Source organism: Terriglobus tenax (assembly GCF_025685395.1).
GTDB lineage: Bacteria > Acidobacteriota > Terriglobia > Terriglobales > Acidobacteriaceae > Terriglobus > Terriglobus tenax.
Window position 1 is genome coordinate 632400 of record NZ_JAGSYA010000003.1, and the last position, 114265, is coordinate 746664.

The window sequence follows — 114265 nt, forward strand, 5'->3', positions numbered from 1 at the left end:
GAGACGCGCGATACGTCCGGCAACTACGCTTTCACCAGCGGCTTTACCCAGGGCCCAAATCCCAGCGCCGCCAGCACAGCGGCGGGCAACAGCATTGCGTCGTTGCTGTTGGGTACCGGAACAGGAGATCTGATCCAGAACTTCAAGGATGCTGCGACACAAAGCTTTTATTATGGCGCCTATGTTCAAGACGATTGGCGTATTACACCCAAGCTAACGTTAAGCCTGGGGCTACGTTACGATCTGGACACTCCGCGAACGGAGCGCTTCAATCGAACAAACTACTTCGATCCGAATGTTGCATCTCCGGCGCTCGCGCAGGCATCCGGCATCTCCGGACTTAAGGGCGGTCTGGTCTTCGTCGGTGTTGGCGGGCAGGATCGGCATCAGTATTCCGCTGACACGAACAACTTTGCGCCTCGCTTCGGCCTGGCCTACTCCGTGGACAAGAACACCGTGATCCATGCGGGATTCGCTGTGGTCTATGGCCCCTCCGCACAGGCTGCGGCAGGCACCATCGGGCCGTTCGGCTTCCGTGTGCAAAACGATTGGGTGGGCTCACTTGACGGCATCACGCCGTTCAACACACTCGACAATCCCTTCCCGAATGGCTTTCAGCCAGTACCTGGCGCAGCACAGGGAGTTGCGACTGGCGCAGGCGGACAGATCCAGGGCGTACTGCGGAACACTCCCACGCCGTACGCGGAACAGTACACCTTCAACGTGGATCGCGAACTGCCCGGGAAGCTCCATGTTCAGGTGGGCTATGTCGGCAACCACGGAGTGAAGCTTCAGCAGAGCCGCGAGGGCGGAATCGATTTCAACCAGCTGCCTGTCTCTGCACTGGCACTGGGTTCCAGTCTGAACGATCTTCTGCCAAACCCGTTCTTCGGTGCCATCAAGAGTGGCACACTGTCCGCGGCACGCGTCAGCCGCGCCCAGTTGCTGCGGCCTTACCCGCAGTTCACCAGCGTGCAACCGCTCTTCATGACAGGAGCGCAGACCAAGTACAACGCGCTTCAGGTCCAACTGGAAAAGCGAATGAGCTTCGGTCTGGAGTTGAAGGGCAACTATGTCTATTCCAAGGCATGGGATTCCAACACAACGCACCAGGATAGCTACAACCCAATGTATGACTATGCGGTGGCCTCGCAGGACGTTCCGCACCGCGTGGTTCTTGCCTACACCTACGAACTACCTGTGGGCGCTGGGCGCTCATTCGGAGCGACTATGAACCGGGCTGTCGACGCTCTCATCGGGGGGTGGCAGATAAACGGCATCACCACGCTTCAGAGTGGAACACCATTGCAGGTAACCGCCAGTAACACTTCGGGGCTTGGCAACCCCACACTGTATGCCAACTGGAACGGCTCCAACCCAACCCTGGATGGGGACATCCACAACCGTCTGACGCGTTACTTCGACACCACTGCCTTCACCCAGCCGGTGGCCTTCTCGCTGGGCAACGCGCCCGCGTATATCTCGCAACTGCGCTCGCCTCGCCTGGTGACAACGGACTTCTCGTTGTTCAAAGCGTTCCACCTGCGGGAGACCATGCAGTTGCAGTTACGCGGCGAAGCGTTCAACGTCTTCAACCACGTGCAGTTCGGCTCACCGAACACCAGTGTCAACTCGACTGCGTTTGGCACCATCACCTCACAGGCCAACACGCCCCGGCAGCTTCAGTTCGGCGCGAAGTTGCTCTTTTAGCCAACCACAACGGGAACGGCCTCATCCATGGGTGAGGCCGTTTTTACTTGGAATCGGAATAGACCCTCTGTCTCTGCTCAGAAAATGCATGCGTCCTGGCATTAGTCCCGATAAATGGGATGAGCAGGTCCTCCGAAGGAGCACACTGTTCCCATGAAGAAGCCTACGCAACACCTCATCGCGGAAGTACCCCGTAAGCGTGGCCAGGTAGAGCTGACGATCGGCATTGACCTTGGCGACGTTTGGAGCCATTACCGCACTCTCAACCAGCAAGGCGAAGTGATTGATCGAGGCCGCTTTCGGACTACACCGAAGCCCATCGACACGTGGTTCACCTACGTGCCGCATGCCCGCGTGGCGATGGAGGCCGGCGTGCATTCGATTTGGATCAGCGAACAGCTCGAGCAGCTCGGCCACGAGGTCATTGTCGCGAACGTGCGAGAGCTGCGGGCGATTTCACACTGCGACCGCAAGAGCGACGACGTGGATGCGGAGAAGCTGGCACGGTACGCCTGTCTCGATCCTGAAATCCTGGACAGCGGATTCAGCAGGCCAAATGGCATAGCTGTGGACGGCAGCGGCAACGTCTTCGTCGCGGATAGTGGCAACAATACGGTGAAGGAGATCGACCTGACCTCCCCCCGCCCGCGCTCTCCTTCACGCCTACGGCCGTGGGCAACACCAGCAGCAACAGCCCCAGGAGCGTAACCGTGCAGAACGCCGGATACGGACGAAACATAAATCTGCCGAGAGAAGTAGGTGGAAATACTCCCAACCGCAGTCGAGCAGAAACGTCATGCTTCTATCCTGTCCGAGACACGCCCTATCCAAACTCCTCGGTGATGTATCGCTTCAAAACAAAATTCATCTAAACCGTACGCTGCGTTATCTCAGAAATTCCCGTCGATATCCGTTACACCGATCAGTTTGTGGTTGACGAATTCCTTCAACCCCAAACCGATCAGCTCGCGGCCATAGCCCGAACGCCGGACGCCGCCAAAGGGCAGGTCGGCCTTCACTGCAGTGGGGTGATTAATGTAGACCATTCCGGTAGAAATCTGTTCAGCAACCTTGCGGCCGCGGTCGATGTTCTGCGTGAACACCGAGCCTCCCAGCCCAAAAGGCGAGTCGTTGGCGATCTCGATAGCCTCAGCCTCATCCTTTGCCTTGAAGATCAGAGACACGGGGCCGAAGAACTCCCAATAGTAGGCCGGGTTGTCCTTTGTCAGACCGGAGAGCATCACGGGACGTACGAAAGCCCCTTGTGAGGGAACCTCTGCGCCGATCACGGTTACGGTGGCACCATGGGCGGCGGCCTCGTCGACCTGTCGTCGCACATCATTTGCGGCAGCTTGTGAAGACAGGGGCGCAAGTGCCGTGGCGGAATCCAATGGGTCACCTGCCTTGAGTGCAGCCACACCGGCGATAAAACGTTCCAGGAAGGCATCGTAGATCGCCTCGACTACGATGATTCGCTTGGATGAGCAGCACACTTGGCCAGCATTCCAGTGACGGCCAAAGACCGCCCACTTGGCGGCTTTATCCAGGTCGGCGTCCTCTAGCACTATGAATGCATCTGCGCCACCAAGCTCCATCGTGGACTTCTTCAGAGCCCTGCCCGCTTGGGCGGCTACGACTGCACCCGCACCTTCCGAACCTGTAAGAGCGACGCCATGCACACGTGAGTCATTGATAATGGTTTCCAACTGATGGCGGGAGGCGTACAGATTCTTGAAACCGCCAACTGGAAGACCAGCCTCAAGCATCAGCTTCTCAAATGCATCGGCGCATTGCGGCACGTTGGAGGCGTGCTTGAGCACGATCACATTCCCGGCCGACAACTGAGGAGCCAGGATGCGGGCAATCTGGTAGTAAGGAAAATTCCACGGCTCGATCGCCAGAATGATTCCTAAGGGCTCATGAACTAGCCAAGCTTCGGTCACGGCTGGGTCCTTAGACGGCAGTTTCTCTGGCACCAGTTGTTGCTCCGCGTTTTCGACATAGTACTCAAAGATTGCCGCAGACAACTCAACTTCTGCCTCGGCCTCACTCAGTAGCTTGCCCATCTCTAGTGTCAGCAATTTGGCATACTCGGTGTGCTTAGCACGGAGCAGGTTAGCCGCATTCTGTAATACTGCTACACGAGCTGCGATGGATGTATTCTTCCATTGTTTGAAAGCGGTGTCCCCCCGCTCCAAAGCCAAAGCCACATCCGAGTCAGTGGCGTCGGGAAAAGTCTTGAGCGTTTCACCCGTATAAGGATTCGTTGTTGCGTAGGCCATGATTCATTCCTTTGGTTTCAACATGCGACTTCTCTTGGAGAAGGGTGGAGACATTCCTATGTAAGGAGATATCCTGGATTAAGCCAATACCGATCGACTATTTAGATCGTGGTCGTAGTTTACTTGCTATCGCGAAATCAAATATCTGCCTGCTTGCGAACTGTCGCTTAAAGAGACGGACCACGTATGAAGATTTATGGTGGCACTACGATCTGCACATGAACGCAGATTGAGCCAAGGAAAAGCTGAACACATCCAGGAGGGCTGCTACCCTTTGTTCTCTTACGGCAAGCATTAAGGCATAGGCCGAAAGGAGCAATCTTCCAACGCTTGCTGATAGGAATTCGCAGTCACGAGAACCATTACGGATGATAGTGAAAGAGGCAGAACGTGGGATCCAGCAGTTGACCAGGCTATCTGCAGCCGCATCATGAGAGCGCTCTTCCGGCATTTATCGCTTTGCCCTTGCTGAGATGTTCGCGTCCTTGATACGCCGCAATACCCGCCGTTACGGCGGGCATTTGGTGCATTTAGGCGTTATCGTTATCTTCATTGGAATGGCGGGGGGAGCGTTCAACCAAAGCGCCGAGCAGGAACTTGGGCGTGGCCAGAGTATGTACATCGGAGGGTATCGTCTGGAATGTGAGAATTACTCTCGCGCCTCGAACTTGAACTACGACACAGACAATGCGCTGCTTAACATCTATCGTGGTTCGCACAAGATCGCGCAGCTTGTCCCCGAGAGGCGATTCTATGTCGCGAGTCAGCAGCCTGCGACCATCGTGGCCAATCGTTCCACGCTTCGGGATGACCTTTACGTTGTCTTTGCAGGGAAGGAACCTGACACGCAGCGTCCAATTATCAAGGTCTTTTTGAATCCGCTCGTAGCCTGGATATGGATTGGTGCAGCCATGATTCTCGGAGGCACAGCGATTGTATTAGCTCCTTTGGTTCACAAGTCGCTGAGAATCAATTCGTATCAGCTCAGGCGCAGCCTTTACCACTGAATAATCAGGAAAGCCTACATGAAACGCACTACTCGCTTTTTCTCCCTGCTCAGTCTTTGCAGCTCTTTCTTCTTTTCGGCCACTTTCTTTGCATGGAGCCAACCGGTCACAGGTACTGTGCTGAACAAGACCTCTGATAGGCCTTCTGTTGGAGACGAAGTTGTGTTGATTGGGCTCAAGCAGAACATGCAGGAGATCGCACAAACCAGGACGGATGGGGCGGGAAAATTCCGTATCGAGATAACTGATTCGGAAATGCATCTGATTCGTGTGAATCATCAGAAGGCGGCCTACTACGCCGCGGTAGCTCCCGGCGCTTCGAAGGTTGATGTGATGGTTTACGATGCCGCGGCAAAAGTTGATCGGCTACGCATGGAAGCTGACATGATGCGCATTGAGACGGATGAGCAAGGTCTCCACGTGATTGAAAGCTACTTTCTGAAGAATGAATCCTCGCCGCCCCGGACGCAGCTTGGGCCACAAATATTTGAGATACAGCTTCCTGAGGAAGCTAAGGTGGGAGCCTCAATTGCGATGGGGCCAGGAGGAATGCCTGTTGCCTCCACTCCTGTTCCTTCGGGAAAGCTGGGCCGCTATGCCTTCGACTTCCCCATCCGTCCCGGCGAGACGCGCTTTCAGGTGGAATACCATCTGCCACCCCAAACTTCCTATACCCTTCAGGCTCAGATGCTGCTGCCAACTGCAAACTTTGCCATCGTTCTTCCTAAGGGCATGAACTTCAAGGAGGTGAATGGTGGGAACTTTGAGCCGATGAATGGAGATTCGGACACGCAAAGCTTCCTGGCAAAAGGGCTGGAGCAGGGGAAGCAGTATTCTTTCGTCGTGAGCGGCAAAGGCATTTTGCCCAGAGACAATCCGAAGGAACAGGCAGATGGAGATGGAAGTTCGCAAGGAGCAATTGGAACCGCGAGCCCTGGCGGAGGTCTCGGCGCACCGGTGGGGACGCCTGATCCGTTAGACAAGTACAAATGGTGGGTTATGAGTGGCGTCGCCCTCGTGCTTGCGGTGTGCGCAGGTCTGTTCCTGCGCTCAAGGACGCCATCATCACCGCAGGCTGATCTCGGTGCTCCGTCCATGAAGCCGTTGCCAGAAGATGTTTGGCTCAAGGGACTGAAGGAGGCACTCTTTGCGATCGAGACCGACCGACTTCGCGGATCGTTGTCCGCCGAAGACTATGAAAAAGAAAAGGGCGCTGTTGAGACCCTGATAAAGCGGGTGCTTGGACAGCAAACATCTGGCAAGGGGCGTTTTGGTGAGTCGGAAGCCCCTTAGCGTATTTAGATACAAGGACATCGCTCCCATCATAGAGTTCCTGGTAACGGACGGATGGTGGATCACCGGACAAACGATCTTTGCTAATGGTGGTTACACCACACGCTAAGATCAGGCATGACCATCGACCAGGCGGCAGCGCTCCTTCGGACACCACGTATCGAGTGGGCGCGGCCGCAAATCTGGTGTGACCTAGGATGTGGTGAGGGTGTCTTCACTACAGCTCTTGCATCTCTATTGGCTCCCGGAAGCACCATTCATGCCGTTGACATGGACCAGAGAGCATTACAGAGGGTTCCGGAACGGCATGATGGCGTCGGGATTCGTAAGGTTCTTGCCGACATCAACAGTCGCAGCCTGAGGCTCCCTTGTTGTGATGGTGTACTCATGGCGAACTCGCTTCATTTCATCCATGAACAATCGCAACTGTTATCGAGACTGACTGCTGCGAGCCAACGCTTCCTCATCGTGGAGTACGAACGATCGCAGAGCAGCAGATGGGGACCCTATCCGGTAGGCTTCCAAAAGCTAAGCGCCTTGTTCCATGAGGTGGGAGCGGACGCCGTACACCGAATCAACACCCGAAAATCACGCTTCGGTGGGATAATGTATTCCGCTCTCGCAGAAGTAGACACCGATGAAAGGAATGCCCCATGAGTACACTCTCCGTATCGCATCCGGTGGTACAAGCAGCGTTGGATGCTCTCTATACCGGCGACAAAAACACCTGGAGGTCTCTCTTTGTGCCGAGTGCGCAACTGTTCGACGACGGTGCACCACGCGATCTTGCCACATTTACTGTAGAGGCGCTGGGACATGAGCGGTTCACAAAGATCCATCGCGTGACAAACGAAGGACTCGACGTCTATGGTGACTTTCATTCAGACCAGTGGGGAGACTTTCCTGTTTACTTCAAGTTTCACCTGAACGAGGATCAGAATATCGATCGCCTGGAGATAGGGCAGGCCTAAGGAGAGTCATGCGTACATTGATTGCATTGCTAGTTGGGTCAGTTCTTGCACTGGTGGCTGTCTACTGCGCCCGCTGGATGGGCATTGGTCGAACCGTTACTGTGGCAACATTTCTGGCGCTCTGGCTCGTCGCTTGTGTCTTCGACGCACAACGTGGAATTCGCGCAGGCTACGCCGCCTCCACCGAAGCGTTGATTCACGCGTTTCTCTTCGCCGTACCGGCGGTCATCTCCGTTCTGCTCGCTCGGTCCTTGCTGCGATAGATGCTCTTTGAGGCCACTTTTCATCCCCTGACATCAGGAGATGGCGATTGTGAGTTGAAACCGGCGCGAAATCAGCAGCGAGAACTTCCGTAAGTCTCTTTGGCATCTGGAAGTCGACTGTGATCCAGTGACCTTCCTCAGCCTGGGTCGTCAACTGTTGCTTACATGCCGATGCACTCATTGAGCCCACCTCCGTGAGTGCATCGACGATTTTGTACCAACCCAGAAGCATTCCTGACGAGAAGTGCGTTTCACAGGACTAATGTCTCGATGTCGGCTCAAATCCACGCTCGCTGAGTGCATTGCCCTGTTATCAGCAGTTGAGGATCGTACGCCTCGCGGTTTGGTTGGTGAAGTCGCAAGGATGGAGAGCGCATCCATCTTTTAGCCCGCCTTTGAGGTAGAGAATGAACCTCTGGCCACTGATCTATTGTTAGGATTCGGGTTCTGCATCTCTTCTCAGGAGAAGGCTGTCGAGGGCTGTCAGGTCTGTAGTCTCGACCCTATGGCGTCCCGCCCTCTTTGCTCGATAAAGTGCTTCGTCCGCCGCCCTGATCAGGAAGCTCAGGTCGGGAACGCTGGAAGCATCGCCGATTGCTGCACCGATGCTGACCGTGACATAGCCATGCGGACTTTTCGCGTGAGCAATGGCAAGTTCCATCACACCCGATCGTAATCGCTCCGCCACTATTTGCGTCCCTTCGAAGGACGTTCCAGGCAGGATCACTGCAAACTCTTCCCCGCCATAGCGGCCGACGAAATCTCCGGTACGAGTCAGCATACCCTGAATTGTCCTGGCGACTGTAGTCAGGCAGGCATCGCCAGTCTGATGCCCGTATACATCGTTGAGGTCCTTGAAAAGGTCGATATCGATCATGAGGACGGTCAAAGTGCCACCTCTTTGAACAAGGGTGCGCCATTCTCTCCTCATCGTTTCATCGAATAAGCGTCGATTCGGGATGCCCGTAAGGCCGTCCCTTGAAGCCTGTATTTCCAGCTCATTTTGGGCCGTGAGGAGGCGGCTTTCCGTCTCCAGTAGCTTGCCATGAATGATGGCGTTGCGCAGGCCGTAGGTGACAAGTCCCAAAAGGATACATGTGCTTCCCAGATAAAAATGCGAACGAGAGATAGCGATTGCAAGCAGCGCCAGGGCAAGGCTCATGAAAACCGGACTGCCGCCGCGCGCCATATGTACAAGACGCTCCGGCGGACGGAGATTACGCACCCACGCCGGTGGCGGATTGAATGCGAGGAGCATGAACAGGACAGGCAGCACGCCCAGTGCCAGATCCCATAGAGTAGACGGCCCAAGCGCATTCCATCGATTGCGTACCGCAAGTAATGGAGTTGATGCCGCGAAATAGAAGAAGAAGACGTACGAGAAACGGCGATCGTCCACCGTATCAGAAGCGAAGAATCGTATCGCCAAGCACGTCAAAAAGAAACCATCTTGAACATCGATCAGCAGGTTCGTGGACAGGACATTTGTCCCAACTCCAGCGGGCGAAAATAACATCACGAAAAACAGATAGCCCAGAGTGAGACACAGCACCGCGTCAAGCAGCCGGACAGCTACCGCCTCTTCTTTGTTGAAATTCAAAGTGATGGCAAGAAGAATAGATATCGAAGCGAGAGCAACAAGGAAGGAAGCAGTAGAGGAGAGAACCGCGTGGTTATCAAATAGAAGGCTGCGCCACACATAGATCTGGAGTCCGATATTGTTCAGAAATCCTCCGGTGGCGACAAGCAGCCATCGGGATTTCGTGGGAAAAGGAGTCTGTTTCGCGATCCATAAGCAGAAGCCAACCTTCAGCAAGGCGAGCGCGATCACCAGAAAATTGCTCGGGTAACCGCTGGCACTGAAATGGATCACCAGAAAATGGAGAAGCACATAAAGGACGGCACCGATCCAGGTGTATCGCCACATCTTCGGCCTTGATACCGCGTTCTGGCTCACAACAATCATCGTGGCTTTCGCAAACTTGCACTGTCTTCAAAACGCTGGAGAGTCTGCGCCCTCCTTTGGATTCTTATCTTCGCGTACTGCGATTCCTTTGGCTATAAGTTTTTCCATTGACGCATCATCGCCAATGCACTCACTAATCACATCAGTACCGATTATCGTCACGAACAGCCTGTTACCTCTTCTCAAAGCACTCCTCCTGTCAGTGTCTCCGCACCCTTCGACACCCTTGCTGTCTATTCAAATAATGCCGGAGCAGCCTGAACAAAAGGTTTACCTAGGATGTGTCGCCTAGAGCTCTGCCGAACTCCAGCAGAGGTTTGCGACCGTTCTGTGAATTTGGCTAGTATTCAGCGGATTAGCCGTCATTGATCGTATCCAAATTCGCTAACGAACAGTCCAGGCAAGTGAATATTGCGATCTGCTTGATATACGAAGAGAGAAGGGGAAATAGCTCGATGGACTTAGCCTAAACTTTGTCCGAATCGAATTCATAGACCCTCAAAAAACCTTACGGAACCGAACGATGATGTTTCGTAAGTTGCTGTATTCATATGATTCTGAGCGAGTGAACTTGAGGCTTATGGTCTCAAAATCCGCCGCCCCTTGCGGTCGTGGGGGTTCGCCCCCCCCTTCCCGGAACCAAGATAAGTTATACAAAATGAATAGGTTACAAGGACCAAAGCTTCTCTGCCCGAGAGGCTTTTTCATGCTCGAAAATTGTCGGGATATACCTTTCGTTGATCTATAAGCCGGTAGCAGGTTGTGAGGTTGCTTTGAGCAGTTCGTTGAGGGGGCCCAGCGCCACAAAGTCGACGAGTTCTGTGGGGTCGGCGGAAGCTTTGAGCAGGCTTTGCTGTGCGTTGAACCATGCCGGGTCGGCGGGCTGCTTTGCTTCAATCAATGCCATTGCCTGCAGGCCAAGCGAAGCAAGCTGCATCCATTGAAGGCGTCGTTGCGCGATATTTGCCAGCTTTGGATTTGCCTGTGACTGCATACTGAGTTGCTGCGCGGCCGAGAGCCAGTGATGAAAGGTGTTTTCCAGCTCGGCTCGGTCCTTTGTGTGGCGTGCAATGTCTTCTCTTGCGGAGCTTTGCAGGTAGGCGGCTACCAGTTCGCGAAAGTGATTTCGCGAAAGAGGATCGAAGACCGTGAAGTCGATGATGTTAGTCATCGGAGTTGTGGCAGAGGTGTGCTGCTCTTTGTAGCGTTCGTGGAAGTCGACCGGCTGAACGACCGAGGCAAAAATCTGCAGCGCGTCGGTATCGCCGCCGCTGATCTGACGCATGCCGCGAGTGGGATTGGAGAGATGTGTGACCCCAAGATCATCCAGGCGAAGGGAGATGACCGCGAGGCGGCGGTACATATCCTGCGTATCGTGGACCGAAGCAGGGGACCATAGCCGTTCCGCAACAGCAGCGGTACGTGGCCAGATACGGGAGTCCACTGTTCGGAAATCTACCTGCTCACCCCACATGCAGGCCTCGCCGCCAAGAATCAGCTTCTTCTGCGCCGGTGTCAGGCCGTTGCCGGATGGAACCGGATCGACGGCATACATTTCTTCAGCGGAGTAATGGTGGTCCAGGTAGAAGGGCTTCGAGAGGATGCCTTTGTGGCCGCGGCGAGCACCGTCGATCAGAAACTCAATGCCATGCCAGTTCTGGACGACGACCTCGGAGGAAAGGTCGGGTTGCAGAATTTCGTCCCAGCCGACCATGCGGCGATGATGCCGGGTGAGCAGCTTCTGCACACGGGAGTTGAAGTAGGTTTGTAGCTCATTGGTGCTCTTCATGTTGTGTTGTTGCATGAAGCGCTCAATTTCCGGATTGCTTCTCCAGTGCTTGCCGTTACTTTCGTCGCCGCCAATGTGGATGTACTCATCGGGGAAAAGCGAAGTCATCTCTTCAAGAAAGCTATCCAGAAAGCGGTAGGTGCTTTCGCGCGTCGGGTCCATGGCTGCGTCATAGATGCGATTGTCCTCTTCCACGCGGTATGGACCGGGAGCGCTGGCAAGCTCCGGATAACCAATCATCCAGGTTGAAGAATGTCCTGGTATGTCGAACTCAGGCACTACGCGGATACCGCGATCTGTAGCGTAGCGGACGATTGCGCGGACCTGATCCTGCGTGTAGTACTGGCCTCCGGAACCAAGCTCGTGCAGTTTGGGGAAGCGCTTACTCTCAATGCGGAAACCCTGGTCTTCCGTCAGGTGCCAATGAAGGACATTCATTTTCACGGCGGCCATTGCGTCCAGCGTTCGCAGAACGTTGTCTATGGGAAGAAAGTGACGGCCGGGGTCGAGTAGCAGCCCGCGCCATGGGAAACGCGGGGAGTCTTCGATATGAACAGCTGGGATTACGTAGCTGCTTCCTTCTCCCTGGATCAGTTGAAGCAGTGTCTCCATCCCGTGCATGGCGCCGAAGTCTGTCTGGGCGTGCAGAGTTGCGGTGCCGTTTTGAATGTTGAGGGTATAGCTCTCGTCCACACCATCCATGGGGCGCTGCTGTGAATGGTCGACGACGTCAATCTGGATGGAGGCATGGCTGTCATCGACCAGTGCCGTGGTAAGTGGGAGCGCCGTGTGCTGCTCCAGCTTGGTTACCATGCGCTGTGCCGCCTGCCGAAGCAGGGGATCGTTCGCCCCCTTGAGGGTGATCTTCAGTTGCGGCGTGATGGCCAGGTCTCCGGTGGCTGGTTGCAGCGCGACCGGTTGCGGCATCAGCGTATTGATGAACGGAGTCTGTGCAAATCCGGTTGTGCCCAGCAAGAGACTGGCAGCCAAGGCAGAAAAATTGCGAGAACAGGCAGAGATTGTCACCGTGCAACTCCTGAGTGGAATGAGTTAGGCCAGTTTGGGAATCAGTTTCAGGGCGTTATCGCGGTAGACCTTCTTCAGCACATCCTCTGGCAGATAAAGTCCGTAGATATTCCAGCGGCCCTGCCGTGAAGCGTGCGAAGGGTATTCGAAGTACTCATCCTCAGTCTCCAGGAAGCGGTAGTAAAGCCGGTACATTTCGACCTCCGGGAGCAGGTCGGTGCCAAACAGGATGCGGTCAGCGTATTTCAGGAAGAACCTGCGAGCTGCGTATGGCTGGCGGCCAAGCTCGGGCGTACGGGCGCTGATGTCGATCATCAGGTTCGGTAGAGCATCCATCTGCTCGGAAAGATAGGCCAGGTCTTCTCCGCACTCGGCACAGTGCGCGCCCACAAACGTGAGCTTCGGATGCCGTGCAATGACGCGATTTCGCTGTTCAATCAACTCGCGCTTGCTGACGGCAGAGCTGCTGAAACCCCAATCCGGGTGGGCAGCCAGTTCTTCGTAGCGTTCGTTTTGAGGATCAATGGGCTGGAAGAATGCGCTGGGGTCGGCCGTGTGGAACATGACGGGAAGGCTGAGCCGTTCGCACTCTTCAAAGATCGGGATAAAGCGCTCGTCATCAATCTTCAGCAGAGAGCCATCCTTGCCGCGCAGAACCAGGCCAAGATCTTTCCAGAACTTGATCGCGGTGGCTCCGTGCTCTACCAGGCGATGCAGGCGGTTGATCGTTACCTGCACGAAGTCATCGCGGTCGACGCCTTGCCAGTCCATCCAGCCAATGCTGGAAAAACGGTCGGGCGCGGCCTGGTGAAAGCGGTCCAAAATGGCAATAGCCTTATCGCCGACCTGCATGGTGATGTTGACCAGGTGCTCGACGCCGCAGGCATCCATGATGCGCAGGACCTCAGTGGGGTCGGTCGAATCCAGATGGTTGTGATAGTCGATGACCGGGAACTTCGGCTTTTCCGGAAGATGGACCGGCGTCACGAGGGAGGATTTCGGCTGGAACTCTCCCAGGGGGAGATCGACCCTCGCCACTGCACTTACCATGTCCACAAACTTATCGCTGCCTGCCATTCATCCTCCGGATCGTGATATATAGGAATATCGTTTCCTTTCGTTTTATTTCGAAAGCGGCGATTTGTCTACTTCACGGGGTAATCCTCATGCTACGACTTCGGGCGGCGGCCACCAGTCTTGTTCTGGCGAGTGCGGTGTATTCAGCGGCAGGTGCGGCACAGAGCTTCGGCAACCGGGCATTGCAGGCAGATGTTCGCACCGGCGACGGACATCTGTCGATTAGCGAAGTGAAGGATCTTCGCTCTGGCAAGATGCTGAAACCGGGGGAGGTCTTCGTTCTGGTGTTTACGGACGGCCGCCAGCTTGTAGCCTCTTCCATGCACCTGGAACACGCCCCGGTGCGTTCGCCATTGCTAGCTGAGTCGGGAGTATCGCGCGCGGCGGCCCACGTTGCCGGGAGCCAGCTTTGCGCTGATCTAAGCGATACGGCAAGTGGCGCGAGCGCGCACTGGTGCCTGGTCGCGCGCGGCGAAGGGGCGTATCTGCGGCAGGAAGTGACTATCGCTGCCGGCAAGCAGGACCTGCCGCTGGCTGAGGTGCAGATGTTCCGCTTCCATGACGAGGGCGCGAAAGTCTCCGGTACGGTTGCGGGATCGCCTATCGTGCATGAACCGTTCTACCTGGGCTTCGAGCATCCGTTGTCGTACAGCACTGCTGACAAGGGCGAGGTGACGGCCGGATTGAAGCGTACCCTTCCGCTCCGCGCCGGGCAGTCGATTACCTACTCATCCGTGATCGGCACGGCGCGGCCAGGGCAGTTGCGGCGCGATTTTCTTGCCTATGTTGAGCTGGAGCGTGCGCATCCGTACCGTACCTTCCTGCACTACAACACCTGGTACGATCTTGGCTTTGGCGAGCGCTTTGGTGCGGAAGGCGTGCTGAACCGCATGCACAGCTTCGGCGAAGAACTGGTGCGCAAGCGCGGCGTGACCATGGATTCCTTTCTGATGGACGATGGTTGGGACAACACCAGTTCGCTGTGGAAATTCGACAGCGGCTTCCCGGATGGCTTTACGCCGCTGCGTTCCACTGCTGCCAGCTACGGTTTCGGCATCGGCGTGTGGTTGTCGCCGTGGGGGGGCTACAGCACGGAGAAGAAGCAGCGTATTGCCTATGGAGAAAGCCAGAAGTACGAGATTGTGAACAACGGCTACGCGCTCTCCGGGCCGAAGTACTACAGCGAATTTGAGTCTGCCTGCCTGAACTTCATCAACCGCTATGGTGTGAATCAGTTCAAGTTCGACGGCACCGGCAACGCCGGGCAGGTTTTTCCAGGCAGCATCTTTGATAGTGATTTCTCCGCTGCGATCCACCTGATCGAGAGGCTTCGCCAGCAGGAGAATGGCCTGTTTGTGAACCTGACCACCGGCACCAAGCCGTCGCCGTTCTGGCTGCGCTATGCGGACTCCATCTGGCGTTCCGGCTCCGACCATAACTTCGATGGTGAGGGAAGCTGGCGGCAGAAGTGGATCACCTATCGCGATGAGCAGACCTATCGCAATATCGTGCAGCAGGGCCCGCTCTTCCCGTTGAACTCGCTGATGCTGCATGGGCTGATCTACGCGGAGAAGGCGAAGCATCTTGGCGATGACCCCGGCAATGACTTTACCGACGAGGTTCGTTCGTACTTCGGTAGCGGCACACAGTTGCAGGAGATGTACATCACGCCGTCGTTGCTCAACGCAGGTAATTGGGATGTGCTTGCCGAGAGTGCGCGCTGGAGCCGTGCGAACGCGTCGATCCTGCGCGATACGCACTGGGTGGGTGGCGACCCTGGCAAGGGTGAAATGTATGGCTGGGCTTCCTGGAGCAACAACCGAGGCATTCTTGTGCTGCGCAACCCGTCGCCCAAGGAACAAAGCCTTGAGATCGATGTGAAGGCGGTGTTCGAGCTGCCTGCAGGCGCGCGGCAGAACTACCGCATGCGCAGCCCGTGGAAGTCGGATGCCGGTAAGTCTGAGATTGCGTTGAACGCCGGTCAGTCGCATCGTTTCGTATTGCAACCCTTCCAGGTCATGACGCTGGAAAGCCGCTAAAAAAACGCAGTCACACTGAAAGGAAGAAAGAATGTCTCGGCAGTTGCAGGAGTTGGTGGCATCGCGCAAACAGGCGGGTGCGATGCGTGGGATTTACTCTGTCTGCAGCGCGCACCCCTGGGTGCTTCGCGCTGCGGTGCGGCAGGCAAAGCAGGATGCGATGCCGCTGTTGATTGAAGCGACTTCAAATCAAGTGAACCAGCAGGGCGGCTATACGGGCATGCAGCCGAAAGACTTTCGCGTGCTGGTAGAAGACATTGCCGCGGAGGAAGGTTTCCCTTCCGACCAGTTGATCCTTGGTGGCGATCACCTTGGTCCGAATCCATGGCAGAGCCTTCCAGTCGCGGAGGCCATGCCGTTGGCCCTGGAAATGATGCGGAGCTACGCCGCCGCCGGCTTTACGAAGCTGCATCTGGATGCCAGCATGACGTGTGCGGACGATACGGCTCCGCTGAGCGACGAGACGATTGCCGAACGTGCCGCGCAGCTTTGCGCCGCTGCAGAGGCGGCAGCAACGGGCGAGCGGCCGGTATACATCATCGGTACCGAGGTTCCTGTTCCCGGTGGAGCGACTGAGAGTCTCTCCCATCTTGAAGTTACGGCAAAGGCCGCGGCAGAGAAGACACTGCATGTCCATCGCGAGATTTTTTATAAACACGGTCTGGGGGGAGTGTGGCCGCGTGTGCTGGGCATGGTGGTGCAGCCAGGTGTCGAGTTCAACCACGACAGCGTGGTGGATTACATCCCCGAGAGGGCTCGCAGCCTGGTGAGCCTGCTGGAACAGCATCCGGGGCTGGTCTTTGAAGCTCACTCGACGGATTACCAGAATCCCCAGGGCTTCGAAGATCTGGTTCGAGATGGCTTCGCCATTCTGAAGGTGGGCCCCGCCCTGACCTTCGCTATGCGAGAAGCACTGTTCAGTCTGGAGACCATTGAACGCGAGCTTGTGGAGGAGCCCAAACGCTCCAATCTGGCAGGAACCCTGGAATCCGTCATGGTGCGCGAACCGGCGAACTGGGCAAGGCACTATCACGGAGACCCCGCGGAACAGCGCCGTCTGCGCCGCTATAGCTACAGTGACCGCATGCGCTACTACTGGCACTTTGCGGAAGCGCAGGCAGCCGTTACGACCCTGATGGGTAACCTGCGCCAGACAGCTGTACCTGAAACCCTGGTCAGCGCCTGGATGCCGGAAGAACACCATGCCGTGCGTGCCGGCGCCATTGCCCCAGACCCCCTGGAGATGGTGTTGCACCGCATCCGCACGGCTCTGCGGCCCTATGCAAAGGCCTGTCTTCCGGTCTAGGCCTGAAGAATCTCAATGCCTGCCGCCTGCAGGACTTCAGCGTCCGCGGGCTGCAGGTTGTTGTCTGTCACCACAACATGAATGGCCGTGGGCGGAACAATCAGTGCAAGGCTGCGGCGGCTGAACTTGGTGGAGTCGCATACCGCAACCACGCGGCGCGCGGCTTTAACCATGGAGCGATTGACGCGGGACTCCAGCACATTTGGCGTAGTGATGCCGTAAGCAGGATCGAAGCCGTCCACGCCCAGGAAAAGAATGTCGGCGTGGATTTCGCTGAGCATCTCCTCCGCCAAAGGACCTACGAGCGAGAAGGAGTTCTTGCGCAATGTGCCGCCGGTCAGAATCACCTCGAAGTTGGTGTTGGCCAGCTCCGCAGCAATGTTGACGGCGTTGGTGACCACCGTAAGGTTACGAAAGCTGCGCAGAGCACGCGCGATGGCGGTGGTCGTCGTGCCGGAATCAAGCAGGACGCACTGTCCCTCGTGCACCAGCTTTACAGCCGCATCGGCGATTCGCTGCTTCTCCTGCGACTGGTGCTGTTCCTTCTCCTTGAGCGAAAGATCGACCAGTGATCCGCTGGAGGGAGCCAGCGCTCCTCCATGGGTACGCTGCACCAGGCCGCGCGACTCAAGGTTGTCGAGGTCTTTGCGGATGGTGATGCGCGAGATGCCAAGCGCCTCAGAGAGCTCCGATACAACAACGCGTCCCTCCTGCTGGACACGTGCCAGAACGTGCTGGCGGCGCTCCTCAATCAGCATCGGATTCGCATCTTTCGGGTGTTTCGTATTCTTCTTTTTCATGATGTTAGCTGTTCCCATCGTACATGTACCTGCAAGTGCTATGGAACATCAGAACCAGCCACTGGTGCGTGATCGCACGGAAGACAGCGTATATTCGAAAGGTTTCGCATGCCTTCCTCGAATTTTCTTCTTGTTCTAACAATTGATTTCGTTTACTTTCTTTTCATTCGTTCTTCTTTCCGTGTCTTTGTCGCGCCCCCAGGTCGTTTGAGCGTGCCGGACCTTCGGCAGGGAGCGGAAGAGAAGGGAATCTTTCGGAGGAAGTCATGGTGCGCAGGAAAGTTCGACGGTCATGTCGGTCCGTATGCCTCATAGTGATGGGGATCGTGGGTCTGCTGTTGCCAACAGCGGTGTGGGGACAGGCCGACCAGGGCGCGATTACCGGTGTGGTGCAGGACACATCGGGAGCAACAATCGCAAAGGCACAGGTAATCCTGACCAACCTTGACACGGGGCTGACGCTCACCACTGCGACCAGCGACAGCGGTGTCTATCTGTTTTCGCCCATCAAGATTGGCAACTACTCCGTTACCGTAAAGTCGGAAGGTTTTGCGACCACCACCCAGCCGAAGGCGCATGTGGACGTGCAGCAGCGGCTGAATGTGGACATGGTGCTGAAGGCCGGCTCCACCGAGAGCACGGTGACCGTGACCACGGCTCCTCCTCTGTTGCAGACGGAAGAGAGCTCTACCGGTCAGGTTATCGGGACGCGTGAGATCAATGCGACTCCTCTGAACGGACGCAACTGGGTCTACATCGCGCAACTTAGCGCGGGTGTTACACCTTCGGTCGGAGCGCGCGGTACAGGCAAGGGCGACTTTGCCGCGAATGGTATGAGCGCCGAGCAGAATAACTTCCTGTTGGATGGTGTCGACAACAACACGGCCGTGGTGGACTATCTGAATGGTTCATCCTACGTGGTGCGTCCTCCACCGGATGCCTTGGCCGAGTTCAAGATTCAGACGGGCAACTATTCGGCGGAGTTCGGTCACTCCGCGGGTGCCGTCGTCAATGCCAGTCTGAAGTCAGGCTCCAACGCTATCCACGGATCGTTGTGGGAGTATGTGCGCAATGACAAGTTCAACGCGCGGAACTACTTTGACTCCGCTATTCCCGAATATCGCGAGAACCAGTTTGGCGCGACGCTGGGGCTTCCGATCCTGAAGGACAAGCTATTCTTCTTTGGAGACGTAGAAGCGAACCGCATTGTGCAGGCAAGTACCAGCTATTACAGCGTGCCAACCGCGAAGATGCGTACAGGCGATTTTACGGAGCTGTTGAACACTTCTTTGACCGGGCAGTCGACGCCGATCTATCTCTACCAGCTCTCAAGCGCCGGCGGAAAGACTGCGACCGGAACAACGCCGATCAACGGCCCAGCCAATCCTTATATCCAGAGCTGCGGCGGTACGGTAAACGTGCTGTGTGCTTCGCAGATCAATACAGTGGCACAGCGCATTCTCAACCTGTATCCTTCGCCGAACTATGGCGTGGCCGGGAAGACGTATACCAACTATCGTGCTGTTCCGAAGACGACGGACAACACCTGGCAGTGGGACAGCCGTGTGGACTGGAATGCAACGGCACATGACCAGGCCTTTGTTCGCTTCAGCTATCTGAACCAGGCCAGTTTCCAGCCTCCGCCGCTGGGCACCGTGATTGATGGCGGTGGCTATACGGCCGATGGCAATGGCCGCAACCTGGGCGAGAACTTTGCCCTGAGCGAGACACACGTCTTTACCGATAAGCTGATCAACGAGTTTCGTTTCGGCTACAACTATGGCCACTTCTTCTACACCGGCTCGTCGTCTTTCTCTGATGTATCGTCGCAGCTTGGTCTGGGCGGCATTCCGTACAGTGGCGGCTTCGGTGGTATTCCTCGCATCACAACAACGGCCTTCACAACGGCAGGCCAGCCTGCATACTACCCAAGTCAGGAATATCAGAACTCGTACCAGATTCTGGACAACCTGACGCGGCAGGTCGGCAGCCACTCGCTGAAGGTCGGCTATAGCTTCCAGCGTGTCCGCTTCGATGCACTGCAGCCGCCGTATGCGCGTGGTGCGTATACCTACAGCGGTCAGTACACCGGTATTCCGGGTGTGAATAACACGGGCTACGGACCTGCGGACTTTTTGCAGGATGCGCAGTACAGCTCGCGTATCTCGAACATCCTTAATACAGATGACCTTCGCTGGTCGCATTCGGCCTACTTTCAGGATGACTGGAAGGCGACTCCGCGGCTTACGCTCAACCTGGGTTTCCGCTACGACTATCAGTCGCCGGTATTAGAGCGGCATGACAACCAGGCATACCTGATTCCGTCGACCTACAGCGCGGCCGGTGCAGGCACTGGTGTCTTCATCATGCCGGCCAGCAAGCAGAACACTGTGATTCCCCCCGGTTTCCTTACCTCGCTGGCCGCCAGCAATCTTACGCTGGTGTACAGCAACAACCGTTACCTGGTGCCTCCGCGGAAAGCGAACTTTGCTCCGCGTGTAGGACTTGCGTACAAGCTGGACAACCGTACCGTCGTTCGCGCCGGCTATGGCTTGTTCTATGGCGGCTTTCAGGCAATTGGTCTGGGGAACAACGGATCACAAAACTATCCGTTCAACTTTACGGCCAACTATGGCAGCAACAGCGTGTGCTACTACGGCAACTGCGCGACGGATGGTTTCACACTGGCCAACGGTTTTAGCTCGCAGATCGCGGCGGGTCTGTTGAACTCTGCCGGTACATCGCTGCTGACGCCGGTCGGTTCCGATGCCAACCCGAAGACTCCGTACAGCCAGGAGTACAACCTGACCGTGGAGCGTTCGTTCAGCAGCACGATGAGCGCGGCGTTGTCCTATGTCGGCACGACCGGACGCCATCTCCCGACGGCATTCAATGCAAACTCCGCGGCGGCACTGGTGCCTTCCACCGCAACGGCACAGAGTCAGCGCCCGTTTTCAACCTTCTCCGGCATGAACTATGTTTCCAACCGGGCCATGTCAAACTACAACTCGCTGCAGGCAAAACTGGACAAGCGCTATGCCAATGGCCTGAGCTTCCTTGCCAGCTATACCTATGCGCACACTCTGGATAATCAGATCCTGGTTCTACAGAGCAATAACGCCAGCTACTACCGCAACCCGCTGCTGATTCCCATCAGCGAAGAGTATGCCAACTCTCCGCTGGATGTGCGGCATCGTTTCACCTTCAATGGCAACTATGAGCTGCCGTTCGGTGCGCATCGCCGCTTTCTCAACCGCCAGGGAGTGTTGAATGCCGTGGTGGGCGACTGGTCCAGCAGTCTTACCTTCCAGGCGCAGACGGGTAACCCCATCAGCATTACGCCGAACATCTCAACGGCCGTCGGCCTCAATGCCGCGGGCGCTATTCGTCTGAGCGATCCGTTTGCGGCGGGCGGAAGCGCTCCCACGTCAAACGCAACCACCTGTGCCACGCAGACCCGCACGGTGCAGCACTGGTTCAACCCTTGCGCCTTCGGAAGCCCGCTGCCTGGCAGCTCGCTGACGGCGGCAACCTCCAGCCACGACACCGTTCTGCAGTACGCAGGCGGACGCCGCAGCCAGACCTTTGGCCCAGGTTTCGAACGCATCAATGCTTCCTTCTTCAAGAGCTTCAATCTGTGGAAGGAGAACCCGCTGCAGTTCCGTGCCGATGTGTTCAACCTGTTGAACACACCGGCTTACGGCACTCCAAGCATCCTGACCAACGGGCCTGCCGGAGGTCAGATCACGAGCACTCGTTCCCTGCAGGCGTACTCGCCGGACGCAAGATTCTTTCAGTTCTCGGCGAAGTACACCTTCTAGAGGAATTGAGTCGAAGATCCCTCTCACCCTGCCGCGATCCATCGCGGCAGGGTTTCTTTTTGTCCGGATAAAAGAAGGAGGAGGCGAATGAATCCGCTTCCTTCTTTGCTGAAGCATCGATTGTTCTGTCTATTTGTCTGCCGTCTCGCCCAGCGTGGGAACATCACTGCCGCGCAGTTCAGGTTTGCCGGAAGGATCGAGATCAAAGACAACCACTTCATTCTCTCCTTTACGCAGCCACACCCCGGGCAGGTACAAAGCCTTCTGCGGTCCGATAGACCAGATGCGGCCCAGCGGATGTCCATTGACCCAGACGAAGCCTTTGTGGGAGTTGCTGACATCCAGGAAGGTGTCTGCGGAGGATGTCGTGCGGAAGTTGCCGCGGAAGAAGCAAGGTCCATCGCAGCTCTTTGAGTTTTTCAAGAAGAGCGTACTGTTGTCCTGCATGGGCAGGGAATAGATTGACCAGTCGTGCAGTTCGGTGTCGCCGAGTTGCACGCTGCCAAGAATCCCCTTGCGCTCACCACGCATGGCTGTGGTGAAGTTCACGCGGCCTGTGTTCTCTACCAGGAGATCAAGCTGCGTGCCCTTCTTGAGCGTAGCGGAGAGCCGGTCCTGATTCAGCCGGCGGTCGAGTGTGCCCAGCAGCTTGCCATCTGCGTAGATGCTGGCATAATCGTGCAGCCCGTTCAGTACAAGGTCGGCAGTCGTATCTATCGGAACGGTGGTGCGGTAAAGAATGTAGCCATAGGCCTGGTCCAGGTCTTCCATGCTGAGCAGTGTGCCGGAGTGCACAGGCGCCGGCAGATGCTGCCATAACGATGCACTCTGCGAGAGCGTGAAAGCAGGCAGCGCCTGCGTCTTTGGCGCATCGGGAACAGAGGGTGGTGTCACTCCCGTTGCTTTGGAAATAACATCGCGAAGCTGAAAGAATTTCTGAGTTGGATGTCCACTCTCATCCAGCGGAGCGTCGTAGTCATAGCTGGTGACGTCCGGTTCGTACTTCCCCTTGGTGAAGTTGGCGCCGTTCATCCAGCCAAAGCTGGTGCCTCCGTGAAACATGTACAGACTGATGGAGTAGCCCTGCCTCAGGATCCATTGAACATCAGCAACCTGCCTGCCTGCGTTGTCGGTGTGATGTTTGTCGCCCCAGTGATCGAACCATCCAGCCCAGTACTCTCCCGTCATAAATGGGCCGTTGGGACGTAACTTACGCAGCAGATCGAAACCGTTTTGTGCTCCGCCAAGACCAAAATTGATGACAGCAGGAAGCTCGGGCAGTGATCCATTAGGAACCTGCTCCGGCCCATCGGCTGTATAGAGCAGCGCCTTGGTGAAGCCGCTCTCCTGCACCAGGTGGTGGATCTGTTCCATGTAGGCATGGTCGTCACTAAACGATCCGTATTCGTTTTCAACCTGCACTGCAATGATGGGGCCGCCGTTTCCAACCTGCAGCGGTGCGAGTTCTTTGCCGAGGCGATGCATCCAGCGCGTCACCGGTTCCATAAACTTTGGATCACTGCTGCGTACAACCGTGTCCTTCTGCTTGAGCAGCCATGCAGGATAGCCGCCGAACTCCCACTCGGCGCAGATGTAGGGGCCGGGTCGAAGGATGACATTCAAGCCCTCTTGTTGTGCCTCGCGGATAAACTCAGCCACATCGTTCTGGCCGCTGAAGTCATACACTCCGGGCCTTGGCTCATGCAGGTTCCAGAAGACATAGGTCGTGATCGTATTCAGTCCCATGGCGCGCGCCATGCGTAACCGCTGCCGCCAGTAGGCACGGGGAACCCGCGCATAGTGAATCTCGCCAGAAAGAATGCGGTATGGCTGGCCATCTTTCGCGAAGTGACCATCCTGCACGGTAAAGCTATGGGGAGCAGCTGCCCATGCCGTGCTCCAGGAAGGCGGAACGACGCTAAGGGCGATCGCCGCAACGAGCATGCGGGACCGGGACAGTTTCAACATTCTGTGTCTCCTTCGGATGTTGGCAGTGCGACACGAACGCATCGAAGTCCATGGCGCCTGGCGTTGCTTCAAAAGTGATTGTCCAGCCGCGGGTCGCTCCCGGTGTCAGCACAGGGGCAACCTGATGCTGCTGCGCCTCCAGCAGGGAGCCATGCGGGGCGAAGGTCGGCTCCGGCGCAACGGCATATTGCAATGGGCCACTCTGATTATCGGGCCATCCTCCGTAGCAAAGCCATAGCCCAAGGTATGGGAGCTCATCCGGATGGAAGCGTAGAACAATGCCGCACCGGGATTGAGCACGATACAACCCGCACCAGCCCTCCTGCATGCGGCCGGAGTACAGCATCTCCGCGATGCCGCTGTGCTCCGGTTGCACCATGCTGAGATCCATGCCCGCATGGTGCGGCCACGTCACCATGGTGTGGTCAGCACCCAAGCGTTGATTGCGAGAGGAGTACAGATGCAGCGATGTCGTCGAAGAGGGAAGCACAATGCGGTCTCCCGCGTCGACCTCGAGTAAGGGATGGCAGGCATACAGGAAGGACACAGGAGCTTTCCCCGTGTTGAGGACGGTGTAACGAACGGAGAGAGCATGCCGGTGCAGAGTGAACTTTTTGCGAAACCAGAGCGGCCGGCTGAATCCATGCGCGTGGATTGCTGCTTGATGTGAGGTGGCACCTTCCTCGAGCTGCCACGGCATCTGCCAGAAGTCTCCATGGTCCGGCACCTCGCCGCCTTCGGTCAAAGCGCTGCTCGGAGCTACGCTAGGAAGACATTCTTCAATGCCTGCGGCGGACCCATCGCGGAACCTGGCATTCATTGCGGCAGTCCATTGCGTGCGCGGCTGCCTGGCCTGCATCAGGAACTCCGTGCCCGATGCAGGTGAGCGGAGTGACTGCACGCGGCCACCTTCGCTGGGCAGAATCACTGCCTGTAAAAGGCCATTGTCCAGCACGCAGCGCTCATTCATGGGTGTTACTCGGCGGGCATGTGCTGCGCAAGAAAGTGTGTACGCAAGTCTGCATCCCGGAAGGCTTCCGTGCCCCCCGGACGCTGTGTCGAGAGCGCCGCAGATGCGTTCCCCATGGCCGCGCATACTGCAAGTGGCTTGTGGGCAAGATATCCCTTCAGGAAGCCGGCATTGAAGCTGTCCCCCGCGCCAATAGTGTCGACCGGTGTCGCGGCAACCGCGGGAACCTTCCACTGCTGTTCCCCTCTGCGGACGATAGAGCCGGCCTTCCCGTGCTTAACCGCAACAACGGGAACACGCTGTGCCAGCTGGTGAATGGCTTCCTCCAGATCATCGCAGCCGGTCATTCTGCGCGCTTCATCATCGTTTGGCAGCAGCAGGTCGATGGTGTCCAGCATGCGATCCAGGATGCCGCCCCAGCGATTCTCAGGATCATCGTTCGTATCAAGGGATACCGTGGTCCCTGTAGCCCGCAGCTCACGGCAAAGCTCCGGAAGCCCCTCGTGCAATCCCTTTTGTAAAAACAGTGAGGAGATGTGCAGGTGCTTCGTCCGCGCAAGATAGCTGCGGTCCACCTCGGCGACGGTAAGGTCGGCCATGACGCCGGGATACGTAAGAATATGGCGTGTGGCGCCGTGATGCAGCAGGATTGTGACGCCTGTTTTGGAAGACGCATCGACAACACTGGCAGGGAAGTGAACGCCGGCTTCCCGCAGCCGGTCCAGGGCAATGGCTCCAAGAGGATCGCCGCCAACCCTGGTGAGAAAGCCGACATCGCAGCCAAGCACCGCAAGGTTATGGGCCAGGATCGAGGAAGATCCACCGAGAGTCATACGGAAGTCGCTCGCAAGCACTTCGCGCTCCACCGGCAGATCTTCCTCAAGCCCATAGAGGATCAGGTCGAGATTCGTCTCACCCAGAACGACAAGATCAAAAGCGGCCATCTTCAGATCGTAACGACGCGGCTCAGGTTGCGTGGATTGTCCGGGTTCAGGCCCTTCTCAAGGCCGCGATAGCTGCCCAGCAGTTGACCCCACACCACGTAGACGATCAAGCGTGCCAGTTCCGGGACGGGAAGATCCAGTTCAATCAGCAGGTCGGCTGACTTGCGCAGTTCGGCCGTCGCCAGGTTGGTAATGGCAAGCGTGCGGCTGCCAAGCTCCTTCATTTCTTTCAGAACCGCAGCTTCCGCTTCGAAGGCAGACTCAGAGAGCAGCGAACCAACGACTGTCTCCGGGCCAACCACTGACTTGGGGCCATGCCGGAACTCAAGCGCATGGAAGAACTGCGCGTAGCTGGAAGAGGACTCCATGACCTTTAGAGCGGTCTCCTGCGCAATGGCATAGAGCGCGCCCTGTCCAAGGAAAGCAAAGTCTTCCACCGGCTGCCTGGCAAAGGATTCAACCTGCGGACCGTAGGTCTTCAGCAGACGCTCCAGGTGGCCGGGCAGTGTGCCCAGGGCAAACAGGAACGCGTCATCTTTGGCCAGCACGGCTGCCAGATACTGCAGTCCCAGCACCATCGAAGTAAACGACGAGGTCATCACCGTGCTCTCTTCTACGACCGGCAGCTTCAAGACGCGTGGTGTCATCTCCGCCAGCTCGCGTCCGTCACAGGTAACGGCCAGAAACTCCACACCCTTGCTTTGCAGTAGTGAGGCCACCTGCAATACCTCAGAGGTGTGGCCGGAGCGCGAGATCAGCACTGGGAAATAACGGGAGGCACCCTGGGGCAGAGTAAGCGCCGGGAAGAGCAGAATCTCCGAGGCGGGAACCGCACGCGCCGGAACCCCAAGCAGAGAGGTCAGGCTGGCAGCAGCCGCCTGCGCCAGATAAAAACTGGTGCCGCAGCCGACAAAGACCCACTCTTGGCTGGTGGGAGGATGACCCGCGACCAGGGCATGCAAATCCGTGCTGGCCAGCATCTGCAGGCTGTTGCGCCAAGCCGTCGGCTGGCCATAGATCTCAGTGAGTGTTTGAATGTCGTGCTGCATGTAAAACCGAATCCTCCAGAAGGGTACGTGCCCTGCCTGCAGCCGTATAGGGCTGTCTACCAGAAGGATCATAGCACTACTAAACGAAATATTAAGCAACAAAACGCAATCTTTGGATACAGTGACAAGATGCTGGATTTCCTGAGCTTGCCATCCGGCCTTCTGCCATACACTGGCCTAGAGCTATCCACTTGATCATTTGGGGTTAGAACGTACATTTTTACCCCACCGCCCGGAGTGTGCATGAGTCGCTTTGGTTCCTCGACCGCGTTTTACACCTATCTTCTGCTATCGGTAGCCGGCCTTGGCGGCCTTCTATATGGCATCGACGTCGGCATTATTTCGGGAGCTCTGTTGTACCTGGGCAAGACCGTTGATCTGACCGTGAGCCAGACCTCGATTCTGGTGGCTGCCGTGCTGGGCGGCAGCATGCTCTCTTCGCTGATTGCCGGCGTGCTGGCTGACTGGTGCGGACGCAAGAAGATGATGGTTGTCAGCGGCCTGTTGTTTGTCTTGAGCGTTGTGCTGATCGTACTGTCGCAAGGATTCTGGTCCTTGCTTGCCGGCCGCATTCTGCAGGGGCTGAGTGGCGGTGTGATTGCCGTGGTTGTTCCTCTGCACCTGGCGGAGAGTCTTCCGGCTTCAACACGTGGCCGCGGTTCGGCCATCTTCCAGTTCATGCTCACCGTCGGGATTGTGGCTGCGGCTGGAATCGGCGTCTATTACAGCCGTGGAGCCGAGCAGGCGATTGCAGCCGCCAATGGCAACGCCACGCTGATTCGCGCGGCTCAGGATCACGCATGGCGCGGCATGTTCCTGTCTGTCATTTATCCCGGATCGTTGTTTCTGCTGGGGACTTTTTTCGTCAGCGAATCTCCGCGCTGGCTGCATCGCATGGGCCGCAAGGAAAATGCGCTGGCCGTACTGCAGCAGATTGTTTCCCCGGAAGAAGCTGCCCGTGAACTGCGTGAAATGGACTCTGTGGAGCCGAAGTCCTCTTCCTCCTCACAGTCCGCCGCGGGATCGCTTCTGCAGCGCAAGCACATTGTGCCGTTTGTTCTGGCCTGCGTGATTCTGGGCTGCAACCAGGGCACAGGCATCAACTCGATTCTTGGTTACCTTTCCATCATCCTCAAGCAGGGCGGCATGTCCGCGCTGGAAGCCACGCGCGGCGATCTTGTGGTGAAGATTCTCAACTGCGTGATGACAGTCGTTGCTGTGGCCCTGGTTGACCGCAAGGGGCGCAAGTTCCTGCTCATGCTGGGAACAGGCGGCATTGTTCTGTCGCTCCTCTTTGGAGGAACGCTCTTCCGCATCTCTGAAGCGAAAAAAGTGGAAGTAGCCGATCAGATGCGGACGATGGTGCAGGGCAATCGCCTGACCGTCTCGCCGGAGTTTGTTCGCCGCGATAGTGGTGATACTACCCTGACGGTTCTTTATGGCTACGGGGATGGCGACCGGATTGCGACGCTGAGCTCGGCTGAAAAAGAGCCTCTGATACTTGCTCCGGAACCGACGGCTCCCACGGCGGCGCTGCAGATTCATCGTGCTTTTGTCGCTCCTCTGCCGTCGCGGCAGACGGCATGGCTGATCGCGTTGAGCCTGGCTCTGTTCATCGCCGGTTACTCGGTCGGCCCGGGTGTTGTGGTGTGGCTGGCGCTGTCTGAGCTGATGCCTACCCGCATACGCTCCGCAGGCATGGGTATTGCTCTGCTGATCAACCAGGGTGTCTCCACGCTGATCGCTGGCGTCTTTCTACCGGTTGTATCCTCGCACGGCTACTCGGCAATGTTCTTCTTCTGGGCCGGCTGCAGCCTTGTTTACTTCCTGACAGCGACCTTCTTCCTGCCGGAAACGAAGGGAAGGACCCTGGAAGAGATTGAAGCGATGTTTGCGAATGCGAAGAAAGCTTAGCGAATAGCTCGGCTCTGAAACACCTGCGGCGGAAGTATGGGCGCAGATGCTTTGCTACCCATCTTCCGCCGCAGGTGCTTTCAGGAAAGTTCAGCATCGAGTGACCTCATAATTTTGCAGAGATTTTTCTGGGATATAAGTACATAAGGTCGCGGCATGGATGGGTTTCAAGAATACGAGTTTCCCCCCATATTCTGTATTTGCGATGCAAGGAAAGTAAGTTGACGTGATCAAGACGCAGCAGGATCTGGCGAACGGTCGTGAGAGAGATGCAAAAAAAATCTTTTGACAACTTTTCAAAAGCCAGATACGGTCTCATCCGTACCTAAAACTTTAGCCATAGCAGTCATGGCATTTCTTTGGCTCGGTGCATGAGCTGAGCTGTAATCTGCATTGATTCTCGACGGGACAGACCTGCGTCTGTAACTGCTGAGAAGGAGAGTGTGTCTTGAAACGTTCTGGCTTTCTTCGCCTGCTCGCGGGCATAGTTGGGTTCGCTTGTGCCACCGCCGCATACGGCCAATTGACTGTATCGGGTGATACCACCCTCAATAGCAATCACCCCACGCTCAACTATGGTTCGCTTTCCAATCTGTACGTTTCAAGCAACCAGTCGACGTTGGTGCAATTTAGCCTTTCCGGTCTTCCTGTGGGGACGACGGCCAGTCAGATTGCCAGGGCGACGGTTAGCTTTTATGTAAACCGTGTTAATACGCCGGGACTGATCAGCGTGGCTCCGGTGAATGCTGCGTGGAATGAGTATGCGGTGACCAGCGCAAGTTCGCCTTCCATCGGGACGGCGTTTACCAGCGTCACAGCGACGACTCCGGGCCAGTATGTGGTGATTGATGTCACCAGCCAGGTGCAGTCGTGGCTGGCAAATCCAGGTACGAATTTTGGCATCGCGCTGACGACGAACGCGGCCAATGTTTTGCTGGACTCGAAGGAAAATGATCAGACCTCTCATCCGGGCTCGCTGGATGTTGTGGTGACTTCGATGGGTGCCACTGGAGCTACGGGGGCTACCGGAGCGCAGGGCATCCAGGGTGTTCAAGGCATCCAGGGCATTCAGGGTGTAACCGGAGCTACCGGTGCCACCGGAGCTGCGGGCGTCCAGGGCATTCAGGGTGTAACTGGCGTGACGGGAGCAACCGGCGCTACAGGAGCAACTGGAGCCACAGGTGCGACCGGCGCTACGGGAGCCACTGGTCTTACATTCCAGGGACCATGGTCCAGCTCAGTTGCCTATTCCGTCGGCGATGGAGTGTCCCTCAACGGTAGTTCCTGGATTTCGCTCACGGGCAATTTCAACGTCACTCCCGGATCGGATAGCACGGTATGGGCACTTCTTGCCCAGCAAGGATCCACGGGTGCGACGGGAGCCACTGGTGCACAAGGTCTGCAGGGTATCCAGGGCATTCAAGGCGTCACAGGGGCCACCGGTCCCCAGGGTCCGCAGGGTATTCAAGGTGTTCAGGGCGTCACAGGTGATACGGGGCCAACCGGAGCCACAGGTGCTACGGGTGCTACGGGGGCTACGGGTGCCACTGGCGCAACGGGAGCTCCGGTTTCCTTCAAAGGCACATGGTCTTCCTCGACTGCTTATGCCGCGGGTGACGCTGTCTATCTGAACGGATCTTCCTACATTGCACTCTTCAACAACCTGAATGTAAATCCCGCTACCGACGTAGCAGGATCGGGCGGAACCTGGGCGCTGCTGGCCCAGCAGGGCGCTACGGGAGCAACTGGTGTCACGGGCGCTACCGGAGCTACTGGTCTCCAGGGCCTGCAAGGGATTCAGGGTATCCAGGGTGTGACGGGTTATACCGGAAATACCGGCTCAACCGGTGCAACAGGCGCAACGGGCGACACAGGTGCAACAGGGGCTACCGGTGCTACGGGAGCAACGGGCTCTGGCGTCAGCTTCAAGGGGGCCTGGTCCAACACGCAGACCTACGCCATCAACGACATTGCGACCTATCCGTTTACCAATGGATCGACCTACATCTGCATCTCTCCGGTAACATCGCTGCCAGGAGCTTCGCCCGATACCGATACCACCCACTGGAAGTTATTTGTTCCCGCCGGTTCGACCGGGGCAACCGGTGCTACAGGCGGTATTGGCCCCACTGGACCTCTAGGCCCGCAAGGAGTCCAGGGGATTCAGGGTGTGACGGGTGATACCGGAAATACCGGTGCAACGGGAGCTACCGGAGCAGCCGGATCGGTTGCCTACCAGAGCGTCTACTCAACCGCCACCACGTATGCGAAGGGTGACGTCGTCTCGGACTCCAACTACTTCAACAGCTATATCTCTCTGGCGAACAGCAACCTCAATAACCCACTGCCCACCGGCAACACGCCGACTGCATTCTGGGCTCGTCTTGCATCTCAGGGTGCGCAAGGCCTGCAGGGAATTCAAGGCGCGAATGGTCCACAGGGGCCGACAGGACCGACGGGTGCAACGGGTGCGACAGGTCCGGCCGGAACGGCTGGGGACGGCCAAACGCTGACCAGCATTCCGCTGATCGTTGTTGGTCATGGAGCTGCTTCAACGCAGGCCAACTTCTCTCTGACGTCGAGCGCTGCAACCACTTCGTCTACAGCGAACTATTACATTGTGGCCACCCTGGCTCCGGCCTCGTGCCACGCCTATGTCACCATCTTCTCGTACGGCAATGCAATCACCTGGAACCTCTTCCAGGCGACGTATAGCGGAGGCAATACCTTCGGCACGCCATCGTCCAGCTCCTGCGCCACCAGTAGCGGTAACGGATACAGTTGCACCATCGACGGTGGAACTGTGAGTGCGGCAACTGGGATGTGGATGAACGAGTCAGCGGCAACCGCCGCCAGCTTTACCACAGCATTCTCTTGCCAGTAGAGTCTTTCAACCGCCGCCACCTTCTCGTAAACCGGGACGGTGGCGGCAACTATATCGTTCCAGGAACTTGTGGAGAAATGTAACGATGGCAGATCCATTTATCGGTGAAATTCGTGCTGTTGGCTTCGATTACGCGCCCGCGGATTGGGCGCCATGTGACGGCCGGCTTTTGCAGGTCTCGCAGTACCAGGCCCTGTTTGCTCTCTTGGGCACCATGTACGGTGGAAATGGTACCAGCACCTTCGGCCTTCCCGACCTGCGTGGACGCTCGGTCATCGGCGCCGGGATCGGCGCAAACCCTCCTCTTGCTCCCGTTGTGCAGGGAACCAAGTATGGCGCCCAGCAGGCTCAGCTCCTGCTCTCCAACATGCCGACGCATAACCATATCGCAATGGTGAACGATCCCGGCCATGCGCACTTGGCTGGCATGCCCTCGCATACCCATACCTTTGCCGTGCCCTGTGCGGCCAGTGCAACTACGGCCACCTCTACTGATCCGAACGGTAACGTGCTGTGCACCACCCAGGCCATCGAAGACGCTATCACCAATAGCCCTCTCGGTGTCGATCCGGGCCCTCTTCCGCTCTATGCTTCCACCGCAGGCGGAACGATGGCCAGCGCAAACACGGGTACGCCATCTGTGACTGCTACCACGTCCACTTCGGTCTCGACTACCGGAATCTCCGTTGTTACCGCCAATACGGGGTCAGGTTTGCCTTTTTCGATTCAGTCCCCTGGGCAGGGTCTCTACTACATCATTGCGCTCCTCGGCATCTGGCCGACGCGTCCGTAAACATGAACCATGTTGCAAAAGTATCGGTAGCATCCATCCAGGCTTATTGCAGAGTTCTAGAAGTTCAGGAAGGAAGTCACGCTCATGTCAGATCAATATCTCGGCGAAATCAGAATCTTCGGTGGTAACTTCGCTCCATCGGGCTGGGCCCTGTGCAACGGGCAGTTGATATCCATCAGTCAGAATTCCGCACTTTTCGCTATCCTCGGAACAACCTATGGTGGGGACGGCGTTCAGACCTTCGCTCTGCCTAATCTTCAGGGCCGTCTGCCATTGCACTGGGGAACTTCCACCACCGGCTCCAACTATGTTCTGGGAGAAGTGAGTGGTTCCGAGAAGGTAACTCTGCTGGCGAATAACCTTCCCATGCACACACATGCTATTTCGATTCCCGTTAATAGCGGTCCGGCAGACCTTTCGGATCCCACTGGAGCAATTGAATCCACGCCGAATGACCCAGCCAGCGGAAATCCGATCTCGTCATACACAAAGAATGCGGCGACTGGAGCCGCATTACCGTTCCAATCCGGAATTGCGGGTAGTTCAATCCCCATCTCTGTCATGCAGCCATTTCTGTGTGTGACCTTCATCATTGCTCTCGTAGGGATCTTCCCCTCCAGGGGCTAACAGGTAAGAATGCCGGTCGTGTATACAGTGCGAGCGATAGAAGCGCGGCCGGCATTTCGCAGGGCAGTACCGCAGGACGAGGTATTTTTGTTGAAGCTCTTTACCGCAACGAACGATGCTTTGAGGACCATGCCACCGCAGATGCGGGAGGTGCTGGCGCCGATACAGTACCGTGCCCGCCAGGCCAGCTATGCGGCAATGTATCCGCTGCTGGAGGACAGGGTGCTATGTCTGGAAGATGGCACGGCTGTGGGGCGTCACCTGATCCATCGTGGAGCAAGCGAGATCCGGACGGTAGACATTGCTGTGCTGCCGCAGTATCAGCGGCAGGGGATTGGCCGCGCTTCTCTGCAGCAGCTTCAGCTGGAGTGCGGGGAAGCCCGAGTTTCGCACACATTGAGCGTTGCGAAAGGTAATCCAGCGGAAACACTGTATCTCCGACTGGGATTTTCCGTGACCGGCGCCGATGAGATGTATCTCCATATGAGTTATGGAGCGGATGAGAGTACGGAGAGAGAAACTGAGGCAGAGAACTAGGATGGGAACTCCTCGTTGGAACATTCTGAAACTGGCATGTGCGACTGCATGGATTGCGGCCTCTGCGGTTGCAACGGCGCAGACTCCAGCGCAACTGAAGGTGCTGTCTGGCACGGGAGTGAGTCTGAGTGCGCCGCAGGTGGCACTGGTGAATGGCCAGCAGGCCGTTACTGTTCCGCTGAATGCCCCGGCGCAACTCTGCTATGACGCAGCGGGCAATTTCTATATTGCGGACCAGAACAACAACATTATTCGTAAGGTCGATACCGCCGGCATCATAACGACCATTGCCGGGACCGGCGAGCAGGGCTTTGATGGCGACGGGGGCGCGGCTACCAGCGCTACGCTGGACTCGCCGCAAGGTATCGCAATCGATACATCTGGCAACCTGTACATCGCCGACACGCGTAACCATCGCATTCGCAAGGTGAGCACGAGCGGCATCATTACGACTATTGCAGGCACAGGCGTTGCCGGGTTCTCCGGGGATGGCGGCGCTGCAACTTCGGCAACCATCAATCTTCCTACCGCCATCGCGGCCGACAGCAACGGGAATGTCTTTTTTGCGGACTCGAACAACAATCGCGTACGCGAAATCGTTGCCTCGTCCAGCGTGATTCAGACCGTGGCAGGCAATGGGGAGCAGGGCTACACCGGGGATGGAGGTTCAGCCACCAGCGCGACCCTGGATACACCGCAGGGAATTGCAATCGACAGCGCGGGCAACCTGTATCTGAGCGATACGCATAACAACCGCGTCCGTAAAGTGTCAGGCGGCATCATTACAACCATCGTTGGTGATGGAACCTTTAGCTTTGCAGGGGATGGAAGTGCAGCAACGTCTGGATCGCTCGCCTCTCCGCATGGAATCGCGGTGAACGCTGCCGGAACAACGTTGTACGTTGCGGATAGCAACAACAATCGCATCCGGCAGGTGAATAGTTCCAATGTCATTTCAACGGTTGCCGGAAGTGGCGAACAGGGTCATGATCAACTCAATGGCAGCGCAACCGCGGCTTCATTGGATACGCCGCGGGGTGTGACAACTGGTCCATTTGTGTCCTTTGCCTTTGCGGATACAGGAAACGATATTGTCCGCGCGGTTTCCAATTCGAATATCGTAACCACCGCAGGACTTGGCAACCAGAGCACAAGCCTTCTTGCGCTGACAGCCTCTGCGCAAACGACGACATACGGCCAGGGCACTTTGACAGCTACGCTGTCCAGTTCCACCCAGGCAACCGGGAGCATTATTTTCTATGACTATGGCTCTCAGGTTGCCACGGTTGCCTTGACCAGCAACACCGCCATTCTGAATCTCGGCTCCCTGAATGCCGGCACGCATAGCCTGAGTGCTTCCTTTGCTGGCGACGGTTCCAATCCGTCCGCGGTCAGTGGAGTGATGGTGGTGACTGTCAATCCATTGGCCATCACCGCGACCATCACTCCGTTGGTCTTGCAATATGGTCAGACGATTCCGGCGGTTACGGGCTCACTGTCCGGCGTACTTGCACAGGACAACGGCAACGTCCAGGTAGCGTTCAGCACCTCGGCCACCGCGACCTCCGTTCCCGGAGCGTATGCCGTGACGGGTACGCTTTCTGGAAGTGCGGCCCCGAACTATACGCTATCTTCCATTACCGGCAATGTTCTTATCACCAGGGCTGTATCGCTGGCGGCGTTGACCTCCAGTGTCAGCAACTCCCTGTTGGGATCGCCGGTTACCTTGCAGGCTGCGGTAGCAACGTCGACGACCGGGCAGCCGACCGGAACAGTGACCTTCATGGATGGTTCCAACATCCTGGGGTCGGCGCAGGCCCTAACCGCGGGCAGAGCCTCCGTTGCAGTATCCTCGCTGACGGCGGGCGCGCATAACCTGACTGTCGTATATAGCGGTGATACGAACTTCAATGCCAGCACTTCGTCAGCCGCTGTGGTGCAGATCAGCGATTTCAACTTCTCGCTGAGTTCGACAACGGGATCCACGCAGACAGTGATTCCGGGGCGTTCGGCAACCTACAACCTTGTCGCTGCACCGGTAAGTGGTACCTTCAGCTTCCCGATCACACTCTCGGCCGCGGGTCTGCCTCCGGGAGCGACTGCTACCTTCTCTCCGTCCACAATTACGCTCGGTTCCAGCAATGCCAGCTTCACCTTGACGGTTCAGACGGTGGCGGCAACGGCGATGGCACACCCGGTGAAGGGAATGGGAGGCAGCGCGGCTGTTCTTGCTCTGCTCTTCCTTCCGTTCTCCTCGCGTCTGCGCCGCGGTGCACGCAAGTGGAAGCCAGGGTTACTGATGCTGGTGCTTGCTCTGAGCCTCGCTGCGGTTGGCGGGTTGACCGGATGCGGCAGTGGAACGGGTTACTTCGGTCAGCAACAGCAATCGTATACGGTGACCATCAATGGAACAGCCAGCGGTCCGAATGGAACGACCCTGCAACATTCTTCGACTGTTGTACTGGTGGTGCAGTGATGGAGTTGAAAGTAAGCCTGTGATGAGACAATCCCGCACCCTTCTTACGCTTATCGGCTTGACCTATGCGGCAATGCTCCCTGCCCAACAGCAGCAGGGCGTTCGCCCGCTGCGGACAGACATTGTTGCGACATATACAACCGAGCGCTCGCTTCGCACCAGCTCAGGACAGAGCTTCTGGAAGCAGGGAGGCTCTGTCAACTATGGGACCGAGTTGTGGAAGGGCTTTGGTCCAGCCGCTGATCTATCCGTGACTCACACCGGCTCTATCGCGACCAGTGGTCCGTCTCTTACGACATTGGCCCTGACCTTTGGCCCGCGCTATCGCTGGCATCCGCACTCGAAGGTTACTCCGTTTGGAGAGGCGTTGTTCGGTTTCGTCCATGGCTCGAACAGCATCTTTCCCTCAACCGCCGGATCTTCTTCCAGTGCCACCAGCTTTTCCATGCTGGTGGATGGCGGTATTGATTTCCATGTGGGACGTCATTTTGATCTCAGGGCTCCACAGCTCGGCTGGGTGCATTCGACGCTGCCCAATGGGGCAGATAATGTCCAGAACAACTTTCGGTTGAGCTTTGGAGCCGGAGTCCGCTTTTAGCGCTATCAACGGAAGCGCATTCGTACACGTTAAGAATCAGCTCCTTGCGTGATCCTTGTTGATGGGGCAGGCGTGGGACTCACGGCTTCTCGGAGGCACGCGCCAGGGCTTGCGTGTCGATGTACTCCCGGATCTTCGTCAGTTTGCCATCTCGAACGGTAATGTCGAAGACCCAGTCGTCCTTGAACGGCTTATTCGTGGCTTTGATTTTCCCCGTAGCGACGCCGATGACCAGAACCCGGTCTTCCTGCGCCACGAATTCAGGAGGCTTTGGATAGGTCATTTCGATCTCTTTGGATGCCTTCTGGAGCACGGCTTCTAATTCAGTGTGCCCGCGGTGAGTGCCGGCCAGCGGCCAGTCCTCGCCTGGAATGATCCACTCAATATCTTCGGCAACCAAGGTAAGCACACGTTGCTTATCGCCGCTGCCTATTGCTGCAAAGAAATCTTTCACAACCTGCACATTCTTTTCGATACTCATTGAAGTTTCTCCATTTCCCTGACATCGGATCGTGTCCGATCGAGTCGAACGTTTCGGAATCCTTCTACTCGGACCAGTTCGCACGGTCGGAGATCATTACTGCTGCTTCTTGAACAAATCCTGGAAGATGAGCAGACCCCAAGTTTTACCGCGTGCGTGCACCAGTGCGCCACCCTCGTTGAACCTTCCGAGCTTGACGGGTGCGAACCCGAGTTGTTTGGCCAAATCCGCCACCGGAGCAATCGCGTCCTCGTCGTCACTCGACAGAAAGACGGCCCGGTGGCCGCCCTCGACGACTGGATCAGTAGCCAGGGTGGCTGCAACCAGGTGATTGAAGCCTTTCACGAGCCTGGCGCCGTTGAACGCTCTCGCGACGAAGGCGGAGGACGGGAGACCATCCAAATCTTCAGGGGGAACTCCATACGCGTTCGTCACGTCGATGATCGTCTTGCCTTTCCAACTTGGTAGGGCCTTGGCAACGTCGAGATGTTGATCGAACAGGACCGCCAGGAAAATGGTGTCGGCCTTGAGTGCTTCCCGTAGCGATTTGGGGACTACCGTGGGTCCAATCGCCCGAGCCTGTGGTGCTAATTCCTCGGGCGAGCGGCGGCTCGCGACGGTCACGTCGATGTTGTTACGGGCGAAGGCGCGGGCGAGGGCCTGGCCTATCTTTCCGAATCCTACAATCGCGTAGCTCATGATACTTCTCCGATACAGGTTGATGTTGCTATTGACTCCACGGCCTTCCACCGCGGGAACTTGAGTTCCGTTCAGTGGCGACCTTCCGTAAACGTTCCGCGGTAAACATCTTGCGGGGCGGAAGGTCAGCCACTCACCAAGGTCTGGAGGCGTTAAATCGCCGTCATTCCACCGTCAACAAACAACTCCTGCCCGTTCACGAAGCTTGAATCGCTCGAAGCAAGAAACAACGCGACCGTCGCGACTTCCTCAGGTTGCCCCATCGTTCCCCGCGGGATCAGGGATTCGAAATACTGCTTCGCTTCCGGGGTGAGAACTGCTTCCTGCATCGTTGTGGCAATAGCACCGGGAACCAGAAGGTTCACCCTGATCTTTCTCTCCTTGAGCTCGTTGAGCCAAGTGCGAGCAAAGGAGCGCAGCGCCAACTTGCTTGCCGCATACACGCCGAAACCAGGGAAACCTTTCGCCGCGGCATTGGACCCGGTCATGAAGATCGATCCACCATCGTTGAACAGCGGCAATGCTTTCTGCACCGTGAAGAGGGTTCCGCGCACGTTCAGGTCGAAGGTCTTATCGAAGTGCTCCTCGGTGATCTGCCCCAGCGGGACAGGCTCGCCTATGCCGGCGCTTGCGAACAGGATGTCGATCTTGCCTTTCTCCCGCTTGATCGTCTCGAACAGGCGATCAAGGTCGTCGAGATTGGCCGCGTCACCTTGTACGCCGGTCACGTTGCGGCCAATCAGCCTGACGGCTTTATCGAGCGTCTCCTGCTTCCGGCCCGTGATGAAAACGTAGGCACCCTCTTCAACAAACAGTTTGGCGCTCGCCAACGCCATGCCGTCGGACCCGCCCGTGATGACTGCAACCTTACCTTCAAGCTTTCCCATAACTACTCCTTTAATTCATGTCAGCGTTCAGTACACTTGAGTAGAGTGCTTTGGCGGTGGACGAGAACTGCCCAGGAGTCCAAATCTTTTGTCTGTTCGTCCAGAAAGAGAGCTGAACCGAGCGGTGTTGCATCTTTTGATTGAGCCGCGATGTGCAGCTCAATCAAAAGAGTGTGGGAGTTGTGACTCTTCCGCTCCATGATGCTGCGCTTGTTCGCCAAGCAAAGCTGTGCAGTTTCATACAGCTCTCACAGAACACGATGTCTTTCGAAGCAGATGGAGGGCTAAGTTGGACCCGATCACAGACATCTTCAGAACGATGCACGTAACCGCTGTAGGTCTGCACCGGCTCGAAGCCACAGCTCCGTGGGGAATAAAACAGGAACAGCAGACCGAAGAAGATGTCACGCCTGCCGGCAAGAAGATGTTTCCCACTGATTTGGTGCACTTCGCTATGCTGTCGCGCGGTAACTGCTGGCTGACTGTGGAGGGGACTCGAGAACCAATTCCCCTCACCGGTGGTGATTGCTTTTTGCTAGCCCGGGACTCTTCGATCGTTTTGCGCGATAGCCCGCGAACACCTCCCAGCCTAAGTTTCCGCGAGATCGGGGGCGCAGGTGACAACAATGTCATTCACTATGGAGGTGGTGGCGCACCGACCACAATCGTTTGTGGGGCCTTCAGTTTTGATCGTGTCAGCCTGAAGCCGATCAACCAGTTATTGCCGAGCTTCATTCTGATGAAGGCCGATCAGGCACGCACGCTTGCTCTTCACATGACAATGCAGGCGCTGGCATCAGAAATGGCAGAACAGGCACCGGGATCGGGAGTCGTCGCGAGTCGGCTGGCCGAGATTCTGTTTATCCATGTACTACGGGCACATATTGCGTCGGAACCGGAACGCAATAAGGGCTGGCTTCGTGCCGTTTTCGATCCTCAAATGGGCACTGCCCTAAGAGCCATTCACGGTAGAGTGAGTACACCCTGGACAGTCGAATCCCTGGCCGAGGCGGCGGGCATGTCTCGCTCCGCATTCGCGGCACGTTTCAAAGAGCTACTCGGACAAACACCGCTGGAATATGTAACCCAATGGCGAATGCAGAAGGCCATGCAGTTACTCGAACATCGTGACAAGAAGCTCATCGATGTTGCTAGGTCGGTCGGTTATGAGTCCGACGCTGCATTCAGTAAGGCATTCAAGCGAGTTGTCGGGACCAACCCTGGCGAATACGTCAAACATGGCATCGCCCCCTCACCAATAAGTATTCCTGCGCTCCTCGACGCTAACTGAAATCCCAGTGTTGAGACGGTGCAAACAGCTCACTGGCGAGAAGAGCGTTTCCCGGGACCGATCAAGGCCTCAACATGGAGCAAGAACGTAAATCAGTATTCGTGCTTTCATTTCGACATTTTTCGATATGGAAGTGTGGCCCGTGCTGGAAAGAATCCCTAAAGACCCGGCAAGCCTTCGCAATAGCCAATAGCTCACTCGATCATTCTTTATGCGCTAGTCGAGCGCGCTCTTCTTGGAGTGTGCCCTTGTCCAAGCGTCATATTCGGCGCGGGTAATGACGGAGAAGTGCAACTGCCCATCCGCGAGTCCCTCTTCATCTTCAAGCAGTGCGTATAGCTCCTGCGTCAGCCATGTTGCTTTGCGGGAGACATGAAGGGTTGCACCATAAAGATTCGGGGTATCGATCTCTTTGTTCTGATCGGGTTTGGTTTGGAGTTTGCTCGAGATATCGCCCGCCACTTCGGAGAACGCGGCGCCGTGGAAGTCAATATCGATCTGAGAGAGTACGCTGTCTTTGAAATGCCACGTAACAGGATGTGGACGAGTATTCGGAAGGGATCGAACGATTAAAGCCGTCGGAGTCGGTGAGCCGCTTAGTGCTATCAGAGAGTGGCATGTGGCGATGACGTCTGGCATCCGCTTGTCGTTTACGATAGGCATCCCCTGCTTTGCCAGATCTTCGAGTTCGCCGCGGCTAGGAAGTCGCTTTAGCTTGACCCTGAAATTTGTGTCTGAAGAATTCAAGACAGTGGCGAACACTTGTTCTCCAACCGCATAGGCGTCTTGTTTCGACAAAGCGCGAATTTGCTCTGGGGTCAGCGGCTTCGGTTCCGACGCACGGCAAGGTTCGATCCTGCTTTGAAGCCCGGGCTCCTCAGCAAGGAACTGCGGGATGCTCTCCCCGAGATGGTGCCCCATGATGGCCGTCTGAGAGAAGGCTGGGCAAGCCGATAGAACTAGCGGAAGAATGAATCTGCGCAACGTCATTGAGTACTCTCCGAGGGAAGAATCACAGGCGGCAAGGGATTAACTCCTCGCCGCCTGTGATTGGCTACTCTTTTTCGAAATGGCACTCAAGATAGAGGTTTGTGGCGTATTGATTCGGGACCACCTGTACGACCTTGCCGATAAGGGTGGCGTAATCTCCATTGCGCAGAGCGAGAAAACGGTTCAGTTGCTTCGGATCGGAGTGGCAGGTGATTGAGGCCGTTTGCGCCCCGGCGGGTGAACCCAACAAGCCCGTCTTGGCCTTGGAGTTGTACATAATATCGATCGAGTTCGTACCATTCTGGATACTCTGGGCCCTGGAAATGGCCTCTGCAGGCGTCATCGTAATGGAGACTTGGCCGTCGATACGGTAGACACGCCCCATGTACTCATTCACAATGTCGTCTGGCTTCAGTGCACGACCCCAGGCGCGTCTGGTCAGTTTCTGTGCGAGTTCGGTAGCGGTGATATTGGTTATCTCATCGCTATGCGTCTGGGCATGGGCGGCTGCAGCGGCGGCGGCACCGGCGCTATCCATCGTGACATGCGTCAGGATGCCGCACATGAAGCTCTGCATGTTCTCAGCGGTGCTGGTCTGTCCCTGATTGAGCTGAAGCGCCATAATCAAGCGGTTGTCTGCTTTATTGGCCTTGAACAAGATGGGAAAGCCTTTGCTTGCATGAAGGAGGCTGCCCTGGGCTTTGCGAACGACGGTGAGTGTACCCTCATCCCCCTCATAATTTTCAGCGCCCGGAGCGAGATTATTGTCGAGCGCAATCTTTTCTACCTGGCCAAGAGCACTGTGCGGATCCAGATTCGGAATAGTCACGAATGTTACATATGAGGCTCCGTTCCTCGGGTCGCCACTTACCTTAAAATTCGCTTCGCACGATCCCTGTGCCAGAACAGGCTGTGCTGCACACGCAATGAGAGGGAGAATGAATCCCCAGTAATTTTTCTTGCGCATTCGAAAATCTCTCCACTTCATGTTTTGAGGAGCGTCCGTTGAACGCCCGTATGGATCGGGAAGCGCTTAGCTTTAATACCGGCTGCGCACGCAAGATAGACCTACAAGAATCGATCGATTCCTAAAAATGATACCGACCGTTCTCCATCGCGTCAAAGCTCGGACTTCACACAACGACCTCATCAACCTCAAGCTTTGCGTTTAGGCGTTTTCTGGGCCATTTTCTTTTTGGCCCGATGAGGCTGGCCCGAATCCCGTAACAACGGAGCCATACCGGTTTCATATTCAAGAAGCTTTTCTGCAGAGGCCCAGGCAACGGCTGCAGAGCTCGAACTGTTTGTTGCTCGAGCTTCGACGGTCGCGCCGTCGAGCAGCATCATGAATATATGAGCCAGACGCTTTGCGGAAGACGCCGGTACGGCCTCTTGCAATATGCCCACCATAAGGTCGGTCATCGAATTCCTAAAATTGACCGCTGTATCCGAGATAAGAGGCCTCTTCGTTCCGAATTCTGCGAGCGCTCGTTCGAATAGGCAGCCCGCAAACTCAGGCGTACAAAACCATGACTGATACCAGGTGAAAATCGATCTCAGCCGCGCTTTTGGATCTGTGATGTGGCGCATCTTTAGCTCGATGCTCTCGAAGATATGCCTGTGGCGTTGCAACAGCACTTCTCGAATGAGTTCGTCCTTCCCTGCAAAGTGCCGATAGAGCGTCATCCGCACAACACCAGAGTCGCGAATGATCCAGTCCACTCCGACAGCTTGAAAGCCGTGCTCGGAGAAGAGCGCAGTAGCCTTTTCCAGGAGAACCTGCCGTTTTTCACTGACCATCGCTATTTCTCCTTTCGGGCCGGCCAACTACGTTGAGACAGAACAGGCGTGTCCCTGATCGGTAAGTCGACGGGAGCCAAGCCGCCGCGACTCCTATCCATTTTTACAGGATGGATGTGTCGGCAGGGGAATGCCCACTCGGAGACCTTGTTTCGTTCATTGGCAATTCGAGCACCGCGATTTTGATAGAGCGGTGCGTTTGCATACTCTTCTTCGTTGCGAGATGGAGATCAGGTAGGTGACTGTTTCCAGAGGATGGCGGATTTCGTGCATCAACTTCGGGAGCGAACGCGAAACAGCGCTCTTGGAAATGTGTCAATCGCCCGGCACGGATCAGTACCGCTGTCCATCGATCAGGATGTTTCGATCCTCAGCTGGCAACTGTAGGTCGATGGGCGTTTCCAGCTTAGGACGGTTTGAATGGATGCTCGGAGATTTGTCTTCGTTTCAAAATAGCTGGTGCGTCCGCATATCTGCGGAACTTACGTGCGGTCCGCAGATGAATTGGTTTCCAGGAGCTAAAGAATTTGGCGATGATGCATTCTTCTGGCCCAGGCGATTGGCATAGCCCAAGGCTCGGCATCCGATTCGGTGACCAGAGCTCCACGCGCGATAAGCACCTTCGCCATCTCCAACCTGCCCAGCCCAGCGGGGTCGACCTCAGCAGATCATCGCGCAGATCGAGCCCTTGCTCCGTGGTCAATGACCATGGCAGCTAAGCGGGCCCTTGCCAGGCGGATTCGTCAGGATGGCGCTCGCGACAATGTGAAAGAGATGATTGGCCCTCGGCGCGAATGAGGGTTGGTCGACCGCCCAGCCGAGCGCCGACATCAGGGCAAACAGATCGTCTCCATTCATATCGGCGCGCGCCGTTCCTTTGGCCTGAGCACGGAGTAGTAGTTTCGCGCTCGCTGAGTGGATCGCTGCGCATGAAGCATAAAGAGCGGAGTCCGGGTTCGTGTGGGCGGCGGCCATCAGCGAGACAACGCCCTTGTAGCTTTGGGCGAATGCCACCCATTCGCGAACCCATGACACGAGCGCCTCATCAGGTGAATTCGCCGTTTCGAGTTCGCCTGCCTTCTGCGTCAGTGCGTCGAGATTAGTGCAAAGCAACGCTTCGTACAGGGCTTCTCGCGTCGGGAAGTGACGAAGCAGCGTGGCTAATCCGACGCCGGCTCGCCTGGCAATATCGCGCATGGACGCATTCACACCGTTCTCGGCGATGATGTCACGCGCGACGGCAAGTACGTGTGTGTAATTTTTTCTTGCGTCAGCGCGCACAGGGCTTCCTTGACAAATGGATCAGTGAACCAGATAATCGGTTCACTGATCCAAATATATCTGGATCAGTGATTCATATTATACAGCGCACTGTCCATCAGAGTGCGAGCATCGCCCAAGGTAACGAGGAGAACGCACATGAGCACTATCAGCATCATCGGCTCGACACCACGCGATCCAATGTAAGGGAACTGACAGATTTCGATGAGCGTCAGTACGGCTTCGAGAATTACGAAACCAAGTACGAAACTGTTCGGCTTTGGCTATCCAGTTGACGCACACGACGAATGAACTTGCTTGGACAACCGAATGCAAAACATCTATCGAAGGAGTAATTATGGGAAAGCTTGAAGGTAAGGTTGCGGTAATCACAGGCGGAAGCAGCGGGATTGGCTTAGCCACAGCCAAGCGCTTCGTGGAAGAGGGCGCCCACGTAGTGATCACCGGGCGACGTGAGAAGGAGCTGAAGGAAGCAGTCACCCTCATCGGGAAAAACGTTACGACGGTCGTGGGCGACGTGTCGCGCCTGGAAGATCTGGACCGCCTCTATGCCGTCGTGAAAGAGAAACATGGTCACATTGACGTACTCTTCGCGAACGCGGGCGCGGGTACGATCGCACCGCTCGCAATGGCTACGGAACAGCATTTCGACCAGACCTTCGACGTGAACGTCAAGGGAATGTTCTTTACGGTGCAGAAGGCCCTCCCCCTCTTCAAAGACGGCGGCTCGATTGTCCTCAACTCTTCTGTCTCCAACGTGAAGGGTCTCGCAGGCTTTACCGCCTACGCCGCGAGCAAGGCGGCTGTGCGCAACTTCGCGCGCGGCTGGACGATGGAACTGCTGGGCCGCAAGATCCGGGTGAATTGCATGAGCCCCGGCGCCATCGAGACTCCGGCTTTGGAGACGACGACGGGCCTCACCCCGGAACAGGCCAAGCAAGCCGCTGAGCAGTTCACCACGATGATTCCGATGGCTCGCAGAGGTAAGCCAGAGGAGATCGCGGCGGCTGTCACGTTCCTCGCGTCCGATGAAAGTTCCTACATCACCGGCATCGATCTCGCCGTCGACGGAGGCATGGCTCAGGTCTGATCTCGCCGCGGTTCCGGGGCTGGCACTCCAACTTTGTCAGTCCTGGGATCACGCTTCTCAAACCTAAGTTCTAACCCCCAGATCGGAGAACAGAATGAGCTATGCAATCGTAGGTTTCGGAAAGATAGGCCAGGCTCTCGCCCACGCCTTCGCCCGTAAGAACATTGAAGTCACCGTCGCAAGTCGCCGGAAGCCCGAGGAGTTAGCGCCACAGGCTCGGGAGATTGGACCCACGGTCGTCGCCAAGTCGCTGCAGGATGCACTCGAGGCCGACACAATCATCCTGGCGGTACCGTTCGGGCAGCATCGCGAGATTGCAAAAGCCCTGCCAAATTGGAACGGCAAGACGATCATCGATGCGATGAACTCGTTTCCAACTCCACCTGAAGAGCTGGACGGCCTCCCCTCCTCCTCCTTCGTGGCGAAGTCGTTCACCGGCGCCAGGTTGGTGAAGGGATTCAATCACCTGGGTGCGGCCAAGCTGGCTACCGACCCGGTCGTAGAGGGTGGGCACCGTGTCGTCTTTCTTTCGAGCGACGACGAGGACGCGTTCGCTCCCGTGGTGGATCTGGCGAAGCAACTTGGGTTCGCCCCCGTCACGCTGGGAAGGCTCAATGAGGGTGGCGCGCTAGTGCACGCACGCGGCCAGGCCTGGGGTCCGCTTATCTTTCAGGATCTATTCAAGAAGCAGCAGTAGTTATTCGTTGACTGTGTGATTTGGCACGAGAAGTTCCACTCAAATGCTTCTCGGCCTTCCCGGCATTGCCAGATGTTTTCGTCGAGCTTTCCGCTTGCGCAGGTAAGCCACTTTGGATTCCAGACGATGCCCGTGGTCTTTGTTACTCGACTCCTTGGACCTCCAAAGGCTACAAGCAAGGCCAGACATGGATGTCGGAACAGATGTGTGATGCGCTTTTGGCGTTGGAGCGATGGAGGCAAGCGTCCAGTCGTGGTGGATGCGGCGTCCTGCACACTCGGCCTCAAGGACGACATCCTCGAGCACCTTGACGACGAGCGTAAGGAGAAGCTCAAACGTGTCACCATCATCGATTCAATCGCTTGGTGTATGGATCTGCTGCCGTCTCTAAATATGCACAGGCAAATTCCCGAGATCATCGTTCACCCGACCTGTTCCACAACACATCTTGGTCTGAACAAATCCCTGCTTGAGATTTCGAAGGTGATTGCCGATCACGCAACCGTTCCTTTGGGAACTACTTGCTGCGGTACGGCGGAGATCGAGGCTTACTACACCCGGCACTTATCCACTCAGCAGCGCGAGACACCTTAATCCAAATCCAGAGCTCAAGCGCAGACACGTGCTTTGTCTCGGCCAATCGTACGTGTGAGTTGGGTATGCGACAGACAACTGGAAGAGTCTACGAGTCGTTCGACTTCGCGTTGGAAGAAGCGACCCGCTTCACAAACTCATGAAAGGATTTGCGCAGCAATCGGAATCATCGTGCCACCCGCAGCATTCATTCGCTGAGCTTTACCAATGCCTTGTGGGGATGCATCGTGCAGTGTCCGACATGCGGCTCAAGGCCTGGCGTCTGGTGCTGGCAGGATGGACCTACGGCCAACGGGAAGCGAGTTCTCATCCATGAGGAACGCAAGTTCGCGGCTGGGAGGCTCGGCGAAATCGGCTGGCACACGTTCCGCCACGCGTACCGTTCGTGGTTGGACGAGGCCGGAGCGCCGATGAAAGTGCAACAGGAGCTAATGCGTCACGCGTCGATCCAAACGGCCATGAACGTCTACGGACAGGCTATGTCGAACTCGAAGCGAATGGGAAGGTCGTCGAAATGGTGCTCAAGCCTGTAGAAGCGAGCGCCTAATCAGCGATTTTCTTATATAGGAATTTGTCGGAGCGACGGTCAAATCAGAAGTTATTGATTTGATTGGTTGCGGGGGTAGGATTTGAACCTACGACCTTTGGGTTATGAGCCCAACGAGCTACCGGGCTGCTCCACCCCGCATTCATAGGATGCCACTTCTGCCGACTTAGGTCAACCCTATGGAACTCGCCCCTTCGGCAGGGGCCATGGCAGAGAAGATCAAGAGTAATCCATCGCACCAAGGCAATTGTCAGACCAGAACTTTCCTCTGCGATTTGCGTCTAGACGAGCAGGGGTTGTCGGCTTGCTTCGTGTCAGCTGACAAGGATGGTGAAGCGTATGCGATGGAAGCGTTTTGGAAGTGTTTTATTTGCTGGCGTTCTGGTGGTGAGTGCCTCTGCCCAGGAGAAGAAGAGCAGCGTCTCGGACGCCCAGATTCAGTCCGATGTGTTGAAACAGCTTGCTGGTGACAGCTCGCTGCAGAACCAGGACATTCAGGCGTCGGTAGCATTTGGTACGGTAACGCTCTCTGGTTCGGTGACGGACGAGAATGCACGCCGCGCAGCGGAGCAGATAGCGGCCAAGGCCAATGGTGTCACCAAGGTTGTGGATGAGTTGTCGATCGGCGCGGCCCCGGCGCAGGCTTCGACCAACTCCGCCGAGGACGCTGGAGCGGCTGCCATTGCCGATGCTCAGAATGAGCCTGGACAGGCCCAGCCACAGCAGTATCCTCCAATGCAGGCGGATCAGCAGGCGCAGATGGACCAGCAGCAGGGCTATCCGCAATCGCAGGCGCCTTCACCGTCGTATCCTCAAGACCAGCCGCCGCCCCAGCCCGGTTATCCGGCTCCGCGTGCTCCATATCAGCGCCGCGTCTATGGGCCGTACCCATATCCCGGCGCACAGCAGCCTCAGCCACAGCAGCAGTATGCCTACCAGGGAGGCGGCCAGCAGGCCGGCCGCATGGTGACTGTGCCTGCCGGAACCGTTCTTTCCGTTCGCATCAATCAGCCGCTGGATAGCCGCAACGCTCAGCCCGGCATGAACTTTGACGGTACCGTGGTTGCCGACATTGTTGCGGACGGAGCCATTGCCATTCCGCGCGGGTCCACGGTGCATGGCCAGGTGGCGAATGTGGAAACCGCCGGGGCGGTAAAGGGGCGTGGAACCCTTTCCCTGCAGTTGACGGGTGTTTCTCTCGGGGGGCAGGAGTTCGCCCTCGCCTCTGAACCCTGGACGCGCAACGGCCGCGACAAGTCGTTGACCAGCGTGAACAGCACGCTGGGTGGTGCCGCGATTGGCGCTATTATCGGCGGTGTTGCCGGTGGCCCGGCGGGCGCAGCCATTGGCGCTGGGGTGGGCGGCGGAGCAGGTCTTGGAGCCGCAGCGGCATCCCCCAGTGGCAACGTCTGGGTTCCCGGGGAAGCCGTGCTCAGCTTCCGTGTCTCTCAGCCGGTGACCGTGGCCACGGTAGATCAGCAGGAGATGAACCGCCTGGCATATGGCGCAGGCCCGGCCGGTGGTCAGCCGATGATGCAGCCGCGCCCGTACCCCGTCGCGTACCCCTATCCCTATGGCTATCCTTATGGCGCGGTAGTGATTGGCGGGCCTGGGCCGTACTTCTACGGTGGTGGTTATCGCTATGGCTACTATCGTCCGTACTATCGCGGATACCGGCGCTATTAGTCTTTACCTCGTGCAATGTCAGCAGGGCCCGGCGAATCCAGCCGGGCCTTGCTGCGTTAGGGGAACGAAGGCCGCACCGGCAGCGTATGAAAGAATGGAATCTTCCACGGGAGTGTTGCCATGTACTGTTCTCGTTGCGGAAAGCAGTTAGGCGCCGGGGCCAGCTTTTGCCCGGCATGTGGCGCGCAGGTTGCGGCGGCAGACAATGTTGTCGGTGTGAACTTCGACGGGATCGTCAGGCCTCGCGTAGGGCGTACCGTAGCTGGCGTCTGTCTGGGAGTTGCGCGGCGCTATAGCTGGGATGTGAGCATGGTGCGTGTGGCGTGGCTGCTTGCGGTGGTCCTGTTCGGTACAGGTGTACTGGCTTACATCATCCTGTGGATAGCGATTCCTGAAGAAAGTTACGTGCTGCCCCCAGGGCCGCCGACGAGAGTTCCGTGAGCGAAGTGAAGGCCAAAGTAAAGTCCCCGGCTTTGAAGAGCAAAAAGACAAAGGCAAATCCCGCTGGCATAACAAAGCGGCAAAGCGGCGTGGAAGCCCGGCCATTCGTTTATCAGGGCCGCACGCTCAGCTGCAAAGATGTTGCGCTGGATACGCTGGCTGACAAGTTTGGCACCCCACTCTATGTCTATTCCGGTGACCAGATCCTGGAACGCCGTGCGATGTTTGCGCAGGAGTTTGCCGGCGTGGAGCATACTGTTTGCTACGCCGTAAAGGCAAACTCCTCGCTGGCCATTCTGAAGCTGCTGGCAAAAAGCGGAACGGGCTTCGATATCGTCTCCGGCGGAGAGTTGGCCCGGGTGATGCTGGCCGACCAGAAGGCCGTAGAACGCGTGGTGTTCTCCGGCGTGGGCAAGCAGGCGGAAGAGATGGACCTCGCCTTGAACTCGGGCATCCTGATGTTCAATGTGGAGAGTGAAGCCGAGCTGGAGCTGTTGGCTGCCCGCGCTGCCGCTCTGAAGAAGAAGGCTCGCATCGCTCTGCGTGTCAATCCCGACGTTTTTGCAGAGACGCATCCCTATATCTCCACCGGACTGCGCGAGCATAAGTTCGGCATCGACATCCGCATCGCCCGCAAGGTGTACCGCCGCGCGGCCAAACATCAGTGGCTGGAGCCGGTGGGTGTTTCCGTACACATCGGTTCTCAGATCCGTTCGACTGAGCCTTTCGGTGCAGCTCTGGCTCGCGTGGTAGACCTGGTCAAGCAGCTCCGCAAGGATGGCCTGAACATTCGCTATGTCGATGCGGGCGGTGGCCTGGGCATCGAGTACGGAACCGGCAACTTTGACCCTGCGGCCAAGGTGCACGAATACGCCAACGCTTTGAAGAAGGCCATGGGCGGGCTGGATATTCACCTGTTGCTGGAGCCCGGCCGCTTCTTCGTGGCGCAGGCAGGCGCGCTTCTGTCGCGCGTGCTCTACACCAAGGTGAACGGCAGCAAAACCTTTGTCATTACGGATGCAGCGATGAATGACCTCATCCGCCCGGCGCTCTACCAGGCGCACCACGAGATCTGGCCAGTAACCAGGTCCGCTTCAAAGAAGACGCTGGTTGCCGATGTGGTTGGCCCGGTATGCGAGTCGGGCGATTTCTTCGCGCGTGATCGCGAACTTCCCACGGTAAAGTCCGGTGACCTGGTGGCTTTGCTCGACGCCGGTGCGTACGGCATGACGCAGGCCTCCAACTACAACACACGCGCTCGCGCTGCGGAGGTGCTGGTGCGCGACGGCAAGGTAAAGCTGGTGCGCCGTCGCGAGACGTTGAAAGAGATGTTGGCGCAGGAAGTCTTTTAACCGCACCAGGAAAGAAACAGGTCCTTCCATGCGAAGGACCTGTTTCTTTTGCAGAATCTACTTCGCAGCATACCCATACGGATACAACGGATTCTTGCTGTCGTGCGGCAGGCCGCTCTGCTGCTGCTCCACGGCTTCCATCGACGAGGGCAGCTCGAACGGCAGGTGCCCCTCGGCGCGCGCCTTGCCGCTAAGTACGCCCAGCAGCGCCCTGTCACTGACGCCGAAGTCCGCCCACAGACCGGCAACGCGATCCTTGACTTCGGTCAGAATCGCTGGACGATCCATGTAGACGGTCATCAATACCGGTGTCTTGCCGCACTTCAGCAGGGCGTCGTAAGCCGCATCGCCGGGTTGGAAGTTGAGCCGGCCCTCGTGCTGGCGCGAGCCGAAGAAGTAGCCCTTATGCGGTGATTCCCACGGAGTCTCGGCGCGGATCAGGGCCACGTCCGCTTCCTCCGGCGATTCAACGACCTTGTAGCCTGCTGCCTCCGCAGCTGAGCCGTCGATATGGAAGAGCCATACCTTCACCCCGGACTTCAATAGATTCGCGGCTGGTTTCTTCAATGGCACCATGGCACGCTGCTGCGCTGCTTCCCCTGCCGCAAGGGAAGCGGGATCACCGACAACTTTCTTCGCCGCCGCAGCATCAACGTACGGATTCTCGAATAATCCAATCTCGAACTTCTGCTCCATCAGCAGAGTAACCGCCTCGCGCATGCGAGCCTCGGAGAGCTTGCCGCTCTTGTTTGCGTCCAGCAGTGCGGCCACATCTTCGGTGCCGCCTACCTGGTCAACCCCTGCGTTGATCGCCATGGCAAAGCGTTCGGGCCGGGGTAGATCTTCGACACCCCACGACATGGCAATCTGCGACACGCCCGGACGCTGGCCGGCCGGCATACCGTTCTTGCAGATGTCTCCACAGTCGCTGGTAATGCCCCAATCGCTGACAATCGCACCTTTGAAGCCATACTTGCCGCGCAGCAGTCCGGTGAGCAGTTGTTTGTTCATGCCGGCGCCCGCCTGCTCCAGCGGCTTACCGTCGAGCGTCACCTTATCCAGGATCGAATACGTCGGCATCACCGCCGCTACCTTCGCATCAAACGCGCCGAGGAAAGGGCGAATGTGATAGGGAAGCTGCTCCGTTGTCACATCGGAGTAGCGGCCGTAGTAGTTGTGGCTGTCCAGGCCGTCGCGTTGTGCTCCATAGCCAACCCAGTGCTTGACCACGGTGACCACGGAACCCGCATTCAGCCCGGTGCGGCCTTTCTGCATTCCTTCCACGTAGGCTTCTACCTGTTTGCCGGCAACATCCGCATCTTCGCCAAAGGTCCCGTTCAGGCGCGACCATCGAGGCTCGGTGGCAAGGTCTGCCTGCGGGGAGAGCGCCTCGCGGATGCCGACGGCGATGTACTCCTTGCGCACGATATCGGCGTAGCGGCGTGTCAGCGCAGCGTCGTTGATCGCAGCCAGTCCTGTAGTTTCCGGCCACTTGGAGAACGAACCGGCCTCCACGCTGGCTCCGGGCACGTAGAGGAAATTGTTGCGCGGATCCGTGCTGATGGTCAGAGGAATGCCGAAGTGTGCGGACTCGGCAAGCTCCTGCAGGCGGTTGTTGGACTCAGCAATATTGGCCGGGTCGCCGCCCAGACGCGTGATGAAGGTATTGATGCGGCGGCCGTCAATCAGCTCCTTTGCCTTGGCGTAGTCATAGCCTGATCCCATGCCGATGGCGGCGTTGGCTCCGCTGGCGGCGGGCACCGTGCCATGCACCATCACACCCGCCAGATCCTCCAGCCCCATCAGCGAGACCAGGTTCGCGGCCCGTGCATGCGCAGGCAAACGCCAGTCTTCATAGGCGTCCAGCTTGCCATTGTGGTTCAGATCTTTGAACTGCAGGCCGTTGACGGTCAGCAAAGACACCTGGCGGTGTCCAAGTTCGGGCTGCCGCCGCGTGGCGTTCTGGGCAGCCAGTTGCTGGGCAAAAATCGAGGCAGTGAGAAAAAGTCCGATTGGAAAGCGCATCACGCGGAGATCATCGAAATCCGGCGGTACGTTTGTCAACCGCTAAGACGGCAGCACGCGCTTGCGGTGCAGTGCGTAATACAGCGGAATGCCGCAGAGGATAATCGCCGCGCCAATGCCGGAGTTCCGCGGCTGGTCCACAATGCTGAAAACCAGCAGGACCAGCGCACAAAGCACGAAGATGGCTGGAACCACCGGATAGAGCGGTACCGAGTAAGGCCGCTTTGCATCCGGTTCCCGCTTGCGGAAGACGAAGACCGATGCGGTAACGGCGGCGTAGAACAGCCATTCCGAGAAAATGGCCAGCGAAAACAGTCCCTGGAAGGTGTTGATCAGTAACAGCAGAATGCTGCTGAGCGCGGCCTGCAGAATCAGCGCTGCAGCCGGAGTCTTAAAGCGCGGATGCACCCATGCCAGCCAGCGGAAGAAGAGTCCATCGCGCGCCGCGGCAAAGGGAATGCGCGCTCCCGTCAGCGAGGAGCCGATAAAGGTGCTGCCATAGCCCACGGCCAGCACCGCAGAGAAGATCATCGCGGCCACCGGAGGCGCGCTGGTCAGCATGGCGGCCACCGCGGGACGGTCCGCATGAGCAATCGCCGTGGCCGGCAGGACAAACTGGATGGCCGCGTTGGTCAGCATGTACAGCACACCCACCACCGCCACACCCGCCACCAGAGCAATGGGCAGCGACTTCGACGGGTTCTTGATCTCCCCGGCGGTATGGGTTACATCAGACCAGCCATCGTAGGCCCACAGCGCTGCAATCAGCGCCACCATGAAGCCGGAGAAGCCGCCGCGTGCTCCGGTGAAGGTGGTGTGGAAGTTCGCCGTGGACCCATGACCACCGAAGAAGCAGATGCCCACGACGCCCAGCACCAGGAAGACCTTCATGATCAGCAACAGGCGCTGCGTATTGCCCGCCTTGCGGGTGCCGAGAATGTTGAGTCCGGTAATCATCCATGTAAAAGCGATAGCGACTAGCTGCCCCCACACAATATGTCCGATGACCGGCTTTGTGACAAAGCTGAAGAATGCGAAGTTTGCCAGCACGCGCACCACGCCGCTGGCGATAGAGGCAATGGAGGACGGCTTGGCGATGGTTACCTGCGTCCACATGAAGACAAAGCCCGTCAGGTCGCCATACGCTTCGCGTAGGTAGGCGTATTCGCCGCCATAGCGTGGGCGCGTGGCAGAGATCTCGGCATAGGTCATCGCTCCGAAAAGCGACAGAATGCCGCCGACGATCCACACCATGTACACCATCACCGACGAGCCGACCGCCTGCATCATCTCTGACGGAACAAGAAAGATGCCTGAGCCAATGATGATGCCGATCACCAGCGCCGTAGCGTGGGAGGCTTCAAGGACGCGGGGAAGTTCGGCGTGGACGGCGGGCGGTGCGCTCTGCGATGGCATGGATTGAAGTTGAGGGTAGCATGCCAGCGGCCCGGTAAAAATCCCTGGATAGGGCGCCGGGCACGGCCGCGAAGCTTAAGTCTGGCTTAACGTCTATGGATTCAAAGCAAAAGATAGCTTTTCCGGCGCAAATTGATGTGACGCGAGGGCTGGTTTTTGCGTCTGAATCTTGAAGTGATGAGTGATCAGAATTCCATCTCCCGGCGTTCATTTCTCAAACAGACCGTAGCCTTCTCCGCACTGGCTGCTATTCAGCCCGGGGCAGTCTTTGGTCAGCAGATGGCGCCACCGCCAGACCGCGGCGCGGCGCACATGCTGATGATTGGCGACTGGGGTACGGATAAGTATCTTGAGCAGCAGATTGCCGTATCCAACGGCATGAAGAGCTACGTGGATGTCCGCCAGGTCCACCCGGAGAGCCTGTTCCTGCTCGGCGACAACTGGTATGGCACGCTCAGTGACGATTCTCCGCGCTGGCAAAGCCAGTTTGAGCAGATGTATCCGGTGTCCCACTTCCCAGGCAAAGCCTATGCCGTGCTGGGCAATCACGACTACGAATACAAAATCGGCAACAAGGTGGAGATGCAGCTTCACTACGCCGCGCGCCACCAGGGCACACGCTGGTACATGCCCAACCGCTGGTACAGCTTTACCTGGCCCGAGAAGAAGCCGATCGTAACCTTCATCTGCCTGGACTCCAACCTGCCCGGCACTAAGAGCGATCCGTGGCCATGGTCCTTCACCATGACCCGCGAGCATCGTGACCAGCAGGAAGAGTGGTTCCGGCAGGAGCTGGCCAGGTCGCGTACGACGCCGTTCGTTGCTGTCATCGCGCACCATCCGCTGTATACCAACGGCGTTCATAAGGACAACAAGCTGCTGATCAAGCGCTGGGACGACCTGTTGCGTCAGGCGAAGGTGGATTTCTACATCACCGGGCACGACCACGATCTGCAGCATCTGGAGTTTGCCGGCCATCCCACATCGTTCGTCGTCTCCGGCGGAGGCGGCGCAGAGCTGGTGAACTGGACAACCGACCCGAAGAAGCGCGGCCCGTGGGGCGGCAAGGTTACTGGCTTTACTGACTTTGAGGCAAAGGACGATGCCATCATCATCCGCCACCTGGATCAGAACGCGAAGGAACTGCACAGCTTCCGCAAGCACGTTGGCGGAGCGCTGGATCTCTTCTCCCCGTACACCGGCTAGCGGCTGGTGGCTGAATAGATCAGCTTCCCGCCAAAGGTAAACATCACCGCGCCCGCGGTCCGCTCAATCACGGTCTTCGCACGGCGGTATGCGGCTTGGGCCTTCTGTGTGGAGAGCAGCAGTGCAAGCACGATGAAGTAGCCAGCCTCATCCACGAACACGATGGCCAGCACAACGCCACGAATCCACAGCGGCCATGAAGGCTGCAGCACGGCTGTAAAGATGCTGGCGAAGAAGACGATCACCTTGGGGTTGGTGAGGTTCAGCATAAAGCCGCGAAAGAAGGCCGCTGCGGCAGACATGCTCGGAGCTTCCGCATTGGTCACGGCCCTGGGGCCGGCAGAACGAGCATGCCGCCACGACTGGATGCCGATATAGCAGAGATACGCTCCGCCTCCGAATTGCAGGATGCGGTACAGCCACTCAGCCTTTGCGAGGACAACCTGCACGCCAAACACCGCAGCCAGAGCCCACAGAAATGCGGCGCACCCAAGTCCGAGACTGTGCGTCACGGCCACCTTGCGCCGGTGCTGCATGGAGATGCGCATCGTTGCGACAAAAGCCGGGCCCGGCGAAGCTACGGCAAGCAGGTGGATTCCAGTAAGTGCGAGCAGTGCGGCAAGGTAGTGCATCTCTTTAGTGTACGAAAAGCGCACGGAAAAATAGCCGGACGGCAAACAGCAGCAGGGCGGTGCCGGCCACACGGTCAATTACCGGCTTGGCGCGGCGATAGACGTTCTGCGCATGGCGCGTTGAGAGCAGCAAGGTAAGTACGGTGTAATAAAGCAGTTCATCGCAGAAGACCAGCAGGGCGGCGGCAAAGCGCACCCACGCTGGCCACTCCGGATGCAGGACTGCCGCAAAGACACTGGCGAAAAAGATCATCACCTTCGGGTTGCCGAGGTTCGTCAGCAGGCCCCGGCGGTAAAGCGCAAAGCGCGTCGTGACTCCTTGCTCGCCGGTCGAGGCCGCATCGTGGACGCGATCGCGTGCATGCCGCCATGCATGGACCGCGAGAAACGCGAGATACACACCGCCGAAGAGCTGCAAAGCACGGAAAAGTCCCGGAACGGCAAACAGCACTGTCTGAAGTCCAAGCACCGCAGCCAGTGCCCAGGTGAAGGCCGCACAGGCCAGACCCAAAGCGTGAAATAGAGCTATACTGCGGCGGTTCTGCGCGGACGCGCGCAATGTGTTGACAAAGGACGCACCGGGCGAGGCCATGCCCAGGAAGTGCATGCCCACAAAAGCAGAGAGTGCAAGCAGGTAAGACATGAAGGACAGCCAGAAAGCTACAGGCAGCCTGCAACCGCTTGCAAGTCTTTGCTAAATGTAATGTTTGAAGTCTGCCCAGTCGCTGGTCATGTTCTTCTTGCGATTGCGGCAAAGATAGATTGTGCGGTGGCTCTCATAGGGCATGGCGTAGGGCTGATCCAGATGTCCGGTCGCCGTGCAGCTCTCGTAATACTTCAGCATCTCCGGCAGCTTCGCTCCGTTGATCGCGATGACCACCTCACCGGTCGCGCCTTGCGGTCCCCAGAGGTAATGATTGTTATGCCCACTCACCACCGGCGGCAGCTCGCCCGGTTTGTTCAGGAAGATTAGCGAGCCTGCCTCACCATAGTTGCTGGCCAGGACGACCACTTTGCTCCGGTCCGCTGGTGAAAGCGAGTTGTAGACATCCTTCACCTTGGTGGAGAGCTCCTCCCATCCAAAACGGTCGGCAAAGAACTGTGGAAAGACCCCTGTCTCGTCCTTCTCGGTGTTGGTGACGTTATCGCGCAGGTGGGTGGCTGTCGTATAGCGAACCCAGGCATCCACCGGCAGCACCGGAATCGCCATCGGCAGCGAGAAGATTGCCAGCAGCACGATCATGGCCGACGCCACAGGGAAGGCAAGGGCGTGGTCCCAGTACACGCTCTTACGGTCGGCAAAGCGCGTCTCCCAGGCGAGTCCACCCGCAGCAAAGACGAGTGGGTAGATAGGCGAGAAGTAATAATCCTTGGCATGCAGCGTGAACATGATGCCGTAGGTGAACACCCACGTCAGCCCCAGCCACTGCCACGGCGCGCGGCGTAGCAGGAAGACAAGTCCGGGAACCCAGACAAACGCCGTCAGCGGGTTCATGTTTTTGACCTGCGTCAGGAAGAAGGCAATTGGGCCCAGTGCAACATTCTTGCCTTCTTTGCGTCCGTTCGAAAGAAACTCCAGCGTGGGCCAGTGGTGATTCACCTGCCACAGCAGGTTCGGGCTTGCGATCAGCACCAGCAGTGCGATTCCCAGAGCGGCATGACGGGTGAACAGGAGTTTGCGCTGCGGCGTGCACAGCAGCGCAACGCCAAGCGCCACCAGGAAGAAGGTCATGGACGGTTTATTCAGCAGCCCCATCCCGGCCGATACGCCGAAGATCACCCAGGCCCGGCCCGGCTCTATACGGTCATCCTGGAGCAGGACCAGAACCAACAAACAGGTCATCCAGAACAGCGACTCAAAGGAATTCATCGACAGAAAGCTGTCGGTGCCCAGGTACTGCGGAGCGCACAGCACGCACAACATCGCTAGCCCCAGCGCCGGACGGCGTCCACCCAGCGCCCATGCCAGCAGACCTGTAAGAAACACACGGCCCGCACCGGCAAGCGCGGAAAACATCCGCAACCCGGCAAGGGAGTGACCGAAGAGCATCTCCGACAGCCGTGCCTGCACCGCGACTACGGGGCCATGGTCCACATAGCCCCACGCCAGGTGGCGTCCGCACATCAGGTAATAGAACTCATCGCGGAAGTAGCCATAGCCCAGTCGCGGTTCCAGCAAGTTTGTAGCAACATGCAGCGCCAGCTTGATCAATGCAAACACTGCGGCAAGTCTGAGTGCCTGGGAAAGGGCTGGATTGGTGGGGCGAACGGTCACAGAGACGGCCATTGCGCAAGAATACGCACGACGCCGTCTATAGGTTCCCTGATAGAAAGTGTCCGGCTGCATCTAAGATGCGAGAGGGAGGCACCTTCATGGACTGGACACCTGGCGGCACCAGCGACGACATCGAAGACAGACGCGGCGACTCCGGCGGCGGTGGCGGGTTCAACTTCGGCGGCATGGGCGGCGGCCTTGGCCTTGGCGGCTTTATTCTCATGCTCATCCTCAGCCTTGTGACTGGCCGCAACTTCCTTGGTGGCCTGTTCAGCGGTGGCGGCAGTGCTCCTGCCCGTCAGGCGGAAAGCCGATCTGCTGGCCCGGTAGAAGAAACCCCCTCTGAAAAGCGCAGCGTGCAGCTCATCAGCTGGACGCTGGACGATGCGCAGAAGACCTGGGAACAGATCTTCACGCAGCAGGGTAAGACCTACCGCCATGCGAAGCTGGTGCTTTTTCGCGATACCACCTACTCCGGCTGCGGCAACGCGCAAAGTGCCACCGGCCCTTTCTACTGCCCGGTCGATCAGAAGGTCTACATCGACCTCAGTTTCTGGAATGAGCTGCAGCGCTTCGGCGGAGGTACCAGCGACTTCGCGGAGGCCTATGTCATCACCCACGAGATTGGCCACCACGTACAGCGCCTGCTCGGCATTGAAAGCAATGTGCAGCGGCTGATGTACGCCCGGCCCCAGCAGCGCAGCCAGCTCTCCGTAGCACTGGAGCTGCAGGCGGACTGTTTCGCCGGTATATGGGCGCACTCTGCCGAGCAACGTGGCCACGTGCATACCAGTGACATTGCCGACGGCATGAAGGCTGCTGCCGCTGTCGGAGACGACCATCTACAGAAGATGGCCGGCCGCGCCGTCAGTCCGGAGCGCTTCACCCACGGCTCCTCTGCGCAGAGACAACAATGGCTGGAACGCGGCCTGGAGAGCGGATCGATGGGCGCCTGCAATACCTTCAAGGGCATCAGCGACGCAGACAACGACGAGAACTAATCGCTTACTATGGCTTTCATGCGCGTGTTCGCTCGCCTCAGCCTGCTCCTCTGCCTTGCCACAACTGCCTTACTGGCGCAGAAGTCCTCACGACCCTATGACCAGCTTTTCGTCTTCGGCGACAGCTACTCGGACACGGGGGCGGGTTACGTGGACGGCAACGGGCCTACGGCTGTCTGGTACATGGCGAAAGACCTCGGCATCGACCTCGTCATTCCCGGCAAGGCTAAACCCGGGGCCAGTGTGAACTTTGCTGTCAGTGGAGCGCGCACTGATGGCGGCCTGGGACGGATGGAGGCGCACGGTGAAATTCTTGGCTACGGCATGACATTGCAGGTCGGCCAGTTTCGCGAACTGCTGCAGGCCGGACTCATCACTTTCGATCCAAAGCGCACGATGTTTTACTTTGCCGGTGGCTTGAACGACCGCGCCTTAGCTCCCGAGGTCAGTGCGGCCAACGAGGAAGCCGAGATCGAGACGCTGTATGCGCTTGGTGCCCGCCGCTTCATGGTGGCTGTTCTGCCGGAGAAGATCCCGCAGTTCGCTGTACAGGGAACACGCATCAACCCGGCTCTGCGGGCTATTCCAGCCGAGATGAAGCGCCGTCACCCGGATATCCAGATTGCCACCAGCAACTGGGGCGGCTACTTCGATCAGATCATGACCAATTCCGCGAAGTTTGGCCTGACCAATATCACGGACAGTTGCGCCGGTCGCCAGCTGCATAACGAAGACACCACGCCATGTGCCACGCCAGAGAAGTATTTCTTCTATCACGACGGTCATCCATCGACCCGCGCGCACGAGCTTGCAGGCGAAATGCTGGCTGACGAAGCGAAGAAGCAGAACTAACGCGCAACCATCTGCGCCATGCGGGGATCGTTCGGCAGAAACGGTCGTGGTGCCTTGCTGTACTGCGCGCGCGGTGTCACGGTGACAAACTCACGTTCCGGATAGCGATAAGCCGTCAGCTTGCCGCCAAAGACACATCCCGTGTCGAGGTTGAGCGTGTTGTTCTCCCAGACCGGCTGCTCGACTGGCGTATGTCCAAAGACCACCAGAGGAGTGCCGCGGTAGTCTTTTGCCCACGGATAGCGCACGTGGTCAAACTGGTCGCGCTCGCCTGTTTTCTGCCCATGGATAGCAATCTCGCGGGCTTCCGCGGAGGGCGAGCGATGAAACCGCTCCGGCAGGCCGGCATGCGCGATCAGCAGCCTGCCATGGTCCAGAAGAAGATGGCCGGGCTGCGTTTCGAGAAACGATGCCGCCTCGTGCCGGAACTCTTCCGTCTCCTGCGACATCTGACCGAGAGTTTCCGTCAGCCCCTTCGCGGCGGGCAGTCCCATGCCGCGCAACGCGCGTGCCAGCCGAAGGTCGTGGTTGCCGCATACGCAGTAGGCTCGGCCTGCTTCCACCAGGGACGAGACCAGCTTCACCACCTCCGGCGTGCTGGGGCCGCGATCCACCAGGTCGCCCACGAAGACCAGCTTTCTCCCCGGATCATCGCCCAGCAGGGCCAGCATCTCCCGCAACTCGTCAATGCAGCCGTGGATGTCGCCCAGAATGTCAAAAGGCCCGGCGTCGTACGAATGGTCTTCAAATGAAATGGAAACCGGAACGTTTGGGCGCAACAGGGTGGTGTGCAGGCTCACACCTTTAAGAATACCGGAGCCGGTCGCCCAAAGGGCATCGCAGGCTCTACGTCTTCGGCCAACGCGGATCGTTCGGCAAAAAGGGCCGCGTCGGCTCATAGTACTGGCGGCGCGCAGAGACGGAGACAAACTCGCGCTCCGGGTAACGCAACGCCGTCAGCCGCCCTCCGAAGACGCAACCCGTGTCCACATTGATGGTGTTGTTCAGGATCACCGGGTTCTCCACCGGCGTGTGGCCAAAGACGATCAACGGCTTGCCGCCATACTCCGCCGCCCACGGGTGCCGAATCTCGCCAAACTGGTCGCGCACGCCCGTCTTTTCGCCGTGAATGGCCAGCTCGCGCGCTTGCATCGTCTCCACGCGGTGCAACGACTCCCTTAACCCCGCATGAGCCACTAGAAGATGGCAGTGGTCAAAGATCAGGTGCCCCGGCAGCCGGCGGATAAACACGGCCATCTCCCGCGCAAACTCCGGAGGATGCTCAGCAAACTGCTCCAGCGAATCTGCCAGCCCATAGGTCAGCGGCAGCGGCGTGCCGCGCAGGGCAATCGCCAGCCGGGTATCGTGATTACCCGCCACGCAGAAGGCCTTGCCCTCGGCCACCGCGGTAGAAACCAGCCGGAAGACCTGCGGAATGCCAGGGCCACGGTCGGCAAGATCGCCCACAAAGATCAGCTTGCGGTCTTCCGGAGGCGTTATGGTCAGGTCGTCGTGAACCTGGTAGCCCAGGCGCGAGAGCAGCTCGGTCAGCTCCTCAATACAGCCATGCACATCGCCCACAATGTCGAACGGACCCGTCAGTTCGGAATGGTCCTGGTAGGAGACGAGGTCGGCGTCAAGCTCGGCGGCGGTACTCACTGGTTAAGGATAACGGAGACTGGCTACTGAATCACCCGCAGCGCCGTATCCGACGCCGCTTCGTTCTCCGCCAGGAAGTAATTCCGTATCTTCTCAGCAGTCGCCGGGCTGACAACCGCGCTCAGAGCATCTGGCCCGGCCTGCTTGATCCCGCGCAGGGAGCCGAAGTGCTCCAGCAGGCGCTGGCGGGTGCGTGGGCCTACTCCGGGGATTGAGAGGAGTTCGCTGTCGCGGTCGCGCATTTCGCGGCGTTTGCGGTGGTAGGTGATGGCGAACCTATGGCTCTCATCGCGGATCTTCTGCACTAAATGCAGCACCGGGCTACGGCGGTCCAGCACGACCGGTTCGTCTTCCTGCCCGTAGACGTAGATAATCTCTTCTCGCTTGGCGATGGAGGCCAGCGGCTGCAGCGTCAGGCCGATCTGCTCCAGCGCGGCATAGGCAGCGTGCAATTGCCCCAGGCCGCCGTCGATCAGGATGAGCGAAGGCATCTCTTTCTTCTCTTCCATCAGGCGGGAATAGCGGCGCTGAATGATCTCACGCATGCTGGCAAAATCGTCAACGCCGCTGATCGTCTTCACCTTGAACTTGCGGTAGTCGGACTTCTTCATTGCTCCGTCCTCCCAGACGACCATGCTGGCGACAGTCTCCGCGCCCTGGATGTGCGAGATGTCGAAGCACTCGATGCGCTTAGGTAACTCCTCCAGCCCCAGCGCGTCCTGCAGGGCTTCTGCGATGGCTTTGTTCGTCGGCTGCAGCGTGCGGAAGCGCTGGTCATAGGCCTGCTTGGCGTTCTGGCACACCAGGTCGACCAGTGAGCGTTTATCTCCGCGCTGCGGTGCTGCCAGTTCAATCCTGTGGCCCACACGCTCCGAGAGCAGGGAAGCCAGCGTCGCCCTGTCCGGAAAGTCCACCGGCACATAGATATGGCGCGGCACATAGGGCTGGTCGAGGTAGAGCTGCTTGAGCAAGGCGGAGAAGAAGACCGAAGAGGAGAATGCCTGAGCCTCCAGCACGGATGAGGCAGATACCTCCACGTTGCTGCGGGATGACAACAAGAAAGAAGGATCTTCGCTGGTCTCGGTTTCTTCGCTCTCCTCCGGGTCGTTCAGGAAACTGAAGTCGGGCAGCTCTTCCCAGAAGAAATCGCGCTTGTCCACGATCTTGCCGTTGCGCATGTGGAACAGGTTCACCGCCAGCATCTCCTTCTCGAAGTGGAAGCCGAAGACGTCGGCATCCTCGTTCTCCGCAGTGGCGATGCGTTGCTTCTCCTGCAACTGGTGCACGGTGACAAGCTGGTCGCGCAGGCGGGCGGCGGCTTCAAACTGCTCGGCTGCGGCGGCTTCGGCCATGCGTTCGGAGAGACGGTCTTCCAACTCTCCCCCCTTGCCATCCAGAAAAAGCTGCACATCGCGCACGGCTTCGCGGTAGCTTTCCGGCGTGGTGAAGCCTTCGACGCATGGTCCCAGGCATCGCTTGATGTAGTACTGCAGGCAGGCGCGCGGATGGTAGCGCGACAGGTCCACCTTGCATGACGGAATCAGGAAGCTGCGGTGGATCAGGTCCACCAGCCGATAGGCCAGGTTGCCCGGAAAGTACGGTCCGAAGTACGCCGAGCCGTCTTTCCGCAGTTTGCGGGTGACGAAGACCTTCGGATAACGGTCACCCAGCGTCAGCTTGATGTACGGGTAGGTTTTGTCATCGCGCAGCAGAATATTGAAGCGCGGCTTGCGCTGCTTGATCAGGTTGTTTTCAAGCGCCAGGGCTTCGTGCTCGTTGGCTACCTGGATGTAGTCAATGTCGACCGCCTCGCGCATCAGCGATCCGGTCTTGGCGTTGGCCTGGCTGGCAGCAAGGAAGTAGCTGCGGACACGCGCACGCAGGTTCTTCGCCTTGCCGACGTAGATCACCTCGCCCTCGGCATTCTTGTACAGATAGCAGCCGGGTTTGGTGGGCAGCGTACGAATTTTGGCGAGCAGATCCATCAGGGAAACATAGCGCCAGCAGCGCAAGTTATTAGATTACTCCGCCACGGAATCGGACACTTGGGGTGACCTGGTAGGAAAAAATTTCCGGGTCACTTTGGTTATGGTTTTGTAAGTAACTGAAAATAAATGCTCTAGATTTGGCATGTGGGTTGCCCTAGCTAAGGTGCAGAGAGCCCGCTGTCGGGCAGAAATAGAGGAGAAAACCCCATGTCGAACGAATTTCGCCTTGCACGCAAAAACTTTGGAACCGCCGTGGCCACCACTGTTGCAGCCGCCGGCATTCTCTTTCTCACAGCAGGTTGCTCCACCAAGAACTACGTCCGCTCGCAGACCGCGCCTATCATCCAGAACACCAATGATCTGGACGCCAAGACGGCACAGGATCATCGCAACATTACGGATACGGATCGTCGCGCCCAGGCCGGCATTGCCCGAGCCCAGGGAGCGGCAGACGCCGCCGATCAGCATGCCATGGCCGCCGGAACTGCGGCTGACGGTGCAGGCAAGAGCGCGCAGGAAGCCTACAACCGCGTTGATTCGCTCTCTGGAGTTGTCGCCAATCTCGATCACTACGCCCCGGTTAGCGACGTAACCGTGACCTTCGGCTTTGACAAGTCCGTGCTGACCGCCAGCGACAAGAAGAACCTGGATGAGTTCGCCTCCAAGCTGGATGGAGCTCGCCACTACATTCTTGAGGTGACCGGCGGAACCGATTCGACCGGTGACGCCCAGTACAACTACAACCTGAGCCAGAAGCGTGCGGATGCTGTCGTAAATTATTTGCAGACCAAATACAACGTTGCACCCCACAAGTTCTATCTCATTGGTATCGGTAAGGATCAGGAAGTGGCTTCCAACAAGACGGCGGCTGGTCGCAAGCAGAACCGGCGCGTTGAAGTTCGTCTGATGTCGAACATGAAGGATGACACTGAGGCTTCCATGCCGAGCGGTACGAAGTAGAGGTCCCCTCCCCCAGTAGTTACTGCAATTGGAGTACCCATCCCCCAGCGGTAAGGCCGGTGTGCTGCCGGCGTTACCGCTCACCCCAAGGCGGCGGAGTCCAGCACTCTATGTGGCTCCGCCAGCTTCTTTTAAGCCATCCTCAATCGTTGATCTGGAACCGCGTCGGCGCGGGTTTCAAAGGTCCCTGTACCGTCGACTGGTTGCCGTCGCGCAACTGCGTATAGTGCGGCGACATGATCTCGACCCCGGCGGCATTGAACGCATCCTGAATATTGCGATGCAGGTCGCTGTAGATGCGAGGCATCGCCTCGGCATGGCCCGTAAAGCAGTTCAACTGGTAGTGGATGTAGAAATCATCCAGCGCCGTCTGCAAGATAAACGGCTGCGGATTGCTCTGCACCATCTCCGTCTTCAGGGCGGCATCAATCAGCAGCTGATGCACCGTGGCCCAGGGCGTGTCATAGCCAATGGTCACGGTGGTGTACAGAATCAGTTTGCCGCCACGCGCCTGCGCTGAATAATTCGTGATGCTTCCATCCAGTGCCTTGGTGGAGGGGATCAGCACCTCTTCGTTCTTCGGCGTCAGCAGCTTGGTATACAGAAAGGTGCGCTCCATCACGTCGCCGGTCGTGCCCTGGATCAGCACACGGTCACCCACGCGGAAAGGTCGCATATACGTCAGAACAACGCCTGCGATGACGTTGCCCACGGTGGAGCTCGATCCGAAGGAAACCATCAGGCCAATCACCACCGAAAGCCCCTTCGCTGCCTCCGACCCCGTGCCAGGAATGCGCGGAGCGATCAAAAACAGCGCTACCACCACAATGACCGCCCGGACGATCTGTCCTGTGGGCAGAGCGACATCGCGGTGAACCCAGGGAGAAAGGTTGATGGCGCCTTCATCCGCCTTGGTGAAGATATAGCTGACGGCCTTCAGGATGAATCGCGTGAGCGCTGCGATCACCAGGATGGTGATCAGGTTCGGCAGTGATGCAAGAAAACCGATGTACAGGTCATGCAGAGGGTTGATGACCCACGCCAGCACTAATGTGACGTAGTGCTCCGTGACCGGGAACTGGCTGAAGGTCAGAAGCAGGGTCACGATGATGTTCAGCAGCGCCAGCGCGTAGAAGACGATGCCAACCAGGACCTGCAGCCCCGTCATGATCTGCGAGCCGGAAAGCAGCTGCAGACCACGGACACGCAGCGGCGAAATCGACGCGTGCTTTCTCTCCAGAAGCGTTTCCAGCAGGATCCGGCCACGGCGCAGCAGGCGCCATATCAGAAAGCCCGCGATCAGGATCAGCAGGGTGACGCCGGCGCGTCTCCAGTAATCGTGGTTCTTCCAGAAGGGAATCTCAGCGAGAAGGAGAGAAAGAACGTGCATGGCCGTGAAGGGTTAGGACTTGAGCTTCTTGTAAACCACCAGCATGATCGCCGACGCGAGAATGACCCACAGCAACTGGTACCAGTAGAAGAAGGGGAAACCAAACAGCGTGGGCGTCAAGCGGTTGTAGAAGCTTGGAAAGCAGAGCGCGATATAGGGCAGGACAAGCAGCGATGCCCAGGGAGAAATCCGCGATTTGGTGGGTGCAGCCATGATGGGGTTGATGGTAGCACGACCCCATCCCCCAGCGTTTCGTTATGCTTAAGGAATGGAAGAGAAGAAAACCCCGGCTTTGGCGGCAGAGCGGTTTGCTGAGGCGGTGGGGATCATGGCCCGGCTGCGCGCCCCGGACGGATGTCCCTGGGACCGGGAGCAGACCTTTGACACCATCAAGCGGCACACGCTGGAGGAGACCTACGAGGTCTTTGACGCCATCGAACGCCGTTCCTGGCCGGAACTGAAGGACGAACTCGGCGATTTGCTGCTCCAGGTGCTCTTCTATGCGCAGATGGCCGAAGAAGCGGGATATTTCTCCATCGACGAGGTCGTCGAAAACCTGAACGCGAAGCTTATCCGGCGCCATCCGCACATCTTTGGCGACGTTTCTGCCGAGGACGCGGACACCGTTTTACGCAACTGGGAAGCCATCAAGAAGGAAGAGAAGGCCGGCAAGGGGCGCGAGGACGGGCTGTTGGCCGAGGTGCCGCGCAGTATGCCGGCGGTGGTGGAAGCCGCCAAACTCGGCTCGAAAGCTGCCAAGGTAGGCTTCGACTGGCCGGATGTACGGGGGCTGGTCGCCAAAATTGAAGAAGAATCGCGTGAGTTGGCTGTGGAAGTAGCTGCCGGCGACCGCGAGAAGATAGAAGAAGAGTTCGGCGACCTGATGTTTACCGCCGTAAACCTGTCGCGGCATCTGAAGGTTGACGCGGAACAGGCGCTGCGAGCGGCGAACGCCAAGTTTCGCGCGCGGTTTGCGGCCATGGAAAAAGCAGCGGGAGGCTCGGTGGACGGGTTGACCGCGGCGCAGCTGGAAGAGCTGTGGACGGAGGCAAAGAAAGCTTGAGCACGGAGATTGTGATCCGGGAGCTGACAGAGCTCAGCGAGTTCGACCAGTGTGTCGATCTGCAGTTGGCGGTTTGGAACTATTCGCAGCAGGATTTGATTCCGCGCCGCGTCTTTCTGGTGGCACAGCGCATTGGCGGACAGGTGCTGGGCGCCTATGATGGCGACCGCATGATCGGTTTTGCCATGGGGCTTCCTGGCTTCCGCAACGGGCACAGCTACCTGCACTCGCACATGCTGGCTGTTCTGCCGGAGTACCGCAACGGAGGGATTGGCCGCCGCATCAAGCTGGCGCAGCGCGAAGGCGCTCTGGCCAAAGGCTTTGACCTGATGGAGTGGACCTACGATCCGCTGGAGATCAAGAACTCTTACCTGAACATCACCAAGCTCGGCGCGATCTCGCGCCGCTATAAGCGGGATTTCTACGGTTCCTCCACATCGCCGCTGCAGGGTGGCCTGCCAACGGACCGTCTGTACGCCGAATGGTGGTTGAAGAGCGACCGCGTGAAAGCGGCATTGGCCGGAGAAAAGCCGCGCATGCAGGTAGAGAGCACCGTGGAGGTTCCCGGTGCGGTGTACGAGTGGAAGGCCAGCGAGGCGGACCGCACCAAGGCGGCGGATGCCCAGTCGGCGAACCGCGACGCTCTGGAAAAAGCATTTGAACAGGGGCAGTCTGTCATCGGGTATGAACGCGATGCCGACGGCACTGGTAGATTCTTGTTGGGCCGTTGGGACGAAGACCTGGCGTATTAGAAGGAAACGAGACGCGAATGAAGATTGATGCAATTGTATTGCGCGAGATCCAGATGCCTCTGGCTCACCCCTTTGAAACCAGCTTCGGCGTCACCACCATGCGCCGCATCATGCTGGTGGAGCTGCAGGCCGAGGGAGTGACCGCGTGGGGCGAGTGCGTTGCTGGCGAACACCCCTACTTCTCTGACGAGATGATCGACACCGCATGGATCATCGCGAAGACCGAGCTTGCCCCTCGTCTTGTCGGTGTCGAGATCGAGAACGGCGGCAAGGTGCCGGATATGCTCAAGCAGGTCCGCGGCCACCGCATGGCGAAGGCATCGCTGGAAAACGCCATCTGGGAGCTGGAGTCGATGCTCGAAGGCATTTCTCTGGCGCAGCTTCTGGGCGGCACGCGCGACACGATCGCCTGCGGCGTCTCCATCGGCATCCAGCCCACGCCGGAAAAGCTGATGGAGAAGATCGAGACCGAACTTGCCGCCGGCTACCAGCGCATCAAGCTGAAGTGCAAACCCGGCTGGGATGTTGAGATCTTCGAGATGGTGCGCAAGCGCTGGCCCGATATCCTGCTGAGCTGCGATGCCAACTCTGCGTATCGCGTCAAGGACTCCGACCACATCGCCTCGTGGGACCGTTTCAACCTGCTCATGATCGAGCAGCCCCTCTGGTATGACGACTTCTACTTCCACTCCAAGCTGCAGTCCCGCCTGAAGACCCGTATCTGCCTGGATGAGTCCATCCGCAACCGTCGCGATGCTCTGGCTGCCATCGACATGGCGAGCTGCGGCATCATCAACATCAAGGTGGGCCGCGTGGGCGGCTTCAGCGAGGCGATTGCCGTACACAATGTGGCGGCTGAGCGCGGCATTCCTGTCTGGTGCGGCGGCATGCTGGAGACCGGCATCGGACGCGCGCAGAACGTCGCTCTGTCGTCGCTGGAGAACTTCAAGCTTCCCGGCGATGTCAGCGCCTCCAAGCGCTACTGGGCAGAGGACATCATTGAACCCGCGGTCGAGGTCAGTAGCCAGGGCGAGATCGTTGTCCCCACCACGCCCGGCCGTGGTTACGAGGTCAGGACAGACCTGATCAAGAAGCTGACGGTGCGCGAAGAACGCATTACGAAGTAAGCAGAGACTCCAAGGCCCCATCCTTTCGTACAGCGGAAGGGTGGGGTTTCGTCTTTAACGCGCTACTTTGGCAGCGGTGTGTTCAGCAGCAGCCGGATGGCGTCCTGCCAGGAGAGCGTAGAGGGCATCTGCTGCACGCTGGTCGCTTCAAACAGTGACTTCACCTTCACGGTGTGCACCAGCACCTCGCGGACGGTAATGTCCATGGTGAGCCGGCTGTAGCTCCATAGCCCATTGCCAAAGTCTCGTTGCTCCAGCGCTAGGTTGCCGCCGGAGTAGACCTTTGCAATCAGTCCCCAGCCAAGGTTGGCATCGCGAAACAGGTGCCCTTCCATGCGGAGAACGTGATGGCTCTGCGCGTCGACCCATACACGGCCTTCCAGAGATCCCAGGGCGGCCTGCGCCATGCCCGAGGGATGAAACGCAGGATTCGGGCGATAGTCCATCACCACCTGTTTTTCCGTGCGTCCTTCCAGTTGTGGCTGGCCCGGAACATAGCTCCAGAGCATCGCGTCCGGCATTACGTTGACCAGCTCCGTGGTCAGGCTGACGTTGGAGCGATCGCGTTTGTGGTGCTTCAGAAAACCCGAGGCGTCCTTCAGCGTGCTCTCCAGGCGAGCACGCTCGGCGTCATCCTCTTCCTGTGTCAGCGCACGGCCTTCTTTGCGCACCAGCCGGGCCACAGAGCCTTCTTTGGCTTCAATGGTGTCCCGTACCAGGTCGCCATGTTCATTAACGCGGCGTGAAAGATACCGGAGATTCAGGTTGTCACGGTTGACGATCGGAAGTTCGGCTTTAACGGCAGCAACCACCCAGTTGCGCGCCGGCTGAGCAAGGTCAGCTGTCTGCGCAGAAACTGGCAGGGCCGTGGCAGCGATCAATGAAATGAGGAGAGCGCGCACCTTCGAATAGACGCTCAGCTTATCAGGAAAGTTTGTGGTTTGCTGTACAGCAGCGCGTCAGATAGACTTCGGGCAAAGCCTTGCATATTGCAGAGGAGAGGGATCCGGATATGAGCCTTACAGGTTCTGTTACGCAGATCGGCCGTTCGCTGGTGATTCGCGGAGAAGTCAGTGGGAGCGAAGATCTGTATGTCGATGGTTCCATTGAGGGCACGGTCTCGCTCTCTGCCGGCAAACTGACCATCGGGCCCAATGCCCAAATCAAGGCCGATGTGCAGGCTCCGGATATTGTCATTCTGGGCACACAGGAAGGCAATCTGCGCTCCAGCGGCCGTGTGGAACTGCGCGACAAGTCTCTCGTCTCCGGCGATATCGTGGCAGTCAGGCTGGCCGTGGAAGAGGGCGCTGTTCTGCGCGGCAATGTCGATCTGCGCGGCCCCGAAGAGAAGGCTGTGGAAGAGAGCGCTCCGGCGCCGGATGAGTCTTCGTTATTTCAACACCAGTAATCAACCCAGGGTGGGATCAGCATCGTGTTGCGTAGTTTCTTTGGTGGAAGCGAACAGGCTAACGGCCCGCGTGGGACAGTTACGCGCCATTCCAGTGGCTGGACCCATGTGCTCAAGCACCTGAAGGCGCACGAGGGGCTGCGTGTGTTGGACATCGGCTCAACCTCTCCCGGCAATATCAACTTCCTCACCGGGCTTGGACACGGCGTGTACATGGCTGACCTTGCCGAGGATGCCAACAGGCCAGAGTGGATGCTGCCGGCAACCGAGAACGAAGCGGAACGCTTTGATGTGGATCGTTTCATTGCCGAAGACTTCAACTTTGGCGACCGGACCTTCGATATCGTGCTTCTATGGGATGTCGCCGACTATCTCCCGGAGGCTCTCCTGAAAGCCGTCATCGCCCGGCTGCACGAGGTAATGAATCCCGGCGGCCTTGTGCTGGCTCTCTTTCATACCAAGAAAGAAGAGACAGACAATGCTCTGCATCGCTACCACCTGACTGAAAGCGAAATGATCAACATGCAGCGTGTTTCCAATCAGAAGCTGCTGCAGGTATGGACGAATCGCCAGGTTGAGCGGATGTTTGAGAGCTTCAGCTCCTATAAATTCTTTCTGGCCAAGGATAATCTGCGCGAAGTTGTCATTACGCGATAGTCCGGCATCTGAAACAGCATGGGATCGAACGATCTCTCAAATAAAGAAAGGCATCCGATGAGCATTCTTAGCGGAGTGAAATTGACATGGCTTGGTCACGCGACCATGCACCTGCAGACGGCCGCTGGCACGTCCGTTCTGATTGATCCATGGATTGAAGGAAATCCGTCCTACCCCGTGGATAAAAAGAGCTTCGACAAAGTCGATGTCATGCTGCTGACGCATGGGCACACAGACCATACCGGCTCCTCCTTGCCGGTAGCCGCGCAGTATGACCCCACAGTGCTGTGCATGGTGGAACTGGGAGATATCCTCGTCAACCAGGGGCTCAAGAGCGACAAACTCATCGCCATGAATCTTGGTGGAACCGTAAAGGTTGCCGACCTCGAAATCTCCATGGTCGAAGCACGGCACTCTTCCAGTTACGTCGTCGATGGACTGCCCGTATACGCCGGCCCACCTACGGGGCTGATCGTGCGACCCGAGGGTGGGCCGACGATTTATTTCGCGGGAGATACATCACTTTTTAGTGATATGAAACTTATCGGGGATTTATTTGCTCCCGATATTGCGGTTCTGCCGATCGGAGGTTTCTACACCATGGGTCCCGAGCATGCCGCAATCGCTGCGGATTGGATCGGCGTCAAGGCTGTGGTGCCCATTCACTACGGCACCTTCCCGGCTCTCAAAGGACGCCCCGATAAACTGCGCGCCGCTTTTACTGAAAAAAATATTGAGGTGCTGGAATTGAAGATCGGGCAGCCATCTTCTTAGCCAGTTGTCAGGGAAATATTCTGGCTTAAATAGAAAAGCCCCGGATCTCTCCGGGGCTTTTCTATTTACTTACCTTCTTTGCGGTGAGCCGCCCAGCGGCGCTTCTGCGCATCTGCAATTCTCTTGCGTGCTTCAGGAGAAAGAACGCGTTTGGCGCGCTTGCGCGAGGCGGGGGCCGATGCGGTAGTGGTTGAACCCTTCGGGCGACCGGGACGGCGCACGCCTACGGCTGCCGCTCCGGCAAGCAGAGCCCGAGCCTGTTGCAGCTTCGAGATCTGGGCGTCAATTTCAGCGATGATGCGAGAAACTTCCACGAATTTTCCTCCGATGAATATATCCGCGGCTGGGGATGCCGAGTAACTCAGAAATGCAGGAATCCGCGGAAACAACTAGGACTACATCCCTAAAGATACCCGGCGGATAACTTCGCTGCAAATCTTTCTTCGATATTTCAATTACTTAGTCGTTACCGCAGGTGTCGGTTTAGGAGACTGAAGAGACAATCCAGGCCCCGCATCTTCCATCGAATCGTAGCGCGCAGCCGACCCAAGCGACTGGTGATGCTGCGTATGCGCAATACAGTCCTGCAGCCCGGTGAGCACGGCATCGCGGTCTTTTGAGTAGTCGTCCGCAAGCTTCGTCAGCGCATAGGTCATGATGTCGCTGTGGTGCAGGTGATGCATATTGGGGCTGCGGCGAAGATTGAGCCATAGCCTGTGGACCAGTTGCACATCCTCTGCAGGAATTGTGGGAGCGTGCGGTCCGATGTGGAAGCTGGTTGCCTCACCTTGCTGCGGAACGATATAGAAAGTGAATTGACGCTTCGGTTCCGGCAGCGCCTCCCAGGCCTGACCTACGTGATACGCCTGTTCCTGCGCGGTAAGTTTCGTGGAAAGTCCGGAAACTACAGCCGCAGCTTCCAGAGAGGTCGCGGTTTTTACAATCGCCGCGAAGATATCACCTGCGGGAACCACCAGCAGGGAGATATGTTTGCCGAAGCCTTCCGCAACCGATACAGCCTTGGTGAACAGCATCTGCTCATGCTCTGAGAAGAGCTGCTCGCTGGCGTCCACATACTCCGGGCCGCCTACGCCCATCATGCGGGCTGCAAGTACTACAACGTCCTGCTCGTCGGTATCGGTGCGGGACAGTGCCCACTTCAGAGCGTACGGATTGGCCGCATCGCGCATGGTCACCAGCACGCAGCCGGGACGGATGTTCAGTTCCTTGGCGCCAATATCGTCTGAGTGCTCAAGCTGGAAGTGTTCCTTCATCTGGCGTTCCGCCAGGGCATGGCGGCGCTTGTTATCGCGTTCCGAGAGCGAAAAGATGATGAAGAAGGCAACCGCGAAGATAATGCCGGAGACCGTAGCAATCGACTTCGTGAACAGGTTCACGATGGCAGTTGTCAGGAGCACGCAGAAGACGCTCGCCAGGCCTACCGGAATCTCTGTGCGGCCGATACGCAGGTTCAGCGGCACCTTGGCGCCACGCTCACCGCGGAAGCGGTAGCGTAGCAGCAGCATGGCCAGGGCGTTGAAGGTGAACGACCAGATAACGCCGAAAGCGTACGCCTCGCCAATCAGGATGACATCGCCGCGCGTCACAACGATGACCAGCAGCTGCATGATCGTAACCAGGTTGACGATGCGGTAGCTGGTACCGAAGGTCTTGTGCGGCTTGCGGAACCAGTCAGTCAGTACGCCGTCCTCGGCAACGCGCATCAGCACGCCCGTGGAGCCGACAATTGCAGTGTTGACCGCGCCGCCAAGAATCAGGAAGCCGACAAGAACGACGAAGACGCGGAATCCGATCCGCAGGAGCTCTGGGCCGACCATGTGCATGGCCATACCGGCAATCAGGTTGTCGCGATAGACAGAGACGCGCACCTCATCCGGAATGATCATTACGGCCAGTAGAGAACCCAGCCCGGTAAACAGCAGGCTGTAGACCGCGATCACCATCGCGGCACGCTTCAGGTTCTTCAGCTTCGGATGTTCAATCTCGCGGTTGACCTGCGCCAGAGATTCCTCACCCGACATGGCCAGAACCGAGTGCCCAAAGGCCATCAGCACGCCAAACAGGCCAAGGGATTTTGCGAAATTGGTGCCCTTCAGGAAGCCCAGCGCGGAGTCGGAAAAGTGAAGATTCGCAGGCGTCGGGAAGGGGGGGAGATGAGCGCCGCGATGGAAGGCTGTGAAGGTACCCCAGGTGAGCAGAATAATCACCATCACGGTGGTGACCTTCATAATCGTCAGGGCCTTTTCGCTGGACTCTTCAATACCTTTGATGTTCTGCCACCAGAAGTAGATGGTGATGGCGACGGCAAACGCGGCAGAGGCGTAGTTGACGTCCAGCTGCGGAGCTGCCCACGTGGGCCAGTGATACTGCTCTACGCAGAGCTTGGCCAGGTCGTTCATCATGCCCACGATGTACTGGCCGGCGGAGACACCTGAGATCGGTCCCGTCAGCACGTAATCGAACATCAGGGCGGAGACTGAAACCTTGGCGAAGGTTCCGCCAAGGGCTTCTTTGACGATGCGGTAGACGCCCCCGCGGGTAAACATCGAACAGCTTTCGACGTAGACCGAGCGTACGGAGTAGGAGAACAGCATTACGCCGATGATGAGCCAGGGCGCGGATTTGCCGACTGCTTCTTCCGATATACCTCCCGCATAGAAGGCAGACGAGCCAAGGTCGTTAAGAACGATGGCGGCTGCTCGCCAGAAGGAGATAAAGGTGAGCATAACCGAGGAGGCTACAACGAGCCTGACTCGATTCGATTGCGGAGCGGTGACCGTGGGTTTAGAGGCCATCTTTATGGTTGCGTCTTTCGAGGACTTTCCGATCCGTCACTCAGCGAAACTGACGCCCATCGAAGAGTCTAGACCTGTGGTTGGGCAAGGTCAATGGGTGCTACGGTAGCGCCTACAGATCGGAGTCGGCATGTTCCTCGTCCGGTGTGAACACTTCCAGCACATCATGGGCGGTACTGATGACGACGACGAAGGCGGAGCCGACCAGTCCAAAGAAGAACATCGGCACCAGCACATGCGAGAGTCCGCGAATGAACAGGTCTAACACAAGCATTATTGTACGCCTGTGCGGTTGGTAGACTTTGCCAAGCGGAGGATACATGCGGGGAGTTCCGGGACGGGTTTGGGCGCTGGTGTTGGCCTCAGGGGTTTTGCAGGTGCTCCTCTTTCCCATTGCCGGGCCGGTGCCAGTCTGGCGCGCCGCGCTTAGCTGGGTGGCCCTGGCGCCTCTGCTGGTGGCCCTGCTTGGTGGCAAGCCATTGAGGGTGCGCGATTTCGCGCTGGCGGGTTACGCCTGCGGCATTCTTTGGTACCTGGGAAGCTGTTACTGGGTTATGCCGACGATGTATCTCTACGGCGGCATGAGCAAGCCGGCAGGCTTTGGCATTCTGCTCCTGTTTGCGCTCTACTTGGGGCTTTATCACGCACTTTTCGGTGCACTGCTGGGTGTTTTAAGACGCTTTTTGAGCCCTGAAAACACACTTTTGGCGTCTCCATTCGTATGGGTTGCGGTGGAACTGGCCCGTGCTCGCATCACCAGCTTTCCGTGGGACCAGCTTGGAATCGCACAGGTGGATAATGCCGTGTTGACTTCGCTTGCTCCATGGGGAGGGGTCTATGCCATCAGCTTTGTCCTGGTTGCGGTGAACGTGGCGCTGGCCTGGGCATGGATGGAGAAGAAGTGGCGGATTGCGGTGGGTGTGTTGGGGGTTGCGGCAGTCATCCAGGTTGCGGGGATGTTCCGCAATACGCCGGTGGCCACGCACGAAGTAGCAACTCTCGTGCAGCCGAATCTCTCCGAATCGCAACGCTATGGTGCAGCCAGCCTGTTGCAGGAGCTTGTGCCTTTGAGCCAGCAGGGGAGTTCCGCCGGTTCAAAGATCATCCTGTGGCCGGAATCGCCCGCGCCGTTTGCGACCAGCGACAAGAACTTCCTGCAGGCCATTGCGGCGCTGGCCAGCGCCACGCATAGCGCCGCGATTATTGGCTCGGAAGGTGTCGAGGTCGACGGTCTGCCTCCGCGAGGCTACAAGGCCTATAACTCCGCGGCTCTGTTTGCAGCGGACGGAAGCTATCGCGGACGCTACGACAAGATTCACCTGGTCCCGTTCGGTGAGTACCTGCCGTTTGCGTCCATCTTTCAGTTCGCCGGTGGACTGGTCGCGGAAGTGGGTGAATCCGACCGTGGCCACCTGCGCACGGTCTTTCGGCCGGACGGGCATGGGTACGGCATCTTCATCTGTTACGAGTCGATCTTCGCCGACGAGGTTCGCCAGTTTGTGAAGAACGGAGCGGATGTCCTGGTGAATATCTCGAACGACGGCTGGTATGGCGACACCAGCGCCCCGTGGCAACATCTGAACATGGCGCGGATGCGGGCGATCGAAAACCATCGTTGGGTGCTGCGCGATACAAATAACGGTATGACCGGCGCCATCGACCCGGATGGAAACCTTCGCCAGCATGCGGAGCGGCATATCCGCACGGCGATTGCCGTTGGGTTCGGTTACTCCGATCAGTTGACCTTCTATACGAAGTACGGCGATGTTTTTGCGTATGGGTGTTCGCTGCTGGTGATTGGGGTATTGCTGTGGGGAGTGAATAAGCAGCAGGTGGCATCCTGACTTTACCTGACGTTGCAGGGTCCCCGGTTCATGGAACGCGGGTCGCGCTGTAGTGCGATTCCCAACCATGCTTCGCATGGATGGAGCACCCGGACGGGTGGCGACGTAGAATATAGCTATGCTTGCTGATCTGGAATTTGCTTACTCCCCGGTGCGTGAGAAGGTACGCGACCTGCGGGAGTATCTTTGACGCTGCTCGTCTGCGGCGCGAACTCTCTGACATTGAAGAAAAAGTAGCGGATCCGTCGGTGTGGGCCGATGCTGCCAAGTCGCAGCCGTTGATGCGGGAGCGGAAACGGCTGGAAGGTCTGTTGGCCGACGATGAAGCATTGGCGCGGCGCGCCGGCGACATTGAAGCCTACTTCGAACTTGCCAAGGAAGGCGGCGAGGAAGAATCCTTGCTGGCCGACCTGAAGCGCGAAATCGATGATCTGACCACCTTTGCCGAGAAGCTGGAAACCAAGACGCTGCTGGGCGGTGAGACCGATCCGCTGAACGCCATTGTTACCGTTCACCCCGGCGCTGGCGGCACTGAAAGCCAGGACTGGGCCGAGATGCTGATGCGCATGTACCTGCGCTGGGCCGAGCGTGAGGGCTTCAAGACCGAGATCAACGAAATTCAGGATGGCGACGAGGCGGGCATCAAGTCGGCCACCTTCACCATCACCGGCGAGTACGCCTTTGGTCTGCTGAGCGGCGAAACCGGCGTGCATCGCCTGGTGCGTATTTCTCCGTTCGATTCGGCCAAACGCCGGCATACCTCGTTTGCCAGCGTCTTCGTTTCTCCGGAGATCGATGACTCAATTGTGATCGACATCAAACCGGATGAGCTTCGCATTGACACCTACCGCTCCGGCGGAAAGGGCGGTCAGCACGTCAATACAACGGACTCGGCCGTGCGCATCACCCACCTTCCGACGGGAATCGTTGCCGGCTGTCAGAACGAACGGTCGCAGCATAAGAACAAAGAGAAGGCGATGAAGATGCTGCGGTCTCGCCTGTACGAGTTTGAGCTTGAAAAGAAGCGGGCGACGGCGAAGAAGCTGGAAGACTCGAAGCTGGACATCAACTTCGGTTCGCAGATTCGCAATTACGTGCTGCAGCCCTATCGCATTGCCAAGGACCTTCGTACGCGCGTGGAGACTGGCGCCGTGGACGATGTGCTGGATGGAGACCTGGAGCTATTCATTCGCGGGTACCTGAAGATGCGGCGTGAGGGCGGAACTCCGCTGCCGATTGAGGATGATGACGATTTGTAGCAAAGTGCAGGGTATTGGGGGGACGCCGGCCATCGAGGCCGGCGTTTCTGTTTCCTGGGGACGATCTCGGCACGGCTAAAGCCGCGTCCTGATGAGATCACTGAAAATCAGATCCTTGCAGGATGACAGAGGACAGGAAAAGCAAAAGTGGATGCCTCCACTGCGCTACGCCAGGACGGGGCAAAACGGCAAAATCGTTCCAGAAGAGCAACGGGAGCTCTTCTGAAGCATCCAAATCTCACCATGACGACTGTGAATGCGGATCAGGATCTTCGAAAACAGCTTCAGGCGCTGCTGAAGGGCGGGCAGGCGCATGCGACTTTTGATGACGCGGTAGCGGCCTTTCCTGTGGACAGGCGTGGTGTGGTCCCTGAGGGGCTGCCGTACTCTGCCTGGCAGTTGCTGGAACATCTGCGGATTACGCAGCGCGACATTCTGGACTTCAGCGACAATGCTGACGGCCATTACCAGGAACTGGATTGGCCAGCAGGCTACTGGCCGGCGGAGAAAGAGCCTCCGACGGAGACGGCGTGGGATGAGTCGATTGCCGCGATTGAAGCGGATATGGCGAAGTTCCGTAAGCTGGTGGAGACCGGCGACCTGCATACGCCGTTTCCCTGGGGCAGTGGGCAGAACCTGCTGCGCGAGGTCTTGCTGATTGCTGACCATGACGCGTATCACGTGGGCGAGCTGGTGTTATTGCGGCGATTGCTTGGAATCTGGAAGTAGGAAGGGGTTGCAGATGAACGAGCCCGAAGTATTGCGTGCCATGCTGTCGGCGAAGAAGGTTGCCGTCATTGGCGTGAGCGACAACCCGGCCAAGCCGAGCAATTATGTCTCGCGCTACCTGCAGCAGGCAGGGTGTCGAGTCCTCCCGGTGAATCCAACGCTTGAGACGGTGCTGGGAGAGAAAAGCTATCCCAGCCTGACGGAGCTGGTAGCCGCTGAAGGCAAGCCCGAACTGGTGGATGTCTTCCGGCTACCCAATGCGATTCCAGCCATCGTGGACGAGATGCTGGCGCTGGGATTGGAGAATCTGTGGGTACAGCAGGGCATCGTGAATCTGGACGCGGCGCAGAAGGCCGAGCAGGGCGGAATACGGGTGGTGATGGACCACTGCCTGATGGTGGAGCATCGCCGCGGTATGTAACTTCCAGGCGGAGAAACAGTCCTACAATAGAAATGACTATGAAATGGCTCAGCCGGTTCCTCGTTCTGTGGGCGGTAGTGTGCGCGTCTGGATACGCGCAGATTGAGCCCGTGGGCGATGGTAAGACCCCCGGGCCGTTGAAGGCGCAGCATCTGACTGTGGAACTGGTGGCCCAGCGTCCCTATGTTTACCCGAACGGCGAGTTCAACGCCGGACTGGTCTTCACGCTGGAAGAAGGATGGCACGTCTACTGGCTGAACGCCGGAGACTCCGGTGAGTCGCCGCACGCCAAGTGGACACTGCCCGCCGGCATCACTGCTACCGATCTGAAGTTTCCGGTTCCGGGGCGCCTCCCGCTCGGTCCGCTGATGGATTTTGGGTACGAGGAGGGTGTGACCTTCCCCTTTACCTTCAAGACCGCCGATAAGCTGAAGCCGGGCAAGGCACATGTTGAAGCCAAGGTGGACTGGCTGGTCTGCGCGCAGGTCTGCCTGCCGGGTAAGGCCATCCTGGGGATGGACCTGAACGTTCTGCCGGCGAAGCCTGCGGATGAGAAGCAGGAGGAGCCTGTCGGCGCGATCGGCTCGGCCCTGAAGAGCCTGCCAGTTCCGCTGCCGCAGGGATCGAAGGTTACCGTCAATGCCACGCCGGCAGAGTTGATTGTGACGCTGCACACGCCGGACAAGGGCGAGGTGTGGCAGTTCTATCCCTTTGACCAGGAACAGATCAAGAACGCGGCTGAACAGCGCGTGGAAGAGTTCCCCGGCGGCGTACGGCTGCACCTTGCCAAGGCCGAGGAACTGACGAAGAATCCTGCCGAATTGCATGGACTGATCAAGCTGGATGACGGCTGGGGTTATGAGTTCCGCGCTCCGGTCAGTACGGCCGTGGCCGAGGCGATCCCGGTCGAAGGCGCGGCTGGCGGCAGTACGAACGCGACACTGCTGGGCTTCCTGGGACTGGCATTTGTAGGCGGCGTGGTGCTGAACCTGATGCCGTGCGTCTTCCCGGTGCTGTTTCTGAAGGCGCTGGCCCTGGTGCAGAGCGCGGGCGAGGAGCGGAAGCGTCTGCGGGCGCATGGACTGGCCTACACGGCTGGGATTGTGGCCTCTTTTTGGGCGATTGTCGCGGTGCTGCTGCTGCTGCGCGCGGGCGGAAGCCAGCTCGGCTGGGGATTCCAGTTGCAGTCGCCGGGGTTTGTGGCGGTGCTGGCGGGCTTCCTGTTCTTCTTCGGGCTGTCGCTGGCTGGCATGTTTGAGCTTGGCCTTTCGCTGACGAGCGTGGGCGGCGGCCTGGCGCAGAAGCAGGGCATGACGGGCAGTTTCTTTACCGGTGTGCTGGCGACGGTGGTGGCCACTCCGTGCACGGCTCCGCTGATGGGTGCGGCAATTGGATTTGCGCTGGCGCAGCCGGCCTGGGTGACCTTCTCCATCTTTACGGCGGTGGCGCTTGGGCTGGCGGCCCCGTACATGGTGCTGAGCCTGCAGCCGGCGTGGACGAAGATATTGCCGAAGCCTGGCATGTGGATGGAGACGCTGAAGCAGTTCACCTCGGTGTTTCTATTCTTCACCGTGATCTGGCTGGTATGGGTCTTTGGCCGGTTGTTTGGCGAAGATGCGATGGATCGCTCGGCACGGCTGCTGGTTGCTCTGCTGCTGATTGCCATTGCTGGATGGGCGCTGAAGCGCTGGCAGGGCAAGTGGATCGGCGTGGCCATTGCGGTGCTGCTGATTGTGGGCGGGTTGGCGATTCCGCTCACCGGACAGAAGGCAGCCGAAGAAGAGAAGGCGCGCTGGGCTCCGTGGAGCGAGGCGGCTGTACAGCAGGCGCATGCAGAAGGGAAAGCGGTGTTTGTGGACTACACCGCGGCCTGGTGCCTGAGCTGCCAGGTGAACGAGCGCGTCGCGCTGAACTCAGACGAAGTGCAGGCGCGTTTCAAAAAAGGCAATGTGGTCTTGCTGAAGGCAGACTGGACGAAGTACGATCCTGCCATTACGGCCGCGCTGCGGGCGGTGGGCCGCAGTGGAGTTCCGACGTACGTGATCTACCCGGCGGGCGGATCGGCGAAGCCCGATGTACTGCCGGAGCTGCTGAGCAAGAGCATTGTGATCGACGCCTTGGACAAGGACCTGAAATGACCGCTGACGAACAGGCAATCCGGCAGGTTGTTGCCGACTGGATCACCTTCACGCAGGAAGAACGCATCGACGAGCTTGCCGATCTGATGACGGAAGACATGCTCTTCCTGACGGTGAAGCATCCGCCGATGACGAAGGCCGAGTTTGTGGCCGGTCACCGCAGTATGAAAGGGACCGTGAAGATCGAATGCCAGTCGGAAATCCATGAAGTTCGCGTGGAAGGGAACTTCGGTTGGTTGTGGCAAGAGCTTTCGGTAAAGTTCGCGATGGGCGATAAGGAGCCAGTGTCGATGAAGGGCAAGACCATGGGCATCTACCGCAAGGGCGAGGACGGCAAGTGGCGCCTGATGCGTGACGCGAACATGATGCCTTGAAAGGCAGTTCAGAGTTGTTTGTTGTGAGTGGGGACGCCTTTCAGGCGTCCCCTTTTCGTTGCCATTATTGCTCGTGGTAGTTCACCATCAGGCCGCCGTCCACCACGTAGGTACTGCCGGTGATGTAGGCTGCATCGTCGGAGGCAAGGAACGCAGCCAGCGCCGCAACATCCTCGGTCGTTCCAAGCCGGTTGAGCGGGATGTTCTTGAGCAGGGCGTTGAGCTTTGGCTTGTCTTCAAGAAGAGATTTGTTGATCGGCGTACTGATCGCTCCCGGCGCGATGTTGTTGATGGTGATACCAAGAGGACCCAGCTCCACGGCCAGGTTGCGCGTGAGCATGCGCACGCCGCCTTTGCTGGCGCAGTAGGTGGAGAAGTGCGGGAAGGCCATGTCCTCGTGCACGGAGGAGATATTGATGATGCGGCCGGGTCTCTTTTCATCGCGCAGGCGTCGCACAAAGGCCTGTGTCGCGAAGAAGACGCCCTTCAGGTTGACGTCGAGGACCTTGTCATAGTCTTCCTCGGTCACCTCCCAGAAATCGGCGCTTTTTTCCATACCGGCGTTGTTGACCAGGATGTCGCAGGAGCCTAGCTGGGCGTAAGTTGCATCGACCAGGCGCTGGGTCTCGGCAACCTTAGAGATGTCGGCCTGGACAACAATCGCGCGGCCTCCGGCCTTCTCGATCACGGTCTTCGTCTCCTCCGCACCCTTGGCATTGCCGCTGTAGTTGACGACGACGGCTGCACCTTCTGCGGCGAGGCGGATAGCGATGTCCTGACCAATGCCGGAAGACGAGCCGGTGATGATGGCAACTTTGTTCGTGAGACGCATATGCAAGGGTAGGATGCCATCTTTCAGGAGAAGGGCACTCTGCGAAGAGAAGCAAATCCATTCAGAATGACGAAGACAGGAAAGGCAAAAGCGGTCGCTCTGTGGTGATGATCGAACCCACCCCGGCTTTGCGAGGGGGGCGCACCCGGGGTTTGGGTAGGGAAAAGCGGGTCGTTCGCTGCGCTCAGGATGGACAGCAGGAAAAGCAAATCAGGCCAGCGAAAACGTTAGCGGCGGGCCCGGAAGAAGCTACGCAGCATCTCGCCGCACTCGTCCGCCAGCAGGCCGGGGAGGACCTCTACACGGTGATTGAGCTGCGGGTGATTCATGACCGAGAGCACTGACCCGCAGGCACCGGCCTTGGGGTCGGGCGCGGCATAGAGCAGACGCGCGATGCGGGCGTGCAGAATGGCGCCGGCGCACATGGAGCAGGGCTCCAGCGTGACGTAGAGCGCGCAGCCGGTGAGGCGGTAGTTCTTGAGCGCGCTACCGGCCTGACGAAGGGCGACGATCTCGGCATGGGCCGTGGGATCGCTGTCGCGCAGGACACGGTTCTGTCCGCGAGCGATAATCTCGCCTTCCGGGGAGACGATGACGCAGCCGATGGGAACCTCGCCGCCCTGCTCGGCAAGGCGGGCTTCGGCAATGGCTGCGTTCATGAACTCAAGATCATCCGGCACAGGTTCTGTTGTACTACTTTGCCGGTTCGGCCTGTTCGGCAAGGTATTCCTTGCTGAGCGTCTTTTTGTCGGTGGCGATGGGCAACAGCGTGGGGTAGAACTGCGTGAAGGTGGTGTCGACCGCTCCGTGGGCCTGGTGGCAGGTGTAGCAGCTCGCGGTCTTTGGGACGAGCGAAGCCGGGTTGCCACCGGGTTTGCCCCCAACGTAGAAGGACCACTCGTTCTTGTCCTTCACGTGGACCTCGGTGCGCAGTACGTTGGCACTTTGGGTGTGGCCGGTTTTGTTGATGGAGACCGGGTTCTCGGCAGTGCGAACTTCGAGGATCATGGTCGTCTTGTCGGGCCATGTACCGGTCTGCAAAAAGCTGCGGTAGGCCGTGGGATTGACGAAGACGTTATCAAAAATGGAATGGGCAGGCGGAGCGTTGGTGGCGCTGGTGGGCTGCGTGTAGGTCATGTCGATGCCGCTGGTCAGGTAGATCCACTCGCGATAGTTGGCGGGCACATTCAGCTTGCCGTCTGTGGTGTAGGTAGGCGCATCACTGGTGGCGGTGGTTTGTGCTGCGGCGGTGACGGCGAGAGCGGCTACAAAGGCAAGCTGGCGGAGCATCGGTGGGTCTCCAGACAAAGAAATAAGGTCTGCTGCGGTACCTGGGATACGTGAAACATGTGGGAATGGTTCCAGCGTATCCCAGGTATCCGCTATTGCGGGAGGGATTCATTGTCGGGGCGGGACCAGAGGGTGTTGAAGTTCTGCTGGAAGCGCTGGATGCTGGCCGGGTCGCGCAGGACGATGAGGTCATTGTCCTGCCGCTTTTCGCCCGTTGGCGAGAAGTTGGCCGAGCCGGTGCGGACGAACTTGCCATCGACGCAGTAGGCCTTCAGGTGCATGAGCGTGCGGGAGTGTTTGACGAGTACCTGCACGTTGGGCGTCTTCGCAAGGCGGAGGATAGCGGAGTTGGCATCATCGGCGTCGTCCATATCTTCCTGGTCGCTGGCGTTGCGGGAGCGGGACTTTTTCACCTTGTTGGCGCGGGCCAACTCGCCGTCGGTCTGCGTGTTGTCACGGTAGAGGCGGATCTTCACACCACGGCTGGCGGCGGAGACGAGTGCGTCGGCTACGGCAAGGTCCGTGAGCGCGTAGGCGTCGATGTCGATGGTCTTGCGCGCTTGGCCGATGAGGTCGATGTCGAGGTGCTCGAGGTTTTCGGCGGGGGCGTAGTGGATCTCCGCGGGGATGTTGGTCGGTGCGGCGGTGGGGAGTTGGTTGCAGCCGGTGAGCAGTGCTGTGGTAAGGAGCAGGGTGAGACGGGTGGTCATTGAGTTGAGTGTAGGAGAAAGTTGTGAGTTCTGAGGTGTGAGTTGTGTGGAAAGGCGGTCGCGCTAGTACAGGTTGTCGCCGGCTTCTTCGTTCAGGTGCATCAGGAACTTGGTGAGAGTGCGGATGCGGGGCTCGGCGAGTTCGCGGGTGCGGTCAAGGCGGATCTTTGCGGGCAGGTTGTCGAGGGACTTCTTCAGTGAGTCGCGTGCGTTGGTAAAGGTGACGAAGCGCGTGTCGGAGCCGAGTTTGGCGAGGGTTCGCGTGATGCCGATGGCACCGAGCTGTTCGAGGATGTCGGCGTCGCGGACGAGGGTGGCTTCGAGGGTCTGCGGATCGTCGTGTGGCTGGTGCTGGCGGATGACATCGAGGACGGCGGGGATCTTCTCTTCGGGGAATCCGGCCTCGCGCAGAATAGAGGGAGACTTCTCGCAGGTGTAAGCAACGTGGTCCCATTTGGCGAGCGCCGCTTCGTCTTCCGGACGGTGGCCGATGAAGACACCTAGGTCATGCAGGAAGCAGGCAGCGAAGACGATGTCGTCGTCGTAGGTGAGGCCTTCGCCGATTTGCTGTGTGAGCGCGTAGAGGCGGGGCTGGTGGCCGTACTTGTGCTGGGGCTGAGCGTTGGCGTGAAGATACGCAGCTATGGATTCGTGCCAGCTCATGCCGGTTCCTGCTGGGTCATGCAATGCAGGGCTCCGAGGCCCCAGATGAAGTCGCCGCAGTGGATGCCGACGATCTCGCGGTCGGGGAAGCATTCGGCCAGGGTGTTGAGGGCGATGCGGTCATTTTTGTCGTTGAACGTGGGCACCAGCACCAAGCCGTTGGCGATGTAGAAGTTGGCGTAGCTGGCCGGGAGGCGCTGGCCCTCAAAGATAACGGGCGAGGGCATGGGCAGCGTCTTAATCTCGAACGGCTTGCCGGCGAGGTTGCGGGCGGCGTGCAGGCGTTCCAGGTTCTCGGCCAGTGGCAGGTGGTTTTCGTCGTGGGTGTTGGGCTCGATGGCGGTGACGATGGTGTTCTCGCCCACGAAGCGGGAGATGTCGTCGACGTGGCCGTGGGTGTCGTCTCCGGCGCAGCCGCGGTTCAGCCAGATGACCTTCTCGATGCCGAGATAGTCGTGGAAGGCCTGTTCGAGCTGTTCGCGGGAGATGCCGGGGTTGCGCTGCTGGACTTCGGAGAGGAGGCACTCTTCGGTCGTGAGCAGGATGCCCGCGCCGTTGGTGTCGATGGATCCGCCTTCAAGGACGAGGCGGTGGTCGCCTACCTTGGGCTCAAAGCTGGTCATGCCGTAGAGCTTCGAAACGTGGCCGGGGATCAGGTCGTCGTTGAGGTAGTTGTCGTACTTGGCCCAGGCGTTGAACTTCCAGTTGGTGAGGGCGATTTCATCAGCGGGGTTCTTGACAGAGCCGTCAGCAATTTTCTTGATAAAGATGGGGCCGGAGTCGCGGAGCCAGACGCGGTCGGTGCGCCAGTGGTGGAAGTGCAGGCGTGCGAGGTTGGCTCCGGCGCGGCGCAGGATGCCGGTGGCGCGCTTTTCGGCGGTGGCGTCATTGACGAGGATGTTGACGTCCTCGACGCGGGAGAGATGGCGGACGATCTCGGCATAGACCCACGGGATGGGCTGGAACTTGGCCGGCCAGTCTTCGGCGTTGTGGGGCCAGGCGATCCAGGTGGAGGTGTGGGGGGCCCATTCGGCGGGCATGCGGTATTGGTGGGTGCTGGGAGTCGTCATGGTGTAGTTCTCAGTGCTCTGTTGTCAGTTCTCAGGGGATCGCGCTTTGCGCGATATTCCCGTCCATGCTGCGCATGGACGGGGTATCCGGTTATTGGCCAATACGAATTTCGATTTCCTGTTTTGCTTCTCTTGGGCCACCCCAGCTGTTTTCTTTGAACTGCTGAACGACATAATCGATTTCTATGCGAGAGCCCACAACATACAAAGCGTCAAGCGATGGATCGGAAACCCAGCGAGTCCATTTGGAGATCGTACCGTTAGGGGCAAGGATATCTACCATAGGCCAATCTCCCATGCTTCCCATGTAGACGTTGGTGATCTTGCCTTGGAGCGTGATACGAGGTAATGCCCCGGTTTCGATGTTTCCCCACCATTCGGGGCTTCCGAAGAGACCGTGCGTCTGCTGAAACCCAAACTCTTTAGTCGTCAGAGTGGCTTTCTGGACTTGCTCGATTTTCTTCTTGTCATCGACAAGTCGGTATACGGATTGCATTGTTAGTCGATAAACCTGCTGGTGATGCCGCCGTAGGCGTCGATGCGGCGGTCGCGGAGGAAGGGCCAGTGCTGGCGGGTGACTTCGACGAGTTTGGGGTCGAGGTCGGCTACCAGGATGTCTTCTTCGTCGTGCGCGGCCTGCTTGATAATGCGGCCGAAGGGATCGGCGATGAAGCTGCCACCCCAGAACTCGAGGCCTGCGCCTTCCGGTCCCTTGATGTCGTTCACATCTCCCTGCTCATGGCCGACGCGGTTGACCGCACAGACAAAGACGCCGTTGGCAATGGCGTGGGCGCGCTGGATGGTCTGCCAGGCGTCGTACTGCGCTGTGCCGAACTCTTCCTTCTCGCTGGGGTGCCAGCCGATGGCGGTGGGGAAGAAGAGGATGTTCGCGCCCTGCAGTGCGGTGATGCGTGCGCCTTCGGGGTACCACTGGTCCCAGCAGACGAGTGTGCCGATGTGAGCGGCGGAGGTCTCCATGGCCTTGAAGCCCAGGTCGCCCGGCGTGAAGTAGAACTTCTCGTAATACAAGGGGTCATCCGGGATGTGCATCTTGCGGTAGATGCCGTGGATGTTGTCCTTTGTGGTGGCGGCGTGGTCCAGGATGGCGGCGGTGTTGTGGTACAGGCCAGGGGCGCGGCGCTCAAACAGCGAGGCGACCAGGGTTATCTTGTGCTCGCGGACGACGGCGCTGAGACGCTCGGTCGAGGGGCCGGGAATGGACTCGGCGATCGAGAAGAGGGCGTGGTCCTCGCGCTGGCAGAAGTACTGCGCGCGGAAAAGCTCCGGCAGGCAGATGAGCTTTGCGCCTTCTTTGGCGGCTTCTGCGACGAGGTTGGCGGCCTTCTCAAGGTTGGCGTCGGTCGATGCCGAGCAGGACATCTGGATAAGGGCTGTGCGAGTCGACTTCATCAAAAAATCCTTCTCACTCCGGGGGCTGACAAGCAGGAGCCGGGAATCGTACTTTGCCGGGCGGCGTTTCCACGCACCCATCCCTCTAGTTTCGCAGATTTCGGACGAAAGGACTGTGAACCGCCCCGCCGTTTCTGATAGTTTGGAGCTTGGACGGGCGCGTTTTGCCCGGCCATGCAGGGTTCTCCCAAAACAATTCACGCTTTACCTGCGGCGGCTCTGGAATGGCCGATGGCGCAGGAGACTAGAAGGAGTCGTATGTCCGGCGAATACCGTGATTTTCTGGAGCTCAGCTATGGTGAGCTCGAAGACCTGAACCTCGCAGCCAAGGAACAGCGCAAGAAGCGTGTCGCGGCGGATGTGATCCAGGAAGAGCGGATCAAGTATCTGACCGATGAAAAGCGCATCAAGGCTGTCACCGTGGTCTTCAGCGACCTGGAAGGCCGCCTGCACATGCTGGACTACGACAAGAAGTTCCTGGTCAAGAGCTTTGACAACCTGACCTTCGACGGTTCGTCGATCCGCGGCTTTACCGCACAGCGTGAGTCGGATCTCCGTCTGGCCATCGACTGGAGCGCCTTCTACTGGACCCCCGCCGACGTCTTCGGCCCGGGTAAGGTCATCGTCTTCGGTGAGGTCATCGACAAGAACGGCGGCACCTACGCTGCCGACCTGCGTGGCGTTCTGAAGGCCTATGCGCAGGAGCAGTTCCAGAAGAACGGCTACACACTGAACGCGGCCAACGAGATCGAAGGCTTCCTCTTCGACGGTATCGACGCCGAGCGCACCTTCCACCAGACCGGCAAGTTTGAGTACGTCAACCATGGCGGCTATTACCACTCGCTGCCGGGCGACCCGCTGCGTGAGTTTATTGACACCACCGCCGAGATTCAGCGCGCGATGGGCTTCGAGAACGAGAAGGACCATCCGGAAGTGGCTCCTTCGCAGTTTGAGATCAACTACACCTATGGCGATGCCGTTACGGCTGCTGACCAGATCCAGCTCTACAAGCTGATCTGTCGCCAGGTAGCTACGCAGATGGGCATGACGGCGAGCTTCCTGCCGAAGCCTGTGACCGGCGTCAATGGCAGCGGCATGCACACCAACATCTCCATCACCAAGGGCGGTAAGAACCTGTTCTGGGATCCGAAGGGACAGGAGAAGATCTCTCCCATGGCCTGGAAGTTCGTTGATCGCATCCTGACGCATGGCAACGACATCTGCCTGCTGCTGAATGCCAGCGTGAACAGCTACCGTCGCCTGGATCCGCACTTCGAAGCCCCGAACCAGATCAAGGCTTCGGCCACCGATCGTGGATCGATGGTTCGTATTCCGATCGGCAACGAGAAGTCGGCCCGTGTTGAGGTTCGCTCGGTTGGACCGGATGCGAACCCCTATGCTGTGCTGTTCGCCTGCTTCAAGACCGGCCTCGACGGCGAGATCTCGAAGATCAAGAACCTGCGCCAGGCCGAGCGTTACCTGCCGGACAACATCTACACCGCTCTCGAGAACTTCCGCGGTGCAGAGTGGACCGGCACGCTGCTGGGTGAGGATGTGAAGGCCCGCTACGCCGACCTGAAGCAGGCCTCGGCCGACCGCTGCCCGCGCCTGCTGGGCACCGTCGTCAAGTCCAGCGAAGTGCAGTTCCACCACGACGTCTACAACCAGCTCCTCTGGGGCCAGTTCTAAGACAAACCCATTTCATCAAGCAAAAGGCCCGGATATTCTGGGCCTTTTGCTTTTGCGATGGAAGAACACCCGCAAAGGAGAATGCAGATGAGTTCTGCCTCTTCTATTTCCAATACGACGGACGCATTCCCGGAAACCCATATCTGCCATCAGCCGATGGCGATTTCGTGCGTTGTACGAAGCGGTTGGCTTGCTCCATCTCTTGTTCGATAAACGGACAATGTGTGCGAATTTTGCATATGTCTGTTTCGCGGTGGTAACTTGGAAGTGCAAATTTTTCACCGGAGAAACTGATCATGCAAGAGAGCTATAACGGTATTGCGGTCCCCAGGGACGGCGAGGCGATTCAGTACGTCGACGGCAAGTACACGGTGCCCGACAAGCCAATTATTCCGTTCATCGAAGGCGATGGTACGGGCCGCGATATCTGGAAGGCCTCGCAGCGCGTGTTCGACGCCGCGGTTGAAAAGGCTTACGGCGGCAAGCGTGAAGTGAAGTGGTTTGAGGTGCTGGCCGGTGAAAAGAGCTATCGCCAGACCAACAACTGGCTGCCGGATGACACCGTCAAGGCGACGATGGACTTCCGCGTCTCCATCAAGGGACCGCTGACGACCCCCGTTGGCGGCGGCATCCGTTCGCTGAATGTGGCCCTGCGCCAGCTGATGGACCTGTATAGCTGCGTCCGCCCGGTAAAGTACTATGCTGGCGTGCCCAGCCCGGTAAAGGCTCCGGAGAAGTGCAACGTCACCATCTTCCGCGAGAACACTGAAGACATCTACGCGGGCATCGAGTTCCGTGAAGGCACTCCTGAAGCCGCCAAGGTGCTCTCGTTCCTCAACGACGACATGCTGAAGGGCGGCAAGAAGAAGATCCGTCTGGATTCGGGTATCGGCATCAAGCCGATCTCGATCACCGGATCGAAGCGCCTGGTGAAGTCGGCGATTGAGTATGCGATCAAGAACGGCCTGACGGTGGTGACCCTGGTACACAAGGGCAACATCCAGAAGTTCACCGAAGGCGCTTTCCGTGAGTGGGGCTACGAAGTTGCCACGCAGGAGTACCGCGACAAGGTGGTAACCGAGCGCGAGAGCTGGATCCTTGGCAACCTGGACGCGAACCCGAAGCTGACGCCGGAGGAGAACGCCGCCCTGGTTGAGCCGGGCATCGAGTTCGCTCCGAAGGAGTTCGGCGACAGCATCGTGGCCGAGGTGAAGCAGGTTCTGGCCGAGATCGGCGAGACGCACGGCAATGGCAAGTGGAAGTCGAAGATCATGATCAACGACCGTATTGCCGACTCCATCTTCCAGCAGATCATCATCCGTCCCAGCGACTACCAGGTCCTGGCGACGACGAACCTGAACGGCGACTACATCTCGGATGCGGCAGCGGCGCAGGTCGGCGGTCTGGGCATCGCTCCGGGCGCGAACATCGGCGACGGCTACGCTGTCTTCGAGGCAACGCACGGCACGGCTCCCAAGTACGCGGACAAGGACGTGATCAATCCGGGCAGCGTCATGCTCTCCGGCGTGATGATGTTCGACTTCCTCGGCTGGACCGAGGCGGCCCGTCTGATTGAGAACTCCATGGAAGAGACCATCAAGCAGAAGTACGTGACCTACGACTTCGAGCGCCAGATGCAGGGAGCGACCAAGGTGAAGACCAGCGAGTTCGCCACCCGCATGATCGAAAACATGGACAAGGTCGCCAGCAAGTAAGCAGGCACGAGCAACAGGGGCGCGCCTTGCGATTGCAGGGCGCGCCTTTCTTAATATCGGGAAGGTGAAATGACGGTTGAGATTGCTCCTCGCGAGCAGGTAGACATCGTGTTGATCGGAGCCGGCATCATGTCGGCCACGCTGGGTACGCTGCTGCGCCAGTTGGACCCCTCGCTGTCAATTCTGTGCTTTGAAAGCCTGGACCGCGTGGCGGCCGAGAGCTCAGACGCGTGGAACAACGCGGGCACCGGTCACGCCGCCTTTTGCGAGCTGAACTATACGCCGCAGAAGCCCGACGGCTCGGTGGGCATCGCGAAGGCGGTCCAGATCAACCAGCAGTTCCAGGAGTCGTTGCAGTTCTGGACCTACCTGGTAGAGCAGGGCAAACTCGACAAGCCGCAGGACTTCATCACGCGCGTTCCGCACATGAGCTTTGTGACGACGGACAAGAGCGTAAGCTTCCTGCGCAAGCGGTATGAAGCTCTCAGCAAGAACCCACTCTTCCGAGAGATGGAGTACACCGAGGACAAGGCGAAGATCGCCGAGTGGGTCCCGCTGATGATGAAGGGCCGCGACATGAGCCGGTCAATGGCGGCCACGCGCGTGGAGCACGGAACGGACGTCGACTTTGGCGCGCTGACCCGCAAGCTGTTTGCGTATCTGCTGACCAGGAAGCAGGCCCGCCTGTGCCTGCGGCATCGCGTCACTGACATCCGCCGCAGCAAGGAATGCCGCTGGGATGTGAATGTGAAGAGCCTGGTGACGGGGCGTGAGTCCACCGTCTGCGCGAAGTTTGTCTTCATCGGCGCCGGTGGCGGAGCTCTGCCGTTGCTGCAGGATGCAGGCATTGAAGAGGGCAAGGGCTACGGCGGCTTCCCGGTCAGCGGACAGTGGTTGCGCTGCACGAATCCGGAGGTCGTGGCGCAGCACTCGGCCAAGGTCTACGGCAAGGCTTCCGTGGGCGCTCCACCTATGTCCGTGCCACATCTGGACATGCGCATGACCAACGGCAAGAAGGAGTTGCTGTTCGGGCCGTATGCGGGCTTTACGACCAAGTACCTGAAGCATGGCTCCTACCTGGACATGATCAAGTCCGTGCGGCCCAGCAACATCCTCCCGATGATCAAGGCGGGCCTGGATAACTTGGACCTGACGAAGTACCTGATCAAGGAAGTGCTGCAATCTCCTGGCGACCGCCTAAAGAGCCTGCGCAAGTTTGTGCCGGATGCGAAGCTTGAAGACTGGGAGCTGGCCATCGCCGGGCAGCGGGTGCAGATCATCAAATCGCACCCGAGCAAGGGCGGCGTACTGGAGTTCGGCACCGAGGTCATCCGCGACGCCGAAGGCTCGATTGCGGCCCTTCTTGGAGCGTCTCCAGGGGCCTCTACGGCGGTCAGCATCATGCTGGGCATGGTGGAGAAGGGAATTACCGTTATGAGCCCGGAGAAGGCCAGGGAGAAGCTGGCGGAGATTATTCCGTCGTTCGGCAAGCAGCTTGACCAGGAGCTCGATCTGCTGGACGCGGTGACGGCACGAAGCCGTGCGGCGCTGGGCATCGGCTAAGCAATCAACTGTTTGTCATCTCGACCGAAGCGTAGCGCAGTAGAGAGACCTGCATTCCAGAGTGCAGGTTTCTCCGCTCCGCAAGGCGGAAATGCAGCCTTGCTCCGGTCGAAATGACAAAGCATGATGATCCATTTTCCTGTTGCAGGTAGAGCGGCCAGCGTGATCCGTGGTAGTTTGGTTCCCTGATTTTTGGAGGGATACCGGCGCATGCGGAAGAAGATCACGATTGTTGGTGCAGGCAATGTAGGCGCAACCGCGGCAAACTGGATTGTAGAAAAAGAACTCGGTGACGTAGTGCTTGTTGACGTAGCCGAAGGCATACCCCAGGGCAAGGCGCTGGACCTGCTGGAGGCCATGCCGATTGAGAAGCGCGACTGCTCGGTGATTGGCACCAACGATTACGCGGAGACGACAAACTCTGACGTGGTGGTCATCACGGCAGGCATTCCGCGCAAGCCGGGTATGAGCCGCGATGACCTGTTGCAGACCAACTTCAAGATCATGAGCGACGTGGTGAGCAAGGTGATAGCCGTCTCGCCAAACTCCATCCTCGTCGTCGTCTCCAACCCCCTGGATGCCATGGCGCAGACCGCCTTCAAGCTCAGCGGCTTCCCGCGCGAGCGGGTTATCGGCATGGCGGGCGTGCTGGACTCGGCCCGGTTCCGGACGTTTATTGCCGAAGAGCTTCATGTCTCGGTGGAGAACGTTACGGCCTTTGTCCTTGGCGGCCACGGCGACACCATGGTGCCGCTGCCGCGCTACTCGACGGTGGCTGGTATTCCCATCACCGAGCTGATTCCGGCAGACCGTGTGGAGGCGCTGGTGCAACGCACCCGCGACGGAGGCGCGGAGATTGTGAAATACCTGAAGACCGGCTCGGCGTTCTATGCCCCCTCAGCCGCTGCAGTGGAGATGGTCGAGGCCATCCTGAAGGACAAGAAGAAGATTCTGCCCTGCGCCGTGTACCTGGAGGGCGAATACGGCATCAGCGGACTCTACGTCGGTGTGCCGGTCAAGCTGGGAGAGAAGGGCGTGGAGCAGATCATCGAAATCAAGCTGACAGCCGACGAACAGGCCGCGCTGAATCGCAGTGCGGATTCGGTGAAAGAGCTTTGTGGCGTGATTGGGATGGCTTGAAGGCAGTTGTGAGTTTCTTAGGTGTTAGTTTTCAGAAAAGGCAAAAGGCCCGCCGGTTGGCGGGCCTTTCTGTGCTGCGACGTAGTGAGTCGTTATGCGACGCGCTCGATCACCAGCGACTCGATCTGGACATCCTTCTTCGGACGGTCCATTGCGCCGGTGGGGACCTTGCTGATCTTCTCGACCAGGTCGTAGCCCTCGACCACTTCGCCGAAGATGGTGTGGCGGCCGGTCAGCCATGTGGTGGGGGCAACCGTGATGAAGAACTGGCTGCCGTTGGTGTTGGGGCCTGCATTTGCCATCGCCAGCTTGCCCTTTTCCTGGAAGCCGTGCGGGCTGCCCTTGGTCTCGTCTGCAAAGCGGTAGCCGGGGCCGCCCATGCCGGAGCCTTCCGGATCGCCACCCTGGATCATGAAGTCAGGAATCACGCGATGGAAGATGGTGCCGTCGTACAGCTTGGCGCCCTTCTTCGACGGCGAGGTCCAGTCCTTGGTGCCTTCGGCCAGACCGATGAAATTGGCAACGGTCTCCGGCGCGTCCTTCTCGAACAGGCGGCAGACGATGGTGCCCTCAGTGGTATTGAAAACGGCGTAGGTGCCGGGGGTACGTGACATAGTTTCTCCTTGCGATAGTCAGGATACAGGAATTGGGTGGATTTACTGGGCTGTTGGCGCGGGCGTTACAGCGGCAGGCGCCGGCATGGGGTCCGGAGGCAGGGGCTGGCCCTCGGGGACGATGGTGACCTTATTGATGGTCACCGGCGTCAAAGGTTTGTCCTGCGAATTGGTCGGGACGCGGGCAATGGTCTGCACGACGACCACCGAATGCGCGTCGCACTGGCCAAAGATGGTGTGCTTGCCGTTCAACTCCATCACCGGAGCCTCGGTAACGAAAAACTGGCTGCCATTGGTGCCGGGGCCGGAGTTGGCCATAGCGAGCCGGCCGGGCTGGTTGAAGGTCAGCGCCGGGGTCAGCTCGTCATTGAACATGAAGCCGGGGTCGCCGGTGCCGTTGCCGGCGCGGTCGCCGCCCTGGATCATGAACCGCGGAATGACGCGGTGGAAGGTGGTGCCGTCGTAGAAGCGCGTGTTGTGCTTCCGTTCCTGGCTGAGCGGATCGGCCCAGTCCTTGGTGCCGTTGGCCAGGTCAATGAAGTTGGCAACGGTAATGGGGGCTTCCTTCTGGAAGAACTGGCAGGTCAGCCGCCCCATAGAGGTGTCAATGACGGCCGTTGGGCCGTTCGGCTTGGCCTCCTGCACGATGTTGGCCGTGGTACTGGGCGTGTCCGGCAGGTCATCGACCGGCTTGGGCGCGGGCGTTGTCTGCTGCTGGGCGAAGGCGGAGACTGCGAGCGAAACACTAAGGACGAAAGCGCGAACCATCACCCTTAAAGCCTACTAGGTCTGGCGCACTTTCGTCCTGTTGTGTCAGAGAGCACCGGCAGTCTCAATCACAGCCGTTGAGAGCATCGCAGTGGGCGCAACCGGAGGATCCGGAGCGACCAGAAAGCGCCGTGAAAGGGCGGAAGCGAAGACCCCGGTCTCGTCATGGTGAGCGGTATGGCGGTGAATATGCAGATATTCATGCTGGAAGACGCGGGAGATGGCTCGCGCCATGGCATCCATGCGCTCCGCAGGCTTCATGGGAGCGATCGCATCGTTGATCGTCTGTGCGATCTCCTGGCAGTCGATCAGGATGTAATTGATTGGCTCGCCATTGACGAAGGGAACGGAACCAAGCGGTCTGGGAGCGTGGGGAGGGGGAAGCTGGGGCAGAATGTCACAGGAGCCGGTGAAGCGTACGAACAGTATTTCGGGGAAGTCTGAGGCGGCGGAGGGCATCTGCGAGAGGTAGAAGAGTGGGGAGGGGTGACCGGGACTTAGTTCCTGCCAGCGTTGCTGTATTTCTGTAGCAACCGCATTTGCAAAAGCTGGTTTGAAGTTCTCTGGATGGTCTGGCTTCAGGATGAGGGCTGGTTGGGTGTAGTGCTGCGCCCTGGCGGGGAAGGAAACCGTCAACAGAAAAAATAGCCCGAGGACAAACAAACAACAACGTGAAACTTTCATTGCAACTTACCTGCGGCCTTTCTTGGGCCGCCGAGTAAGATGCTCCTCTGTTCGCTTGTTTGTAAAGGGATTTTAGATATTTTTTTGAGATTTTTTAGTCCGGGAAGATCGACTGGTTACTGGCGACCTATTCCCGGACTATCTTCGTCTTATAGGAATTTAACCTTCGAAACTAACTTCCCCGTAACACGTCTTACTGGAAGGATGGGTCGGCCTTCGCCTGCACTTCGCGGAAGACACGCAGCAGGTTTCCACCCAGTAGTTTCTTCATGTCGGCGGCGGAGTAGCCGCGCGCCATCAGTGCTGCGGTGATCTTTGGCAGGTCGGCGGCGGAGTCGATTCCCGCTGGTGGTTGCGGTATGCCATCGAAGTCTGTGCCGATGCCGACATGGTCAATGCCGGCAATCTTGATGACATGGTCAAAGTGGTCGATCAGCGACTCCAGGGGAGCGCGGCCGATCTTTGCCGCATACTTGCGGTCAATCGCGTCCGACGCGGCATAGGAGACGGGAATCCCCTTGGCGTGGCATTCGGCTTCCAGGGCGTCCTGCTCTTTCTGCCGTTCCGGCCTGCTGGCGTTCCATGCCTGGCGCCACTTCTCGTCGATGAAGGCAGGGAAGAAGTTCACCATCACCACGCCTCCGTTTTTGGCGACGGCGTGAATCTGGTCATCGGTCAGGTTGCGTGTGGACTGCGTCAGCGCACGTGCCGAAGAGTGTGAGGCGATGATGGGCGATTTGCTGACCTCGATGACGTCCCAGAAGGTCTTGTCGGCAACATGAGAGACGTCGACCATCATGCCCAGCTTGTTCATCTCCGCGACGACCTGCTTGCCGAACTCCGTCAGGCCGTTGTGGTGTTTCACGGCGGGGTCGTCCATGTCGCCGGAACTGTCGGCCCAGTCGTTGGTGTTGGACCAGGTCAGCGTCATGTAGCGGACGCCGAGGCGGTAGTAATCGCGCAGCAGACCCAGATTGTTCTCAATCGAGTGGCCGCCCTCAATGCCCATGCAGGCGGCGAATTTTCCGACCTTGTGCGCGGCGACGATCTCATCCGGAGTACGGCACAGCGACATCTGAGCCGGGTGCAGACGCACCTGCTCCAGAACACCGTCAATCAGCGACAGGGTCCGCACGGCGGACCGGTTTGCCGGAAACTGGGACGGGTCCACCCAGATGGAGAAGAACAGGGCGTCCAGGTTGCCCTTCTTTGCCGACTCGTAGTTGATCATGCCACCGTTGAGCGGGGCCAGGAAGTCCCAGTGCTCGTCGACAAAGCGCTGCGGCGTGTCGGCATGGGTATCAATCACAAGAGCTTCGGCGTGAACTTTGGCGGGGTCCTGTTGCATGGTCTTCTTTCGAGATTCCTGCTGGCCCGGCGAGGCGATGGCCAGATTCAGGGTTGTGGTCGCGATCAGGAGGAAGCGAACAATTTTCATTGGCGAATGGAAGGTACTGCTCTATGGTAGCGGTATCCAGCTTATCCATGGAGTTCTGAAAGTGATGCAATCGCTACGCAAAGGCTTGCTGTGCCTGCTCACGCTCGTTTCGGCCACAATGGCACACGCTGCCGAGAAGAAGCCGCAAATCCCCGAAAACGCAACCTTTGCGGTGAAGCCGATCGATGGTTTTGAGTACTTTCTGATTGCGGCCATATACAAAAGAGAGCTGCCCATAACGATTGTTCGAAATCCTGCTACGGCGGACTATGTCATCGATGGCAGCATAGACTCGACACGCGCTTCCACAGCGAAGGCCTTCTGGCTGGGCGTTGATGCAGAGCATCTGGACGCCACGCTCAATCTGACACGGAATAGTGATCGCACGCAGGTATGGCAGGAAAAGGCATCGGCAGCTCTGGCGAACCGGGGGCAGCAAAGCGTTGCTGATAGCTTTGCAAAGCACCTTTCCAGGGAGATAGAGGGCAAGCAGAGGAAGCCCTACGAACTTGTCGTGGAGCCAAAGGTGTACGTGGCGGTGGAGGGCGAGTTTCGGCTCGCGATGCTCGAGGCATGGAAAGCGAAGCAGGTTCCGGCGACGATTGTCAGTAGCCGCGAGGATGCGGACTACATTTTGGAAGGTGTCTCACGCACGACAAAGGCGGATACCCGCCACAAAGTGCTGTTGCTCAACTGGCAATCGCGAGAACAGGCAGCGATTGCCTTGTTTGACCGTCAGGGCGCAGTCCGGTTTGCTTATGCGTACTACTTCGAGCAATCCCATCATGGCGTGAAAAGCTCTGCGGAATCCTGCGCCAAGTATCTTGGCGACCAGTTTCGCAGCGCAAATAAGCACCCGGAACCGTAGGAAACCCCAACGGCATACTCTGCGTCAGAGTATGCCCAGAGAGGTGATTGAACTATGGGTATCGGCGTAAATTCGACCAAAGATCCGGCGCGTCCCTCGCACGAGGCGCTGGTGCATCGCGAAGGCGACACGGAAAACCTGAACAAGCTTAACCAGGAAGCCATGGAGGCAGCCCGCCGGGGCCAACAGCGCATCAAAGAAACTGAGAAGACGGCACCAGGTAACAAGCTCTTCACCAAGTAATCTTCACGACGTAGCGCCTTGAGCGTGACCCCGAACAGAAGAGGAAAAGCCCCGCCAAATGCGGGGCTTTTCTCATGCTTGTTTCAGGGCGATCACTTTTTCTGTTCGTCGGGAATGAAGTGGTCTTCCACGGCTTTCTTCATCAGGTTGGGCGGCAGGAGTCCCTGCGCCAGGATGAAGTCGTGGAAGCGCTGCTGGTTGAATTTTGGCCCCAGGGCCGCCTGGGTCGACTTCCGCAGTTCCAGCAGGCGCGTATAGCCGTAGAAATAGCTGTTGGCTTGGCCCGGCATGCGGAAGGTGTAACGCTCCACCTCCTGGTTGGCGAAAGGGACGGACATGCCTACATCGGAGGTGAGGACGCGCATCGCCTCCTGAGGGGTTACCTTGCCGGACTGCAGTTCCGGGTCCAGGAAGGCACGGGCGGCGCGCAGAAGGCGGAACTGCAGGCTGATCAACTGGCCTTCGAGCGGCATGTAGGGCAGCGTGATGTACTCGGCGTAGAGTCCCCAGCCTTCTGCGTTGGTGGAGTTGAAAGCATAGAGAGCGCGGGCCTTGGAGACGCCGTGCTCCACCATGGAATCAAACTGCAGTTCGTGGCCGGGGCGGGCTTCATGGGCGATCAGCGTCCAGGTGGCGGCGTCAAAGGTGTAGTCATCCACCTTCTGTGCGGCTGCGCCACCCACGGCCGGCATGTTCAAAGGAAGCACAAAGACGCCGCGCTGGCCGGTGTTGTTCAGGAATGGCGGCGGAATCATATGCGGGGCCGGCTGCTGGACAGATTCCGCCGGAGAGCCAAGACGGATGATTGCAGGGCGGTCCGGCAGCGTGACCAGGTGCTGTGTCTCGATAATCTCTTCAATCGCGTGCAGGCGCTTCTCGTAGAAGGGCAGAATCTCGTCGTTGGTCATCTGTTTCAGCTTCAGTTGCGCGATGACATAGCGGTAGTCCGAGTTCGGCAGGTGGTCGCGCTGGGCGATCCTGGTCGCAATCTGCTGCATCTGCGCCTGGTAGTCCTGAAAGGCGGCATGCGCCAGGCGGTCAATCTGTGCCGGCGTAATGTCGATGCCGTAGTCAGCAAAGTTCAGGGCATACTCTTCCGGAGTCAGACGGAAGTCGGTGCGCGCTTTGGGCAGCACGGTTGCTTTCAGCCAGGTGTCGTAGTCGGTAAGCTGCTTCTGCAGCAGGGCGTAGTTGGCCTCCCACCCGGTGAGTTTGTACTTCCTGAACAGGTCGGCGATACCATCGACGCGTGCCTTGTTGCGGGAGAGTTCGAGTTCCATCCGCATCTTCGCGGGGTAGATCATGCCAGGCTTGGCAATCTGCTCTTCGGTGCGCTGGCGAAGGATGGCGGTGATGGGCTGGAAGCCTTTGGTCTGCCCGGTGTACTTGGCCAGGCGCACCAGCGCGGCCTTGCGGCGATCCGGCGTTACCTGGTCGTCCAGCAAGGCTTCAATTCCGCTGTACACATAGCCCGCGGCGTTGATAAATGGCACATTGTGCGCGCGGGAGTAGTCCTGGCGCTTGAAGTCGCGCTGCGTGCTGTCGATCAGGATATCCAGGTCCTGGCGCACCAGTTCGTCTGGTTCGGACTTTTCGGCGGAGACCAGTTTGGCCAGAACAGCCTCGGTGTCCTTGCGCTGGGCGTCCTCGTTGGCCAGCGTTGGGACGGAAATATCGGCGTCAAACTGCGCCAGGCCCTGTCCGGAGGCCGATTCCGGAGAGTATTTCTTGTCCAGATCGAGCAGAAGCTGGGTGTAGCCGTCGGAGGTCCGGACCCAGGCAGGCTGCTTTTCCTGTGCCAGCAGGGGGAGTGCGGTAAGTGTCAGAAACGCGGCGGCGGTAATTTTCATGCTCATCCTCAGGTAATGAAGGCTTAGGGTAACGCATCTAAAGAAGTGGAGGAAGCTAATGCGAGCACGAGTTTTTACGGCGTGGATGCTTGCCTGTCTTATTTCAGGAGCAGCCAGAGGGCAGGGGACGGAAGCCACGCAGGGGGATTTTCATGGCCGCGTTGCCAGCGTCTATAACTTTTCTCCTCACATGATCAGCCCATCGCAGCAGAAGGAGAAAGCTGCGCAGATGGACGCCTTCTGGAAGGACGTAAAGGCTGACCCCGCTGGTATGCTGCCCCAACTGCGTGCCGAACTGAAGAACCCCCAGACGCCGCGCTTTTTCAAGTACGACGGCAGCGCCCTGCTGCTGAGCATGAGCCACTCGCCTGACGACGAAAAGCTGATTGCGGACACGCTGCCAGCCACCGACCTGGCCGATGTGGTGCCGCTGGCCTACTTCAACATGGTGCACAAGCTCTCCGTCGATGGTATGGATGCCACCCAGGCAGCGCTGCACCTGCTGGATGATGGGAACTTTCAGGTGGTTCTTCCGCAGCACGCCATGACCCTGAAGCGCCCCATGGCGCTGGTTTTCCTGCTGCTGCCCATGCCGGAAGAGAACTGGGCAGACGCCCTGGTGACGGAGTTCAACAAGGCGAAGAAGGATGAGACCAAGACCACGCTGCTGACCGCCATGTTTTTCGCACAGACTCCGCAGACCGATGCCGTGATTGCCGGTGCGGCGCAGGGCGGTCAGAGTACCGCTGTGCAGGCCGAAGCAAGGCGTTGGCTACAGACCATCGCCGACGCTCGCCAGACCAAGTACAAGGTGAAGGGCAAGGAGCCGGAGATTCGCGAAGCTCGCCGTGCAGCTGCGGCAACGGTCAGCGATGAGGCTTTGAGTGATATCTCGGCGATGACAGGGAGACTGGTGCAGGTGAGGAAGTAGGCACTGATGTGATGGTTAGGTGAAATAAGAAAGGGGTTGGCATATTGCCAGCCCCTTTCTTTGCAATTAGTTACGCCTACGCGCGGAAGAAGTCCTTTACCTTCTGCACGAAGACATCGCGGCCCATGTCGCTGATGGCTTCGGTCAAGGGCAGGCCCTTGGGGCAGGCCTGGACGCAGTTCTGGGCGAAGCCGCACTCCTGCACGCCGCCGTCGCCGGAGAGCGCACGCAGGCGCTCTTCCTTCAGTACGGAGCCTGCGGGGTCCATGTTGAAGAGCTTGGCCTGTGCGATGGTCGCCGCGCCGACGAAGTTGGTTACATCGTTGAACTGCGGGCAGACCTCCATGCAGATGGTGCAGCTGATGCAGTTCGACAGCGGGTAGCGCTGCTCCTGAATCTGCGGAGCCTGCTTGGGGCCTGTGCCCAGGTCATACGTGCCGTCAATCGGAACCCAGGCCTTCACCTTCTTCAGGTTCTCGAAGAGAACCTGGCGGTCGACTGCAAGGTCGCGGACGACGGGGAACTTCGAAAGCGGGGCCAGCGTGATCTTGCCGCCGCCCTCTTCCATCAGCTTGTCCACCAGAGCGGAGCAGGCCATGCGGGCTTTCCCGTTGATCAGCATCGCGCACGAACCGCAGATCTCTTCCAGGCAGTTCGAGTCGTAGGTGATCGGTGTGGTCGCCTTGCCGTCCTTGGTGGTCGGGTTGAGCGCAATCTCGCCCAGCAGCGAGGTGATGTTCATGTTGGGGCGATAGGGAATCGAGAACTGTTCGACAGCTCCGTTGCCGTCGGGACCGTTCTGGCGCTTCACTTCGACTTCAATCGTGGTCGGCATCTTGTTTGAACCTCAGGGGCTTTGTAAGCTCCGGGGCTAAAGCCCCTTTCGTAGAGAGTCCTGATTCACACGGCTAAAGCCGTGTGCTTAATCCGGTTGGAGGACGGAAGTCCTCCAACCCTTGGTCTTAGTTGGAGGTGTACACGCGGGGACGCGGCTTGATGTACTGTGTGTCCACTTCCTGGTATTCGATCCTGGGTGCTCCGTCGACAAAGCTTGCCATCGTTGTCTTGAGGAAGTTCTCGTCGTCGCGCTTCTCGAAGTCGGGCTTGTAGTGTGCACCGCGGCTTTCGTCGCGCAGGCGTGCACCCTGCACGATGACGCGTGCGAGCTCCAGCATGTTGTAGAGCTGGCGGGCGAAGGCAAAGCTGGTGTTAGCCCACTGGCTCTTGTCCGAGAGGTTGATATTCCGGTAGCGGGCCAGCAGTTCGACCAGCTTGGCGTCGGCTTCGTCCAGGCCCTTGTTGTAGCGCACGATGGTGGCGTGCTGGGTCATGGTCTCGCCGAGTTCGCGCCAGATTTTGAACGGGTTCTCGGTGCCCTGGTTGTTCAGCAGAATATTGTTGTACTGCTGCTGGCGAACCAGCTCGGCCGCGTGGCCGCCGTCGCCTTCCTGCGGAACCAGACCCTTGGCGTACTCCATGGCCTTCGGTCCGGCCACGAAGCCGCCGTAGATGCAGCTGAGCAGCGAATTCGCGCCGAGGCGGTTGGCTCCGTGGATGGAGTAGTCGGCCTCACCCGCGGCGAAGACGCCGGGGATGTTGGTCATCTGGTTGAAGTCCACCCACAGGCCGCCCATGGTGTAGTGCATGCCCGGGAAGATCTTCATCGGGACCTTGCGCGGATCGTCGCCGACAAACTTCTCGTAGATCTCCAGGATGCCTTCGAGCTTGTGCTGGCGCTCGGGCGGCAGGTGCGAGACGTCCAGATAGACCATCGGCTGGCCGTCGATGCCCATGCCGTTCTCGTAGACCACCTTGAAGATCTCGCGGGTAGCGATGTCACGCGGGACCAGGTTGCCGTACTTGGGATACTTCTCTTCGAGGAAGTACCAGCGCTCGGCATCCGGGATGGAGTTGGGCTGGCGCTTGTCCTTCGGGTCACGCGGGACCCATACACGGCCACCTTCGCCGCGGGCGGATTCAGACATCAGCCGAAGCTTGTCCTCACCGGGGATGGCTGTGGGGTGAACCTGGATGAACTCGCCGTTGGCGTAGTACGCGCCCTGCTGATAGAGAGCGGACTGGGCTGAGCCGGTGCAGACGACCGAGTTGGTGCTCTTGCCGAAGATGGCTCCGTTGCCGCCGGTGCAGACAATGATGGCGTCGGCGGGGAAGGTCTTGGTCTCCATGGTGCGCAGGTTCATGGCCACAATGCCGCGGCACTCGCCCTTGCTGCCCAGGACGGCGGAGAGGAACTCCCAGCCCTCATACTTGGTGACCTTGCCTTCAGACTCGAAGCGGCGCACCTGCTCGTCCAGGGCGTAGAGCAGCTGCTGGCCGGTGGTTGCGCCTGCGAAGGCGGTGCGGTGGTACAGCGTGCCACCGAAGCGGCGGAAGTCCAGCAGGCCTTCGGGGGTGCGGTTGAAGGGCACGCCCATGCGGTCCAGAAGGTCAATGATGGCCGGACCCTGCGCGGTCATGTTCTTGACCGGCGTCTGGTTGGCCAGGAAGTCACCACCATAGATGGTGTCGTCAAAGTGCTTGTAGACGTCATCGCCTTCGCCCTTCAGGTTCTTGGCGGCGTTGATGCCGCCCTGGGCGCAGACGGAGTGCGAGCGCTTGACGGGGACGATCGAGAACAGGTCGACCTTGCCGCCCGCTTCGGCGATCTTGATGACGGAGGACAGACCCGCGAGTCCGCCACCGACGACGATAATTCTTGGAGTAGCTGCAGCCATGGTGGTTCGTATCCTCTTCAGTTATTGCTGCGGTGCGTAAGCGGGTGGAACTGCCGGGGCAGAATCTTCCGTCTGCTGGGGCAGCACATCAACCGGCGAATAAGGGCGGCTGTAGGTGACAGCGTAGATGCTGACGAGGCCCATGATGCAGAGGGCGGCGCCAACAACCGTGCAGACCCAGCCAAAACGCTTGCGGGCGACCTCGCCCGGTGTAATGCCCCACTTGGCTGCAAACAGCCAGATGCCGTAGGCAAAGTGCCAGCAGGTGGCGATCATGGCGATGCAGTAGATGGCGAACATCCATGGATTCATCAACTCATACTGCACCTTGGCATAGGCCAGGCCGGGGTGCTCAGGCAGGCTGACACCCATGAAGCGCTGACGAAGTACGTGCTGAACGATATACGCGAATGCGATCAGGCCCGTTACACGCTGGGAGAGGTACATCCAGTTTCCGGCCCACGGATAGACATTCACATTCGTACGGCCACGGACGGCGATAAAGACGCCATAGAGCGCATGGAAGAGCAGGGGAATAAAGATGAAGCCCCACTCCAGAACGCGGACCAGCGGCAGGCTGTTCAGGAACAGCACCTGCTTGGCGTAGGCCACGGGACCGTTCACGATCTCGAAGTTCGAAACAATATGCTCGACCAGGAACGCGCCGATGGGAATGATGCCGGTCAGCGAATGGAGCCGGCGCCATACAAAAGAGTTGCCTTCGCCCGCACGGAGGGGCTGAACCCCCTTCAGGGTGGGGCTGGCAGGCTGTGGGGCGGTTGTCGCCATGTGGGTGTGACCTCGGAAACGGATGTCAGCCAGAAGCTGCGGCAACCGTATTATTCCGCCCGTAGAAAACGAGGGTCAAGGAAAAGACGCCTGTCGCGTGCGATTATCGGAAAATTGTGCGATTTTTGTGCTGTACCAACTTTGGTGCACTTTTCACAAACTGTTCTTATATCGCTGACCATCTGTTGACGTGTTTCGCGCGACCTTAGGGTCGGAGGGCACGAAGATGCCAAGCGTGATTACCTGCAGTTGGAAAGAGCGAGTAAATACCCGGTCCTTCCGGAGCGGGGTTTCGCTTCACAGCCACACCAACCAGTCCAAGGAGACTCTGAACTTCATCGCCGCCATGGGCAACAAGATTCCCTGGCTGGAGCGCTTTGTGCGTTCCCGCGAAGAGAAGTGCGCCGGCCGCTACGGTCTGAAGCTGGACTTTGACCGCGCCTACTGGACTCCTCCGTTGACGCCGATGCAGGCGCTTGACCTGGAACGCAACCAGATTGAGAAGGGTCTCGACCTGCAGGCGATGGTGTCCATCACCGATCACGACGACATCAACGCGCCGCTGCTGTTGCGCGCTGCCAATGCGGACGAAGATCTGGCCATCAGCGTGGAGTGGAGCGCACCCTTCGGCGTCACAACCTTCCACCTGGGCATTCATAACCTGCCGGCGGCCACCAGCCAGCAGTGGATGGTCCGTATGGAAGCGGCGACCGCCATGCCGGATGAGCGCGAGGTTCGCGCGATCCTGGCCGAGTTGCACGAGATCAAGCAGGTGCTGATCGTCTTCAACCACCCCATGTGGGACCTGTACGACATTGGTGTGGAACGCCACGTGATGGAAGTGGAACGCTTCCTGCGCGACTGCGGCGGCTTTGTCCATGCGCTGGAACTGAACGGTCTGCGCAACTGGCAGGAGAACCGTACGGTCATCGAAATGGCGGAGCGCTGGGGCATGCTGCTGATCAGCGGCGGTGACCGCCACGGCACCGAGCCCAATGCGAACGTGAACCTGACGCAGGCCACCAGCTTTGCGGAGTTCGTGCACGAGGTCCGCATCGACCGCGTCAGCCACGTCCACTTTATGCCGCAGTATGCCGAGCCGTGGAAGCATCGCGTGCTGGAGTCGACACTGGCCGCCATCCGAAACTATCCGGAGTTTCCCGAAGGTTCGCGCCGCTGGGATGAGCGCGTCTTCCACCCGGATGCGAATGGTGTGATGCAGCCGGTATCGGCCATGTGGCAGAAAGGCCGTGCCCCCTGGTATATCGGTGCCAGCCTGACCGCTGTCCGCATGATGGGCGCAGGTCCCTTCTGGCACGGGCTGCGCATGGCCTGGAGCGAAGCCGAACCGGAGTTCAAACTGGCAGAGTAGTCTCCCGTTTAGAGTTGCCGCAGCAGCGACTCGAAGGCTCGGCCACGATGGCTGAGCCTTTGTTTTTGTTCCAGCGAAACCTCGGCCATCGTCTGCTGCAGCTCGGGCAGATAAAAAAGCGGATCGTAGCCAAATCCGCCGTCTCCGCGTGGAGTCTCCAGCACAAGGCCGTCCACGGTGCCCTCGGCGGTTTTCACCACCTGGCCGTCGCGAGCGATGGCCAGCACGCAGCGGTAGCGGCCCTGGCGCTGGTTCTGCGGAATGCCATTCATTGCTTGCAGCAGTGCAGCATTGTTGCGGCCGTCTTTGGTGGAGCCGGGTTCGGCAGGGAAGCCCAGGTCTTCGGCATAGCGGGCGGAGCGTACGCCGGGCGCTCCGTTCAGCTCCGCGACTTCAAGCCCTGAATCGTCGGCCATCACCAGCAGTCCGCGGGCGTGCTGCGAGTAGTAGACAGCCTTCGCGATCGCGTTGCCCTCGAAGGTGGGTTCGTTCTCCGGCGGTTCCGGAATAGAAGCCAGCCCCGGCAGGGGGGCGACTTCTACGTTGTGCTGCTGTGCAATCGCAGCGAAGTCGCGCAGCTTGCCGGGGTTGGTGGTTGCCAGGTAGATGGTCATGCTACTTGGATGTTATGCGAAAGCGCACGAAGGCCTGTACCGCGAACGGATGCGCTCCGTAAGCAGCTGTCAGCGCGGGAGAGGGAGAGTAGGTGGTGAACTGCGCCCCCGGAGCGGCCGTCAGGTGCGGAGCAATGTGCCAGTCGCGGTCATAGCCAAAGGTATAGGCCGCGACATGGCCTGCCGGTTCTTCGTGCGAGTCGCCGAGCAGTTCCGTGGTGCGTCCGGCAAGCTCCATGCGCGTCCACACGGAGTTCGCCTTCGCGAAGTGATACAGCGCCTCCAGTGTGTAGGAGTTCTGCTTCTTGTTGTCGGGAATCGCCCGCGTGCGGCCCCAGATCAGTGAAATGGCCAGGTTGCCCGGAGCCATGTTCATGGAACCCTGCTTGCCGATGGGGAGGTTGTACATCACTGAGGCAGTCTGCCGCGCCTGATCCTCGCCCTGGTGGGATGCCTCCGGAGCTTTGATATGCGCGATGGAGTACTGCCCGCTCCAGTTGCGTGTCGGGTTTACCGTGACGCGCGTCGAGTAGGAATCCACCCCATGGCCGTTGGCCGAGGATTGGAACTGCCAGCGTCCTTCGTCCGGCTCGCCGCCATGAAAGCCCGACTGCTCCACGCGGATCCAGCGATAAGTTACGCCCGCCGTGAAGACGTTGTAGGCAATGTGTGTCGAGTCCTGCTGGTGGTGGCCGAGCGTCGCGATAGGATCTTCCGCGGCCGACCAGCGGTGCGGATAGGCGATTGGTCCAATGGCAGGATCGCCGACAGGTGCGGCATAAAAGCTGACCAGCGTGTTCTCGCTTGGCCGCAGATCGTAGATGGCTGCAAGCTCCATCAGGAAGTTGTGCGGGTGCTGGCCATCGACAATGGGCTGGCCAAAGGCGGTTTCTCCCTGCTGAAACAGCTCCGGATAACGCCGATCGGTGATCGTCGCCGGTTCCAGCGAGAACATGGCGCGCGCCGTGAACAGGCCGGGGCCGGCCTTGCGCTGGGCCATCGGCATCACCCAGTTGGTGGAGAAGAATTTGTCCTTGCCACGCGGGCCGCTCTGCTGCGTGTCGGTCACAAAGGCGGAGCCGTGCAGCATCAGCATCCACTCGCCGTGATGCTTCATCAGCATGGGCATGGGAGTGGAGACCGGTTCCGCCGTGGTGCCGGAGGTGACATGGTTCAGGATGCTGTCAATGAAGCTGGTGGGATGGTCCATGCGCTGCATGGAGTGCTCCATGTCCAGAAGACTGGTCGTGGGTTCCATCGTCATTCCTGGCATGGAAGCGTGGTCGTGTTCCTGCGCCGTGATGGCAGCAGAGGTTGCGAGCAGGAGGAGGCCCGCGGAGATACGGCGAAACATATAGATGTCCTTTCAGCAAAAAAACAGTCAGGTGCGCGACGGTTATGCGCGCGAAGACAGGGCTGAAAGGGGAATCAGATACGGAGTGCGACCAGCTCTGGCGGTGGAGGCAAAGCAACCTCGGGCAGCGGAGCGTTGGTTACTGCCACCCTGTCAAAGACAACATGCGTCAGCGGCAAAATCTCCGCAAGCGCAAGGTCTGGCAGGCGAACCTGCGGTTCGGTGACAGCATCGCTGCGGTGATTAGCCGCGCAGCAGGAAGCAGGCTGCTGCTGGTGCGGATGCAGGGGGCAATCTGCCGGCATGTTCTGCGCCATGGCTGGAGCAGCCATGCCCGCGCACACCATGATGACGAGCATAGCGCCCAGAACAATGGCCGCTGCAAATCCGCGCATGGTGCGAAGTGTGTGCATCTTCACTCTATGATACGCGCGAAGCCCGGGAAGGTTACAGGGCTCCACGCGCATCATTGCGAAGAGGGTGCAAGTGGCGGAGGCGTAACTACCGGCTGCGGAGCAGGTGCCGCTGGCGCAGGCTGCAGAATAACAATGTCCACGCGGCGGTTCTGTGTCCGCCCTTCGTCGGTGGCATTGGAGGCAACAGGATGAAACTCCGCATAGCCAGCGGCGGAGATCAGGCCGGGATCGATCTTCGTCTGCTCAAGAATGGCGCGTGCAATAGCGGACGCGCGCGCTGACGACAGCTCCCAGTTGGAGGCGAACTGCGCGGTGTGGATGGGGCGGTTGTCGCTGTGCCCCTCCACGCGGATCTTCATGTTGGCAGGCAGCGCGGCAATAATCTTCGCAAGCGCACTTTCTGAAGCAGCCCATACTTCGGCGGAGCCGGAGGCGAAGAAGCCTGCCTCCTGCAAGGAAACGGTGATACCGTCGGCAGACTGATGCACGGAGATGGAGCCTCCGGGCTGCAGCTTGCCTGCGGACTTGCTCTGCAGGGGAGCCTGCTGTGCGGCTTGTACCTGTTGTATGGCCTGGCGGACCCTGGCCGCGATCTCTTCCGGACTGCTGCCGCCCTCTCCATCGCTCTTGCGGATGTCAGGAGCCATGGCCAGCGGCATCTCAACCGGCATGGACTGTGCTCCCGCTCCACCTTCCGTGAGTGCGGGCGTTGCCGAGTGCATCTCGAAGATGCGTGTATCCGTAAAGGCCGCCTGCATGGCCGCGGCCATACGTTGCGACTTCTTCTTGTCGCTTTGACCGGAGGCGAACAGTACCACAAAGAAGGCGAAGAGCAGGGTGATGAAGTCGGCGTAAGAGACAAGCCAGCGTTCATGGTTGACGTGTTCGGGATGTTTCTTTTTTCCCATGACGTTATGCCTTCTCCGCGTGTCCTTCTTCCATCAGGAAGGTGCGCAGCTTGGTCTCCATCATGCGCGGGTTCATGCCTTCCAGGATGCTGACGACGCCTTCGAGCATCATCTCTTTCAGCATGGTTTCTTCCCGATGGCGGATCTTGAGCTTGCCCGCAGCGGGCAGGCACACCAGGTTGGCCAGCGCTACGCCATAGATGGTGGCAACGAAGGCGACGGCGATGCCGCGGCCGACCTCGTCAATGTTGTCCAGGTGCTGCATTACCTGGATCAGGCCCAGCACGGCGCCAATGATGCCAACTGTTGGTGAAAATCCACCGGCAGATTCAAATACCTGCGGAATCTTTTCTTCGATCTCGCTCTTGTTGTCCAGCTCAAGCTGCATGATGTTGCGAACCTCGGCCGGCTCTGTGCCGTCGACGGCCAGCATCATGGCCTGCTTCAGAAAGGGATCTGTAACCTTGCCCAGTTCCTGGTCCAGCGAGACGATGCCGTCCTTGCGGGCTTTGTTGGCGAAGTCAACCAGTTGCTTGACCATGGCGTTGCCGTCGGCGCCCTTGTGCAGGAATACGGAGATGAACTTCTTTATGGCAGCCAGAAAGATGCTGAGGGGAAACTGAAGCATCACGGCACCTGCGGTGCCACCGCCGACGATCATCATGGCCGTGGGCTGCGTAATCTGGGCAAGCTTGCCGCCTTCGATCATCATGCCGCCAAGAATGCCGAGAAGGGCAAGCACAATGCCTGCAACGCTGGCGATGTCCATGGTCTTTATCCTTTACCGGGTGTGGGGTTCAGTACCGTGCGCAATCTTTGCCGTCAGAGCTTCCAGAGCAGTCGGCCATGTGGAACGCAGCAGGTTCATCTTGTAGTGCAGGGCAAGATCCATCACCTGCTGGCAGCCTTCACGCACAACGATCTTTTCTCCGGTCACCAGCGTGATCATGGTGTCCGGCGCGGCTTCGATGTACTTGATCAGCTCCGCATTCATATAGATCGTGTGGCCGTTCAGCCGTGTTAGTTCAATCATGGTGATGCACTCCGGTGCTCATTGCTGGTTATCGGCCCAAGGGGATTTCCCATTACTTTTGCGTACCGGGCTAATGTCCATGCTTGACAGGCCGATGAGGGTGGTGAACGCGGAGCCTTCCGCGAGGTGAGCCACCAACGGGCACCAGGCAGGCAAAGCGAAATTCAATCTTTTGCTGTACCAAGGAGTGAATCCCAATGTCCCTGAGTGTCCTGAACAACATCGCCGCGATTCGCGCGCAGAACAACCTTTCGCAGACGCAGAAGAGCCTGCAGAGCACGCTGACCCAGCTTTCTTCGGGTTCGCGTATCAACTCCGGTGCGGACGACGCAGCCGGCCTGGCCGTTGCCGATGGCCTGCATGCCAACGTTGCTGCCCTGAACCAGTCGGCCCGTAACGCCAGCGATGGCATCGGCCTGCTGCAGACCGCCGATGGCGCTCTGTCGCAGGTGACCAACCTGCTGAATCGTGCTGTTACCCTGGCGACCCAGGCTGCCAACGGTACCCTGAACTCGTCGCAGGTTTCCGCCGCCAACCAGGAGTACCAGAACATCCTGACCGAAGTCGGCAACATCGGCTCGACCACCAACTTCAACGGCAACACGGTTTTCTCCAGCTCGGCGACAACGATTTTTGTTTCGGACGGAACCAGCTCCGGCGCGACCGCTTTCAGCGATACGACCGGCGCCCTGAGCACCGCAAGCGTGGGTACCGATGCGGCAGGCAACAGTGTTGATTTCACCGCTTCCGGCGTTGCGACTCTGACGGCCTCCACGGCGCAGACCGTGTTGACCAGCCTGACCACCGCCATTGCGGACGTTGCCTACCAGCGCGGTCAGCTTGGCGCCAACATCAACCAGCTCAGCGCGGCACAGTCGGTCGTCGCATCCCAGAGCGAAAACCTGACATCGGCTGAGTCCAACGTTCGTTCGACGGACTACGCCAGCGCCACCAGCGACCTGGCCAAGTTCCAGGTGCTGAGCCAGACGGGCATCAGCGCCCTGGCCCAGGCCAACCAGGTGCAGCAGCAGGTCCTGAAGCTCCTGCAATAATTCATGCGTTTCTTCGGGCGGATGGGAGCTACTCAAGTCCCATCCGCCATTTTTTCTTGCAGTAAGTTAATCCATCGTCAGGGATGTTTGGCAACTGACGTGCGAAGAGTCTTGGCATGGGGACAGTCGGTCTTACATTCGGTTCAGCTACCAGCGGAAACGGCTTTGACGTGGCCACGACCGTCAATTCGATCGTTGCCATTCGCCAGGGGATTGAGACGCCATGGAAAAACCAGCTCACCAGTCTGCAGAGCCAGGACACGGTGCTCTCCCAGATTGGGACAGACCTGGCGACGCTTTCAAGCAGCCTGACCAGTCTTACGGACTTCAACGGCGTTCTGGCGCAGAAGCAGGGTTCCAGCTCCGCCGCCAATATTCTTTCTCTCTCATCGGCATCAAGCACAGCGGTTGCCGGGAGTCATACCGTGGTTGTGCAGTCGCTGGCACAGACCTCCTCTCTGTATTCCAGTACCATCTCCAGCGCGACGGCCTCCATCAGCGGATCACTCACGATTCAAGTCGGCAGTGATACAGGGCAGGCCGTGGATGTTCCCTCGGGGGGAAGTCTTACCGACTATGCCACGGCGATTAACGCTGCCGGCATCGGTGTCCGCGCAAGTGTCATCAGCGATAGTTCAGGTGCCCGTCTCTCGCTCGTTAGCCAGACCAGCGGCTCAGCCGGTGCGTTGACCGTGACCGGCAGTATCAGTGACAGCAGCGGAAACTCAATCACTCTGCAGCAGGGACAACAAGCCAGGGATGCGCAACTGACGGTCGATGGCGTAGCGATCACCAGCAGTTCCAATACGGTGAGCGGAGCCATTCCCGGAGTGTCGTTTCAGCTTGTTTCCGCGGACCTGAACACACCCGTTCAGGTTGTGATCGCTAATGACAACTCCTCGATTGAAACAGCCTTCAACAGCTTTGTGACCGCCTATAACACGGTATCGAAGGAACTGACCGCGCAGTCGACGGTCAGCAGCGGAGGCACGGCCCCGGCTCTATCGGGAACCTCCACGCTTGCCTTATTGCAGCAGCAGTTGACTTCAGCTTTGTTTGGCGGAGCTGGCAGCGGATCGATCAAGAGTATCGACCAGTTGGGCATCACGGTTCAGAAGGATGGCACGCTCAGCTTCGATGCGACCGGCCTGGAAGCGACCCTGACAAGGCACTTTGATGATGTTGTTGGATTTTTGCAGAACACGGGTAGCTTCGGTCAGCATTTTCGTTCGGTGGTCGATGGGCTTGGCTCTGGCTCTACGACCGGCATTATTTACGGTGCTCAGCGCGAAAACACAGCCAAGGAACGGGCTTTGAACGACAGCATTTCAGCCACGGAAGATCGTATTGCCAACTTTAAAACGCAGTTGACCTCGCAACTTACCGCCGCCAACCAGATCCTGCAGTCCATTCCGGATCAACTTGGTCAGGTAGACAAGATTTATGCGGCAATCACTGGCTACAACACGAAGGGATAACCAAAGATGAACGGCTACGAACAGCAGGCACTCGCGGGCTCGACCGGAATTGAACTTGTCGTGGCTCTCTACGACGGCGCGCTGCGCTTTCTTTACCGCGCGGCACAGTGTGTGGACGAGCATGATATTCACGGTCGTCGGACAGCGGTCAAGCGCGTGACCGATATCTTTATCTACCTGCAGACCACGCTGCGTACGGATGTCTGCGCAAAGACTACCGCGGCGCTGGCTGACTTCTACGCCGCCATGTTCCAGCTCACGCTGGAGGCATCGCACTACGAATCGCGCGAGCAGTTTGAAGAGGTGATTGCCTGCGTGAAGGAAGTCCGTGAGGCCTGGGTTGTTGCCGCCCGCGACCCTGAAGCCCGGAGCGTGATGCCGCGTGACCTGCGGACACGCCAGGAATCCCTTGCGAAGACGATGCCAGCTGCCGCCATGCAGACTCCCGAGGCAGCGTCTGCTTCCTCAAGCTGGAGCGCCTAGGCGGTTACCGCAATCTCTTCTTCGAGCTGCTGCTTCTCATACAGGCTGGTGTAGTAGCCACCAAGCGACAGCAGCTCTTCATGTGTGCCCAGCTCGGCAATGCGGCCATCAATCAGCACGGCGATCTGGTCGGCATTCGATGCCGTTGAGACACGGTGCGAGATAAAGATCGTCGTGCGGCCCTGCATCGCATGCTTCAGGCCGCTCAGAATCTTCTCTTCGGTGTAGGTATCGACCGAGGCCAGGGCATCATCCAGAATCAGGATGCGCGGATCGCGGATCAGCGCGCGGGCAATGGCTGTGCGCTGCTTCTGTCCGCCAGACAGAGTAATGCCACGCTCGCCCACCAGGGTGTCAAAGCCGTTGGGGAACTCCTGGATCTCTGCCGCAATGTGCGCCGTGGTCGCGGCCTGCACAATCTGCTCATCGGTCGCGCTCTCCACGCCAAAGGCAATGTTTCCGCGGATGCTTTCCGAGAACAGGAAGGTCTCCTGCGGTACGAAGCCAATATTGCTGCGCAGCACCGTCAGCGGATAGTTGCGAATGGGGATGCCATCAATCAGCACCTGGCCGTCCGGAGCATCCAGCAGGCGGGGAATCAGGTTCACAAGCGTCGACTTACCTGAACCTGTCGGGCCAACGATCGCCAGCGATGTGCCTGCCGGAACCTTCAACGCAACGCCATGCAGCACCGGCGCATTCGATCCATAGGCGAAGTCCAGTCCGCGGAACTCAATCTCTCCACGCAGTTTCAGGTCCTTTGCAATGGAGGCGTCGACAGCGGAGTTATCAATCGCCGCCTGGTACTTCAACAGTTCATCAATACGAGCGACCGATGCTGTTCCGCGTTGGAAAAGGTTCACCACCCATCCCAACGCAATCATGGGCCAGGTAAGCTGCACGATGATGATGGCGAAAGCGGTAAAGTTGCCGGCCGAGACATGGCCCTTTACCACCTCGTGTCCACCGACCAGCAGCGTAATCACCATGGCGAAGCCGAGCACGAACTCCAGCGTGGGCCACAGCATGGCCATCAGGCGAACCAGCAGCAGGCTGCGGCGGATGTACTCGCGGTTGGCCTCTTCCCAGCTGGCAATCTCAGCCTCTTCCTGCGCGAAGGCACGGATAAAGCGGGCTCCGGAAAAGTTCTCCTGTGCCTTGGCCGAGATCTCCGAGAACATGGCCTGGATTCGCTCAAACCGCGTATGGATCCTGCTGCCGAAGTACTGCACCACGATGGACGCGACCGGCAGCGGCACAAACGCGCACAGCGTAATCCAGGGGCTGATCTTCATCATGTATGGCAGCGCCGCGGCGGTAAAGACGATGGTGTTGGCGCTGTACATGATGGCCGGTCCAAGCAACTGGCGAACGGCGTTCAGGTCATTGGTGGTGCGCGCCATAATGTCGCCGGTGCGGTGCTGATGATAGAAGCTCGGCGGCTGGCGCAGCAGGTTTTCAAACAGGTCGTTGCGCAGGTCGTACTCAATCTCGCGGCTTGCGCCGATGACGATCTGCCGCATCAGGTACAGGAACACGGCGCTCAGAGCCGCCACGCCAAACAGCAACAGGCCATGATGAAAGATCTTGGCCTGGGTGACGCCCTCGCGCATGTCGTCTACCGCGCTGCCAATGATCTTTGGCAGCGCGATCTTGCTGGCGTTGTACAGCACAGTCACCACCGCTCCCATCGCAAGCTGTTTGCGATAGCGCTTCAGGTATGGAAAAAGTGGTGACAGGCGTTGAAACATCAGCTTGGACGAATCTCCTGCTTACTTGGGCTGCTGGGAACTAGATGCCGGAGGAGGGGTGGAAGGTGCAGGTTCCGCCGGAGGCTGCGG

The 114265-nt window shown here is 58.5% G+C and carries 106 protein-coding genes and 1 tRNA gene (2 of these 107 only partly in view); 52 read left to right on the forward strand and 55 right to left on the reverse strand.

Annotated elements, in window-relative coordinates; genetic code table 11:
* Both OHL13_RS02680 and OHL13_RS02685 read left to right on the forward strand, forming a co-directional pair.
* Window positions 1-1710, forward strand: partial view of a TonB-dependent receptor gene (locus OHL13_RS02680; RefSeq protein ID WP_263408567.1) — the 3' portion only. 1704 nt of this gene lie to the left of the window's left edge; 1710 of the gene's 3414 nt are visible here — the last part of the coding sequence; its start codon lies beyond the left edge, outside the window; the stop codon is at window positions 1708-1710.
* A gap of 153 nt (window positions 1711-1863) precedes the next feature.
* The gene (locus OHL13_RS02685) at window positions 1864-2418 is read left to right on the forward strand and encodes an IS110 family transposase (RefSeq protein ID WP_263408568.1); all 555 of its coding nucleotides are present in this window, start codon (window positions 1864-1866) and stop codon (window positions 2416-2418) included.
* Window positions 2419-2600: 182 nt separating this feature from the next.
* Here the strand turns inward: OHL13_RS02685 and OHL13_RS02690 are convergent, their stop codons facing one another.
* The gene (locus tag OHL13_RS02690) at window positions 2601-3992 is read right to left on the reverse strand and encodes an NAD-dependent succinate-semialdehyde dehydrogenase (protein ID WP_263408569.1); all 1392 of its coding nucleotides are present in this window, start codon (window positions 3990-3992) and stop codon (window positions 2601-2603) included.
* Window positions 3993-4465: 473 nt separating this feature from the next.
* On the opposite strand from OHL13_RS02690, the gene OHL13_RS02695 reads away from it, so the two are divergent.
* The 5 genes from OHL13_RS02695 (at window position 4466) to OHL13_RS02710 (ending at window position 7526) form a co-directional block, all read left to right on the forward strand.
* Window positions 4466-4999 carry a cytochrome c-type biogenesis CcmF C-terminal domain-containing protein gene (locus tag OHL13_RS02695; RefSeq protein ID WP_263408570.1) on the forward strand — a complete coding sequence of 178 codons (534 nt, stop codon included), beginning with the start codon at window positions 4466-4468 and terminating at the stop codon, window positions 4997-4999.
* 18 nt (window positions 5000-5017) lie between these two features.
* Window positions 5018-6292, forward strand: coding sequence for a carboxypeptidase regulatory-like domain-containing protein (locus OHL13_RS02700; RefSeq protein WP_263408571.1), 1275 nt, complete (start codon window positions 5018-5020; stop codon window positions 6290-6292).
* Between the two features lie 117 nt (window positions 6293-6409).
* Window positions 6410-6949, forward strand: coding sequence for a class I SAM-dependent methyltransferase (locus OHL13_RS18665; RefSeq protein WP_399255102.1), 540 nt, complete (start codon window positions 6410-6412; stop codon window positions 6947-6949).
* Window positions 6946-7263, forward strand: coding sequence for a hypothetical protein (locus OHL13_RS02705; RefSeq protein WP_263408572.1), 318 nt, complete (start codon window positions 6946-6948; stop codon window positions 7261-7263). The genes OHL13_RS18665 and OHL13_RS02705 overlap by 4 nt, the downstream gene beginning before the upstream one ends.
* Before the next feature lie 8 nt (window positions 7264-7271).
* Window positions 7272-7526, forward strand: coding sequence for a hypothetical protein (locus tag OHL13_RS02710; protein ID WP_263408573.1), 255 nt, complete (start codon window positions 7272-7274; stop codon window positions 7524-7526).
* 433 nt (window positions 7527-7959) lie between these two features.
* Here OHL13_RS02710 and OHL13_RS02715 read toward each other — a convergent pair whose 3' ends face one another.
* The 3 genes from OHL13_RS02715 to OHL13_RS02725 form a co-directional block, all read right to left on the reverse strand.
* The gene (locus OHL13_RS02715; RefSeq protein WP_263408574.1) at window positions 7960-9492 is read right to left on the reverse strand and encodes a GGDEF domain-containing protein; all 1533 of its coding nucleotides are present in this window, start codon (window positions 9490-9492) and stop codon (window positions 7960-7962) included.
* A 742-nt stretch (window positions 9493-10234) separates the two neighbouring features.
* Window positions 10235-12271: a beta-N-acetylhexosaminidase gene (locus OHL13_RS02720; RefSeq protein WP_263408575.1), complete on the reverse strand. Its 2037-nt coding sequence runs from the start codon at window positions 12269-12271 to the stop codon at window positions 10235-10237.
* Window positions 12272-12331: 60 nt separating this feature from the next.
* A complete protein-coding gene (locus OHL13_RS02725; RefSeq protein WP_263408576.1) occupies window positions 12332-13384 on the reverse strand; it encodes an amidohydrolase family protein in 1053 nt (350 codons plus the stop codon).
* Between the two features lie 89 nt (window positions 13385-13473).
* Between OHL13_RS02725 and OHL13_RS02730 the strand changes: the two genes are divergently transcribed.
* Together OHL13_RS02730 and OHL13_RS02735 are read left to right on the forward strand one after the other, a co-directional pair.
* Entirely contained in the window at window positions 13474-15423 is a 1950-nt protein-coding gene (locus OHL13_RS02730) for an alpha-galactosidase (RefSeq protein WP_263408577.1), read from the forward strand.
* Between the two features lie 31 nt (window positions 15424-15454).
* Complete coding sequence (locus OHL13_RS02735) at window positions 15455-16729, forward strand: D-tagatose-bisphosphate aldolase, class II, non-catalytic subunit (RefSeq protein ID WP_263408578.1); 1275 nt, start codon at window positions 15455-15457, stop codon at window positions 16727-16729.
* Here the strand turns inward: OHL13_RS02735 and agaR are convergent.
* Complete coding sequence (agaR, locus tag OHL13_RS02740) at window positions 16726-17529, reverse strand: transcriptional repressor AgaR (protein ID WP_263408579.1); 804 nt, start codon at window positions 17527-17529, stop codon at window positions 16726-16728. The genes OHL13_RS02735 and agaR overlap by 4 nt on opposite strands.
* Before the next feature lie 317 nt (window positions 17530-17846).
* On the opposite strand from agaR, the gene OHL13_RS02745 reads away from it, so the two are divergent.
* The gene (locus tag OHL13_RS02745; protein WP_263408580.1) at window positions 17847-21350 is read left to right on the forward strand and encodes a TonB-dependent receptor; all 3504 of its coding nucleotides are present in this window, start codon (window positions 17847-17849) and stop codon (window positions 21348-21350) included.
* A gap of 129 nt (window positions 21351-21479) precedes the next feature.
* Here OHL13_RS02745 and OHL13_RS02750 read toward each other — a convergent pair whose 3' ends face one another.
* Genes OHL13_RS02750 through OHL13_RS02765 form a run of 4 tightly spaced genes read right to left on the reverse strand, consistent with a single transcriptional unit; the run spans window position 21480 to window position 26281 of the window.
* Window positions 21480-23318 carry a glycoside hydrolase family 35 protein gene (locus tag OHL13_RS02750; protein ID WP_263408581.1) on the reverse strand — a complete coding sequence of 613 codons (1839 nt, stop codon included), beginning with the start codon at window positions 23316-23318 and terminating at the stop codon, window positions 21480-21482.
* Window positions 23269-24288, reverse strand: coding sequence for an aldose epimerase family protein (locus OHL13_RS02755; RefSeq protein WP_263408582.1), 1020 nt, complete (start codon window positions 24286-24288; stop codon window positions 23269-23271). Before OHL13_RS02755 ends, OHL13_RS02750 begins: the two co-directional genes overlap by 50 nt.
* Window positions 24289-24293: 5 nt before the next feature.
* On the reverse strand, window positions 24294-25232 hold the full coding sequence (locus OHL13_RS02760) for a carbohydrate kinase family protein (protein ID WP_263408583.1): 939 nt from the start codon (window positions 25230-25232) through the stop codon (window positions 24294-24296).
* Between the two features lie 2 nt (window positions 25233-25234).
* Window positions 25235-26281 (reverse strand): SIS domain-containing protein, encoded by a 1047-nt coding sequence (locus OHL13_RS02765; RefSeq protein ID WP_263408584.1) that lies wholly within the window; start codon window positions 26279-26281, stop codon window positions 25235-25237.
* Between the two features lie 243 nt (window positions 26282-26524).
* Between OHL13_RS02765 and OHL13_RS02770 the strand changes: the two genes are divergently transcribed.
* The 7 genes from OHL13_RS02770 (at window position 26525) to OHL13_RS02800 (ending at window position 36110) form a co-directional block, all read left to right on the forward strand.
* On the forward strand, window positions 26525-28195 hold the full coding sequence (locus tag OHL13_RS02770) for a sugar porter family MFS transporter (protein ID WP_263408585.1): 1671 nt from the start codon (window positions 26525-26527) through the stop codon (window positions 28193-28195).
* A 448-nt stretch (window positions 28196-28643) separates the two neighbouring features.
* A complete protein-coding gene (locus OHL13_RS02775; protein WP_263408586.1) occupies window positions 28644-31079 on the forward strand; it encodes a DNRLRE domain-containing protein in 2436 nt (811 codons plus the stop codon).
* Window positions 31080-31164: 85 nt separating this feature from the next.
* Window positions 31165-31872: a phage tail protein gene (locus OHL13_RS02780; protein ID WP_263408587.1), complete on the forward strand. Its 708-nt coding sequence runs from the start codon at window positions 31165-31167 to the stop codon at window positions 31870-31872.
* Window positions 31873-31956: 84 nt separating this feature from the next.
* Entirely contained in the window at window positions 31957-32499 is a 543-nt protein-coding gene (locus tag OHL13_RS02785; RefSeq protein ID WP_263408588.1) for a phage tail protein, read from the forward strand.
* A gap of 87 nt (window positions 32500-32586) precedes the next feature.
* The gene (locus OHL13_RS02790) at window positions 32587-33036 is read left to right on the forward strand and encodes a GNAT family N-acetyltransferase (RefSeq protein WP_263408589.1); all 450 of its coding nucleotides are present in this window, start codon (window positions 32587-32589) and stop codon (window positions 33034-33036) included.
* A 1-nt stretch (window position 33037) separates the two neighbouring features.
* Complete coding sequence (locus OHL13_RS02795; RefSeq protein WP_263408590.1) at window positions 33038-35512, forward strand: NHL domain-containing protein; 2475 nt, start codon at window positions 33038-33040, stop codon at window positions 35510-35512.
* 22 nt (window positions 35513-35534) lie between these two features.
* Window positions 35535-36110 (forward strand): outer membrane beta-barrel protein, encoded by a 576-nt coding sequence (locus tag OHL13_RS02800; RefSeq protein WP_263408591.1) that lies wholly within the window; start codon window positions 35535-35537, stop codon window positions 36108-36110.
* Between the two features lie 79 nt (window positions 36111-36189).
* Here the strand turns inward: OHL13_RS02800 and OHL13_RS02805 are convergent, their stop codons facing one another.
* The 3 genes from OHL13_RS02805 to OHL13_RS02815 form a co-directional block, all read right to left on the reverse strand.
* Complete coding sequence (locus tag OHL13_RS02805) at window positions 36190-36591, reverse strand: nuclear transport factor 2 family protein (protein ID WP_263408592.1); 402 nt, start codon at window positions 36589-36591, stop codon at window positions 36190-36192.
* A 96-nt stretch (window positions 36592-36687) separates the two neighbouring features.
* On the reverse strand, window positions 36688-37290 hold the full coding sequence (locus tag OHL13_RS02810; protein ID WP_263408593.1) for an NADPH-dependent F420 reductase: 603 nt from the start codon (window positions 37288-37290) through the stop codon (window positions 36688-36690).
* Window positions 37291-37442: 152 nt separating this feature from the next.
* Window positions 37443-38177 (reverse strand): SDR family NAD(P)-dependent oxidoreductase, encoded by a 735-nt coding sequence (locus OHL13_RS02815; RefSeq protein ID WP_263408594.1) that lies wholly within the window; start codon window positions 38175-38177, stop codon window positions 37443-37445.
* 289 nt (window positions 38178-38466) lie between these two features.
* Here OHL13_RS02815 and OHL13_RS02820 point away from each other — a divergent pair, with 289 nt between their 5' ends.
* On the forward strand, window positions 38467-39468 hold the full coding sequence (locus OHL13_RS02820; RefSeq protein WP_263408595.1) for an AraC family transcriptional regulator: 1002 nt from the start codon (window positions 38467-38469) through the stop codon (window positions 39466-39468).
* Between the two features lie 216 nt (window positions 39469-39684).
* Here the strand turns inward: OHL13_RS02820 and OHL13_RS02825 are convergent, their stop codons facing one another.
* From OHL13_RS02825 to OHL13_RS02840, 4 genes are all read right to left on the reverse strand, one after another.
* Window positions 39685-40458, reverse strand: a complete 774-nt coding sequence (locus OHL13_RS02825) for a hypothetical protein (RefSeq protein ID WP_263408596.1) — start codon at window positions 40456-40458, stop codon at window positions 39685-39687.
* Window positions 40459-40522: 64 nt separating this feature from the next.
* The gene (locus OHL13_RS02830; protein WP_263408597.1) at window positions 40523-41425 is read right to left on the reverse strand and encodes a hypothetical protein; all 903 of its coding nucleotides are present in this window, start codon (window positions 41423-41425) and stop codon (window positions 40523-40525) included.
* A gap of 188 nt (window positions 41426-41613) precedes the next feature.
* The gene (locus OHL13_RS02835; protein ID WP_263408598.1) at window positions 41614-42258 is read right to left on the reverse strand and encodes a TetR/AcrR family transcriptional regulator; all 645 of its coding nucleotides are present in this window, start codon (window positions 42256-42258) and stop codon (window positions 41614-41616) included.
* 699 nt (window positions 42259-42957) lie between these two features.
* Window positions 42958-43539, reverse strand: coding sequence for a TetR/AcrR family transcriptional regulator (locus tag OHL13_RS02840; protein ID WP_263408599.1), 582 nt, complete (start codon window positions 43537-43539; stop codon window positions 42958-42960).
* Between the two features lie 337 nt (window positions 43540-43876).
* On the opposite strand from OHL13_RS02840, the gene OHL13_RS02845 reads away from it, so the two are divergent.
* The 4 genes from OHL13_RS02845 (at window position 43877) to OHL13_RS18760 (ending at window position 46453) form a co-directional block, all read left to right on the forward strand.
* Entirely contained in the window at window positions 43877-44629 is a 753-nt protein-coding gene (locus OHL13_RS02845) for an SDR family NAD(P)-dependent oxidoreductase (protein WP_263408600.1), read from the forward strand.
* Window positions 44630-44723: 94 nt separating this feature from the next.
* On the forward strand, window positions 44724-45326 hold the full coding sequence (locus OHL13_RS02850) for an NADPH-dependent F420 reductase (RefSeq protein ID WP_263408601.1): 603 nt from the start codon (window positions 44724-44726) through the stop codon (window positions 45324-45326).
* A gap of 210 nt (window positions 45327-45536) precedes the next feature.
* On the forward strand, window positions 45537-45920 hold the full coding sequence (locus OHL13_RS02855; RefSeq protein WP_263408602.1) for a hypothetical protein: 384 nt from the start codon (window positions 45537-45539) through the stop codon (window positions 45918-45920).
* A gap of 149 nt (window positions 45921-46069) precedes the next feature.
* A complete protein-coding gene (locus OHL13_RS18760; RefSeq protein ID WP_449649496.1) occupies window positions 46070-46453 on the forward strand; it encodes a zinc finger domain-containing protein in 384 nt (127 codons plus the stop codon).
* Window positions 46454-46531: 78 nt separating this feature from the next.
* On the opposite strand, the gene OHL13_RS02860 is transcribed toward OHL13_RS18760, so the two are convergent.
* Window positions 46532-46608, reverse strand: a tRNA-Met gene (locus tag OHL13_RS02860).
* A 198-nt stretch (window positions 46609-46806) separates the two neighbouring features.
* Here OHL13_RS02860 and OHL13_RS02865 point away from each other — a divergent pair.
* The 3 genes from OHL13_RS02865 (at window position 46807) to lysA (ending at window position 49946) form a co-directional block, all read left to right on the forward strand.
* Window positions 46807-48153, forward strand: coding sequence for a BON domain-containing protein (locus OHL13_RS02865; protein WP_263408603.1), 1347 nt, complete (start codon window positions 46807-46809; stop codon window positions 48151-48153).
* A 120-nt stretch (window positions 48154-48273) separates the two neighbouring features.
* Entirely contained in the window at window positions 48274-48594 is a 321-nt protein-coding gene (locus tag OHL13_RS02870; RefSeq protein WP_263408604.1) for a PspC domain-containing protein, read from the forward strand.
* A 68-nt stretch (window positions 48595-48662) separates the two neighbouring features.
* Complete coding sequence (gene lysA / locus OHL13_RS02875) at window positions 48663-49946, forward strand: diaminopimelate decarboxylase (protein ID WP_263409111.1); 1284 nt, start codon at window positions 48663-48665, stop codon at window positions 49944-49946.
* Window positions 49947-50003: 57 nt separating this feature from the next.
* On the opposite strand, the gene OHL13_RS02880 is transcribed toward lysA, so the two are convergent.
* Window positions 50004-51971, reverse strand: a complete 1968-nt coding sequence (locus OHL13_RS02880) for a glycoside hydrolase family 3 protein (protein WP_263408605.1) — start codon at window positions 51969-51971, stop codon at window positions 50004-50006.
* A 42-nt stretch (window positions 51972-52013) separates the two neighbouring features.
* Window positions 52014-53387: an APC family permease gene (locus OHL13_RS02885; RefSeq protein WP_263408606.1), complete on the reverse strand. Its 1374-nt coding sequence runs from the start codon at window positions 53385-53387 to the stop codon at window positions 52014-52016.
* 177 nt (window positions 53388-53564) lie between these two features.
* Here OHL13_RS02885 and OHL13_RS02890 point away from each other — a divergent pair, with 177 nt between their 5' ends.
* Complete coding sequence (locus OHL13_RS02890; RefSeq protein ID WP_263408607.1) at window positions 53565-54593, forward strand: metallophosphoesterase; 1029 nt, start codon at window positions 53565-53567, stop codon at window positions 54591-54593.
* Here the strand turns inward: OHL13_RS02890 and OHL13_RS02895 are convergent.
* Genes OHL13_RS02895 through OHL13_RS02905 form a run of 3 tightly spaced genes read right to left on the reverse strand, consistent with a single transcriptional unit; the run spans window position 54590 to window position 57512 of the window.
* Window positions 54590-55225 (reverse strand): LysE family translocator, encoded by a 636-nt coding sequence (locus OHL13_RS02895; protein ID WP_263408608.1) that lies wholly within the window; start codon window positions 55223-55225, stop codon window positions 54590-54592. The two genes, OHL13_RS02890 and OHL13_RS02895, sit on opposite strands and share 4 nt — an antisense overlap.
* A gap of 4 nt (window positions 55226-55229) precedes the next feature.
* Window positions 55230-55868: a LysE family transporter gene (locus tag OHL13_RS02900; RefSeq protein ID WP_263408609.1), complete on the reverse strand. Its 639-nt coding sequence runs from the start codon at window positions 55866-55868 to the stop codon at window positions 55230-55232.
* A gap of 51 nt (window positions 55869-55919) precedes the next feature.
* Window positions 55920-57512, reverse strand: a complete 1593-nt coding sequence (locus OHL13_RS02905; RefSeq protein WP_263408610.1) for an ArnT family glycosyltransferase — start codon at window positions 57510-57512, stop codon at window positions 55920-55922.
* An 86-nt stretch (window positions 57513-57598) separates the two neighbouring features.
* Here OHL13_RS02905 and ypfJ point away from each other — a divergent pair, with 86 nt between their 5' ends.
* Both ypfJ and OHL13_RS02915 read left to right on the forward strand, forming a co-directional pair.
* The gene (gene ypfJ / locus OHL13_RS02910) at window positions 57599-58501 is read left to right on the forward strand and encodes a KPN_02809 family neutral zinc metallopeptidase (RefSeq protein WP_263408611.1); all 903 of its coding nucleotides are present in this window, start codon (window positions 57599-57601) and stop codon (window positions 58499-58501) included.
* A 24-nt stretch (window positions 58502-58525) separates the two neighbouring features.
* Window positions 58526-59353 carry an SGNH/GDSL hydrolase family protein gene (locus tag OHL13_RS02915; protein WP_263408612.1) on the forward strand — a complete coding sequence of 276 codons (828 nt, stop codon included), beginning with the start codon at window positions 58526-58528 and terminating at the stop codon, window positions 59351-59353.
* Here the strand turns inward: OHL13_RS02915 and OHL13_RS02920 are convergent.
* The 3 genes from OHL13_RS02920 to uvrC are packed head-to-tail and all read right to left on the reverse strand — an operon-like array spanning window position 59350 to window position 62997.
* A complete protein-coding gene (locus OHL13_RS02920) occupies window positions 59350-60153 on the reverse strand; it encodes a metallophosphoesterase (RefSeq protein ID WP_263408613.1) in 804 nt (267 codons plus the stop codon). The genes OHL13_RS02915 and OHL13_RS02920 overlap by 4 nt on opposite strands.
* Window positions 60154-60199: 46 nt before the next feature.
* Complete coding sequence (locus OHL13_RS02925; RefSeq protein WP_263408614.1) at window positions 60200-61012, reverse strand: metallophosphoesterase; 813 nt, start codon at window positions 61010-61012, stop codon at window positions 60200-60202.
* Between the two features lie 23 nt (window positions 61013-61035).
* Complete coding sequence (gene uvrC, locus OHL13_RS02930; RefSeq protein WP_263409112.1) at window positions 61036-62997, reverse strand: excinuclease ABC subunit UvrC; 1962 nt, start codon at window positions 62995-62997, stop codon at window positions 61036-61038.
* 210 nt (window positions 62998-63207) lie between these two features.
* On the opposite strand from uvrC, the gene OHL13_RS02935 reads away from it, so the two are divergent.
* Window positions 63208-63960, forward strand: coding sequence for an OmpA family protein (locus OHL13_RS02935; RefSeq protein WP_263408615.1), 753 nt, complete (start codon window positions 63208-63210; stop codon window positions 63958-63960).
* A 142-nt stretch (window positions 63961-64102) separates the two neighbouring features.
* Here the strand turns inward: OHL13_RS02935 and OHL13_RS02940 are convergent, their stop codons facing one another.
* Both OHL13_RS02940 and OHL13_RS02945 read right to left on the reverse strand, forming a co-directional pair.
* Entirely contained in the window at window positions 64103-65350 is a 1248-nt protein-coding gene (locus tag OHL13_RS02940) for a mechanosensitive ion channel family protein (protein ID WP_263408616.1), read from the reverse strand.
* A gap of 12 nt (window positions 65351-65362) precedes the next feature.
* Window positions 65363-65563, reverse strand: a complete 201-nt coding sequence (locus OHL13_RS02945; RefSeq protein WP_263408617.1) for a DUF3311 domain-containing protein — start codon at window positions 65561-65563, stop codon at window positions 65363-65365.
* A gap of 55 nt (window positions 65564-65618) precedes the next feature.
* Between OHL13_RS02945 and mazG the strand changes: the two genes are divergently transcribed.
* Genes mazG through menC form a run of 3 tightly spaced genes read left to right on the forward strand, consistent with a single transcriptional unit; the run spans window position 65619 to window position 68292 of the window.
* Window positions 65619-66413: a nucleoside triphosphate pyrophosphohydrolase gene (mazG, locus tag OHL13_RS02950; protein WP_263408618.1), complete on the forward strand. Its 795-nt coding sequence runs from the start codon at window positions 65619-65621 to the stop codon at window positions 66411-66413.
* Complete coding sequence (locus OHL13_RS02955) at window positions 66410-67165, forward strand: GNAT family N-acetyltransferase (RefSeq protein ID WP_263408619.1); 756 nt, start codon at window positions 66410-66412, stop codon at window positions 67163-67165. Before mazG ends, OHL13_RS02955 begins: the two co-directional genes overlap by 4 nt.
* A 17-nt stretch (window positions 67166-67182) precedes the next feature.
* Entirely contained in the window at window positions 67183-68292 is a 1110-nt protein-coding gene (menC, locus tag OHL13_RS02960; RefSeq protein ID WP_263408620.1) for an o-succinylbenzoate synthase, read from the forward strand.
* 62 nt (window positions 68293-68354) lie between these two features.
* On the opposite strand, the gene OHL13_RS02965 is transcribed toward menC, so the two are convergent.
* The gene (locus OHL13_RS02965) at window positions 68355-69194 is read right to left on the reverse strand and encodes a hypothetical protein (protein ID WP_263408621.1); all 840 of its coding nucleotides are present in this window, start codon (window positions 69192-69194) and stop codon (window positions 68355-68357) included.
* Window positions 69195-69304: 110 nt separating this feature from the next.
* Between OHL13_RS02965 and OHL13_RS02970 the strand changes: the two genes are divergently transcribed.
* From OHL13_RS02970 to OHL13_RS02980, 3 genes are read left to right on the forward strand one after another with little or no spacing between them, the layout of a single operon-like run.
* The gene (locus OHL13_RS02970; RefSeq protein WP_263408622.1) at window positions 69305-69700 is read left to right on the forward strand and encodes a bactofilin family protein; all 396 of its coding nucleotides are present in this window, start codon (window positions 69305-69307) and stop codon (window positions 69698-69700) included.
* A 24-nt stretch (window positions 69701-69724) separates the two neighbouring features.
* A complete protein-coding gene (locus OHL13_RS02975; RefSeq protein ID WP_263408623.1) occupies window positions 69725-70357 on the forward strand; it encodes a class I SAM-dependent methyltransferase in 633 nt (210 codons plus the stop codon).
* An 18-nt stretch (window positions 70358-70375) separates the two neighbouring features.
* The gene (locus OHL13_RS02980; protein ID WP_263408624.1) at window positions 70376-71131 is read left to right on the forward strand and encodes a metal-dependent hydrolase; all 756 of its coding nucleotides are present in this window, start codon (window positions 70376-70378) and stop codon (window positions 71129-71131) included.
* Between the two features lie 65 nt (window positions 71132-71196).
* Here the strand turns inward: OHL13_RS02980 and OHL13_RS02985 are convergent, their stop codons facing one another.
* From OHL13_RS02985 to OHL13_RS02995, 3 genes are all read right to left on the reverse strand, one after another.
* Complete coding sequence (locus OHL13_RS02985) at window positions 71197-71445, reverse strand: hypothetical protein (RefSeq protein ID WP_263408625.1); 249 nt, start codon at window positions 71443-71445, stop codon at window positions 71197-71199.
* Window positions 71446-71586: 141 nt separating this feature from the next.
* Window positions 71587-73947 (reverse strand): APC family permease, encoded by a 2361-nt coding sequence (locus tag OHL13_RS02990; RefSeq protein WP_263408626.1) that lies wholly within the window; start codon window positions 73945-73947, stop codon window positions 71587-71589.
* Between the two features lie 112 nt (window positions 73948-74059).
* Entirely contained in the window at window positions 74060-74221 is a 162-nt protein-coding gene (locus tag OHL13_RS02995; protein WP_263408627.1) for a hypothetical protein, read from the reverse strand.
* Between the two features lie 46 nt (window positions 74222-74267).
* Here OHL13_RS02995 and lnt point away from each other — a divergent pair, with 46 nt between their 5' ends.
* The 6 genes from lnt (at window position 74268) to OHL13_RS03025 (ending at window position 80712) form a co-directional block, all read left to right on the forward strand.
* Entirely contained in the window at window positions 74268-75791 is a 1524-nt protein-coding gene (gene lnt, locus OHL13_RS03000) for an apolipoprotein N-acyltransferase (protein WP_263408628.1), read from the forward strand.
* Window positions 75792-75909: 118 nt separating this feature from the next.
* A protein-coding gene (prfB, locus tag OHL13_RS03005) for a peptide chain release factor 2 (RefSeq protein ID WP_263408629.1) occupies window positions 75910-77050 on the forward strand; the annotation gives its coding sequence in 2 pieces (ribosomal slippage) (window positions 75910-75978 and window positions 75980-77050; 1140 coding nt in all).
* 243 nt (window positions 77051-77293) lie between these two features.
* Complete coding sequence (locus OHL13_RS03010) at window positions 77294-77779, forward strand: DinB family protein (protein WP_263408630.1); 486 nt, start codon at window positions 77294-77296, stop codon at window positions 77777-77779.
* A 13-nt stretch (window positions 77780-77792) separates the two neighbouring features.
* Window positions 77793-78200: a CoA-binding protein gene (locus OHL13_RS03015; protein WP_263408631.1), complete on the forward strand. Its 408-nt coding sequence runs from the start codon at window positions 77793-77795 to the stop codon at window positions 78198-78200.
* Between the two features lie 38 nt (window positions 78201-78238).
* Window positions 78239-80338: a protein-disulfide reductase DsbD family protein gene (locus tag OHL13_RS03020; protein WP_263408632.1), complete on the forward strand. Its 2100-nt coding sequence runs from the start codon at window positions 78239-78241 to the stop codon at window positions 80336-80338.
* Window positions 80335-80712: a YybH family protein gene (locus tag OHL13_RS03025; protein WP_263408633.1), complete on the forward strand. Its 378-nt coding sequence runs from the start codon at window positions 80335-80337 to the stop codon at window positions 80710-80712. The genes OHL13_RS03020 and OHL13_RS03025 overlap by 4 nt, the downstream gene beginning before the upstream one ends.
* A gap of 64 nt (window positions 80713-80776) precedes the next feature.
* Here OHL13_RS03025 and OHL13_RS03030 read toward each other — a convergent pair whose 3' ends face one another.
* From OHL13_RS03030 to OHL13_RS03065, 8 genes are all read right to left on the reverse strand, one after another.
* Window positions 80777-81544, reverse strand: a complete 768-nt coding sequence (locus OHL13_RS03030; protein ID WP_263409113.1) for an SDR family NAD(P)-dependent oxidoreductase — start codon at window positions 81542-81544, stop codon at window positions 80777-80779.
* Between the two features lie 227 nt (window positions 81545-81771).
* On the reverse strand, window positions 81772-82224 hold the full coding sequence (gene tadA / locus OHL13_RS03035; protein ID WP_263408634.1) for a tRNA adenosine(34) deaminase TadA: 453 nt from the start codon (window positions 82222-82224) through the stop codon (window positions 81772-81774).
* A gap of 13 nt (window positions 82225-82237) precedes the next feature.
* On the reverse strand, window positions 82238-82834 hold the full coding sequence (locus tag OHL13_RS03040; RefSeq protein WP_263408635.1) for a cytochrome P460 family protein: 597 nt from the start codon (window positions 82832-82834) through the stop codon (window positions 82238-82240).
* A 92-nt stretch (window positions 82835-82926) separates the two neighbouring features.
* The gene (locus tag OHL13_RS03045; protein WP_263408636.1) at window positions 82927-83544 is read right to left on the reverse strand and encodes a phospholipase D-like domain-containing protein; all 618 of its coding nucleotides are present in this window, start codon (window positions 83542-83544) and stop codon (window positions 82927-82929) included.
* Window positions 83545-83607: 63 nt separating this feature from the next.
* Window positions 83608-84207, reverse strand: coding sequence for an HD domain-containing protein (locus OHL13_RS03050; protein ID WP_263408637.1), 600 nt, complete (start codon window positions 84205-84207; stop codon window positions 83608-83610).
* Window positions 84204-85277, reverse strand: a complete 1074-nt coding sequence (locus OHL13_RS03055; RefSeq protein WP_263408638.1) for an agmatine deiminase family protein — start codon at window positions 85275-85277, stop codon at window positions 84204-84206. The genes OHL13_RS03050 and OHL13_RS03055 overlap by 4 nt, the downstream gene beginning before the upstream one ends.
* Window positions 85278-85368: 91 nt before the next feature.
* On the reverse strand, window positions 85369-85773 hold the full coding sequence (locus tag OHL13_RS03060; RefSeq protein WP_263408639.1) for a hypothetical protein: 405 nt from the start codon (window positions 85771-85773) through the stop codon (window positions 85369-85371).
* A 2-nt stretch (window positions 85774-85775) separates the two neighbouring features.
* Window positions 85776-86687 carry a carbon-nitrogen hydrolase gene (locus tag OHL13_RS03065; protein WP_263408640.1) on the reverse strand — a complete coding sequence of 304 codons (912 nt, stop codon included), beginning with the start codon at window positions 86685-86687 and terminating at the stop codon, window positions 85776-85778.
* A 258-nt stretch (window positions 86688-86945) separates the two neighbouring features.
* Here OHL13_RS03065 and OHL13_RS03070 point away from each other — a divergent pair, with 258 nt between their 5' ends.
* The 4 genes from OHL13_RS03070 to mdh all read left to right on the forward strand — a co-directional run bounded on the left by OHL13_RS03070 (window position 86946) and on the right by mdh (window position 92794).
* Entirely contained in the window at window positions 86946-88376 is a 1431-nt protein-coding gene (locus OHL13_RS03070) for a glutamine synthetase family protein (protein WP_263408641.1), read from the forward strand.
* Window positions 88377-88672: 296 nt separating this feature from the next.
* On the forward strand, window positions 88673-90091 hold the full coding sequence (locus OHL13_RS03075; RefSeq protein ID WP_263408642.1) for an NADP-dependent isocitrate dehydrogenase: 1419 nt from the start codon (window positions 88673-88675) through the stop codon (window positions 90089-90091).
* Between the two features lie 69 nt (window positions 90092-90160).
* Entirely contained in the window at window positions 90161-91654 is a 1494-nt protein-coding gene (gene mqo, locus OHL13_RS03080) for a malate dehydrogenase (quinone) (protein ID WP_263408643.1), read from the forward strand.
* Between the two features lie 210 nt (window positions 91655-91864).
* Entirely contained in the window at window positions 91865-92794 is a 930-nt protein-coding gene (gene mdh / locus OHL13_RS03085) for a malate dehydrogenase (RefSeq protein ID WP_263408644.1), read from the forward strand.
* Window positions 92795-92886: 92 nt separating this feature from the next.
* On the opposite strand, the gene OHL13_RS03090 is transcribed toward mdh, so the two are convergent.
* The 4 genes from OHL13_RS03090 to OHL13_RS03105 form a co-directional block, all read right to left on the reverse strand.
* Entirely contained in the window at window positions 92887-93408 is a 522-nt protein-coding gene (locus OHL13_RS03090) for a peptidylprolyl isomerase (protein ID WP_263408645.1), read from the reverse strand.
* Between the two features lie 42 nt (window positions 93409-93450).
* Window positions 93451-94176: a peptidylprolyl isomerase gene (locus tag OHL13_RS03095; protein WP_263409114.1), complete on the reverse strand. Its 726-nt coding sequence runs from the start codon at window positions 94174-94176 to the stop codon at window positions 93451-93453.
* A 45-nt stretch (window positions 94177-94221) separates the two neighbouring features.
* Entirely contained in the window at window positions 94222-94860 is a 639-nt protein-coding gene (locus OHL13_RS03100) for a hypothetical protein (RefSeq protein WP_263408646.1), read from the reverse strand.
* A gap of 193 nt (window positions 94861-95053) precedes the next feature.
* A complete protein-coding gene (locus OHL13_RS03105; protein WP_317889893.1) occupies window positions 95054-96298 on the reverse strand; it encodes a dipeptidase in 1245 nt (414 codons plus the stop codon).
* 64 nt (window positions 96299-96362) lie between these two features.
* On the opposite strand from OHL13_RS03105, the gene OHL13_RS03110 reads away from it, so the two are divergent.
* Both OHL13_RS03110 and OHL13_RS03115 read left to right on the forward strand, forming a co-directional pair.
* Window positions 96363-97166: a hypothetical protein gene (locus tag OHL13_RS03110; RefSeq protein ID WP_263408647.1), complete on the forward strand. Its 804-nt coding sequence runs from the start codon at window positions 96363-96365 to the stop codon at window positions 97164-97166.
* Between the two features lie 54 nt (window positions 97167-97220).
* Entirely contained in the window at window positions 97221-97409 is a 189-nt protein-coding gene (locus OHL13_RS03115) for a hypothetical protein (protein WP_263408648.1), read from the forward strand.
* 92 nt (window positions 97410-97501) lie between these two features.
* Here OHL13_RS03115 and OHL13_RS03120 read toward each other — a convergent pair whose 3' ends face one another.
* Window positions 97502-99259, reverse strand: coding sequence for a DUF885 domain-containing protein (locus tag OHL13_RS03120; protein ID WP_263408649.1), 1758 nt, complete (start codon window positions 99257-99259; stop codon window positions 97502-97504).
* A gap of 58 nt (window positions 99260-99317) precedes the next feature.
* Between OHL13_RS03120 and OHL13_RS03125 the strand changes: the two genes are divergently transcribed.
* Window positions 99318-100190, forward strand: a complete 873-nt coding sequence (locus tag OHL13_RS03125; protein WP_263408650.1) for an HAP2/GCS1 family protein — start codon at window positions 99318-99320, stop codon at window positions 100188-100190.
* 76 nt (window positions 100191-100266) lie between these two features.
* Here OHL13_RS03125 and sdhB read toward each other — a convergent pair whose 3' ends face one another.
* The 3 genes from sdhB to OHL13_RS03140 form a co-directional block, all read right to left on the reverse strand.
* Complete coding sequence (sdhB, locus tag OHL13_RS03130; protein WP_263408651.1) at window positions 100267-101025, reverse strand: succinate dehydrogenase iron-sulfur subunit; 759 nt, start codon at window positions 101023-101025, stop codon at window positions 100267-100269.
* Between the two features lie 127 nt (window positions 101026-101152).
* A complete protein-coding gene (sdhA, locus tag OHL13_RS03135) occupies window positions 101153-102925 on the reverse strand; it encodes a succinate dehydrogenase flavoprotein subunit (RefSeq protein ID WP_263408652.1) in 1773 nt (590 codons plus the stop codon).
* Window positions 102926-102946: 21 nt separating this feature from the next.
* Window positions 102947-103714, reverse strand: coding sequence for a succinate dehydrogenase (locus tag OHL13_RS03140; RefSeq protein WP_263408653.1), 768 nt, complete (start codon window positions 103712-103714; stop codon window positions 102947-102949).
* 226 nt (window positions 103715-103940) lie between these two features.
* Between OHL13_RS03140 and OHL13_RS03145 the strand changes: the two genes are divergently transcribed.
* Window positions 103941-105086, forward strand: a complete 1146-nt coding sequence (locus OHL13_RS03145; protein ID WP_263408654.1) for a PHP domain-containing protein — start codon at window positions 103941-103943, stop codon at window positions 105084-105086.
* An 8-nt stretch (window positions 105087-105094) separates the two neighbouring features.
* Here OHL13_RS03145 and rdgB read toward each other — a convergent pair whose 3' ends face one another.
* The 6 genes from rdgB to OHL13_RS03175 all read right to left on the reverse strand — a co-directional run bounded on the left by rdgB (window position 105095) and on the right by OHL13_RS03175 (window position 109411).
* Entirely contained in the window at window positions 105095-105700 is a 606-nt protein-coding gene (gene rdgB, locus OHL13_RS03150; protein ID WP_263408655.1) for an RdgB/HAM1 family non-canonical purine NTP pyrophosphatase, read from the reverse strand.
* A gap of 1 nt (window position 105701) precedes the next feature.
* Window positions 105702-107054 carry a hypothetical protein gene (locus OHL13_RS03155; RefSeq protein WP_263408656.1) on the reverse strand — a complete coding sequence of 451 codons (1353 nt, stop codon included), beginning with the start codon at window positions 107052-107054 and terminating at the stop codon, window positions 105702-105704.
* Window positions 107055-107128: 74 nt separating this feature from the next.
* Window positions 107129-107467 carry a hypothetical protein gene (locus OHL13_RS03160; RefSeq protein ID WP_263408657.1) on the reverse strand — a complete coding sequence of 113 codons (339 nt, stop codon included), beginning with the start codon at window positions 107465-107467 and terminating at the stop codon, window positions 107129-107131.
* A gap of 53 nt (window positions 107468-107520) precedes the next feature.
* Complete coding sequence (locus tag OHL13_RS03165; RefSeq protein ID WP_263408658.1) at window positions 107521-108378, reverse strand: flagellar motor protein MotB; 858 nt, start codon at window positions 108376-108378, stop codon at window positions 107521-107523.
* A gap of 4 nt (window positions 108379-108382) precedes the next feature.
* Window positions 108383-109147 carry a flagellar motor protein gene (locus tag OHL13_RS03170; protein ID WP_263408659.1) on the reverse strand — a complete coding sequence of 255 codons (765 nt, stop codon included), beginning with the start codon at window positions 109145-109147 and terminating at the stop codon, window positions 108383-108385.
* A gap of 12 nt (window positions 109148-109159) precedes the next feature.
* A complete protein-coding gene (locus OHL13_RS03175) occupies window positions 109160-109411 on the reverse strand; it encodes a flagellar FlbD family protein (RefSeq protein ID WP_263408660.1) in 252 nt (83 codons plus the stop codon).
* A 197-nt stretch (window positions 109412-109608) separates the two neighbouring features.
* Between OHL13_RS03175 and OHL13_RS03180 the strand changes: the two genes are divergently transcribed.
* From OHL13_RS03180 to fliS, 3 genes are all read left to right on the forward strand, one after another.
* On the forward strand, window positions 109609-110463 hold the full coding sequence (locus OHL13_RS03180) for a flagellin (RefSeq protein ID WP_263408661.1): 855 nt from the start codon (window positions 109609-109611) through the stop codon (window positions 110461-110463).
* Between the two features lie 116 nt (window positions 110464-110579).
* Entirely contained in the window at window positions 110580-111941 is a 1362-nt protein-coding gene (fliD, locus tag OHL13_RS03185) for a flagellar filament capping protein FliD (RefSeq protein ID WP_263408662.1), read from the forward strand.
* A gap of 6 nt (window positions 111942-111947) precedes the next feature.
* On the forward strand, window positions 111948-112424 hold the full coding sequence (gene fliS, locus OHL13_RS03190) for a flagellar export chaperone FliS (protein ID WP_263408663.1): 477 nt from the start codon (window positions 111948-111950) through the stop codon (window positions 112422-112424).
* On the opposite strand, the gene OHL13_RS03195 is transcribed toward fliS, so the two are convergent.
* The gene (locus OHL13_RS03195; RefSeq protein ID WP_263408664.1) at window positions 112421-114175 is read right to left on the reverse strand and encodes an ABC transporter ATP-binding protein; all 1755 of its coding nucleotides are present in this window, start codon (window positions 114173-114175) and stop codon (window positions 112421-112423) included. The two genes, fliS and OHL13_RS03195, sit on opposite strands and share 4 nt — an antisense overlap.
* Window positions 114176-114196: 21 nt before the next feature.
* Window positions 114197-114265: the end of an FKBP-type peptidyl-prolyl cis-trans isomerase gene (locus OHL13_RS03200; protein WP_263408665.1), read on the reverse strand. The gene runs 570 nt beyond the window's last position; the window shows 69 of its 639 coding nt (coding positions 571-639); its start codon lies off the right edge, out of view; its stop codon occupies window positions 114197-114199.

Coding starts and splice junctions, on each gene's coding strand:
- OHL13_RS02685 (WP_263408568.1), top strand. CDS start 1,864: ATGAAGAAGCCTACGCAACACCTCATCGCGGAAGTACCCCGTAAGCGT.
- OHL13_RS02690 (WP_263408569.1), bottom strand. CDS start 3,992: ATGGCCTACGCAACAACGAATCCTTATACGGGTGAAACGCTCAAGACT.
- OHL13_RS02695 (WP_263408570.1), top strand. CDS start 4,466: ATGTTCGCGTCCTTGATACGCCGCAATACCCGCCGTTACGGCGGGCAT.
- OHL13_RS02700 (WP_263408571.1), top strand. CDS start 5,018: ATGAAACGCACTACTCGCTTTTTCTCCCTGCTCAGTCTTTGCAGCTCT.
- OHL13_RS18665 (WP_399255102.1), top strand. CDS start 6,410: ATGACCATCGACCAGGCGGCAGCGCTCCTTCGGACACCACGTATCGAG.
- OHL13_RS02705 (WP_263408572.1), top strand. CDS start 6,946: ATGAGTACACTCTCCGTATCGCATCCGGTGGTACAAGCAGCGTTGGAT.
- OHL13_RS02710 (WP_263408573.1), top strand. CDS start 7,272: ATGCGTACATTGATTGCATTGCTAGTTGGGTCAGTTCTTGCACTGGTG.
- OHL13_RS02715 (WP_263408574.1), bottom strand. CDS start 9,492: ATGATTGTTGTGAGCCAGAACGCGGTATCAAGGCCGAAGATGTGGCGA.
- OHL13_RS02725 (WP_263408576.1), bottom strand. CDS start 13,384: ATGGCAGGCAGCGATAAGTTTGTGGACATGGTAAGTGCAGTGGCGAGG.
- OHL13_RS02730 (WP_263408577.1), top strand. CDS start 13,474: ATGCTACGACTTCGGGCGGCGGCCACCAGTCTTGTTCTGGCGAGTGCG.
- OHL13_RS02735 (WP_263408578.1), top strand. CDS start 15,455: ATGTCTCGGCAGTTGCAGGAGTTGGTGGCATCGCGCAAACAGGCGGGT.
- agaR (WP_263408579.1), bottom strand. CDS start 17,529: ATGAAAAAGAAGAATACGAAACACCCGAAAGATGCGAATCCGATGCTG.
- OHL13_RS02745 (WP_263408580.1), top strand. CDS start 17,847: ATGGGGATCGTGGGTCTGCTGTTGCCAACAGCGGTGTGGGGACAGGCC.
- OHL13_RS02750 (WP_263408581.1), bottom strand. CDS start 23,318: ATGTTGAAACTGTCCCGGTCCCGCATGCTCGTTGCGGCGATCGCCCTT.
- OHL13_RS02755 (WP_263408582.1), bottom strand. CDS start 24,288: ATGAATGAGCGCTGCGTGCTGGACAATGGCCTTTTACAGGCAGTGATT.
- OHL13_RS02760 (WP_263408583.1), bottom strand. CDS start 25,232: ATGGCCGCTTTTGATCTTGTCGTTCTGGGTGAGACGAATCTCGACCTG.
- OHL13_RS02765 (WP_263408584.1), bottom strand. CDS start 26,281: ATGCAGCACGACATTCAAACACTCACTGAGATCTATGGCCAGCCGACG.
- OHL13_RS02770 (WP_263408585.1), top strand. CDS start 26,525: ATGAGTCGCTTTGGTTCCTCGACCGCGTTTTACACCTATCTTCTGCTA.
- OHL13_RS02780 (WP_263408587.1), top strand. CDS start 31,165: ATGGCAGATCCATTTATCGGTGAAATTCGTGCTGTTGGCTTCGATTAC.
- OHL13_RS02785 (WP_263408588.1), top strand. CDS start 31,957: ATGTCAGATCAATATCTCGGCGAAATCAGAATCTTCGGTGGTAACTTC.
- OHL13_RS02795 (WP_263408590.1), top strand. CDS start 33,038: ATGGGAACTCCTCGTTGGAACATTCTGAAACTGGCATGTGCGACTGCA.
- OHL13_RS02800 (WP_263408591.1), top strand. CDS start 35,535: ATGAGACAATCCCGCACCCTTCTTACGCTTATCGGCTTGACCTATGCG.
- OHL13_RS02805 (WP_263408592.1), bottom strand. CDS start 36,591: ATGAGTATCGAAAAGAATGTGCAGGTTGTGAAAGATTTCTTTGCAGCA.
- OHL13_RS02810 (WP_263408593.1), bottom strand. CDS start 37,290: ATGAGCTACGCGATTGTAGGATTCGGAAAGATAGGCCAGGCCCTCGCC.
- OHL13_RS02815 (WP_263408594.1), bottom strand. CDS start 38,177: ATGGGAAAGCTTGAAGGTAAGGTTGCAGTCATCACGGGCGGGTCCGAC.
- OHL13_RS02825 (WP_263408596.1), bottom strand. CDS start 40,458: ATGACGTTGCGCAGATTCATTCTTCCGCTAGTTCTATCGGCTTGCCCA.
- OHL13_RS02830 (WP_263408597.1), bottom strand. CDS start 41,425: ATGCGCAAGAAAAATTACTGGGGATTCATTCTCCCTCTCATTGCGTGT.
- OHL13_RS02835 (WP_263408598.1), bottom strand. CDS start 42,258: ATGGTCAGTGAAAAACGGCAGGTTCTCCTGGAAAAGGCTACTGCGCTC.
- OHL13_RS02845 (WP_263408600.1), top strand. CDS start 43,877: ATGGGAAAGCTTGAAGGTAAGGTTGCGGTAATCACAGGCGGAAGCAGC.
- OHL13_RS02850 (WP_263408601.1), top strand. CDS start 44,724: ATGAGCTATGCAATCGTAGGTTTCGGAAAGATAGGCCAGGCTCTCGCC.
- OHL13_RS02855 (WP_263408602.1), top strand. CDS start 45,537: ATGCGCTTTTGGCGTTGGAGCGATGGAGGCAAGCGTCCAGTCGTGGTG.
- OHL13_RS02865 (WP_263408603.1), top strand. CDS start 46,807: ATGCGATGGAAGCGTTTTGGAAGTGTTTTATTTGCTGGCGTTCTGGTG.
- OHL13_RS02870 (WP_263408604.1), top strand. CDS start 48,274: ATGTACTGTTCTCGTTGCGGAAAGCAGTTAGGCGCCGGGGCCAGCTTT.
- OHL13_RS02880 (WP_263408605.1), bottom strand. CDS start 51,971: ATGCGCTTTCCAATCGGACTTTTTCTCACTGCCTCGATTTTTGCCCAG.
- OHL13_RS02885 (WP_263408606.1), bottom strand. CDS start 53,387: ATGCCATCGCAGAGCGCACCGCCCGCCGTCCACGCCGAACTTCCCCGC.
- OHL13_RS02890 (WP_263408607.1), top strand. CDS start 53,565: ATGAGTGATCAGAATTCCATCTCCCGGCGTTCATTTCTCAAACAGACC.
- OHL13_RS02895 (WP_263408608.1), bottom strand. CDS start 55,225: ATGCACTACCTTGCCGCACTGCTCGCACTTACTGGAATCCACCTGCTT.
- OHL13_RS02900 (WP_263408609.1), bottom strand. CDS start 55,868: ATGTCTTACCTGCTTGCACTCTCTGCTTTTGTGGGCATGCACTTCCTG.
- OHL13_RS02905 (WP_263408610.1), bottom strand. CDS start 57,512: ATGGCCGTCTCTGTGACCGTTCGCCCCACCAATCCAGCCCTTTCCCAG.
- ypfJ (WP_263408611.1), top strand. CDS start 57,599: ATGGACTGGACACCTGGCGGCACCAGCGACGACATCGAAGACAGACGC.
- uvrC (WP_263409112.1), bottom strand. CDS start 62,997: ATGGATCTGCTCGCCAAAATTCGTACGCTGCCCACCAAACCCGGCTGC.
- OHL13_RS02935 (WP_263408615.1), top strand. CDS start 63,208: ATGTCGAACGAATTTCGCCTTGCACGCAAAAACTTTGGAACCGCCGTG.
- OHL13_RS02940 (WP_263408616.1), bottom strand. CDS start 65,350: ATGCACGTTCTTTCTCTCCTTCTCGCTGAGATTCCCTTCTGGAAGAAC.
- OHL13_RS02945 (WP_263408617.1), bottom strand. CDS start 65,563: ATGGCTGCACCCACCAAATCGCGGATTTCTCCCTGGGCATCGCTGCTT.
- mazG (WP_263408618.1), top strand. CDS start 65,619: ATGGAAGAGAAGAAAACCCCGGCTTTGGCGGCAGAGCGGTTTGCTGAG.
- menC (WP_263408620.1), top strand. CDS start 67,183: ATGAAGATTGATGCAATTGTATTGCGCGAGATCCAGATGCCTCTGGCT.
- OHL13_RS02970 (WP_263408622.1), top strand. CDS start 69,305: ATGAGCCTTACAGGTTCTGTTACGCAGATCGGCCGTTCGCTGGTGATT.
- OHL13_RS02980 (WP_263408624.1), top strand. CDS start 70,376: ATGGGATCGAACGATCTCTCAAATAAAGAAAGGCATCCGATGAGCATT.
- OHL13_RS02990 (WP_263408626.1), bottom strand. CDS start 73,947: ATGGCCTCTAAACCCACGGTCACCGCTCCGCAATCGAATCGAGTCAGG.
- OHL13_RS02995 (WP_263408627.1), bottom strand. CDS start 74,221: ATGCTTGTGTTAGACCTGTTCATTCGCGGACTCTCGCATGTGCTGGTG.
- lnt (WP_263408628.1), top strand. CDS start 74,268: ATGCGGGGAGTTCCGGGACGGGTTTGGGCGCTGGTGTTGGCCTCAGGG.
- OHL13_RS03010 (WP_263408630.1), top strand. CDS start 77,294: ATGACGACTGTGAATGCGGATCAGGATCTTCGAAAACAGCTTCAGGCG.
- OHL13_RS03015 (WP_263408631.1), top strand. CDS start 77,793: ATGAACGAGCCCGAAGTATTGCGTGCCATGCTGTCGGCGAAGAAGGTT.
- OHL13_RS03020 (WP_263408632.1), top strand. CDS start 78,239: ATGAAATGGCTCAGCCGGTTCCTCGTTCTGTGGGCGGTAGTGTGCGCG.
- OHL13_RS03025 (WP_263408633.1), top strand. CDS start 80,335: ATGACCGCTGACGAACAGGCAATCCGGCAGGTTGTTGCCGACTGGATC.
- OHL13_RS03030 (WP_263409113.1), bottom strand. CDS start 81,544: ATGCGTCTCACGAACAAAGTTGCCATCATCACCGGCTCGTCTTCCGGC.
- OHL13_RS03040 (WP_263408635.1), bottom strand. CDS start 82,834: ATGCTCCGCCAGCTTGCCTTTGTAGCCGCTCTCGCCGTCACCGCCGCA.
- OHL13_RS03045 (WP_263408636.1), bottom strand. CDS start 83,544: ATGACCACCCGTCTCACCCTGCTCCTTACCACAGCACTGCTCACCGGC.
- OHL13_RS03050 (WP_263408637.1), bottom strand. CDS start 84,207: ATGAGCTGGCACGAATCCATAGCTGCGTATCTTCACGCCAACGCTCAG.
- OHL13_RS03055 (WP_263408638.1), bottom strand. CDS start 85,277: ATGACGACTCCCAGCACCCACCAATACCGCATGCCCGCCGAATGGGCC.
- OHL13_RS03060 (WP_263408639.1), bottom strand. CDS start 85,773: ATGCAATCCGTATACCGACTTGTCGATGACAAGAAGAAAATCGAGCAA.
- OHL13_RS03065 (WP_263408640.1), bottom strand. CDS start 86,687: ATGAAGTCGACTCGCACAGCCCTTATCCAGATGTCCTGCTCGGCATCG.
- OHL13_RS03070 (WP_263408641.1), top strand. CDS start 86,946: ATGTCCGGCGAATACCGTGATTTTCTGGAGCTCAGCTATGGTGAGCTC.
- OHL13_RS03075 (WP_263408642.1), top strand. CDS start 88,673: ATGCAAGAGAGCTATAACGGTATTGCGGTCCCCAGGGACGGCGAGGCG.
- mqo (WP_263408643.1), top strand. CDS start 90,161: ATGACGGTTGAGATTGCTCCTCGCGAGCAGGTAGACATCGTGTTGATC.
- mdh (WP_263408644.1), top strand. CDS start 91,865: ATGCGGAAGAAGATCACGATTGTTGGTGCAGGCAATGTAGGCGCAACC.
- OHL13_RS03090 (WP_263408645.1), bottom strand. CDS start 93,408: ATGTCACGTACCCCCGGCACCTACGCCGTTTTCAATACCACTGAGGGC.
- OHL13_RS03095 (WP_263409114.1), bottom strand. CDS start 94,176: ATGGTTCGCGCTTTCGTCCTTAGTGTTTCGCTCGCAGTCTCCGCCTTC.
- OHL13_RS03100 (WP_263408646.1), bottom strand. CDS start 94,860: ATGAAAGTTTCACGTTGTTGTTTGTTTGTCCTCGGGCTATTTTTTCTG.
- OHL13_RS03105 (WP_317889893.1), bottom strand. CDS start 96,298: ATGAAAATTGTTCGCTTCCTCCTGATCGCGACCACAACCCTGAATCTG.
- OHL13_RS03110 (WP_263408647.1), top strand. CDS start 96,363: ATGCAATCGCTACGCAAAGGCTTGCTGTGCCTGCTCACGCTCGTTTCG.
- OHL13_RS03115 (WP_263408648.1), top strand. CDS start 97,221: ATGGGTATCGGCGTAAATTCGACCAAAGATCCGGCGCGTCCCTCGCAC.
- OHL13_RS03120 (WP_263408649.1), bottom strand. CDS start 99,259: ATGAAAATTACCGCCGCCGCGTTTCTGACACTTACCGCACTCCCCCTG.
- OHL13_RS03125 (WP_263408650.1), top strand. CDS start 99,318: ATGCGAGCACGAGTTTTTACGGCGTGGATGCTTGCCTGTCTTATTTCA.
- sdhB (WP_263408651.1), bottom strand. CDS start 101,025: ATGCCGACCACGATTGAAGTCGAAGTGAAGCGCCAGAACGGTCCCGAC.
- sdhA (WP_263408652.1), bottom strand. CDS start 102,925: ATGGCTGCAGCTACTCCAAGAATTATCGTCGTCGGTGGCGGACTCGCG.
- OHL13_RS03140 (WP_263408653.1), bottom strand. CDS start 103,714: ATGGCGACAACCGCCCCACAGCCTGCCAGCCCCACCCTGAAGGGGGTT.
- OHL13_RS03145 (WP_263408654.1), top strand. CDS start 103,941: ATGCCAAGCGTGATTACCTGCAGTTGGAAAGAGCGAGTAAATACCCGG.
- rdgB (WP_263408655.1), bottom strand. CDS start 105,700: ATGACCATCTACCTGGCAACCACCAACCCCGGCAAGCTGCGCGACTTC.
- OHL13_RS03155 (WP_263408656.1), bottom strand. CDS start 107,054: ATGTTTCGCCGTATCTCCGCGGGCCTCCTCCTGCTCGCAACCTCTGCT.
- OHL13_RS03160 (WP_263408657.1), bottom strand. CDS start 107,467: ATGCACACACTTCGCACCATGCGCGGATTTGCAGCGGCCATTGTTCTG.
- OHL13_RS03165 (WP_263408658.1), bottom strand. CDS start 108,378: ATGGGAAAAAAGAAACATCCCGAACACGTCAACCATGAACGCTGGCTT.
- OHL13_RS03170 (WP_263408659.1), bottom strand. CDS start 109,147: ATGGACATCGCCAGCGTTGCAGGCATTGTGCTTGCCCTTCTCGGCATT.
- OHL13_RS03175 (WP_263408660.1), bottom strand. CDS start 109,411: ATGATTGAACTAACACGGCTGAACGGCCACACGATCTATATGAATGCG.
- OHL13_RS03180 (WP_263408661.1), top strand. CDS start 109,609: ATGTCCCTGAGTGTCCTGAACAACATCGCCGCGATTCGCGCGCAGAAC.
- fliD (WP_263408662.1), top strand. CDS start 110,580: ATGGGGACAGTCGGTCTTACATTCGGTTCAGCTACCAGCGGAAACGGC.
- fliS (WP_263408663.1), top strand. CDS start 111,948: ATGAACGGCTACGAACAGCAGGCACTCGCGGGCTCGACCGGAATTGAA.
- OHL13_RS03195 (WP_263408664.1), bottom strand. CDS start 114,175: ATGTTTCAACGCCTGTCACCACTTTTTCCATACCTGAAGCGCTATCGC.